108 protein-coding genes (2 of these 108 only partly in view) are annotated in these 113429 nt (G+C 71.7%); 36 read left to right on the top strand and 72 right to left on the bottom strand.

Annotated features, from left to right (window positions below):
- Together OVA28_RS05765 and OVA28_RS05760 are read right to left on the bottom strand one after the other, a co-directional pair.
- On the bottom strand, positions 1–2489 hold the 5' portion of the coding sequence (locus OVA28_RS05765) for an ATP-dependent DNA ligase (protein ID WP_442780766.1). 157 nt of this gene lie to the left of the window's left edge; only the first 2489 of its 2646 coding nucleotides appear in the window; the start codon lies at positions 2487–2489; its stop codon lies off the left edge, out of view.
- Positions 2486–3376 (bottom strand): SDR family oxidoreductase, encoded by an 891-nt coding sequence (locus OVA28_RS05760; RefSeq protein ID WP_268096127.1) that lies wholly within the window; start codon positions 3374–3376, stop codon positions 2486–2488. Before OVA28_RS05760 ends, OVA28_RS05765 begins: the two co-directional genes overlap by 4 nt.
- Before the next feature lie 90 nt (positions 3377–3466).
- On the opposite strand from OVA28_RS05760, the gene ku reads away from it, so the two are divergent.
- Positions 3467–4492, top strand: coding sequence for a non-homologous end joining protein Ku (gene ku / locus OVA28_RS05755; protein ID WP_268096126.1), 1026 nt, complete (start codon positions 3467–3469; stop codon positions 4490–4492).
- On the opposite strand, the gene OVA28_RS05750 is transcribed toward ku, so the two are convergent.
- Entirely contained in the window at positions 4489–4992 is a 504-nt protein-coding gene (locus tag OVA28_RS05750; protein ID WP_268096125.1) for a DUF6328 family protein, read from the bottom strand. The genes ku and OVA28_RS05750 overlap by 4 nt on opposite strands.
- Before the next feature lie 311 nt (positions 4993–5303).
- On the opposite strand from OVA28_RS05750, the gene OVA28_RS05745 reads away from it, so the two are divergent.
- Positions 5304–9257, top strand: a complete 3954-nt coding sequence (locus OVA28_RS05745; protein WP_268096124.1) for a glycoside hydrolase family 3 C-terminal domain-containing protein — start codon at positions 5304–5306, stop codon at positions 9255–9257.
- A 125-nt stretch (positions 9258–9382) separates the two neighbouring features.
- On the top strand, positions 9383–10024 hold the full coding sequence (locus tag OVA28_RS05740; protein ID WP_194659864.1) for an antibiotic biosynthesis monooxygenase: 642 nt from the start codon (positions 9383–9385) through the stop codon (positions 10022–10024).
- A gap of 10 nt (positions 10025–10034) precedes the next feature.
- Here the strand turns inward: OVA28_RS05740 and OVA28_RS05735 are convergent, their stop codons facing one another.
- From OVA28_RS05735 to uriH, 17 genes are all read right to left on the bottom strand, one after another.
- The gene (locus OVA28_RS05735) at positions 10035–10319 is read right to left on the bottom strand and encodes a hypothetical protein (protein ID WP_268096123.1); all 285 of its coding nucleotides are present in this window, start codon (positions 10317–10319) and stop codon (positions 10035–10037) included.
- Between the two features lie 83 nt (positions 10320–10402).
- The gene (locus tag OVA28_RS19200; RefSeq protein WP_442780765.1) at positions 10403–10531 is read right to left on the bottom strand and encodes a thiazolylpeptide-type bacteriocin; all 129 of its coding nucleotides are present in this window, start codon (positions 10529–10531) and stop codon (positions 10403–10405) included.
- Positions 10524–11765 carry a M20/M25/M40 family metallo-hydrolase gene (locus tag OVA28_RS05730; protein ID WP_268096122.1) on the bottom strand — a complete coding sequence of 414 codons (1242 nt, stop codon included), beginning with the start codon at positions 11763–11765 and terminating at the stop codon, positions 10524–10526. The genes OVA28_RS19200 and OVA28_RS05730 overlap by 8 nt, the downstream gene beginning before the upstream one ends.
- A complete protein-coding gene (locus tag OVA28_RS05725; RefSeq protein ID WP_268096121.1) occupies positions 11762–11941 on the bottom strand; it encodes a hypothetical protein in 180 nt (59 codons plus the stop codon). Before OVA28_RS05725 ends, OVA28_RS05730 begins: the two co-directional genes overlap by 4 nt.
- Positions 11934–13643, bottom strand: a complete 1710-nt coding sequence (locus OVA28_RS05720) for a lantibiotic dehydratase C-terminal domain-containing protein (RefSeq protein ID WP_268096120.1) — start codon at positions 13641–13643, stop codon at positions 11934–11936. The genes OVA28_RS05725 and OVA28_RS05720 overlap by 8 nt, the downstream gene beginning before the upstream one ends.
- Positions 13640–14878 (bottom strand): hypothetical protein, encoded by a 1239-nt coding sequence (locus OVA28_RS05715; protein ID WP_268096119.1) that lies wholly within the window; start codon positions 14876–14878, stop codon positions 13640–13642. The genes OVA28_RS05720 and OVA28_RS05715 overlap by 4 nt, the downstream gene beginning before the upstream one ends.
- Entirely contained in the window at positions 14875–16584 is a 1710-nt protein-coding gene (locus tag OVA28_RS05710; protein WP_268096118.1) for a YcaO-like family protein, read from the bottom strand. The genes OVA28_RS05715 and OVA28_RS05710 overlap by 4 nt, the downstream gene beginning before the upstream one ends.
- Positions 16581–18167 (bottom strand): hypothetical protein, encoded by a 1587-nt coding sequence (locus tag OVA28_RS05705; protein ID WP_268096117.1) that lies wholly within the window; start codon positions 18165–18167, stop codon positions 16581–16583. The genes OVA28_RS05710 and OVA28_RS05705 overlap by 4 nt, the downstream gene beginning before the upstream one ends.
- A gap of 4 nt (positions 18168–18171) precedes the next feature.
- On the bottom strand, positions 18172–19302 hold the full coding sequence (locus OVA28_RS05700; protein ID WP_268096116.1) for a lantibiotic dehydratase C-terminal domain-containing protein: 1131 nt from the start codon (positions 19300–19302) through the stop codon (positions 18172–18174).
- The gene (locus OVA28_RS05695; RefSeq protein WP_268096115.1) at positions 19299–21602 is read right to left on the bottom strand and encodes a lantibiotic dehydratase; all 2304 of its coding nucleotides are present in this window, start codon (positions 21600–21602) and stop codon (positions 19299–19301) included. The genes OVA28_RS05700 and OVA28_RS05695 overlap by 4 nt, the downstream gene beginning before the upstream one ends.
- A gap of 214 nt (positions 21603–21816) precedes the next feature.
- Positions 21817–22602, bottom strand: a complete 786-nt coding sequence (locus tag OVA28_RS05690) for an ABC transporter permease (protein WP_228504447.1) — start codon at positions 22600–22602, stop codon at positions 21817–21819.
- A gap of 50 nt (positions 22603–22652) precedes the next feature.
- Positions 22653–23558 (bottom strand): ABC transporter ATP-binding protein, encoded by a 906-nt coding sequence (locus tag OVA28_RS05685; RefSeq protein WP_194659853.1) that lies wholly within the window; start codon positions 23556–23558, stop codon positions 22653–22655.
- 83 nt (positions 23559–23641) lie between these two features.
- Positions 23642–23818, bottom strand: a complete 177-nt coding sequence (locus tag OVA28_RS19195) for a thiazolylpeptide-type bacteriocin (RefSeq protein ID WP_194659852.1) — start codon at positions 23816–23818, stop codon at positions 23642–23644.
- A gap of 171 nt (positions 23819–23989) precedes the next feature.
- Positions 23990–24925 carry a Ppx/GppA phosphatase family protein gene (locus tag OVA28_RS05680; protein WP_194659851.1) on the bottom strand — a complete coding sequence of 312 codons (936 nt, stop codon included), beginning with the start codon at positions 24923–24925 and terminating at the stop codon, positions 23990–23992.
- 62 nt (positions 24926–24987) lie between these two features.
- The gene (locus tag OVA28_RS05675; RefSeq protein WP_268096113.1) at positions 24988–25848 is read right to left on the bottom strand and encodes a ribokinase; all 861 of its coding nucleotides are present in this window, start codon (positions 25846–25848) and stop codon (positions 24988–24990) included.
- Positions 25845–27293 (bottom strand): uridine transporter UriT, encoded by a 1449-nt coding sequence (uriT, locus tag OVA28_RS05670; RefSeq protein ID WP_268096111.1) that lies wholly within the window; start codon positions 27291–27293, stop codon positions 25845–25847. Before uriT ends, OVA28_RS05675 begins: the two co-directional genes overlap by 4 nt.
- 6 nt (positions 27294–27299) lie before the next feature.
- Positions 27300–28289 (bottom strand): uridine-preferring nucleoside hydrolase UriH, encoded by a 990-nt coding sequence (uriH, locus tag OVA28_RS05665; protein WP_268098157.1) that lies wholly within the window; start codon positions 28287–28289, stop codon positions 27300–27302.
- Between the two features lie 314 nt (positions 28290–28603).
- Here uriH and OVA28_RS05660 point away from each other — a divergent pair, with 314 nt between their 5' ends.
- Positions 28604–29614: a LacI family DNA-binding transcriptional regulator gene (locus OVA28_RS05660; protein ID WP_268096110.1), complete on the top strand. Its 1011-nt coding sequence runs from the start codon at positions 28604–28606 to the stop codon at positions 29612–29614.
- A 301-nt stretch (positions 29615–29915) separates the two neighbouring features.
- Here OVA28_RS05660 and OVA28_RS05655 read toward each other — a convergent pair whose 3' ends face one another.
- The 8 genes from OVA28_RS05655 to OVA28_RS05620 all read right to left on the bottom strand — a co-directional run bounded on the left by OVA28_RS05655 (position 29916) and on the right by OVA28_RS05620 (position 36322).
- Entirely contained in the window at positions 29916–31601 is a 1686-nt protein-coding gene (locus tag OVA28_RS05655) for an MDR family MFS transporter (RefSeq protein ID WP_194659847.1), read from the bottom strand.
- Positions 31598–32242, bottom strand: coding sequence for a TetR/AcrR family transcriptional regulator (locus tag OVA28_RS05650; protein ID WP_194659846.1), 645 nt, complete (start codon positions 32240–32242; stop codon positions 31598–31600). Before OVA28_RS05650 ends, OVA28_RS05655 begins: the two co-directional genes overlap by 4 nt.
- Before the next feature lie 69 nt (positions 32243–32311).
- Complete coding sequence (locus OVA28_RS05645) at positions 32312–32794, bottom strand: GNAT family N-acetyltransferase (RefSeq protein WP_268096109.1); 483 nt, start codon at positions 32792–32794, stop codon at positions 32312–32314.
- A 72-nt stretch (positions 32795–32866) separates the two neighbouring features.
- A complete protein-coding gene (locus tag OVA28_RS05640) occupies positions 32867–33544 on the bottom strand; it encodes an HAD family hydrolase (protein ID WP_268096108.1) in 678 nt (225 codons plus the stop codon).
- A 110-nt stretch (positions 33545–33654) separates the two neighbouring features.
- Positions 33655–34227, bottom strand: coding sequence for a DUF3618 domain-containing protein (locus OVA28_RS05635; protein ID WP_194659844.1), 573 nt, complete (start codon positions 34225–34227; stop codon positions 33655–33657).
- Positions 34224–34667, bottom strand: a complete 444-nt coding sequence (locus tag OVA28_RS05630) for a phage holin family protein (protein ID WP_268096107.1) — start codon at positions 34665–34667, stop codon at positions 34224–34226. The genes OVA28_RS05635 and OVA28_RS05630 overlap by 4 nt, the downstream gene beginning before the upstream one ends.
- A complete protein-coding gene (locus tag OVA28_RS05625; RefSeq protein WP_268096106.1) occupies positions 34664–35587 on the bottom strand; it encodes a hypothetical protein in 924 nt (307 codons plus the stop codon). The genes OVA28_RS05630 and OVA28_RS05625 overlap by 4 nt, the downstream gene beginning before the upstream one ends.
- Positions 35588–35713: 126 nt before the next feature.
- Positions 35714–36322 carry a helix-turn-helix domain-containing protein gene (locus OVA28_RS05620; protein ID WP_268096104.1) on the bottom strand — a complete coding sequence of 203 codons (609 nt, stop codon included), beginning with the start codon at positions 36320–36322 and terminating at the stop codon, positions 35714–35716.
- A 66-nt stretch (positions 36323–36388) separates the two neighbouring features.
- Between OVA28_RS05620 and OVA28_RS05615 the strand changes: the two genes are divergently transcribed.
- Positions 36389–37363, top strand: a complete 975-nt coding sequence (locus OVA28_RS05615; RefSeq protein WP_268096103.1) for an NAD(P)/FAD-dependent oxidoreductase — start codon at positions 36389–36391, stop codon at positions 37361–37363.
- A gap of 5 nt (positions 37364–37368) precedes the next feature.
- On the opposite strand, the gene OVA28_RS05610 is transcribed toward OVA28_RS05615, so the two are convergent.
- From OVA28_RS05610 to OVA28_RS05595, 4 genes are all read right to left on the bottom strand, one after another.
- Entirely contained in the window at positions 37369–38046 is a 678-nt protein-coding gene (locus OVA28_RS05610) for a pentapeptide repeat-containing protein (RefSeq protein WP_268096102.1), read from the bottom strand.
- Between the two features lie 69 nt (positions 38047–38115).
- Positions 38116–39144, bottom strand: coding sequence for an NAD-dependent epimerase/dehydratase family protein (locus OVA28_RS05605; RefSeq protein WP_268096101.1), 1029 nt, complete (start codon positions 39142–39144; stop codon positions 38116–38118).
- Entirely contained in the window at positions 39141–40334 is a 1194-nt protein-coding gene (locus tag OVA28_RS05600) for a zinc-dependent alcohol dehydrogenase (RefSeq protein WP_268096100.1), read from the bottom strand. Before OVA28_RS05600 ends, OVA28_RS05605 begins: the two co-directional genes overlap by 4 nt.
- A 211-nt stretch (positions 40335–40545) precedes the next feature.
- Complete coding sequence (locus tag OVA28_RS05595; protein ID WP_268096099.1) at positions 40546–41460, bottom strand: aminoglycoside phosphotransferase family protein; 915 nt, start codon at positions 41458–41460, stop codon at positions 40546–40548.
- 45 nt (positions 41461–41505) lie between these two features.
- Here OVA28_RS05595 and OVA28_RS05590 point away from each other — a divergent pair, with 45 nt between their 5' ends.
- Complete coding sequence (locus tag OVA28_RS05590; RefSeq protein ID WP_268096098.1) at positions 41506–41871, top strand: nuclear transport factor 2 family protein; 366 nt, start codon at positions 41506–41508, stop codon at positions 41869–41871.
- 38 nt (positions 41872–41909) lie between these two features.
- Here the strand turns inward: OVA28_RS05590 and OVA28_RS05585 are convergent, their stop codons facing one another.
- The gene (locus tag OVA28_RS05585; protein WP_268096097.1) at positions 41910–42548 is read right to left on the bottom strand and encodes a DNA alkylation repair protein; all 639 of its coding nucleotides are present in this window, start codon (positions 42546–42548) and stop codon (positions 41910–41912) included.
- A 336-nt stretch (positions 42549–42884) separates the two neighbouring features.
- Complete coding sequence (locus tag OVA28_RS05575) at positions 42885–43562, bottom strand: NYN domain-containing protein (RefSeq protein ID WP_268096096.1); 678 nt, start codon at positions 43560–43562, stop codon at positions 42885–42887.
- Positions 43563–43761: 199 nt separating this feature from the next.
- Between OVA28_RS05575 and OVA28_RS05570 the strand changes: the two genes are divergently transcribed.
- The gene (locus tag OVA28_RS05570) at positions 43762–45663 is read left to right on the top strand and encodes a gamma-glutamyltransferase family protein (protein ID WP_442780764.1); all 1902 of its coding nucleotides are present in this window, start codon (positions 43762–43764) and stop codon (positions 45661–45663) included.
- 242 nt (positions 45664–45905) lie between these two features.
- Here the strand turns inward: OVA28_RS05570 and OVA28_RS05565 are convergent, their stop codons facing one another.
- Positions 45906–46643, bottom strand: a complete 738-nt coding sequence (locus tag OVA28_RS05565; RefSeq protein ID WP_268096094.1) for a M23 family metallopeptidase — start codon at positions 46641–46643, stop codon at positions 45906–45908.
- Between the two features lie 122 nt (positions 46644–46765).
- Here OVA28_RS05565 and OVA28_RS05560 point away from each other — a divergent pair, with 122 nt between their 5' ends.
- The 4 genes from OVA28_RS05560 to OVA28_RS05545 all read left to right on the top strand — a co-directional run bounded on the left by OVA28_RS05560 (position 46766) and on the right by OVA28_RS05545 (position 49738).
- Entirely contained in the window at positions 46766–47140 is a 375-nt protein-coding gene (locus OVA28_RS05560) for a hypothetical protein (RefSeq protein WP_268096093.1), read from the top strand.
- A gap of 224 nt (positions 47141–47364) precedes the next feature.
- Positions 47365–47805 carry an OsmC family peroxiredoxin gene (locus tag OVA28_RS05555; RefSeq protein WP_268096092.1) on the top strand — a complete coding sequence of 147 codons (441 nt, stop codon included), beginning with the start codon at positions 47365–47367 and terminating at the stop codon, positions 47803–47805.
- A gap of 93 nt (positions 47806–47898) precedes the next feature.
- Entirely contained in the window at positions 47899–48150 is a 252-nt protein-coding gene (locus OVA28_RS05550; protein WP_268096091.1) for a hypothetical protein, read from the top strand.
- Between the two features lie 70 nt (positions 48151–48220).
- Complete coding sequence (locus OVA28_RS05545) at positions 48221–49738, top strand: threonine/serine ThrE exporter family protein (protein WP_268096089.1); 1518 nt, start codon at positions 48221–48223, stop codon at positions 49736–49738.
- 50 nt (positions 49739–49788) lie between these two features.
- Here the strand turns inward: OVA28_RS05545 and OVA28_RS05540 are convergent, their stop codons facing one another.
- The gene (locus tag OVA28_RS05540; protein ID WP_071279063.1) at positions 49789–49983 is read right to left on the bottom strand and encodes a DUF2795 domain-containing protein; all 195 of its coding nucleotides are present in this window, start codon (positions 49981–49983) and stop codon (positions 49789–49791) included.
- A 106-nt stretch (positions 49984–50089) separates the two neighbouring features.
- The gene (locus tag OVA28_RS05535) at positions 50090–50767 is read right to left on the bottom strand and encodes a hypothetical protein (protein ID WP_194659827.1); all 678 of its coding nucleotides are present in this window, start codon (positions 50765–50767) and stop codon (positions 50090–50092) included.
- Between the two features lie 229 nt (positions 50768–50996).
- Between OVA28_RS05535 and OVA28_RS05530 the strand changes: the two genes are divergently transcribed.
- The 4 genes from OVA28_RS05530 (at position 50997) to OVA28_RS05515 (ending at position 55267) form a co-directional block, all read left to right on the top strand.
- Positions 50997–51320: a hypothetical protein gene (locus OVA28_RS05530; RefSeq protein WP_268096088.1), complete on the top strand. Its 324-nt coding sequence runs from the start codon at positions 50997–50999 to the stop codon at positions 51318–51320.
- Between the two features lie 63 nt (positions 51321–51383).
- Entirely contained in the window at positions 51384–52217 is an 834-nt protein-coding gene (locus OVA28_RS05525) for an ABC transporter ATP-binding protein (RefSeq protein ID WP_194659826.1), read from the top strand.
- Positions 52214–53188 carry an ABC transporter substrate-binding protein gene (locus tag OVA28_RS05520; RefSeq protein WP_268096087.1) on the top strand — a complete coding sequence of 325 codons (975 nt, stop codon included), beginning with the start codon at positions 52214–52216 and terminating at the stop codon, positions 53186–53188. Before OVA28_RS05525 ends, OVA28_RS05520 begins: the two co-directional genes overlap by 4 nt.
- A 3-nt stretch (positions 53189–53191) precedes the next feature.
- The gene (locus OVA28_RS05515; RefSeq protein ID WP_268096086.1) at positions 53192–55267 is read left to right on the top strand and encodes an iron ABC transporter permease; all 2076 of its coding nucleotides are present in this window, start codon (positions 53192–53194) and stop codon (positions 55265–55267) included.
- A gap of 180 nt (positions 55268–55447) precedes the next feature.
- Here the strand turns inward: OVA28_RS05515 and OVA28_RS05510 are convergent, their stop codons facing one another.
- Positions 55448–56359: an SDR family oxidoreductase gene (locus tag OVA28_RS05510; RefSeq protein WP_194659823.1), complete on the bottom strand. Its 912-nt coding sequence runs from the start codon at positions 56357–56359 to the stop codon at positions 55448–55450.
- Positions 56360–56450: 91 nt separating this feature from the next.
- The gene (locus OVA28_RS05505; RefSeq protein WP_268096085.1) at positions 56451–57329 is read right to left on the bottom strand and encodes a helix-turn-helix domain-containing protein; all 879 of its coding nucleotides are present in this window, start codon (positions 57327–57329) and stop codon (positions 56451–56453) included.
- 144 nt (positions 57330–57473) lie between these two features.
- Between OVA28_RS05505 and OVA28_RS05500 the strand changes: the two genes are divergently transcribed.
- Positions 57474–58214: an SDR family oxidoreductase gene (locus OVA28_RS05500; RefSeq protein ID WP_268096084.1), complete on the top strand. Its 741-nt coding sequence runs from the start codon at positions 57474–57476 to the stop codon at positions 58212–58214.
- A 35-nt stretch (positions 58215–58249) separates the two neighbouring features.
- Here OVA28_RS05500 and OVA28_RS05495 read toward each other — a convergent pair whose 3' ends face one another.
- The 4 genes from OVA28_RS05495 to OVA28_RS05480 all read right to left on the bottom strand — a co-directional run bounded on the left by OVA28_RS05495 (position 58250) and on the right by OVA28_RS05480 (position 62627).
- On the bottom strand, positions 58250–59200 hold the full coding sequence (locus OVA28_RS05495; protein ID WP_268096083.1) for a PfkB family carbohydrate kinase: 951 nt from the start codon (positions 59198–59200) through the stop codon (positions 58250–58252).
- Positions 59200–60693: a purine-cytosine permease family protein gene (locus OVA28_RS05490; RefSeq protein ID WP_268096081.1), complete on the bottom strand. Its 1494-nt coding sequence runs from the start codon at positions 60691–60693 to the stop codon at positions 59200–59202. The genes OVA28_RS05495 and OVA28_RS05490 overlap by 1 nt, the downstream gene beginning before the upstream one ends.
- A gap of 114 nt (positions 60694–60807) precedes the next feature.
- Complete coding sequence (locus OVA28_RS05485) at positions 60808–61803, bottom strand: ADP-ribosylglycohydrolase family protein (RefSeq protein WP_268096080.1); 996 nt, start codon at positions 61801–61803, stop codon at positions 60808–60810.
- Positions 61800–62627: a GntR family transcriptional regulator gene (locus OVA28_RS05480; RefSeq protein ID WP_268096078.1), complete on the bottom strand. Its 828-nt coding sequence runs from the start codon at positions 62625–62627 to the stop codon at positions 61800–61802. Before OVA28_RS05480 ends, OVA28_RS05485 begins: the two co-directional genes overlap by 4 nt.
- Before the next feature lie 168 nt (positions 62628–62795).
- On the opposite strand from OVA28_RS05480, the gene OVA28_RS05475 reads away from it, so the two are divergent.
- The gene (locus OVA28_RS05475) at positions 62796–63509 is read left to right on the top strand and encodes a hypothetical protein (RefSeq protein ID WP_268096077.1); all 714 of its coding nucleotides are present in this window, start codon (positions 62796–62798) and stop codon (positions 63507–63509) included.
- A gap of 24 nt (positions 63510–63533) precedes the next feature.
- On the opposite strand, the gene OVA28_RS05470 is transcribed toward OVA28_RS05475, so the two are convergent.
- The 4 genes from OVA28_RS05470 to OVA28_RS05455 form a co-directional block, all read right to left on the bottom strand.
- The gene (locus tag OVA28_RS05470) at positions 63534–64316 is read right to left on the bottom strand and encodes an endonuclease/exonuclease/phosphatase family protein (RefSeq protein ID WP_268096076.1); all 783 of its coding nucleotides are present in this window, start codon (positions 64314–64316) and stop codon (positions 63534–63536) included.
- A 16-nt stretch (positions 64317–64332) separates the two neighbouring features.
- Positions 64333–65823: an LCP family protein gene (locus OVA28_RS05465; RefSeq protein WP_268096075.1), complete on the bottom strand. Its 1491-nt coding sequence runs from the start codon at positions 65821–65823 to the stop codon at positions 64333–64335.
- Positions 65824–65904: 81 nt separating this feature from the next.
- Positions 65905–66555, bottom strand: a complete 651-nt coding sequence (locus OVA28_RS05460) for a GntR family transcriptional regulator (RefSeq protein WP_194659813.1) — start codon at positions 66553–66555, stop codon at positions 65905–65907.
- A gap of 12 nt (positions 66556–66567) precedes the next feature.
- Positions 66568–68715, bottom strand: coding sequence for an MMPL family transporter (locus tag OVA28_RS05455; protein ID WP_268096074.1), 2148 nt, complete (start codon positions 68713–68715; stop codon positions 66568–66570).
- 85 nt (positions 68716–68800) lie between these two features.
- On the opposite strand from OVA28_RS05455, the gene OVA28_RS05450 reads away from it, so the two are divergent.
- Positions 68801–69199: a MarR family winged helix-turn-helix transcriptional regulator gene (locus OVA28_RS05450; protein ID WP_268096072.1), complete on the top strand. Its 399-nt coding sequence runs from the start codon at positions 68801–68803 to the stop codon at positions 69197–69199.
- Positions 69200–69277: 78 nt separating this feature from the next.
- Complete coding sequence (locus OVA28_RS05445) at positions 69278–70327, top strand: LCP family protein (RefSeq protein ID WP_268096070.1); 1050 nt, start codon at positions 69278–69280, stop codon at positions 70325–70327.
- Between the two features lie 116 nt (positions 70328–70443).
- Here OVA28_RS05445 and OVA28_RS05440 read toward each other — a convergent pair whose 3' ends face one another.
- The 7 genes from OVA28_RS05440 to OVA28_RS05410 all read right to left on the bottom strand — a co-directional run bounded on the left by OVA28_RS05440 (position 70444) and on the right by OVA28_RS05410 (position 77593).
- The gene (locus OVA28_RS05440; RefSeq protein WP_268096069.1) at positions 70444–71136 is read right to left on the bottom strand and encodes a LysM peptidoglycan-binding domain-containing protein; all 693 of its coding nucleotides are present in this window, start codon (positions 71134–71136) and stop codon (positions 70444–70446) included.
- 367 nt (positions 71137–71503) lie between these two features.
- On the bottom strand, positions 71504–72655 hold the full coding sequence (gene rlmC / locus OVA28_RS05435) for a 23S rRNA (uracil(747)-C(5))-methyltransferase RlmC (RefSeq protein WP_268096068.1): 1152 nt from the start codon (positions 72653–72655) through the stop codon (positions 71504–71506).
- 34 nt (positions 72656–72689) lie between these two features.
- Positions 72690–73562 (bottom strand): SMP-30/gluconolactonase/LRE family protein, encoded by an 873-nt coding sequence (locus OVA28_RS05430; protein ID WP_268096067.1) that lies wholly within the window; start codon positions 73560–73562, stop codon positions 72690–72692.
- A 110-nt stretch (positions 73563–73672) separates the two neighbouring features.
- Positions 73673–74653, bottom strand: coding sequence for a glycosyltransferase (locus tag OVA28_RS05425; RefSeq protein WP_268096066.1), 981 nt, complete (start codon positions 74651–74653; stop codon positions 73673–73675).
- Positions 74654–74759: 106 nt separating this feature from the next.
- On the bottom strand, positions 74760–75581 hold the full coding sequence (locus tag OVA28_RS05420; RefSeq protein ID WP_194659805.1) for an aldo/keto reductase: 822 nt from the start codon (positions 75579–75581) through the stop codon (positions 74760–74762).
- Positions 75582–75602: 21 nt separating this feature from the next.
- Positions 75603–76721 (bottom strand): PQQ-dependent sugar dehydrogenase, encoded by a 1119-nt coding sequence (locus OVA28_RS05415; protein ID WP_268096064.1) that lies wholly within the window; start codon positions 76719–76721, stop codon positions 75603–75605.
- A 98-nt stretch (positions 76722–76819) separates the two neighbouring features.
- Positions 76820–77593 (bottom strand): SDR family oxidoreductase, encoded by a 774-nt coding sequence (locus tag OVA28_RS05410; protein WP_268096063.1) that lies wholly within the window; start codon positions 77591–77593, stop codon positions 76820–76822.
- A 58-nt stretch (positions 77594–77651) separates the two neighbouring features.
- Here OVA28_RS05410 and OVA28_RS05405 point away from each other — a divergent pair, with 58 nt between their 5' ends.
- The 7 genes from OVA28_RS05405 to mnhG all read left to right on the top strand — a co-directional run bounded on the left by OVA28_RS05405 (position 77652) and on the right by mnhG (position 84822).
- Positions 77652–78401 carry an SDR family NAD(P)-dependent oxidoreductase gene (locus OVA28_RS05405; protein WP_268096062.1) on the top strand — a complete coding sequence of 250 codons (750 nt, stop codon included), beginning with the start codon at positions 77652–77654 and terminating at the stop codon, positions 78399–78401.
- 129 nt (positions 78402–78530) lie between these two features.
- Positions 78531–81413 (top strand): Na+/H+ antiporter subunit A, encoded by a 2883-nt coding sequence (locus OVA28_RS05400; protein WP_268096061.1) that lies wholly within the window; start codon positions 78531–78533, stop codon positions 81411–81413.
- Positions 81410–81892 carry a Na(+)/H(+) antiporter subunit C gene (locus OVA28_RS05395; RefSeq protein WP_268096060.1) on the top strand — a complete coding sequence of 161 codons (483 nt, stop codon included), beginning with the start codon at positions 81410–81412 and terminating at the stop codon, positions 81890–81892. The genes OVA28_RS05400 and OVA28_RS05395 overlap by 4 nt, the downstream gene beginning before the upstream one ends.
- Positions 81889–83556, top strand: a complete 1668-nt coding sequence (locus OVA28_RS05390; RefSeq protein WP_194659799.1) for a Na+/H+ antiporter subunit D — start codon at positions 81889–81891, stop codon at positions 83554–83556. The genes OVA28_RS05395 and OVA28_RS05390 overlap by 4 nt, the downstream gene beginning before the upstream one ends.
- Positions 83553–84137, top strand: a complete 585-nt coding sequence (locus OVA28_RS05385) for a Na+/H+ antiporter subunit E (RefSeq protein WP_194659798.1) — start codon at positions 83553–83555, stop codon at positions 84135–84137. The genes OVA28_RS05390 and OVA28_RS05385 overlap by 4 nt, the downstream gene beginning before the upstream one ends.
- Entirely contained in the window at positions 84134–84469 is a 336-nt protein-coding gene (locus OVA28_RS05380; RefSeq protein ID WP_194659797.1) for a sodium:proton antiporter, read from the top strand. Before OVA28_RS05385 ends, OVA28_RS05380 begins: the two co-directional genes overlap by 4 nt.
- Positions 84466–84822 carry a monovalent cation/H(+) antiporter subunit G gene (gene mnhG, locus OVA28_RS05375; protein ID WP_268096059.1) on the top strand — a complete coding sequence of 119 codons (357 nt, stop codon included), beginning with the start codon at positions 84466–84468 and terminating at the stop codon, positions 84820–84822. The genes OVA28_RS05380 and mnhG overlap by 4 nt, the downstream gene beginning before the upstream one ends.
- 140 nt (positions 84823–84962) lie before the next feature.
- Here the strand turns inward: mnhG and OVA28_RS05370 are convergent, their stop codons facing one another.
- The 4 genes from OVA28_RS05370 to mgrA form a co-directional block, all read right to left on the bottom strand.
- The gene (locus OVA28_RS05370; RefSeq protein ID WP_268096058.1) at positions 84963–86177 is read right to left on the bottom strand and encodes an MFS transporter; all 1215 of its coding nucleotides are present in this window, start codon (positions 86175–86177) and stop codon (positions 84963–84965) included.
- A gap of 121 nt (positions 86178–86298) precedes the next feature.
- Positions 86299–87477: a Fic family protein gene (locus OVA28_RS05365; protein ID WP_268096057.1), complete on the bottom strand. Its 1179-nt coding sequence runs from the start codon at positions 87475–87477 to the stop codon at positions 86299–86301.
- Positions 87478–87590: 113 nt separating this feature from the next.
- Positions 87591–87770 carry a hypothetical protein gene (locus tag OVA28_RS05360; protein WP_442780821.1) on the bottom strand — a complete coding sequence of 60 codons (180 nt, stop codon included), beginning with the start codon at positions 87768–87770 and terminating at the stop codon, positions 87591–87593.
- Positions 87771–87969: 199 nt separating this feature from the next.
- Positions 87970–89013, bottom strand: a complete 1044-nt coding sequence (gene mgrA / locus OVA28_RS05355; protein ID WP_194659793.1) for an L-glyceraldehyde 3-phosphate reductase — start codon at positions 89011–89013, stop codon at positions 87970–87972.
- Positions 89014–89081: 68 nt separating this feature from the next.
- On the opposite strand from mgrA, the gene OVA28_RS05350 reads away from it, so the two are divergent.
- The 3 genes from OVA28_RS05350 to soxR all read left to right on the top strand — a co-directional run bounded on the left by OVA28_RS05350 (position 89082) and on the right by soxR (position 91241).
- The gene (locus tag OVA28_RS05350; protein ID WP_268096055.1) at positions 89082–89534 is read left to right on the top strand and encodes an iron chaperone; all 453 of its coding nucleotides are present in this window, start codon (positions 89082–89084) and stop codon (positions 89532–89534) included.
- 43 nt (positions 89535–89577) lie between these two features.
- Positions 89578–90624 (top strand): YdcF family protein, encoded by a 1047-nt coding sequence (locus OVA28_RS05345; RefSeq protein WP_268096054.1) that lies wholly within the window; start codon positions 89578–89580, stop codon positions 90622–90624.
- An 89-nt stretch (positions 90625–90713) separates the two neighbouring features.
- On the top strand, positions 90714–91241 hold the full coding sequence (gene soxR, locus OVA28_RS05340) for a redox-sensitive transcriptional activator SoxR (RefSeq protein WP_268096053.1): 528 nt from the start codon (positions 90714–90716) through the stop codon (positions 91239–91241).
- Here the strand turns inward: soxR and OVA28_RS05335 are convergent.
- Positions 91238–91696: a MarR family winged helix-turn-helix transcriptional regulator gene (locus tag OVA28_RS05335; RefSeq protein WP_268096052.1), complete on the bottom strand. Its 459-nt coding sequence runs from the start codon at positions 91694–91696 to the stop codon at positions 91238–91240. The genes soxR and OVA28_RS05335 overlap by 4 nt on opposite strands.
- A 68-nt stretch (positions 91697–91764) precedes the next feature.
- On the opposite strand from OVA28_RS05335, the gene OVA28_RS05330 reads away from it, so the two are divergent.
- The gene (locus OVA28_RS05330) at positions 91765–93009 is read left to right on the top strand and encodes a multidrug effflux MFS transporter (protein ID WP_194659790.1); all 1245 of its coding nucleotides are present in this window, start codon (positions 91765–91767) and stop codon (positions 93007–93009) included.
- A gap of 146 nt (positions 93010–93155) precedes the next feature.
- On the opposite strand, the gene OVA28_RS05325 is transcribed toward OVA28_RS05330, so the two are convergent.
- The gene (locus OVA28_RS05325; protein ID WP_268096051.1) at positions 93156–93872 is read right to left on the bottom strand and encodes a phosphatase PAP2 family protein; all 717 of its coding nucleotides are present in this window, start codon (positions 93870–93872) and stop codon (positions 93156–93158) included.
- Between the two features lie 110 nt (positions 93873–93982).
- On the opposite strand from OVA28_RS05325, the gene poxB reads away from it, so the two are divergent.
- A complete protein-coding gene (gene poxB / locus OVA28_RS05320) occupies positions 93983–95707 on the top strand; it encodes a ubiquinone-dependent pyruvate dehydrogenase (RefSeq protein WP_268096050.1) in 1725 nt (574 codons plus the stop codon).
- Positions 95708–95843: 136 nt separating this feature from the next.
- Here the strand turns inward: poxB and OVA28_RS05315 are convergent, their stop codons facing one another.
- Entirely contained in the window at positions 95844–96650 is an 807-nt protein-coding gene (locus OVA28_RS05315) for an SDR family NAD(P)-dependent oxidoreductase (RefSeq protein ID WP_194659787.1), read from the bottom strand.
- An 86-nt stretch (positions 96651–96736) separates the two neighbouring features.
- Between OVA28_RS05315 and OVA28_RS05310 the strand changes: the two genes are divergently transcribed.
- Entirely contained in the window at positions 96737–97591 is an 855-nt protein-coding gene (locus OVA28_RS05310) for a helix-turn-helix transcriptional regulator (RefSeq protein WP_268096049.1), read from the top strand.
- Positions 97592–97648: 57 nt separating this feature from the next.
- Here the strand turns inward: OVA28_RS05310 and OVA28_RS05305 are convergent, their stop codons facing one another.
- The 4 genes from OVA28_RS05305 to OVA28_RS05290 all read right to left on the bottom strand — a co-directional run bounded on the left by OVA28_RS05305 (position 97649) and on the right by OVA28_RS05290 (position 101320).
- Complete coding sequence (locus OVA28_RS05305; protein WP_268096048.1) at positions 97649–98536, bottom strand: SDR family oxidoreductase; 888 nt, start codon at positions 98534–98536, stop codon at positions 97649–97651.
- 186 nt (positions 98537–98722) lie between these two features.
- Positions 98723–99454 carry a S1 family peptidase gene (locus OVA28_RS05300; protein ID WP_268096047.1) on the bottom strand — a complete coding sequence of 244 codons (732 nt, stop codon included), beginning with the start codon at positions 99452–99454 and terminating at the stop codon, positions 98723–98725.
- Between the two features lie 121 nt (positions 99455–99575).
- Complete coding sequence (locus OVA28_RS05295) at positions 99576–100235, bottom strand: response regulator transcription factor (protein WP_268096046.1); 660 nt, start codon at positions 100233–100235, stop codon at positions 99576–99578.
- Positions 100232–101320: a sensor histidine kinase gene (locus OVA28_RS05290; protein ID WP_268096044.1), complete on the bottom strand. Its 1089-nt coding sequence runs from the start codon at positions 101318–101320 to the stop codon at positions 100232–100234. The genes OVA28_RS05295 and OVA28_RS05290 overlap by 4 nt, the downstream gene beginning before the upstream one ends.
- Positions 101321–101506: 186 nt before the next feature.
- Here OVA28_RS05290 and OVA28_RS05285 point away from each other — a divergent pair, with 186 nt between their 5' ends.
- The 3 genes from OVA28_RS05285 to OVA28_RS05275 are packed head-to-tail and all read left to right on the top strand — an operon-like array spanning position 101507 to position 103760.
- On the top strand, positions 101507–102313 hold the full coding sequence (locus tag OVA28_RS05285) for a COG4705 family protein (RefSeq protein WP_268096042.1): 807 nt from the start codon (positions 101507–101509) through the stop codon (positions 102311–102313).
- On the top strand, positions 102310–102993 hold the full coding sequence (locus OVA28_RS05280) for a DedA family protein (RefSeq protein WP_194659781.1): 684 nt from the start codon (positions 102310–102312) through the stop codon (positions 102991–102993). The genes OVA28_RS05285 and OVA28_RS05280 overlap by 4 nt, the downstream gene beginning before the upstream one ends.
- Positions 102990–103760 carry a COG4705 family protein gene (locus tag OVA28_RS05275; protein ID WP_268096041.1) on the top strand — a complete coding sequence of 257 codons (771 nt, stop codon included), beginning with the start codon at positions 102990–102992 and terminating at the stop codon, positions 103758–103760. The genes OVA28_RS05280 and OVA28_RS05275 overlap by 4 nt, the downstream gene beginning before the upstream one ends.
- Before the next feature lie 33 nt (positions 103761–103793).
- Here OVA28_RS05275 and OVA28_RS05270 read toward each other — a convergent pair whose 3' ends face one another.
- Both OVA28_RS05270 and pcp read right to left on the bottom strand, forming a co-directional pair.
- Positions 103794–105338 carry an AAA family ATPase gene (locus OVA28_RS05270; RefSeq protein WP_268096040.1) on the bottom strand — a complete coding sequence of 515 codons (1545 nt, stop codon included), beginning with the start codon at positions 105336–105338 and terminating at the stop codon, positions 103794–103796.
- A gap of 46 nt (positions 105339–105384) precedes the next feature.
- Complete coding sequence (gene pcp / locus OVA28_RS05265; protein ID WP_268096039.1) at positions 105385–106035, bottom strand: pyroglutamyl-peptidase I; 651 nt, start codon at positions 106033–106035, stop codon at positions 105385–105387.
- Between the two features lie 256 nt (positions 106036–106291).
- Between pcp and OVA28_RS05260 the strand changes: the two genes are divergently transcribed.
- On the top strand, positions 106292–107803 hold the full coding sequence (locus tag OVA28_RS05260) for a GAF domain-containing serine/threonine-protein kinase (protein ID WP_268096038.1): 1512 nt from the start codon (positions 106292–106294) through the stop codon (positions 107801–107803).
- 126 nt (positions 107804–107929) lie between these two features.
- Here OVA28_RS05260 and OVA28_RS05255 read toward each other — a convergent pair whose 3' ends face one another.
- From OVA28_RS05255 to OVA28_RS05235, 5 genes are all read right to left on the bottom strand, one after another.
- A complete protein-coding gene (locus OVA28_RS05255; protein ID WP_268096037.1) occupies positions 107930–108850 on the bottom strand; it encodes an ROK family protein in 921 nt (306 codons plus the stop codon).
- A complete protein-coding gene (locus OVA28_RS05250) occupies positions 108847–110550 on the bottom strand; it encodes a dipeptide ABC transporter ATP-binding protein (protein ID WP_268096036.1) in 1704 nt (567 codons plus the stop codon). The genes OVA28_RS05255 and OVA28_RS05250 overlap by 4 nt, the downstream gene beginning before the upstream one ends.
- Positions 110547–111440, bottom strand: a complete 894-nt coding sequence (locus OVA28_RS05245) for an ABC transporter permease (protein WP_268096034.1) — start codon at positions 111438–111440, stop codon at positions 110547–110549. Before OVA28_RS05245 ends, OVA28_RS05250 begins: the two co-directional genes overlap by 4 nt.
- Positions 111437–112396, bottom strand: coding sequence for an ABC transporter permease (locus OVA28_RS05240; RefSeq protein WP_268096033.1), 960 nt, complete (start codon positions 112394–112396; stop codon positions 111437–111439). The genes OVA28_RS05245 and OVA28_RS05240 overlap by 4 nt, the downstream gene beginning before the upstream one ends.
- A gap of 90 nt (positions 112397–112486) precedes the next feature.
- Positions 112487–113429, bottom strand: the 3' portion of a protein-coding gene (locus tag OVA28_RS05235) for a peptide ABC transporter substrate-binding protein (protein ID WP_268096032.1). Its footprint extends 854 nt past the window's final position; the window shows 943 of its 1797 coding nt (coding positions 855–1797); its start codon lies off the right edge, out of view; its stop codon occupies positions 112487–112489.

Below are 113429 nucleotides of genomic sequence, written 5' to 3'. Positions count from 1 at the left end.
TCGAGGAACGGTGAGTCCTGCCGTGCCAGGGGACCGAGCACGTCGGCGATCTCGTCGAGGTCCCGGTCGCGGAACCCGGTGCCCACCTTGCCGACGTAGCGCAGACCGTCGGGTCCGGGGATGCCGAGCAGCAGCGACCCGATGCCGCCCTCGCGCCGCCCGCTGCCGGGCTTCCACCCGGCCACGACGACCTCCTGCGTCGCGTGGTGCTTGAGCTTGAGCCACGCCTCGGACCGTCGTCCCTCCGCGTACCGCGAGGAGCGCTTCTTCGCGACGACGCCCTCGAGTCCACGTTCCGCCGAGTCCGCCAGGGCCCGCGCGAGGTCACCGTCGTGCGCCGGCGGCACCTCGATCGCACCGCCCGCGTCGATGACCGTCTCGAGGGCCTGCCGTCGGTGCTCGTACCCGAGACGGGTCAGCTCGTGCCCGTCGGCCTCGAGCACGTCGAACAGCAGGAACCGCACCGGCGTCTGCGCACGTGCCGCCGCCACCTCGCGCTTCTTCGTGAGCCCCATCCGGTTCTGCAGGAGCTGGAAGGACGGTCGGCCACGGTCGTCGAGCGCCACGACCTCCCCGTCGAAGACCCCGTCGACCCCGGCCCGCTCCCCGAGTTCCGCGAGCTCCGGGTACTGCGCCGTCAGGTCGTTGCCGTTCCGGCTGCGCAGCGAGACCACCCCGTCGCGGACCGTCGCGAGCGCCCGGACGCCGTCCCACTTCATCTCGAACGCCCAGTCCGCCGGGTCGAGCGTCGGCTCTCCCGTGGCGAGCGTCGCCTGCATGGTGCGACGTTCGACCGGGTCGGTGTCGGCCTCGGCCGCTCGGGCGATGCGCGGACCGCCCCCGTCGTGCGTCGTGCGGCCCCCGCCGGGCATCGTGCGTCCGCCGCCGGCTGCCGGACGGGAGGCTCGCCCCGCATCCTCCGATCGGGTGCCGTCCGCCCCGGGGTCGGGCTGGTCCTTCGTCCGGTGGATGAGCCAGTTCTTCTCGTCGCCCTCCCGGCCCTTCCCGCGCCCGCGGGTGTGCAGGAGCGCGAGCCGACGGTTCCCGTTCGTCCGGCCGTGCAGCGTCACGATGACCTCCTCGCCCTCGCGCCACTTCTCGAGGTCGTAGGTGCCGTCGTCCCAGAGGGTCACCGTGCCCCCGCCGTACTCGTCGTGCGGGATCGTGCCCTCGAAGGAGCCGTACTCGAGCGGGTGGTCCTCGGTCATCACCGCGAGGTGGTTCTTACCCGGGTCGGTCGGTTCCCCCTTCGGCAGCGCCCAGCTCACGAGCACGCCGTCGTGCTCCAGCCGGAAGTCGTAGTGGTCGCGGGTGGCGTGGTGCTCCTGGATGACGAAGGTCGGGGTGCCGTCCTTCCGGACCGTCGGCGCGTCCTGCGGGACCGGCTCCGGGGTCTTCGACGCGTCCCGCTTGGAACGGTAGGTCGTCAGGCGGTCGTTCGCCGCGCCTCCCGTCCGCGCTTCGCGTTCCGCGTCGTTGGCGGCCTGCGTGCGGTCGCTGTCCCAGTGGCCAGCGTCCGGTCGGCCGACCGAGAGGGCGCCGGCGGCGACCGGGTGGAGGAGGTCGCCGTGGTCCTGCAGGCGTTCGAGCACCTCGTCCAGCGTCAGCTGGGCGAGCCCCTTCTCGGTGAGCTCCTCCCAGGTGCGGGGCGCGGCGACGGTCGGACGCTCGCGTCCGCGCAGGGAGTACGGCGCGATCGTCGTCTTGTTGCCGTTGTTCTGCGACCAGTCGACGAAGACCTTGCCCCGCCGCTCCGCCCGGCTCATCGACGACAGCACCAGGTCGGGCAGGTCCTGCTCGAGGGCCCTGGCCAGCTCGTGGGCCACCTCGGACACCTGGTCCGTCGACGCGCGGCCGTCGAGGGCTGCGTAGAGGTGGATGCCCTTCGAGCCGGACGTCACCGGGTACGGGTCGAGGCCCATGCCGTGCAGGATCTCGCGTGCGGCCACGGCCACCTCGACGCACTCGGCGAGCCCGACGCCCTCGCCCGGGTCGAGGTCCAGCACCAGGCGGTCCGGGTCCTGCCTCCCGCCGCGTGGGCCGAACCGCCACTGCGGCACGTGGAGCTCGAGCGCGGCCTGCTGCGCCATCCACACCAGCGTCGGCAGGTCGTCGACGATCGGGTACTCGTTGTCGTGGTCGGAGTGCTCGATCGTGTGGTGCCGGACCCAGTCGGGCGCGGAGTCGGGCAGGTTCTTCTCGAAGAAGACCTTGCCGTCGACGCCGTTCGCCCAGCGCTTCCTGGTGACCGGCCGGTCCTTCACGTGCGGGATCATCCACGGCGCGACGTGCTCGTAGTACTCGACGACCCGGCCCTTCGTCGTGCCGGTCTCCGGGTAGAGCACCTTGTCGAGGTTCGTCAGCGCGAGCCGGCGGTCCCCGACCAGCACGGTGGTCTTCCGCGCTGCGGACCCCGTTCGCGCTGCGGACCCTGTCCGCGCGGCGGACCCCGTCCGCGCCTCGGGTCCCGTCCGCGCCTCGGGGCTCACAGGGCGACCCCGGTCGCTCCCGCCACCGTCAGCGTGGTGCCGGAGGTGTACGAGGACTCCGGTCCGGCGAGGTACACGTACGCGCTGCCGAGCTCGACGGGCTGCGCCGGACGGCGGAACGGGGTGTCCTGCCCGTACGCGGCGATCTCGTCACCCGGGTAGCTGATCGGCTGCAGCGGCGTCCACACGGGCCCCGGCACGACGGTGTTCGCGCGGATGCCCTTCGCCGCGAGCTGGCGGGCGAGGCCGTTCGTGTACGAGATGATCGCGGCCTTCGTCGCCGCGTAGTCGATCATCCGGTCCTGTGGCTGGTACGCGGACACCGAGCTCGTCGTGACGATCGCGCTGCCGGGGGCCATGTGCGGGACGGCCTCGCGCACCAGCCAGAACATCGCGTAGAGGTTGACCTTCATCGTGCGGTCGAAGTCCTCGGTCGACTGCTGGGTGACGTCCTCGTGCACCTGCTGGGTGCCGGCGACGAGCACGAGCGCGTCGAGCCCGCCGAGTTCGCTCACCGCCGTCCGGACGAGCTCCTGGCAGAAGGCCTCGTCGGTGAGGTCCCCCGGCAGCATCACCGCCCGGCGCCCGAGGTCACCGATCAGGTCGCGGACCTCGGTCAGGTCGTCGATCTCCTCGGGCAGGGCATTCAGCGCGACGTCGGCGCCCTCCTTCGCCATCGCGATCGCGGCGGCGCGGCCGATGCCCGAGTCGGCACCCGTCACGAGCACCCGGTACCCGCGCATCCGGCCCGTGCCGACGTAGCTCGTCTCGCCGTGGTCCGGCGGCGGGTCCATCTCGCTGGCACGGCCCGATCCCTGCTGCGTCTGCGCGGGGAACGGCGGGCGGGCGTACTGCGTGCGCGGGTCGTCCTTGTCCAGCTGGCTCATGGCCCCATCGTGCTCGGTGGTCGCTCGGTCCGTGCTCGGCTCGTGCCCTGCACCCGGACGTTCCCGGGCGCACACGGGCATCATGTGGTGATGAGGTCGATCTGGAAGGGTTCCATCGCGTTCGGGCTGGTGAACGTGCCGATCAAGGTCTACGCCGCCACCGAGACCCACGACGTCTCCATGCACCAGGTCCACGACGAGGACAAGGCCCGCATCCGGTACAAGCGGGTGTGCGAGCTCGGGCACGAGGTCGAGTACGCCGACATCGAGCGCGCCTACGACGACGGCGAGAAGACCGTCGTCCTGACCGCCGACGACTTCAAGAAGCTGCCCCAGGAGCAGTCGCACGAGATCGAGGTCCTCGAGTTCGTGCCCGTCGAGCAGGTCGACCCGATGATGTTCGAGAAGACCTACTACCTCGAACCCGACTCCCGCTCCCCGAAGGCCTACGTCCTGCTCCGCCGCACCCTCGAGGAGACCGACCGTCTCGCCGTCGTGCAGTTCACGCTCCGTCAGAAGACCCGGCTCGGCGTGCTCCGCGTGCACGACGACGTGCTGCTCCTGCAGGGGCTCCTGTGGGGCGACGAGGTCCGGTCCGCGGACTTCGCGGCACTCGACACCTCGGTGAAGGTGAGCGCGAACGAGCTGAAGATGTCGTCGTCCCTCGTCGAGAGCATGTCGACGGACTTCGACCCCGACCGCTACACCGACGAGTACCAGGCCGAGCTCCAGCAGCTCATCGACGCCAAGCTCGAGTCCGGCGACGACGTCGACACCGCCGCGACGTTCGGCGAGCAGGCTGCGTCCGACGACGACGAGGGTGGTGACGTCATCGACCTGATGGCTGCGCTGCGCGCGTCCGTGGACAAGAAGCGGACGGGAGGCTCGGGGTCGCGTCCGTCGAGCGGCTCGCGGTCGTCCGGGTCCGGCTCCGGCTCCGGCTCCGGCTCCGGCTCCGGCTCCGGTTCCGGTTCCGGTTCCGGGTCGAAGGCGTCCGGATCGGAGACGAAGAAGGCCCCCGCGAAGAAGCCGGCCGCGAAGAAGCCGGCGGCGAAGAAGGCACCAGCCGAGAAGGCCCCCGCCAAGAAGCCCGCGGCGAAGAAGCAGGCCAGCTAGCCGTCGTCGCGGCGCGTCCTGCGCAGCGACAGCGGCAGAGCCGTCCAGAGCAGCGCGGTCCCCACGAAGACGGCCGCGCCGCCGATCAGCCCGCCGGCATCGCCGACCACCACGTCGAACACGAACAGGACCGTCCCGGCGAACAGCAGGGCACTCGCGATCAGCGCCGTCAACAGGACGGCGTTCCCGACCCGGACCAGGTCGTGCTTCTGCCGCTGTCGGAAGACGAGCCGGTGCGTCGCGACGGCGGACAGCGCGACGACGGTGACCACGACCGCGAGCACGACGAGCACCAGGTAGACCGTCTCCTGCGCATCGGTCAGGGTCGAGAACCGCTGCTGGAACGGCAGCGTCAGCAGGAAGCCGGCCAGGATCTGCGTGCCGGTCTGCACGATCCGGAGTTCCTGCTGGATGTCGATCCAGTTGCGGTCCCACCGCTCCGTCGGGGTCTCGTGCCGCCCGCGCTCGGTGTCGGCGGACGCGTGGTTCGTCGTGTCCATGGGCTGAACCTCCAAGGCACCAGTGTCCTCCGCGACGGTGCGGGCGCGCGCCGCGGCCTCGCTGCCCAGTCCGACGACGGCCGGTTCATCCGGAGAGCGCATCCGGGTGGGGCTGCCCTGCGCGGTCCGGACACGGCGGCCCTGGAAGCAGGCCGATCGTCGACTTCGAGCCTTGACAGGCTCCGCGAATCCCGAATACGGTCCGGGATTGTTCCGTCAGAACCACGCCGAGACCGGTTCTGCCTCCTCGCCACAGGGACGTGGTGGGGGTGACGGTCGACGCGTACGACGTTGTCAGAGAGGACAACTCGATGCATGTGGAGAACAGGCGATCCCCGCGGATCGCCGTCAGGGCCGCACTCGCGGTCTGCGTCACGGGGGCGCTCGTCGTCACCGGGGCCGGGTTCGCGAACGCCGCGACCACCAACCCCAACCAGGGTCCACTCGAGAAGGCGAACGCCGCGCTGAGTCAGCGCGCCGCCAGCCAGGGGATGGTCCTGCTCGAGAACAACGACGACGCGCTGCCGATGGCGAAGGACGGCGCTGTCGCCGTCTACGGCGTCGGTGCCTACGCCACCGTGAAGGGCGGCACCGGTTCGGGCAACGTCAACAACCGCTACACGATCTCGGTCCGACAGGGGCTGCAGAACGCCGGGTACCAGATCACCACCGCCCCCGCCTACTCCGACGCCGTGAAGAACGCCTTCGACACCAAGTACGGCACCACCAACGCCGGCGGCTTCGGCCCCTCCATCGACTACTCCTCGGTGGAACAGCGGCTGACCCGGACGACCGTGCAGCCCACCGCACCGACCGACACCGCCGTCTACGTCGTCGCGCGGAACTCCGGCGAGGGCAGCGACCGCTCCCCCGGCGCCGGCGACTACCAGCTGACCGACACCGAGAAGGACGACCTGCAGATCATCGGGCAGACGTACCGGAAGGTCGTCGTCGTCCTCAACGTCGGCGGGATCGTCGACACGGCGTTCTTCGACGACATCAACAAGTCGGCCAACGACCCGGACGGCGGCAAGCCGCTCGACTCGATCCTGCTCATGAGCCAGGCGGGCCAGGAGTCCGGCACGGCGCTCACCCAGGTGCTCAACGGCACGGTCACGCCGTCCGGCAAGCTCACTGACACCTGGGCCTCGAAGTACTCGTACTACCCGGCAGCGGCGACCTTCGCGAACAACGACGGCAACAGCGCCGAGGAGCAGTACAGCGAGGGCATCTACGTCGGCTACCGCTGGTTCGACTCGATGTACCGCTCGCTCGACCCCGCGGACCCGGCGAGCGTCGTCGAGTACCCGTTCGGGTACGGGCTCTCGTACACGCAGTTCCAGGTGGAGCCGCTCGGCGTCACCGCGGACATGTCGACCGTCTCCGTCAAGGCCCGCGTCACGAACGTCGGGACCGAGGCCTCCGGCAAGGACGTCGTCCAGACCTACTTCTCCGCGCCGCAGACCGGTCTCGACAAGCCGTACCAGCAGCTCGCCGGCTCCGCGAAGACGGACAGCCTGGCCCCCGGAGCGTCGCAGACCGTGACGATCCGGTACACCACCACCGACATGGCGTCCTACGACGAGACGAAGGCCGCCAACACGATGGAGGCCGGTGACTACGTCATCCGCGTCGGTGACTCGTCGCGGAACACCAGCGTGGCCGCGAAGCTCCGGCTCGGCGCCACCACCACGACGGAACAGCTCGCCAACGAGCTCGACGACCAGCGACCGGCCACCGAGCGCACCAGCGACCCGGCGGACTTCTGGTCGTACCCGGAAGAGGCGCAGCAGCTCGCCGACGCCCCCGTCGTCCCGCTCGACACCACCGGCTTCACGGCTCCTGACCACGCCTCGGCGCTGGAGCAGGACGTGCCGGTCGCAGCCGACTCGCCCTACGCAGCGATCGACGGCGACACCATCGCCTCGGTGACCGCGTACGTGGACGCCGCGACCACCGACTGGGAGGGCACGGGCAAGCCCTACGCCCCGAAGACGGGTGAGACGACGGAGCCCGTGGCCGTCGTGCCGAACTCGACCCTGTTCGACGTGAAGACCGGCCGGATCACGATGCAGCAGTTCGTGGCGAGTCTCAGCGCCACCCAGCTCGCGAACATCGTCGAGGGCGCCAGCGCCGCCGGCACCACCGCGACCGCGATCGGCGCCGCCGGGTACACGACGGCGAAGTACGAGGACCGCGGACTGCCGGGCATGACGCTCGCCGACGGCCCAGCCGGTCTGCGCATCACGCAGAAGACGTCGACCACCCCGGCGACCTACCAGTTCGGCACCGCGTGGCCGATCGGCACCCTGCTCGCGCAGACCTGGGACCCGGACCTCGTGCAGGAGGTCGGTGTCGCCGTCGGTCAGGAGATGTCGGAGTACGGCGTCGCGCTCTGGCTCGCACCCGGCATGAACATCCACCGCGACCCGCTCAACGGGCGCAACTTCGAGTACTACTCCGAGGACCCGCTGCTCACCGGCCTGACCGCGGCGGCCATGACGAAGGGCGTGCAGAGCATCCCCGGCGCCGGCGTCACGATCAAGCACTTCTACGGCAACAACCAGGAGACCGCACGGACCACCTCGAACGACGTCATCAGCGAGCGGGCAAGCCGCGAGATCTACCTGCGCGGGTTCGAGATCGCCGTGAAGAGCGCCCAGCCGATGGCCGTGATGACCTCGTACAACAAGGTCAACGGCACGTACGCGTCGGGGAGCTACGACCTCAACACGGACGTCCTCCGCGGCGAGTGGGGCTTCGCCGGCACCGTGATGACCGACTGGGGCGCAGGACCGCGCACCGGGGCGACCGGCGTCATGTACGCGGGCAACGACCTCATCGAGCCCGGCGGCAACCCGAACGAGATCCTCAACGCCCTCAAGCAGGTCGCTCCCACCATCGACGTGTCCGGCCTGCCCGCGTACACGAGGACCGTCACCCCGACCCGGACGTCGACCGCCTGGCAGTTCGGCGGCCTGACGCCCGCCGCGACCGGCACCCAGTCGATCGCCACCACGGTGGACGCGACGACCGACCTGACGAAGACGCCCCTCTCCGGGACGACGACGCGTGACGCCATCAACAACGAGACGTACGCGGCCAACGCTCCGTACGCCTCCGTCCAGGCCGCCTACGCCGACGTCACCGGCCTGCTCGCCGGCACCACGCTGAGTGCCGCGCAGAAGGCCGGGATCTCCGTCACCGGAGTGCAGCACCAGGACCCGGCGGACAGCACCTCACCGGTCGTGGCGTACACGGTCACCGTCACCGGGAACTACCCGGCGACCGGCTACAACCTGCGCCTGGGCGACCTGCAGCGCAGCGCGAGCCGGATCCTCGCCACCGCGTCGCAGACCGCTGGCTTCCAGCAGCTCGCCGAGGCGAAGGGCGTCTCCGGGATCTCGGTGCAGCCCTACACCGCGCAGTTCTCCGACCTCGTCGACTACCAGTCGGTGACGAAGGGCGCGGTGCTCACCGAGCAGACCGGTGACGGACCGTCCGTCGCGGTCGGCGTCTCGCCGAAGCCGAACGCTGCGGGGTGGTCCGCCGCACCGGTGACGGTCCGCGTCACGTCCACGGACGACGACGCACGCCTGTACCTGTCGGTCGACCAGGGCGAACTGCTCCCGGCCTCCGACCCGGTGACGATCTCGGACGAGGGCGAACACCAGCTCCGCGCCCTGGCCGTCGGCACGGACGGATCGATCTCGAAGCTGCTCGAGACCACCGTCCGCATCGACCGCACCGCCCCGACCGTCACGGCGGGGACGGCGACGAAGGGCCAGCTGACCCTGACCGCCGAGGACGCGCTCTCCGGCGTCGCGACCATCCAGTACTCCCTGGACGGCACGACCTGGAAGACGTACTCCGGTCGGGTCACCGTGTCCGACACCCCGAAGGTCGTCCGCTTCCGGGCGACCGACGTGGCGGGCAACACGAGCGCCGCCGGCCAGGTCACGGTCACCGCGCCCGCCGCCAAGCCGGTCGTGACGAAGCAGCCCGTGACGAAGGTGTCGGTCAAGGCCGGCACGAAGGTCACGCTGTCCGCCGCGGCCTCCGGCAGCCCCACGCCGACGGTGCAGTGGCAGCGGAGCACGGACGGCGGTCGCTCCTGGGTGACCCAGGTCGGTGCGACGAAGGCGAGCTACACCTTCACCGCCACGACGGCGGTGAACGGCCGGCAGTACCGGGCCGTCTTCACCAACGACTCGGGTCGTGTCACCACCTCGGCGACGAAGGTGGCGGTCACGGCGACGAAGTGAGCGCCGACCGACACACGTCCGGATGACCTGCGGGGCACCGACCACCACCCGGTGGTCGGTGCCCCGCCCCGTGTCGGGGACGCCGCCGTCACGAGCGTGTAACACGGGTCCGCGACACTGGTGCCATGACTCCACAAGAGCCTGGGATGCTGCAGTCGTCACCCGAGACCGCCGGCCCACCTGTCACCGTGTCCATCACCCGCCTGGTCGAGCCGGAGCGCATCCCCGAGGTCACCCGCTGGGTGCAGTCCGGGGTGAACCTGGCGAACCGGTACCCGGGCTTCCTCGGGTCCGGGTGGGTCCGCTCACGGGCCCAGTCCCGCGAGTGGCACATGCTCTACCGCTTCGCCGACCACGACTCCCTGTCGACGTGGGAGAACTCCGACGACCGGCTGCGGTGGCTCGACCTGGGCCGCGATCTCGTGGTCGAGTCCCGCGTGGAGAAGCGCACCGGGATCGAGGGCTGGTTCGACGTCCCCGAGGACGCCCCGTCGTCGAGCGCTCCCCCGCGGTGGAAGCAGGCCGTGAGCATCTGGCTCGGGTTCTTCCCGGTCAACCTCGCGTTCACGATCGTCGTCGGACTGCTGGTGCCGTCGTTCGCCGGGCTCGCCGCGTTCCCCCGGGTGCTCATCACGACGGTCGTGCTCACGCCGATCATGACGTTCTGGGTGCTGCCGTTCGTGACGAAGCTCATCCGGCCGTGGCTGCTCGCGCCCCCGCGGTCGCATCGCGCCACGCGGACACCCTCACTCGACAGCCGGCCGTGACGCGGTCAGCTCACTCAGCCTGCCGCAACGCCCGCTCGATGCCGTCGAGGCGTCGTTCAATGCCCGCGAGCGTACTTGCCAGCTCTTGCTGCGTGGCCGCCGTGCGCTCGGCAACTGCCCAGTTGCCGTGTCCTCGATCAGCTCCCCACCGAAGTCGAGCCATCGAGTACACCACTCCGCAGATGATCGCCGTCACCGGCACCAGAACCCAGAGCATTCCAGTCCAATCCGTCATGATTTCTCCGTACTCCTCCATCGGTCGTTCCATGTCCACTTCCGCGCTGTCCGGTGACATCGATGCCACGACCCTGATTCGGCTTCCCTCTCGCTGGCTCCGACCGAGGCAGGGAGGGTGCGCTCCCCACCTCGCTTCTCAGCTCAGCCGCAGGAACCAGCTGAACAGCAGGAGCTGCTGCCGCTCGTCACGCCAGCCTTCGGCGCGGCGATGGTCTCGCGCACCGAAAAGATCTCGAGTTCGCCGAAGTCGGGGCCTGGCAGCTCAAGCACGGATCCGGACAGGGTCGTTCCCTTCGGTGGTTTCGACTGGCGAAGAGGGCGTTCGGGCCGGCTCGTCGGTCTGCGTCTCGCCGCGGATGGTCCGTGGAGAGTCCCATGCTGACAGCGCGATCAGCAGGTTCATCAGTCCGCTCTCGAGCGACAGGTCAGATGCCGAGAAGAGCGGAGAGTGGTTGGCGGGCACGCTGACCGGCGCCCGACCCGCCGCCAGCGCCGCTCGGTCCTCCGGCGGCATCCGGGAGCTTCCGGACACACCCCAGAACCAGTAGCAGAGCGGGGCTCCGAGCGCGTTCGCAAGCACCCCTACGTCGTCTGAGGTCCCCGACGGCCCCGGCATCAGGACGGCGCTGCGTCCGTGTTCGACGAAGGCGCGGTACAGCAGATCAGCGGCATCCGGGTCGTTGTTGGCCCCGTCGAAGGTCCGCGTTGCCGCCGTGGAGTACACGACACCTTCGACGACGACATCGTCGAGCAGGCGTCCGAGCGCCTGCCGAAGAGAGGTGAGAGACGGTTCGTCCGCCGCACGGAGGTCAACCGTCACCGTGGCACTGTTCGGGAGCGCGTTGTTCGCAGACCCGCCGAGCCGCGCCCGGGTCACCTGGCCGATCCGCGGATCAACGGCATGGACGAGTCGACTGAATGCGACAGTCAACGCGTGCCGCTCGCTACCGATGAGCCCCGGATGCCCTCCGGGAGCAGTCAGGTCGATGGACGCCGTCTCGTTCCACGATGTGATCGGACCGGGCCTGAACGCCACCACGTCGTGTGGAAGCGGCGACGAGTGCTGCGCCAGCAGCACCGCCGGCGTAGGAACGAGCTGGTCGATCCCGGCAGCCACCATGGCAGCCGCCCCGGTCCCCGTTTCCTCGGCCGGTTGGAAGATCGCGAGCACGGTACCCGTTCGCGGCGCCTCCCCTGCTTGCAGTGCGGCGAGAGCTCCGACGACCGCTGCCGAGTGCATGTCGTGCCCGCACAGGTGCTCGGCACCGTCGCTCGTCGCCAGCGCGTCGAGTTCCGCACGCAGGGCGACGACTGGCTTCCCGGTCCCGATACGGGCGACCACACCGTGGCCGCCGACCCCGGTCGTCACCATCGCTCCGATGTCGCGACAGAGATGAGCGACGACGGCGCTCGACACCACCTCGTTCCCTGCTGGTTCAGGCCACGCGTGCAGTCGGGCGAAGGCCTCGCGTGCGACGGCCAATCCGCGTGGGACGAGCTTCACGAGTAAGTCCAGGAGGTGAGCGCCCGGGGCCGCCCGAACAACCCGACCGCTGCTCCCCGCACGGCGCCGATGCCCGGGCACCCCAGGGTCATCCCGAGCGCCAGACTCGCCACGGCGAAGCCCGCCGACGCGATTTCGGTGCTCGCGCACCGCAGGTTCTTCTCGTCGTCATTCATGGGCGGCGTCCCCTCCGATCGCTGTGGTCTTCCTCGGCGCCCCGATCGGGATGATCGCGGCGGTGAACGATCCGACACCATCGAGGTGCAGGCACTCGTTCACGGCGTCGTCGTCGTACGCGGACAACGGCACGCTCGGCATGTCGAGCGCGGTGGACACCAGGATGAGGTTCTGGCTCATGTGTCCCGCTTCGAGCAGGGTCAGCCGCAGCGCCCGCTGCCCGTACTTCACACGCAGGTCGTCGAGCCTCGGCGCCAAGGCGACGATCACCGGGACGGTCTCGTGCTCGACCGCGAGCGGTGTACCTGCGATGTCGCTGAACGAGGGCGACCACCGCGCGAGTTCGTCGTCGGTGGGCACGTCCGTCCATCGTTCGAGAGCGTGTCGCGCGGCGTCGTACCGGTAACAGCCCGCCTCGACACCCTCGACGTCGCGGACGATCACGAACGCGTCGACGGCGTACGCCGCGCTCGGGCTCGGGTACGCCCGCCGTGCTGTCTGCGGTCGTACGGGCACCGCCGGTCCGGTCGGCACCTCGCCGATCGCGGATCGCAGGAGACCGCCGAGGACCGACGCCGCCAGCGTCGTGCCGTACGACCCGTAGGTGCTCCGTCTGCGCGTGAGGGCCGCCCCGAGCGTGGGGCCGCCCTGCGACTCCGGCAGCGGGGTGACCTGGTGTCGGCCGAGGTCCGGCGCGGTGTCGCGGACGTCGAAGCGTGGCATCTGGTCCGAGCCCATCCGTGCCCGGCGGTACCCGCTTGCTCGGAGGTAGTGCCTGTCGGGCGCGGCGGAGTCGTCGTTGAAGTACCGACGGTCAACCGGTCCCCGCCACTGCGATGCAGTGAGCCATGCGGCGACGCGTTCATCGGAGACGGGTACCCCGAGTCGGTTGCAGAACATGTGGACCTGGCTCCAGAGCACGCCGGCCACGCTGTTCTCCAGTTCGTCGCCACGAGCACGAAGCGCCTCCAGGTCGGTGACGAGGCTGGAGAAGAGCTGGAACAGGGACGCTCTCCAGGTGTCGGACCCGTCTCCGGCCGATCGGATGACGGCGTCCTTCCGCTGCAGCCACCGATCCGGATCGACCTCGAAGGTCGCCTCGGCTGCGCGCCGGGCTTCGGGGCCGCTGGTCTGCTGTTCCCCCACGAATTCCCACGAACCGAAGTACCGGTGCGCTGAGCGGGCACCGCCATGACCGTCCAGCCCGAGCGCATGCATCGCGAGCGTCATCGTGTCACTCGCGATCAGTCGCAGCTCGGGGCTGCGCGGGCGGGCACCGAGCAGCGCTCCCGCGATCTGGCTCGCCTGCGTGAACGCTCGCTCCGACGACGCCATCGCCGCCGCCCCGCCGTACCGCGCGAGTTCGGCTTCGTAGGGCACGTCGATCACGATCTGGCCGTGCTCCTGCCACCCGACCGGCGAGGTGCTCGTGAACTCGGTACTGAAAGAGGCTTCGTCGAGGTGCAGCTCAGCGGGCGGCAGGGCGGCGCGCATGCCGCAAACCCATTCTGCGTGGGCGGCCGCCCCGACCCCGCGCATCCTGACACGCAGGTGGGGTCCTCCCCACCAGTACCGGACGAAGTGCCAGTCCGTGGGCGCGATTCCGCGAACCGACGGGACGACGGTGTCGGCGATGAACTCCGACAGGGTCGCCGTCGAGTTGTGCAGGTAGATGTGCGCAGTGCGCCACGCCGTGTTCACAGCCTGATCCCTCTCGTCGACCACGGAACGTCCTGGGCCTCGATCGGCATTGTCCGGAGCCACAACTGGTACCCGATCACCGCGTTCGGATCGGCGTCGAGTGCATCCGCCCACTCGACCTCGTCGTGGTTCCGGGCCGGACGCGATGCGATGCCGATCCCCGCTGCCGCCAGACACCCCCACTGCGCGATCCACCCCAGCAGAAACGGGACGACACGGTGCGTCTCCGAGCCGTGCAGCCCCGCGAGGAGCCGCGGTTCGACCACGAATGTGATCCCGCGGGACGACGTCATGCGGGGACGACTGCGAAGGGTGCGTCCGCTGTCCGAGGCCCCCAGGTCGACGACCCGCACGGTGTCGAGGCACCCGGGTTCGGCGCCGTGGGCCAGGAGTCGGATCCCACCGTCCGGTACGTGCTCGCCCACGAGCTCGAGTCCGGCCTGCAGCGCTCGGTGCACCGCCTCGGCCTGCTCGTCCGTGACGGGACCGCTGGTGACGAGGTTCTCACTCGATCGGCCGCTCGACCGCCGGTCAAGCCACGTTCGCAAGTCGCTCGCCGAGCCCGCCGCCGCCGTGTCGACACACTTGTCGAGCAACGGGTCCGACGGTCCCTCGGGGAGGAAACGGAGTCGGAACGAAGCGTGCGCGTCGCTGCCGGCGCAGCGTTGAAGCGCAGTGGTGATGCCAGCGCGGCGCGCGCAGAGAGCGACCGTCGCTGCGAGGTGCCCCGACTCGAGGTCGGCGAGGGTCGTCCGGAGCCCTCCGTACGGGGTGGGGTAGCGAGCCGGGTACACGTCGAACCCGAGGTGCGCCGACACCCACGGACACCCGGGCGGCGACGGCTGACCGGCGCCGAGCGGACCGAACCGGACCTGACGGGCGCCGATGGGGCCCTCCACCTCGAGGACCGCGTCCGCGGCGAAGATCCCTCGCGGCGCGGGGTAGGCGCGGTGGGCGACGTACCGGTCATCCGGCGCGACGCGCCGGGTCCTGTGCGCCTCCCAGACGGTCGCCAGGACGGATGTCCGCCAGTCGGCACCGGGCTCGTGCGACGACTCGGTACTGCGCTGGAGCCATTGCACCGCACCCGCGAGCGTTTCGTCGAATCCGTCCTCGGCCAACAGGCCGGCGACGTGTCGATCGGTCTCGAAGAGCGTCCGCACCGTCCCCACGTCGCGACCAGGCCCCGCGTCCCAGAGCGCCTGGCCGGCGCTCTCCCATGCCAGCCGGTTCACGGGAACGGGTGAGGGGGCGGAGTTTCCCCCCAGGTTCCTGCCGGGACCGCTCCGTGGATGACGGACGCTGCTCGCGCCAGCCGAGGCACGTTGTCGACACGACGGTTCAGGTGCCCGAAGGTCATGGGCATGGTCCCTGGAGCCATCACCTTCACGGTGAACACTCCCATGTCTCGGAGGTGCGGGGCGCTCTGGTCGACCGCGAGGACTGTCACGCCGACGCAGGCTGCCACGTCGACGTGGTGCCGCAACTCGGCAACGACGTCCTCAGGAGCGGGCCGCCCCCGCGCGAGGAACTCGTCGAGTGACACCCGACCACACGGATCATCGAGGAAGCCCCAAAGTCCGCGTGCCTCCGAGAGCCCGTGCATGCCGGTGTGGTCCTCGAGAACGTGCACGAGCTCGTGGTCGTGGAGCATCGGTCGGTAGTGGTCCACACGGACGGACTCGCGCATCGTGACCCACTTCGGGTACATGAGCGCGTTCGTCACGCACTCCTCGATCGCCGCAGCTATCGCTCGGTTGCCCGACGGATGCGCTCCCGCAGCCAGCGAGAACGCCGGAGCACACCCGGAGCGGACGAGCTCGTCCGGTGCCGTGACGATGGCGATCGCCACCGGGATCCCGAGGTCGCTCGTCGCGTCGAGGACCCGGAGCCGAAGCCCGTCGCGTGCGAGGCGGAGCAGGGTGTCCGCGAACGCGGACTCCTCGCTGATGTCGATCTCCCGGAGACGCAAGCGCCCGTACCAGGTCAGGAGGAAGGCGTCGCGTTCCACGATCTCGAAATACCCGTGCAGGGCTGCTTCCTCGACCGAACCACCGACGGCACAGCCGTTCGACGATTCGTACAGCAGCGCATCGGCCCCAGCGTTCTCGTGCCAGTAGACGAGCTGCGCCGGCACGAGGACCGGTCGGTCGTACGAAAGCCACCAGCCCTCGACCCAGTCCATCTCCTCGGTCGGGTCGAACCGCCGGAACGGGGAGTCCGCCCGCTCGTACGTCTCCGGCGTGTGCTCCGCCAGCGACCGTGGGTCCAGAGCCCGGTCCCCGAGCGATTCCCAGGAGGCCCGCACGGTTCGAGCAGACGGCTGTCGATGCCCGCCGAGCACTCGCTCCACGCCCTCGAGCAACGCGGGCACCTCGCTCTCTGCGAAGCTGCTGGCCCGCCCGTAGCCGCCCTCGCGGTGGGCGGACCCGGGTGCGATGGCCTCTGCGGTCACGAGCGGGAACGGCGATTCCTCGTCTCGGTACACGTGCGCGATCGGCCCGAACCGCCAGTCGACGAGTTCGTCTCGCAGGTGCTGTCCGTCCAGCGCCCGCGTCCGGACGCTTCCGGCGAGGGGCGGCTGCGGCGAACGGAGGTCCCACCGCGACGGTGCCGATGCTCGAATGAGGGGCGCGCACCGCGAGCACGCGCTGTGCGGCGTGATCTTGTGCAACGACGACGAGCCGTTCGACGTGTCGAGGACCATGACGTGGCCGGACGGCAACGGCAGGCGAGCCAGACGAGCAGTCAGCTGCTCGAGCAGTCCCGCGGACCGCGCCCCGGATGTCGGCACGGCCTGCGGACGCACGTCGAGCGCCCAGCATTCGGCGCATTCGCCGCACCCTGCCTCGTCCGGTGCGGGGTCCGGGCCGATGATCAGCAGGTCAGCGAACCGTCGGACGGGTTTGCCGACGGGCTCGGCCACCGCTACGCCGCTCACGAGACAGCCTCCGCCGTCACGGCCAGCGCGCCAAGCTCGTCCCAGCCGCCGGCGTGCAGACGCGAGAACCGCACAGCGCCCTCGAGCCCGGGCCACCTGAGCAACTCGCGGTTGCCCGACCAGAGGGCACCGATCGGCGACGTCCGCGCGGTGTCACCGCACTGCGCCCGCCCGACGGCTCGGAGCAGCGCCCCTTCGGCGGCACGCTCCTCGCGTAGTCCGTACGCGACGCCCCGAGCACCGTCGCCGAGGTCCGCGACCACGCGAACGATCCCCGACCACCTTCCGGCGAGCCAGGTCGACTCGACCGAAACTTCGCGGCCGAGGATCAAGACCGCCGCCGATGCGAGCCAGCGGGCGGTGCTCGTGATCACGGCGCCACGGGACGTCGTGTCGATGCCCCGCTGGGCATCCGAGTCCGCTTCGAGCAGTGCGACGAGAGCCGTCGCAGCAGCGTCGGTCGTCGTCGGCCCGACACCAAGGTGGCCGAGCGGATCACTCGGCAGCGTACGGGAACGCCACGCGCTCCCGAGCTCCTCGGCGACGGCGTCGAGCCGCGCCTCCGCAGTCGACGTACCGATGCCGATCACTCTTGCGTCCCCGGAGACGGCGAGACCCACGGGCTGTTGCGGCAGCTCGGCCGGAACGGCACCGGAGACGACGCCGAACACCGGGTCCCACAACGCTTCCATGGACGCCAGCGTGTCGGGCACGGACGTACCCGTTCCGGAAGCGACGTCGAGGTCGGCGACACGGAGCGCCTCGGGTTCCACACGGTCGGCGAACGCGGTGAACGGCCGAGCTTCGGCAATGAGCTCTGCCGTCGAGGTGACGTACGTGTTCCCCGTCGAAGCGCCAGACGTGGTGTCCATGGCCCGCAGCGCGGCGAGTGCTGCCTGACCGGCGACCAACGCCGCCCAGTTCGGACCGATCGAGGACGGCGCCTCAGCCGCCCAGCGTTGGAAGTCAGCTCCTGCGGTGTCGTCGACGAGCCCGTCGATCGGTCCGACGGCACAGTATCCTGCGCGTGCGCCGATCAGGACGAGCGTGCGCCGGCCATGATCGTCCGCCCCGCGGATCACGACCGGGAGACGCCCGAGTCGGTCGTCGGTGCCCTCGAACTCGACGCCCGCGAAGCCGCAGAGCGCGAGCTGCGCGGCGAGCGCGTTCGCGAGGTCGTCCGTCGCGCCGGTGATCGTGAGTGACGTCGACGCGGCCCGGCGTGCGGCGGCCAACGGTGCGTGTGAGACGCGTTGGAAGAAGTCGATCGCCGGGTGCGCCGCAGCGGCGTCGTCCTCGGCCTCGTGCCGCACCAGGAGCCCGTGGTGCTCGAGCTCGTTCATCAGCGAACGCATCGTCGACCGCGCACTGGAGGGGAGCGTCGCCACGAAGTCAGCGGGAGCGACACCGCGCCGCAGGTGTGGTTCGACGGCATGCCACAGCGTCACACCGTGCAGGCCGTTGATGACCACCGCCGATCCGCCGGCGCTGATCGCCACGCCGCGCCCCTCCATGTCACGGCTCGACACCGTGGCACGGAGCCGAACACTGGTCGTGGCCACCGATCCGAGTTGCCCGTCCATGTCGTCAGCCCTTCCACGGCAACGTCGGCGCCGCATCCGCCAGGCGTTCTTGCCTGTCGATGGCCCGATCGATCGTTCCCTGCCACGTCTCACCGACCACGATCTGCGCCGCCTCCGTCAGGTAGAAGGCGAGCGTGTACCGCTGCGCCGGCGTCACGCCCATGAGCGGCAAGAGGTCGAAGAAGCAGTTGATCAGGTAGCGGTACGCGGCGAAGTCCGTGCCGTTGCCGAGCTTCGTGAAGTCGAGTCGTCGGAACTGCTCGTGGAAGTCGCTGTAGGTGCGCTCGTCCGAACCGGACCAGCGGCGCCCTGTGTCGTCGTCAATCGACACTGCGCGGTCGTGCCGTTCCGGCAGCGGGTACGGGAGGACCTGCTCGCGGGCGGCCAGTCGATGCGCTTCCTCGCTCGCGGCTGCTTGCCACTCCGCCCAGAACGCGCTGTCCCCGCCGGTCGGTGACACGCCGCTGTAGACCTCCTGCAGGCGTCGCACGAGGTCCTCCTGCTGTCGCTGGAACGACGCGCGCAAGACCGACTCAGCACGGCCGGACGGGTCCGACCAGTGAAGCTGCTCCTTCCAGTGCGACAGGAAGGCCTGGTACCCGGAGACGAGACCCCACTTCGGGTACGACGTCGCGAGGATGCACATCGACGTGTAGACCGAGTCAGCGTTCTGTTCGGCGGGCCGCTTCGTCATGTGCACGAAGCGCGGGTCGCGCATCGCACGCGCCAGGACCCTCCCCTTCGCCTCGAACAACGCTTCGTCACGGATGAAGGTGTCGAGCCGCCGGTCCACGACTTCGACGTGGTTGTCCGGTCGGAGCGGCGCATGCGGCCCCGGAACAAGCTCGAGGCGTCCGAGGTCCCGGGAGCGTTCGACGTATGCCGCCTCATCGAAGTCCACGCTGGACGGCGTCTCGGCCAACCACGCCGACACGTGCGCGACCAAGCGGGCCCGCGCTTCGTCCACCGCTGACTGGCCGCCGCTGATGTTGACGAGGATGTGCGGACCGAAGAGCCAGTGCACCTGCAACCAGACCTCGACGTCGCGGAGCTGCGGCAGGAAGGCGAGGATCCCATCGCTGATCAATTGTGAGGGTTCGGCACGGTGGTCGACCCGGATGGTGGTGGTCGTCATGGTCGGTCCCCGGTGATCGTGGCTTCGAAGAAGGTCTCAGATGCGGCAGTGCCCACTGTCGGCTCGGGGAGGAGTTCCTCCGCCATCACCATCGGCCCGAGGTCCCCCAGGCGGCGGCGGATCGTCGAAGTGTGGAGCCTGCTGAGGAAGTCGTGGTGCTGCGGCTTGGGGCTCATGACTCGCTCCATCGGTGTGGCGTATCCGCCACGCAGGGCACGGAAGAACACCTGTGACGGCATCTGCGCAGCTCGCCGGTCGGTGTCGAGACGTCGGAAGTGCTGCGCGGATGACTCGTCAACTCGCTTGAGCAGCGTCCTCGGTTCGATTGCCCACCGGCGACGGAACAGGACCAAGCCCTCGTGCACGATCCGAGGAGCTCGAGCGGCCGGTCCGCGGCGGTGCAGGTCCATGCTGACGTCCCCGAACCCGTAGAAGGGCGCCTCGGCGAGCATCGCGAGCAGCATCTCGGTCGCCGGAAGCGCGTGCGGCACCAGGAACCCGGTGTAGACCATCTCGACCGCGCGGCCCGTAGCCCGTTCGACGACCGCGAGGCCCGTGGGTCCGTGCACGATGGCGAGGTCTTCGATCCGTCGGGTGTCGGTGCCGTGGGGGACGTCGTCGTCGAGGACGAGTTCGGCCTCCGTGAGCAACGGTGAGAGGTTGGCGTTGAACCCGAGGGTGGGGCGCAGCTGCAAGCTGAGCGCTCCGCCGGTCTGGGAGCGGAGGTGACTCCGGAGCGCCTCCGTGTGCTCGGGGTCGAGCTGGCGCAGGTACCGGCTGAAGTACCGCAGTCGTCCGCCATAGAGGTGGTTGACGACGAAGCGGTTCCCGGCGACCTGCCCGAACACGGCCACGGTGCGGCGTCGGGCGATCTCGGCGTCCGGGAGGGTGCTCGTCAACGCGTCGAGGACCGCCTGATCGACGGAGACCTCTACCGCATCGACTCGCGACAGCTCGTTCAGGTGCCGAGCTGCCATCGCTCTCGCGTTGAGCAGCCCAAGGACAGCTGTCGAGGGCGCGCCGTCGGTGTCACCAGCCAGGAGCTGTTGCGCGAGCGGGAACGCGCCGGCGGTCTTCGCGGCGAAGCGCCTGATGTCGGTGCAGACGCCGCCCTCGCCGTACTCGGCTACGAACGTGGCCTCGAGCGCCGTCGACAACAGGCGCTGATCGTCGAGTGCGGTGAGCAACGGTGAGAGGCCGCGGATGGGATCGCGCCATCCGTCCGGGGACGGGACGGACGCGGAAGTCGTGACGTAAGAGTCCTCGACGATCGGCGCCGTGACAGCGGCGCCGACCGCGGTGGACCAGGCGCGTTCCAGGATCTCGAGGCGCGCTGTTCGTTCCGCACCCCCGAGCTTGCCGAACCCCATGGTCAGCTGGTGCGTCAACCGCAGGGCAGCCACTAGGTCCTGCGCGCCGACGCCTGGCCATGCGCGAAGCGCATCGAGCAAGGAGCCCTCGAAGTCCGGGTCCTGTTCCGAGACCGGATCGACAGGGTAGAGGAGCCCTCTGGAGGCGAGCTGCGCGAGGCCTGCGTGCACGGTCTCGAAGTGATGCGGGGCATCACTGCTGGTCCGCGCAGCGAGGTCACGCAGGGACCCCGGCGGGGTCGCCAGGAGCACAGCGACGGTCGACCGCCAGGCCTCCGGCACGGGCCACGAGACGTCGACCTCCCGGAACGCGTCGAGGCGAGCACCCGGAGCAAGTGCGACCCAGCTGCGACGGCGAAACGTCAAGGTGCCACCCTCCAGTTCCGCACCGGGGGGTGTGGTCCAGACGACGTGATCGATGTTGACCGGGTCGGATGTCGCTCTCCGTACCGCGTGCCGTGTGAGCAGTCGCTTCACCGCCACGGCACTCCGGATTCCATGGTCGTCGTCGGAGGGCAGGTCTCCGAGCACACGGACGTCGACCGCTGTGTAGCGCGAGAAGGGACTCACGCGCAGCGTCGATCGTGAGAAGTACTGCACCAATGCCGGTTCGGACTTGCGCCCCCGCTTGTCCGGGCTGCCCCCACGAGCGCTGCCACGCAGGGCGTGTAGGAGCACGGTGCTGGTCATCGCAACGCTCTGCTGGACGCGCTCGTCCTGGGCCCAGGCCGAGAGAACCGCGCGTTCGGACGCCAGGTCGCGCTCCTCGAGCTCGTCGACGGCGCCCCCCGCCTCTGCCATGCGCTGCGTGTTCCGCGACCACGCGGACGTCAGCGGAGCCGCGTCGAACAGCTCCGGCCCCATCGGCGGGATCGTCGTCGCAGCATTGTGGACCGCACGCTTCGCCGCGAGTGCCTGCCGTCGACTCACCCCGTCCAGCAGCGGGATGAGTCGGTTCGAGTTCGCGGATCGTCGCTTCGCGCAGTGCCTCGCGCTGAGCGGATCGTTCGTGGATCTCAGCCAGACGACGGTCGAGTTCCACGCCCCCCTCGTGCCGGAGCACTCGGTACCGGTAGGTGTTCTCGCGCACCATCCATCGCGGTGTGAGATCGACCCGCACCGCCTGTCTCCCTGTGAACATGGCTTACTCGGCTGACTTCCTGCGAGTGAAGCCCCGAGGCTCGCGCTCGGATGCCCACCGGAAAAAAGCCCCGGACAGGACGATCCCGATGACGGCCCAGCCGAGCAGGATCAGCACTTGTCGACCGTCCCAGACGAACGCGCCCTCCGAGAAGACCGCAGCGAAGAGCTGGAAGAGCGGTGCGCCGGGGAGGTAGGGGACGATGGCGTCGACGAAGGCACCGAGCGGCACCGTGATGAACGCGCCCGACAGGAACGCGAGCGGGAAGAAGATCCCGTTGACGATCGGGACTGCCGCGTCGGCGTTCGGCGGGAGCAGCGAGAGCGCCACACCGATGGGCGACAGGGCGATGAAGCCGAGCACTGCCGTCACGAGGAGCGGCACGACGCGGTCGGGGTCCATAGTGACTCGAAGACCGAGGAACCCGATTGCGGAGACCACCGCGAGCACGATGACCAGGGTGACGAAGATGTTCACGAGGAACGCACCCATGACGACCCACGGCGGTACCGGTGTCGTCCGGAACCGACGGAACAGTCCGTGTTCGCGGCGGATCGCCAAGCCGATCGCGACGTTCGCGAAGGTCACCGACATCGACGCGAACGTGAGCACGCCCGCGTAACTGAGATCGGCCTGTCGGATCTCCGCACCGTTCACGGAACGGATGCTGTCCGCAGCGCTCAGGAATGCGACTCCGAACACGACGTAGAACATGACGGGCATGAGCACGATGAACGCGAGAGAAATGACCGACATCCAGAAGTCGACGAATTCTGATCGTGTGTGCAAGAGGAAACTCTTGGCAAAGTCGTGTCGCCGTCCAGCGGTTGATGCGATCGTCACGCGGAGACCTCCGGTTCACCGACGAGCTTGACGTACGCATCGTCGAGGGTGGGTGCGGCGATGGTCAGCTCACCGAGGTTGTGTCCCGTCGAGGCCTCCCACGATCGCAGCTGTTCGAGGAGTTCGCTGTGGGACGGAGTGGAGTACCGGAGACGCTTGCCGACTCGGACGGCTCCGGCTGGGAGCAGCTCGCGTTCGCCTGCGGGGAGATCGAACTCGACCCGTCCAGGAGCGGCTGACCGCTTCACGATGTCCCGTGGGCTGCCGCTCGCGGCGAAGCGGCCGTCACGGAGGATGTGGACGGCGTCGGCCAGCTGCTGGACCTCGTCGAGGTCGTGGGACGTGAGCACCACGGTCACCCCGGCCCGGTTCGCGTCGGCAACGAGCTCGCGGATCGAGTGTCGTGAGATCGGGTCGAGGCCGGTCGACGGTTCGTCGAGGAACAGGATCCGCGGGCGACCGACGAACGCCAACGCAAGGTCGAGACGACGACGCATCCCGCCAGACAGAGACCGGACCGGCTTCCGCGCAAACTCATCGAGGCCGAACCGGCTCACTGATTCTGCGAGCGGCACGGGGTCCGAGTAGTAGCTGGCCTGCCGGAGGAGCAGGTCGCGCGGCGTCAGCGCGGGCTCGAGGAGCGTCTGCTGCATGACGACGCCGATGACCGTCCTGAGCCGTCGGAAGTCCACGACGTGTCCGGGGTCGTACCCGAAGACTGACAGCGATCCGGAGTCGCGCCCCCGGTGCCCTTCGAGGATCTCGACAAGCGTGGTCTTGCCTGCGCCGTTCGGTCCGAGGAAAGCGGCGACGCTGCCGTCTTCCACGACGACGTCGAGTGCCCTGAGCACCTCGACCCCACGGTAGCTCTTGGTCAGCCCATCGGCTGTGATGGCGGCCATTGATCGGTCCCGTCTGGTTGCTGGATCGTCGGTGATCTGATCGATGCGGGGCCGTCACGTAGATGACAGCCCCGCATGCCGGATCAGCCGCAGGACCCCGATGAGCAGCACGAGCTGCTCCCACAGCAGGATGTCGACGTGCAGCTACTGCTCCCACTCGTCGCCCCGGTCTCGGGTACGGCGACCGCTTCGCGGACGGACAAGACCTCAAGACCGCTGAAGTCGAGATCCGGCAGTTCGATGATTGACGTTTGCGTCATGATGATTTCCCTCAGCCACGGAACAGGTCAGTCCAGTTCTTGACCGTAAACATATTACCGTTCGTACTTCACGTCAACCGGAGCCGAGGCGCCAGCGAATTGCGTCAGCCCCTCGTCAGGACGAGGCGACTCCGGAGCGGTGAAAGCGTCCGGGTACGATGCCGAGCCGCGTCAGACCAACACCGACAGCTGGTCGAGCCGCTCGAGGATGACGCCCTCGCGGAGCGCCCACGGGCAGATCTCCAGCGCGGGCAGGTCGAAGATGTCCAGGCACGCCTCGGCGACGAGCGCTCCCGGCACGACCTGGTGTGCACGGCTCGCCGAGACCCCGGGCAGCGCCGCGAGCTCGGTGACGGACATCTGCAGCAGCGACGGCAGCGTCGCCCGCAGGACGTCGCCGTCCAGCGAGCGTGCGACGAGCGGCCCGGCGGCCGACGGCGCCGCCCCGCAGATGCGGGCGATCGAGCGGAACGTCTTGGAGGTCGCCACGGCCCGGTCCGGTACCCCCGATCGGAGGAGTTTGCCGGCGTCCCGGGCGATCTCGACGCGGATGTCGTGCCGGAGGCGGCGGACGTCGTCCTCGGTCGGCGTCCCGTCGGCGAAGAACGACCGCGCCAGCCGCGCGGCGCCGATCGGCATCGACCACGCGACGTCCGGCGCCTCGTCCGCCCCGCCGGCGATCTCGAGCGACCCACCGCCGATGTCGAACACGGCCAGCCGTCCGGCGGACCAGCCGAACCAGCGCCGCACGGCCAGGAACGTCAGCCGGGCCTCGTCCGACCCGGAGAGCACGGCGAGCTCGACCCCGGTCCGGTCCTGCACGTGCGCCAGGACCGCCTCGGAGTTCACCGCGTCACGCACGGCCGAGGTGGCGAACCCGAGCATGTCCTCGCAGCCGCGGTCCTCCGCGACCCGGACCGACTCCGCGACGAACCCGGTGAGGGCGTCGATGCCGGCCTGCGTCACCGCGCCCCGCTCGTCGAGGTGCTCGGCGAGTCGGAGCGCCTGCTTGAAGGAGGACGCCGGCAGCGGCGCGGCGCCGCCGTGGGCGTCGACCACCAGCAGGTGACCGGTGTTGGACCCGATGTCGAGGACTCCCACGCGCATGCCGCAACGCTAGCGGCCGCAGCGAGGTCGCTGAGACCGCCGGGACCTCCTGGAGGCTCGTCCTACGCCCGCAGGAACGCCTCGAGCTGCGTCGTGGTCGGGTAGGACGCCTGTGCCCCCGCCCCGGTCGCAGCGTAGGCCCCGACACCGGCGGCGAACCGTGCGGCCTCGAGGAGCGTGTCACCTGCAGCGAGTCGGAGCGCCACGGCCCCCATGAACGCGTCACCGCACCCCGTGGTGTCGACAGCCTCGACGGGCACCGCGGGGACCTCGACGGGCGCGGCGTCGCCGTCGTGGACGACCGAGCCGTCGCCACCGCGGGTCACGATCGACCGGGCGACGCCGTGGTCACCGAGTGCGGCGGCCTCGTGCTCGTTGACGAGGAGCACGTCGGTCAGGTCGAGCAGCTCGCGCGGGACGTCGCCGAACGGGGACAGGTTCGTCAGGACCGTGACGCCGGCCTCGTGTGCGGCGCGGGCGGCGGCGAGCACCACGTCGATCGACACCTCGAGGCACAGGCCGAGGACGGCGGCGTCGCGGAAGGCCTCGGCGGGCAGGTCGTCCGGCGTCAGGGTGGCGTTCGCGCCGCCGGAGATCACGATGGTGTTCTCGCCGTGGGCGTCGACGGTGATGACGGCGGTGCCGGTCGCCGTCCCCTGCCGGACGGCGACGTGCGTCGTGTCCGCACCGGCGGCCGCGACGGAGTCGCGGAGCAGCGCACCGTTCCCGTCGTCGCCGACCGCACCGATCATGCGCACCGTGCCCCCGAGCCTCCCGGCGGCGACGGCTTGGTTGGCGGACTTGCCCCCCGGCAGGATCGCGAGGTCGGATCCGTGCAGGGTCTCACCGGGCTTCGGGAAGCGGTCCGTCCGCACGACCAGGTCCGCGTTCAACGACCCGACGATCACGATGGTCTCGGTCATCGGACGCTCTCCTTCTGCTGGACGATGGCGGGGGTCTCGGCATCCTCCGGTCGGGGGATGAGGAACGAGATCGCCAGGGCGGCGGTCGTGATGACGGCTCCGAGCAGCATCCCACCGGAGTAGCCGGCCGTGCCCGAGGACCCGCCGACCCCGAGCGCGATCTGCAGCGCCGGCAGCACGGCGAAGCTGACGCCCGCACCGAGGTTGAACGCGCCGGCGTTCAGACCAGGCAGGAACCCGGGGTTCGACTCCGGGGAGAGCACGATGCCCAGGCCGTTCAGGATGATGTTGGCGATGCCGGCGTACGTGATGCCGATGAGCACGGTGGTGGCGATGAGGACCGGCAGCGAGTGCACGCCGACGAGGGCCATCAGGACGGTGGCGACGATGCTGCCGACGAGCCCCACCCGCAGCACCGCGCGGTAGCCGAGCGTCGGGGCGAGCCGACCCGCGAACGGTCCGACGATCCAGCCGACCAACGCGTACGGCGTGAGGAACACCAGGGAGGCGAGGTCGGCCTCCATCCCGAAGCCGGCGTCGCCGTTCTGGGCGAGCGACGTGACCAGACCGTTCACGACCGCGAAGACACCGGTCATCGTGAGGAACGTCGTGGCGAGGAGCGCCCACGTGCCCCGGCGCTTGAGGAACCGCGTCTCGACGAGGGGCTCGCGGACGCGGGACTCGACCGCCCAGAACACGGCGAAGGCCGCGAGGGCGACGACGATCCCGCCGACCACGAGCACCGGGTTCGCGGCGCCGAGCTTGCCGGCCTCGTTGAACGCCGTCAGCAGTGCACCCACCGAGATGACGAGCGGGACGACGCCGACCCAGTCCATCCGGGTGCCCGCGGACGGGCGCGACTCGACACCCCAGACGGTGACGAGCGTCAGGGCGACGACCGTGACGACCGCGATCACCCAGAAGATGCCCCGGAAGCCGAAGTTCGTCGCGATCCAGCCGCCGGCCAGGGCGTCGATCCCGGCGATGCCGCCGTTCACCGCGGTGAGCAGGCCGAGGGCGGCGCCGTAGCGCTTCGGGTCGGTGATCTCGTTGCGCAGGACGAGCAGGCAGATCGGCACGACCGGGCCCGTGACGCCCTGGATGATGCGGCCGGCGAAGAGCATCGGCACGTTCACCGCGAGGGCCGCGACCACGCTGCCGACGAGCATCACCGCGAGCATGCCGACGAGCACGCGCTTCCGGCCGACGATGTCCGACAGGCGGGGCAGGAACAGGGAGAACAGCGCGGCGAGCGTGAAGTACAGGGTCTGCGAGAGCCCGATCGTCGCGTCGTCCGTCTTGAGCTCGCGAGCCATCGTGACCAGCGCGGGGCTGAGCATGCTGGCGTTGAGCTGGAATGCGATGCAGGCGGCGAGGAGTGCCGCGGTCAGCGCGCCGATGGACTTCTTCGACGTGTTCGACTTCGTCGTCGAGGGGGTGCTCATGGTGGGTCAGATCTCCGTGGTCGTGATGGTGGGTCGGGTCGTGCTCGGCTGCGTGGTCAGGCCGGCCTCGACGGCGTCGGCGGCGGCGCGGGGCGTCCAGCCGGTGTCGGGCGTCTCGCCGATGCGCTCGAGGGCGTCCACGACGAGGTCCCAGAACCGGCCGTGGTCGAGCTCGAGCGCGGCGCTCGTGCGGCAGTCCTCCGGCGCGGGCGCGCGGAAGTCGGCGACGGTCATGCCGAGGGTCAGCGTGCCCTGGGTCTCGATGCGGATCGGGACCTTCACCGCGCGGACGATCGTCGGGTCGATCACGTACGCGACGGCGCAGGGGTCGTGGACGGGCGGGGCGTCGAAGCCCTGCGCGTCGCGGTAGGTCTGGCCGAAGAAGTCGAGGAGCTCCCCGACGAAGGCGGCGGGGCCGGTGCCGACGGCGGCGATCCGCGCGGCGACCTCGGGGGTGGCGAGGGCCTGGTGCGTCAGGTCGAGCCCGACCATGACGACGTCCCAGCCGGCGTCGAAGACGATCGACGCGGCCTCGGGGTCGATGACGATGTTGAACTCGGCGACCGGGCTCCAGTTGCCCACGTGCACGCCGCCGCCCATCAGGACGACCCGCTTCACGCGGTCGACGATGCGGGGCTCCTTGCGTGCCGCGAGCGCGATGTTCGTCAGGCCGCCGGTCGGCACGAGGGTCACGGTGCCGGGCTCGTGCGCCATCACGGTGTCGATGATCAGGTCCACCGCGTGCCGGTCGTCGAGCTCGAACGACGGCTCGGGCAGGACCGGTCCGTCGAGGCCGCTCTCGCCGTGGATCGCCGGGGCGACCTCGATCGGGCGGAGGATCGGACGCGCGGCACCCGCGGCGAACGGCACGCCGGTGATCCCCGCGATGCGGGCCACGGCCAGGGCGTTCCGCGTCACCTTCGGCAGCGTCTGGTTGCCGACGACGGTGGTGACGGCGAGGAGCTCGATGTCGGGGTTGCCGTGGGCGAGCAGCATCGCGACGGCGTCGTCGTGACCGGGGTCGCAGTCGAGGATGATCTTCTCGGGCTGGCGGGGGGCGTCGGTCACGGTGGTGCTCCACTTCGTCGGGGATACGGGCGTTCGGCCCGGGTGCGGTCCGGGCGGGCCCGAGTGCGGTCCGGGCGAGGGCCCGGGTGCGGTCCGGGCGAGGGCCCGGTTGTTGGTCAGGGCCTGACGCGCCATGCACGCCGCGTCAAGCGCTTGACATCACACAGCATCAAGCGCTTGACGTCAAGTCGAGCGGTGTCCCGGCACCCGAGTGCAGTGCCCCGCTCGGTAGCATCGACGCCGTGCCCCCGTCCCCGCGAAGTCGCTCCGCCGTGTCCGGACGCGTGACCGCGGCGATGGTCGCAGAACGAGCCGGGACGAGCATCGCGACGGTCTCCCTCGTGGTGAACGGCAAGGACCGCGGCCGTGTCTCCGTGCCGATTGCGACCCGGGTCCGCGATGCCGTCGACGAGCTCGGGTACGTCGTCGACCACGCCGCCAGCTCCCTCGCGCGGGGCAGCGGCGACCTCGTGGTCCTCATCGCGCCCGACCTGTCGAACCCGTTCTTCGCCGAGGTCATCCGCGGCGTCCGGGACACCGTCGGTGACCGGTTCCAGCTCGTGCTGTCGGTCACCGAGCGCGGCGAACAGCCCGTCGACGCGGACGTCCGCCGGTTCGAACGACTCCGACCCGCGGGGATCCTGGTGGACGCACCGGCCGCCGGCGAGTCGATGTCCGCCGGCGTCCCCGTGGTGCTGCTCGACGCTCCGGGAGGCCCCGGCGCCGTCAACTACGACCTGTCCTCCGGCGTCGATGCCCTCGTCGCGCACCTCGCCGCCGCCGGACACCATCGTGTCGGGTACCTCGACGGGACCTCGCGCGCGACGACCTTCGCCGTGCGCCGATCCCTGTTCGACGAGGCCTGCGCGGCGGCGGGCATCACCGTGTCGTCCGTCGTGGCCCAGGCCGACCTGACGATCGACGCCGCCGCGACCGCCGCGGGTGCAGTCGTCGACACCTGGCTCGCCGAGGGCGTCACGGCCGTCGTCGGTGCGGCCGACACCCTGGCGTACGGGGTGCTCCGGGTGGCCGCCGAGCGGGGCGTCGCCGTGCCGGGGACCCTGGCGGTCGCCGGGTTCGACGACCTGCCGTCGTCGTCCGTCACCGCACCGGCCCTGACGAGCGTCGCACTCCCGGGCGCCGAACTCGGTCGGGCAGCGGCGCTCCGGCTCCTCGCGATGCTCGACGGGACCGAGGCGCCCGACCCCGCCCTCCCCACGCGGCTGGTCCCCCGCGCGAGCACCGGCGCCTGACGGCCCCGCGCCTGCGTTCCCCGTGCGGCGCGGTTCCGGGCGACAACATCGCTGTCGTACGACATCGACGATGTCGCGCACCCGCAGAGTCAGGCCACGCCCCGACGTCGTACGACAACATCGCTGTCGTACGACGTCGACACTGTCGTTCCGAGTCGGGCGGATGGGAGCGCGGGGAGCGGGGAGGCACGGGCGGTGGGGAGCGGGGAGGCACGGGCGCTGGAGCGCGCGCCCGCACCGACGACGGACGGGAGGCCCGGTGCCAGCTGGCACCGGGCCTCCCGTCCGAGCGTGCTCGCGACTACTCGTCGCGCCGCGACTCCGCGGCCTCGGCGGGCGCAGCGCCAACGCCCGCGCCAGCACGGCGGGACCGCTCGAGCTCGTCGGCCTCGGTCCCGCCGACGGCCTCGCCGCGGGCGACCATGCCGGCCACGTCCGCCAGCTGCATCTGCGGGATGAACAGCGCGAGCACGAACGCCACGGCGATGAACGGCAGCAGGTACCAGAACACCGGCGACAGGGAGTCGGCGTACGCGTTGACGATGCCGTCCTGCACGGCCTGGGGCAGCTTCGCGAGCTGCGTCGGGTCGATGCTCGCGCTGGCGGAGGCCGCCTGCGACGCACTGCCACCGGCGCCACGGAAGACGTCGGTCAGCGAGTCGGTCAGGCGCGAGGTGAAGAGCGCGCCGAACACGGCCACGCCGAGGGAGGCCCCGACCTCGCGGAAGTAGTTGTTCGTCGAGGTGGCGGTGCCGACCTGCTCCGGCGGGACGGCGTTCTGCGCCACGAGGACCACGACCTGCATGATGAGGCCGAGCCCGGCGCCGAACACGAACAGGTACACGCAGATCAGCCAGATCGGGGTGCTCGCGGCGAGGGTCGTCATGCCGAGCATCGCGATGCCGACGACGATCGTGCCGATGACCGGGAACGCGCGGTACCGCCCGGTCTTGGTGATGAGCGTGCCGGACACGATGGACGTGCCGATCAGCCCGACCATCATCGGCAGCATCAGCAGACCGGAGACGGCGGCCGAGGTGCCGGACGCCATCTGCAGGAAGGTCGGGACGAAGCCGATCGCGGCGAACATGCCGAGGCCGAGCACGAAGCCGATCGCCGTCGCGGTGACGAAGGTGCGGTTGCGGAAGAACGAGAGCGGGATGATCGGGTCCTGCGCCCGCGACTCGACGTACACGAAGAGCGCTGCGGCGACGAGGAAACCAGCGCCCCAGGCCCAGGTCTCCGGCGCATCCCAGCCGTGCTGGCGGTTGCCGCCGAACTCGGTGAAGAAGACCAGGCAGGCCGTGGTGGCCGAGAGCAGCGCGACCCCGAGGACGTCGATCCGCTTCGTGGCCTTCTTGCTCGGCAGCGTCAGGGCGAACCACGCGACGGCGAACGCCGCGATGCCGACCGGGATGTTGATCCAGAACGCCCAGTGCCAGGTCATGTGGTCGACGAAGAACCCGCCGAGCAGCGGACCGCCGACGGCCGACAGCCCGAAGATCGCGCCGAGCGGGCCGAGGTACTTGCCGCGCTGCGAGGCGGGGACGATGTCCGCGATGATCGCCTGCGACAGGATCATCAGACCGCCACCGCCGAGGCCCTGCAGTGCGCGGAACACCACGAACTGCCAGAAGTCGGTCGACATCGCGCACCCGAGGGACGCCAGCGTGAACAGCGCGATCGCCACGAGGAACAGGTTGCGCCGGCCGATGAGGTCACCGAACTTGCCGTAGATCGGCATCACGATGGTCGAGGCGAGCAGGTACCCGGTCGTGATCCAGGCCTGGTGCGCCACCCCACCGAGGTCGCCCACGATCGTCGGCATCGCGGTGGACACGATGGTCTGGTCGAGGCTCGAGAGCAGCATGCCCGCGATGAGCGCGGAGAAGATGATCCAGATGCGCCGCTGCGTCAGCAGGAGTGGCCCGTCGCCGCCCCCGGTGCCGGGACGGGTGCGCTTCGTGCGCGAGGCGGTGGTGCTCATGGGGTGTTCTCCTGGTCGACGGACGCGGACACGGTCGGTCCGGTGGTGATGGCCGCTCGCATGAGGCGGAGGTTGGTGGTGAGCAGCGCGTCGAAGGTCGGCCCGGTGGCCTCGTCGAAGTCGTCGTCGAAGTAGTGCTCGGCGGTCACGCGGAGCAGCCCTGCCGCTGCCTCGGTGACGAGCCGGGCGCGGGGGTCGTCCGACACGGTCCAGCCGAAGCGCTCCCGCACGGCGGCGGTCACCTTCGCGAGCTGGACGTCCGTGGCCGACAGGAACCGTGCGACCAGGGCCGGCTCGCGGTCGAAGACCTTGCGCACCAGGACCTCGTCGGCGCGGTTCAGCCCGACGATCCGCAGCTGCTCGATCGCCAGCGCGACGATCGAGGCGAGCGGGTCGAGCGAGACCGGCACGAGCTGGCCCGCGGCGTAGGCCGTCAGCGTCTCCACGTCGGCGTTCAGCTCGATGCCGAGGACGACGTCCTCCTTCGACGCGAAGTGGTTGAAGAACGTCCGGCGGGAGACCCCGACGGACTCGCACAGCTGCTCGATCGTGAACCCCGTGAGTCCGTGCTCGACGGTCGCACGACGGGCTTCGGCGACCATGCGTCGACGAAGCACCCGGGTGCGCTCAGCGGTGTTCACCGCACAAGAATTGCACTCCGCACGCCAGAGTGCAATTCACGCCCGGCAACGTCCCAGGGAACCGAAGCCCTAGAGCGCCTTGTCGAAGCAGAACGACCACGGCATCGTCGCGAGGTACGGCTCGTAGACGGGGATCGCGCGCCACCCGGTCTTCTCGTACAGCGCCACGGCGTCGGGCTGCCGGTCGCCGGTCTGCAGGATCAACCGCTCGGCCCCCTGCTCGCGGCCGATCTGCTCGCACTCGTCGAGCAGCTTCGTCGCCGCACCCTTGCCACGCGCCGACGACAGCACGATGAGGCGCTTCAGTTCGACCTCGTCACGCAGTCGACGGATCGCGATGTGCCCGACGGCCTCACCGGACTCGTCGACGGCGAGCACCGAGCTGATCACCGACGACGGGTCCACCGACAGGGCACGGTCACGCTCGGCCGTGACGGCGGGGTCCTCGTCCGCGTTCGCCGAGCCGTACCGCTCGTGCATCTCCTCGTCCATGCGGGCACGGAGGACGACGGCGCGGGGGTCGTCCCAGAGGACGCGTTCGATCGTGATCACGATCGACCATCCTTCCACGCGGGTACGACACCGAGCGACGCCGGTCGACACCAAGGAACGACGCCACCCGACTCAGCGGCCGAGTGTGCCGATCGGCCCGTCCTCGAGGTCGGCGAGCACCGCGGCCGCGTCGTCGTACACGGCGGCGGCCCCGGCGTTCCGCAGTTCGTCGCCCCCGACGCCACCCGTCATCACCGCGATGCAGGACACCCCCACCTTCGCCGAGGTCTCGACGTCCCACATCGCGTCGCCGATCATGATCGCGTTCGACGGGTCGACGCCGGCACGGTCGAGGGCGACCTGCACGATGTCCGGCGCGGGCTTGGCCTCCTCGACGTCCTCGCCGCTCGTCACGACGCTGATCCACTGCTCGGCGTCGAGCAGTTCGCGCAGCCGGACGAGTTCGTTCTCCGGGGCGCTCGTCGCGAGCACGATCGCGTGTCCGCGGGCCGCGACGGCCTCGAGGAGCTCGCGTGCACCCGGCAGCAGGCGCAGGCGCGGCATGTGCTCGGCGAAGTAGGCGGCCTGGTACTGCTTGGCGGTGTCGCGGTCCTCGTCCGACATGTCCGGCACGAGCTCCTCGAGCAGGCGCGAGGCGTCCATCCCGATCAGCCGGTGGATCCGCCAGGCGTCGACCGACTGCCCGGTCGCCCGGAAGGCACGCCACCACGCGTCCACGTGGGCGTAGTTGGAGTCGACGAGGGTGCCGTCGATGTCGAACAGGACTGCGGTCGAGGGAGCGTCGGTCATCCGTCCAGCGAACTCCCGAGAGCATCACCGCCGACCCAGCGAGCGGGACGACCGACGGGAGGCACGGTGCCAGCTGGCACCGTGCCTCCCGTCCGTCGTGTGGCTGGGTCTCAGGCCCCGCGCACGTCCTGTGCGGACGACTGCGCGTTGTCCTTGACGTCGGACGCGGCGCCCTGCGCCTCGTCCTTCACCGTCTGGGCTGCGTCCTGCGCGGTGCCCTTCAGGTCCTGCGCATGCTCCTTGGCGGAGTCGCCGAGCTGCGAGCCGACGTCCTTCGCCGTCTCCTTGACCTGGTCGACGAGGGGCGCTGCGCGGTCCTTGAGCTCACCGGCCAGCTCCTCCTCCTTCGACGAGGTCGGGATGAGCGAGGACGCGAGCCACCCGGCACCGAAGGCGATGAGCCCCACGGCGAGCGGGTTGCCCTTGGCCTTCTCGACACCGCGCTGGGCGGCGTCCTTGGCCTGGTCGGTCGCACCGGAGGCGGAGCCCGAGGCGCTGGAGCGAGCCGAGTCGGCTGCGCCCATGACGGAGTCGCGGACGCCCTGGAAGCGGCTCTTGACCTTCTCGGTCTGACGGTGTGCGATCGATGACGGGCTCACCTTGTCGGCGAGGGCGTCCACGTCGGACCCGAGGGTCCCCCGTGTCTGCTCGATCTCTGCGCGGATCTCGTCTGGCGTGCTCATGCGTTCCTCCCGGAGTTGGGCTTCAGTGCGTCGGGGATCTCCTTGGCCGTCTCCACGGTCTGGGGAGCGCCCTTGATCTGCTTCATCTGCTTGCGTCCCTGCAGCGCGAGGATGCCGGCGACGATCGCGTAGACGACCGCGATCACGACTGCCGACCACGCGTTGCCGATGAGGTAGCCGAGACCCCACCAGGCGGCGATCGACAGGAACAACAGGGCGAACAGTGCGGTCAGGCCGGCTCCGCCGAACATGCCGGCGCCCTTTCCCGCCTTCTTCGCGGACTCGGTGAGCTCGGCCTTCGCCAGCGCCACCTCCTGCCGGAACAGGCTGGAGATGTCGCGCGAGACGTCGGTGAGGAGTTCACCGAGCGGAGTGGTCGCGGCGCGTTCCTCGGGGGTCGGTTCGCCGATCCCGGGGGCACCGGGGGCGGAATGGCTCATACGCCGGTCCCCGTCCCGGTGGTGCCGGTGGTGCCGGTGGTGCCGGGCGTGTGGGTCGTGCCGGTGCCCGTGGCGTCGGCTTCCTTCTCGTGCTTGACCTCGGTGGTGATCGCCTTGGTCAGACGGCCCGCGAGGATGCCCGCGCCGGCGGCCATGGCGATGAACGCACCGGGACGCTTGGCGGCGAAGGACTTGACCTCGTCGAGGAGGGAGCCCGGGTCGCGGTTCTCGAGGAACCCGGCAGCCGAGGACGCGCGGCCCGACAGGTCGCGGACGACGCGCGAGGCGACACCCTGCTCCTCGTCGTTGTCCGCCATGCGGCCGAGCTGCTCGCCGAGGCTCTTCAGCCCGCTGGCGGCACGCTGCTGCTGCTCGCCGGCCTGCTGCTTGAGGTTCTCGGACGCCTGCCCGTAGAGCTGCTTGGCGTGGTCGGTCGCCTCGGAGGCGACGTTGGCGGCCTGCTCCTTGGCGGTGCCGGCGACGTTCGCGGCCTTCTCCTTGGCGTCACCAGCGACGTCCTGTGCTGCACCCTTGGCCGCGTCGGCCTTGGCCTTGGCGTCAGAGCCGGAGCCGCCGGAGGACGAGCCACCGGAGGAGGGGCCGCCGGAGATGCCGGCGGTGCTGCCCGAGTCGGGCAGGAGGTCGTGGTCCGCGATCGAGCCGGTCGCCGAGCCGGGGGCACCGGCACCGCTGAGGCCGGCGGCCGACGGGGTCGCAGGGAGCTGCTCGCTCGCGGGGACCGCCGAGGAGGTCGAGTCGTCGCCGAGGCCGAGGAGGTCGGCATCGCGCCCGTCCTCGAGCGGGGTGGTGTCCGCCCAGGCGGGCACGGTCACACCGGGGTGGATCTCGTGCCCGTCGGCAGCAGCCGTGCGGTCGTGGATCGGGGTCCCGGAGTCGTTCCCGGGTGGGTTCGTGGTCATGATGAGCCTTCCGGTCGTCCGCCGCGGGCACTGCACCAGCGGCGTGCGTCACAAGGTGGTCGCCGCGTGCTGCTCACGGTCACAGGAAGGTCTCGGAACCGCGTCCAGCGGATGAGCCGGGCGTGCTCAGGACGCCGGACGGGACCGCACGTGGGCCCGTTCGCCCTGCGGTCCGTACAGGCAGAGCACCTCGGTCACCTCGTCCGTCACGTTGCCGATCCAGTGCGGCGTGTGGGTGTCGAACTCGGCGACCTCGCCGGGTCCGAGGTCGAGGTCGTGCTCGCCGAGCAGCAGCCGCAGACGCCCGGACAGGACGTAGAGCCACTCGTAGCCCTCGTGTGTCCTGAGCGAGGGCTCCCCGCCGGGCGAGTTCGGCGGGAACAGCTGCTTGAACGAGCGGACGCCGCCGGTCCGTCGGGTGAGCGGCACCACCACCCGGTCGCCGTGCCGCTCGGGCTTCAGGTGCACCCGCGGGTCCCCGGTCCGCGGCGCCCCCACGAGGTCGTCGAGCGGCACCTGGTACGCCTGCGCGAGCGGCAGCAGGAGCTCCAGCGTCGGCTTCCGCTGCCCGGACTCGAGCCGTGAGAGCGTGCTCACCGAGATGCCCGTCCGCTCCGCGAGCTCCGCCAACGTCACGTCCTGTCGCTGCCGGAGCGTGCGCAGGCGCGGGCCGACCCCGTCGACCACCTGTGCCGTCGTCCGCGATGCCTGCCGAGCCTCCTGGTCGTGTCCCATGACCCCATGTTGCCAGAGCAGCAACGAGGCTTGCCAGTCGTGCGACCAACGTCGCACCATGTGCGCATGTCCAACACCCACGACGTCATCGTCATCGGCGGCGGAGCCGCCGGCCTCGCCGCAGCACTCATCCTGGGCCGGTCGCGCCGGTCCGTCCTGGTCGTCGACGCCGGCGAACCCCGCAACGCCCGTGCCGAGGGCGTGCACAACTACCTCGGGCAGGAGGGCACCTCGCCCACCGACCTGCTCCGCACCGGCCGCGAGGAGGTCGCCCGGTACGGCGTCACCGTCATGGCCGGGAGGCTCGTGGCCGCGACCGCCGGCCCTGTGACGGACGGCGACCCGGTCGGCTTCACCGTCACCCTCGACTCCGGCGAACAGGCGTCTGCCCGACGCATGGTCGTCGCCTCCGGCGCCGTGGACGTCCTGCCGGACGTGCCCGGCCTCGCGGAGCAGTGGGGCCGCGGGGTGGTGCACTGCCCCTTCTGCCACGGGTGGGAGATCCGCGACCGGCGGATCGGCGTCCTGGTCGGGACCCCGTTCGGCGCGCACCACGCGCTGATGTTCCGCGCGCTGAGCGACGACGTGACCGCGTTCGTCGTCGATCCCGCGTTCGCCGACGACACCGCCCGAGCCGGTTTCGCAGCCCGAGGGATCAGGATCGTGGACGCCCGTGTGACCCGGGTCCTCACGTCCGACGGTCGTCTGTCGGGCGCCGAGCTCGACGACGGCTCCGTGGTGGAGCTCGATGCCCTGGCGACGGCGAGCACGGCCGAGGCCCGGGTCGAGGGGCTCGAGGGCCTCGGGCTCGTCGCGGTCGACCAGTTCATGGGTGACCACCGCATCGCCAGCGCCGTTCCGGTCGGACCGACGGGGGCGACCGACGTCCCCGGGGTGTGGGCCGCCGGCAACGTGGCGTCGCCGATGGTCACCGTCATCGCGTCCGCCGCTGCCGGGACGATGGCGGGTGCCGCCGTGCACGGGGACCTCGTGCAGGCGGACCTGGCGGCGGCGCTGGCGTCGGTCGACACCGCGCGGTGAACAGCTCAGGCCACGCGGTAGCCCGCCTGCGCGGCCAGCAGCGGCGCCAGCGTGTACAGCTGGTCCGCCCCGATCGTCGCACCGCGGAAGCCCTCGAGCCGCTCGACCCGGTCGAGGTCGGCGCCACGCAGGTCCACGTGCTCGATGCGGGTGTTCGACCCCTCGGCGGCGCGGATCCTGGTGCCCTCGAAGGACACGCGCAGCAGTCGGGCGTCGGCGATGTCGAGCTCGTCGATGACGCAGTCACGGAACACCACGTCGGTCACCGTGGCTCCGCGGAGGTTCACGAACCCGAGCTTCATGCCGACGAACTCGACGCCGTTCAGCCCCGAGTCGTAGAGCTCGGCGGAGCCGATCCGGCCGCCGGCGATGCGGACCTCCCTCCACGAGCTGCTCGATGCCCGGAGCACCGGGGTGTCGACGGTCTCGAGCATGCTGTCGTGCACCCGCAGCCCGCGCAGGTCGGCGTCGTCGGCTCGCAGGACGCCGATGACGCACTCCTCGATCTCCAGGTCGGGCAGCCGTTCGCCGGCCAGGTCGAGCGACGCGATCCGACGCCCGTCGATGCGGTCGCCGGTGAGCACGTCGCCCGGTCCTGCGACCCAGTCGGTGAGGTCGGACGGGACGGTCAGCGTGATGCGCGGGGCGTCGGTGCCGGAGGACTTCGCGGAGGATCGGGCCATGTGACCAGTCTGCCGGTCGCCGCCGACGATGCCCGCGGCCGCAGGCGCTGATCCTCGGCCGCCACGGCGCTACCCGCTGAGGGGCGCCGATCCCGGGACGTTCGTCTCGGTCGCGAACCCGGCCACCAGGTCACGGAGCGCGTCCGTGGCGGTGTGGCGGGCCTCCCACCCGAGTTCCGTGCGCGCACGCTCGGTCGACATGACCGGCACCGACGCGGCGATGTCGATCCACCCGGCATCCGTCGGCTGGAGCCGCAGGCGCCAGGTCAAGGTGACGATGCCGCGGAGCAGGCCGAGCGGGATGCGGACGGCACCGCGCATCCGCAGGACCCGCGCGATGCGGGGCGGCGTGAGCACCGGCTCGGCGGCGATGTTGAACGCACCGCCCGCTCGACGGTCGATCGTGCGCCAGTAGGCGTCGGCGACGTCGTCCGCGTGCACGGCCTGGAACACGAACGGGTACGGCAGGGGCAGCACGGCCCACTGGATCCACCGGACGGCCCGCATCGGGACCAGGTGGCCGAGGAACAGGCCGCGGATCTCGGCGGCGGCCGCCCGCTGGAAGATCAGTCCGGGGCGCAGCCGGGTGAGGACCACCTCGGGGTGCGCGAGGGCGAAGGCGTCCATCGCCCGCTCGTTCTCCGCCTTGTGGATGGCGTACGTGGCGGTGGGGATGCCGTCGGTCGGGAAGGTCTCGTCGACGCGGTGGCGCTTGCCCTCGACGTCGACACCGCGGTACGCACCGACCGAGGACGCCACGACGACCTGCGGCACCTCGGCGCGGACGACGGCCTCGAGCACGTTCGCCGTGCCCACGACGTTCGTCCGGTGCTGCGCGGGGATGTCGTGCGTGGGCTGCACCGCCCACGCCAGGTTGACGACGGCGTCAGCGCCCCGGAACACGGCGACCAGCTGGTCGACCGCGTCCGGGGCCCCGACGTCCACGGCGTGCCAGACGGCGTCGCCGTACGGTGCGGTGTGCACGTCGGGCAGGCGTCGGGCGACCCCGACGACCTGGACGTCCGACTCCGCCGACAGGCGACGGAGCACGGCTGTCCCGACGTTGCCCGTCGCACCGACGACGACGACGCGGGTCACGCCGCGGCCATGGCGGGGTCGAGGACGACCTTCACGCAGTTGTCCTGCTTCTTCTGGAAGACCTCGTACATGTGCGGGGCGTCCTCGAGCGACACGCGGTGCGACGTCAGGTCGAGCGTGCCGAGCGGGTCCGACGGGTCGGAGACGAGCGGCATGATGTCGTCGATCCAGCGCTTCACGTTGCACTGGCCCTCGCGGATGGTGATCTGCTTGTCGAACAGCGTCATCATCGGCATCGGGTCCGCCATGCCGCCGTAGACGCCGCTCAGCGAGACGGTGCCGCCGCGGCGGACCAGGTCGATCGCGGTGTGCACGGCGTCGAGCCGGTCGACACCGGCGGTCTCGATGGCCTTCTGCGCGAGCTTGTCGGGCAGCAGGCCGGCGGCGCGCTGGGCGAACCCGGCGACGGGGTTGCCGTGCGCCTCCATGCCGACGCTGTCGACGACGGCGTCGGGGCCGCGGCCGTCGGTCAGGTCGACGAGCTCGGAGACCAGGTCCTTCGACATGTCGAAGGTCTCGATGCCGTACTTCGCCGCGAGGTCACGACGGACCTGCTCCGGCTCGACGGCGAGCACGCGGTAGCCGAGGTGCTTGCCGATGCGGGCGGCGAACTGCCCGACCGGGCCGAGGCCGAGCACCGCGAGCGTGCCGCCCTCGGGCACGTCGGCGTACTGCACGGCCTGCCAGGCAGTCGGCAGGATGTCGCTCATGAAGAGCCAGCGGTCGTCGGGGGTGCCGTCGTCCGGGATCACGATGGGGCCGTAGTCGGCGTGCGGCACGCGGAGGTACTCGGCCTGGCCACCGGGGACCTGGCCGTACATCTTCGTGTAGCCGAACAGGGCCGCGCCGCTGCCGTACTCCGTGACCTGGGTGGTCTCGCACTGGGACTGCAGTCCGCGCTGGCACATGTAGCAGTGCCCGCAGGAGATGTTGAAGGGGACGACGACGCGGTCGCCGACCTTGAGGTTCGTGACGGCGGAGCCGACCTCCTCGACGATGCCCATCGGCTCGTGGCCCAGGACGTCGCCCTTGTCGATGTACGGGCCGAGCACGCGGTACAGGTGCAGGTCGGAGCCGCAGATCGCCGTGGAGGTGATCCGCACGATCGCGTCGGTCGGCTCCTGGATGGTCGGGTCGGGAACGGTCTCGACGGACACCTTCTCGGTGCCCTGCCAGGTCAGTGCGCGCATGAGCGCTCCTCTCGTCGCGGGGGTCGAGCCGAGTGGGAGGCACGGCTGACGTCCCCCTCCTGGGTACGCGCCCGTCCCGTGGTGCCCTCCCAGCCCCGTTCCGGACTGCCGGCTCGCGGGCGGCGCCGCCACCCCTCCCTCGCAGGCTCGGTCGGCGCGGCCCGCGTACCGCTGGCGCATCACTGCTGTGCGGGCCGCGCCAGTCCGGGAGTCAGACGACCGGGTCGGCGAGCGTGGCGGCCAGCACCGCCTGCCACGTCGCGGTGTCCCCCGGGCCGGCGCTGCCGGCCAGCATGACCAGTGCCTTCCAGAGCGACCACCCGCGGCCGCGCGCCCACGTGTCGGTGTCGAGTCGGACGGCGTCGCGGAACACCCGGCGGCCCGTGTGGTCGAGGAACGTCCAGGCGAGCACCAGGTCGCAGGCGGGGTCACCGACGCCGCACGTGCCGAAGTCGATGAGTGCGGACAGCCGGCCGCCGCCGTCGACCAGCAGGTTCGTCGCCGCGACGTCGCCGTGGAACCAGACGCCGGGTCCCTGCCAGGTCGAGGCGCACGCCGCTTCCCAGACCTGGCGGCACGCCCGCTGGTCGACCGCGTCGCCGAGGGCCGTGAGGGCGCGCTCGACCTCGTCCGCGTACACGGACGGGTGCGCTCCACGGTCGAAGGAGTGCGGACCCGGCGCCGGACCGTCTCCGGGCGGCACCGCGCGGAGCTGTCGGAGCGCCTGCCCGACGTCCGCCGCGAGCGCGGACCGGTCGACGTCCACCTGCGCGGCGACGGTCCCCGCGAGCCACCGCCGGACGGACCACGGGAACGGGTAGCCGCCGCCAGGACCACCGACCGCGACCGGTTCGGGCACCGCGACGTCGAGCAGCGGCGCGAGGTACGGCAGCACCCGCTGCTCCTTCTCCACCGCCGGCACGTACGCGGCGGCGCTCGGCAGGCGGACGCTCAGCTCGTCGCCGAGCCGGTACGTGCGGTTGTCCCAGCCCTGCACGTCGACCTCGTGGACGGGCAGACCCGACCAGGCGGGGAACTGCTCCGCGACGAGGCGCTCGACGAGGGCGGCGTCGATCGTCGGTCGGTCTGGCACGTCGGGCACGTCGGGCACGTCGGTGTGCTGCATGCCCTCATCCTCCTCGTGGACACCGCCTGCGCCTAGGCTCCGAGCATGTCGACCACCGCTGAGCTCCTCACCGCGAACCTGCACGACGTCTTCGGCAACCGGGACGTCGCTGCCCGCCGGGCCGCCATCGAGCGCACCTACGCGCCCGACGTCGCCTTCATCGACCCCGAGGGGTCCGTCACGGGGTGGGACGCCCTCGAGGCCAAGGCCGCCGGGCTCCTCGACCCGACGCCCGGCGCGTTCCAGTTCGCGGAGGAGGGACGCCGCTACGTCTCGGCCACGCACGGTGCGCTGTCGTGGGGGTTCGGTCCCGTCGGCGACCCGGTGGCGCGCGGCGTCGACGTGATCGAGGTCCGTGACGGCCGCATCGTGACGCTGACGACGATCCTCGCCGAGGGCCAGTCCTCGTAGGTCGGGGAGCACCCCGCCCGGCGGTCCGACTCGACGGCTCAGCTCGCGCGGCCCTCGCGCAGCCGGTCGCGGGTGGGCGGCGGCAGGTGCTCGGTCGCCGTCTCCAGGGCGCCCCGGGTCAGGGAACGTCCCTGCTGCTCGAGGAACGCCACGAGCGCCGGCTCTGACGCGCGCTTCCCCACTTCGCGGAGCACCCAGCCGAGGGCGCTCTGCACGGTCTCGCCACGTTCCCGGACGACCCGTCCCGCGATCGCGAGCGGCACCTCGGCGTCGCCCTGCTTGACGAACGCCAGGGTCGCCACGACCGCGATCCGCCGGACCCAGGCAACGTCGGACTTCACGAGCGCGAACAGCGGCCCGGTCGACCCGCCGACCAACGGCGCGCCCACGAGCTCCTCGGCGGCGATGTCGACCAGGTCCGCGCGGTCGAGCCGTTCCGCCCGCGCCGCCGCCAGGTACTCGTCCGTCAGCTCCGGGTCCGGCCGCACCCGCATCGCCTGCACGAGCAGCACGACCGCGAGCAGCCGCCCGCCCGGGTCCTCGCTCCAGAGCAGCGCCGAGCGTTCGCCCTCGTCGAGGTCGGAGAACCGCCGGGCGACGCGTCGGGCTGCGGCGACGTCCCCCTCGGTCCGCGCGAAGGCGACCAGGACGTCCTCGGCAGTGGCACGGGAGGTCATCGCGTCGAGCTTACGGTCGTCGCCGGTGCGCCGGCTTCACCTCAGGCGACGTAGCGGGCGACCGCGCCGCGGACCGCCTCCGCGTGCTCGTCGATGCCGTCCAGTGACTCGATCGCGTGCTTGGTCTCGACCTTGTCGTCGTCGAACAGCCCGAGGTACTTCTGCTTCTTGCCGTTGAACCACAGGCGCGCGGTGGTGATCGGACCCCTTCTTCGCGAAGAAGGGGTCCTGTACGTCTAACGGGGCCCATAAGGCCTTGATCGGCAACTGACATGTCAGTTGACCGGTCCCGCTCGATGCGCTACCGTCGAACCACCCCCCGGGGTGCCCTGGTGGCTAACCGGCGCGAAGCCCCTCTCCTCGGAGAGGGGCTTCTGTACGTCTCCACTTCGCCGGACATGAGAACCCGCCGGCGCCGTCAGCCAGACGCCGCGGGAACTGGCTGGCGACGACCACACCAGGTCGGATGTGACGGACGTGCTCCGGTCGGAGGTCGAGCAGGCTCCGAGCCGCCGGAGCGCTCGTCGGGACGATGAGCCCGATCTCCGCACCAGCCCGCTCCCGGACGAGCCGCAGCGCGTCCACGAAGTCCGAGTCGTTCGACAGCAGGAAGTACACGTCGGCGATGCCGTCCATCGCATCGCAGACCATGTGCGCCGCCAGGCTCACGTCCGTCCCCTTCTCCTCGATCTTGCGCACGCGGACACGTCGAGGCTCGCCCGCCTCGTCGAACTCGAGCGGCGACACGGCCATCCAGCGCTTGTCCGCGCGGAACGTGCCGAAGTGCAACGACACCGTCTGGAGGGTGCCGAGTGCCCGGAGGTAGGCCTCCTGGTTCTGCGGGGCTCGCGGGTCCTTCCCCTCGACGTGGCGCACCCGCGCCGTGAAGTACCGGATCTGCCGCACGTCGAACGTCGGGAGCAGTCGTCGGCAGAGCTGTTCGAGGTCGAGCCACTTGCGGTCGTCATGGCCCTGCAACGCCCGACGGAACAGGTTGAACCCGTCGACGTACACGACCGCGTTCGGACGCGGCCGTGATGGCGGGAGGCAGGGCATCCCGCCATGCTCGGACCCCGACTGACCCGCGAGCCGCTCGACCGGCAAGCTGTGGAGAGCGCCGACCGTCCACAGTGCGATGCCGTGCACGCGGGTGCGACGACCGGCCGTGGTTGTATGCAAGGAGCCCCGCTCCCGAGCACCGGAAAGCAGCGTCATGAGCCACAACCCCGCGTTCGTCGCACCGAGCGCCGACACGACCCGGCCGGACCTGCTGGGCACGTTCGGCATGGCCGCCTCGACGCACTGGATCGCGACCGCCACCGCGCAGTCCGTCCTCGAACGCGGCGGCAACGCCTTCGACGCCGCCGTCGCCGGCGCGTTCGTCCTGCACGTCGTGGAACCGCACCTGAACGGACCAGGGGGCGACATGACGGCGGTCTTCGCGACCGCGGACGACCCGACACCGACCGTCCTGTCCGGTCAGGGTCCGGCACCCGCCGGCGCGACCCCGGAGCACTTCCGCGCCGAGGGCCTCGACCTGGTCCCCGGCGCCGGGGCACTCGCCGCGGCCGTCCCGGGCGCCGTCGACGCCTGGCTCCTGCTGCTCCGTGACCACGGCACGTGGGAACTCGCCGATGTCCTCGCGCCGGCCGCTGGCTATGCCCGCGACGGCCACCCGATCGCGCCGCGCGTGGCCGCGACGATCGCGACGGTGCAGAGCCTGTTCCGCGACCACTGGCCGTCCTCCGCCGACCGGTGGATGCCGGGAGGCTCGTTGCCGGTCGCCGGGGACGTCGTCCGGAACGAGACGTGGGCGAGCGTCCTCGACCGCCTCGTCGACGCCGGCACCGGTCATGACGACGCCGCTCACGACGACGGCCGCGTCCGCCGCATCGACCCCGCCCGGGCCGCGTGGTCGACCGGGTTCGTGGCCGAGGCGATCGACCGCTTCGTGCGGACCCCACACCGTCACGCCTCGGGCACCGACCACGCCGGCGTCATCCGGGCCGACGACCTCGCCGCGTTCCGGGCCTCGTACGAACCGGCGACGACGGCCGAGTTCCGCGGCTGCACGATCGCGAAGACCGGACCGTGGGGACAGGGGCCGGCGCTGCTCCAGACGCTGCGGCTGCTCGACCCGCTCGACGACGCCCTGCTCGACCCGTCCACCGTCGCCGGTGCGCACACGATCGTCGAGGCGCAGAAGCTCGCCATCGCCGACCGCGAGGCGTACTACGGCGACGGCGACGTCCCGATGGCCGAGCTGCTCTCCGACACGTACTCGGACGAGCGCCGTGCCCTCATCGGCGAGCGCGCCTCGCACGAGCTCCGTCCGGGGTCGGTGTCCGTCGCCGCCGGGGCGCTCCCGCCGGTCCGCGAGACGTACACACCGAGGGGCGAACCCGTCGCCGGTGTCGGTGAGCCGACCGTGCCCGGCGCACGTGGGACCGCGGTCGCGGCACCCGCGGAGGACGACCCCCTGACCGAGGACCGCGGCGAGCCGACCGTGATGGAGACGGGCGAGACGCGCGGCGACACGGTCCACATCGACGTCGTCGACCGCTGGGGCAACATCGTCAGTGCCACCCCGTCCGGCGGCTGGCTGCAGTCCTCGCCGACGGTCCCGGAGCTCGGCTTCTGCCTCGGCACCCGCCTGCAGATGGTCTGGCTCGAGGAGGGCACCGCGTCGACGCTGCGCCCCGGCCAGCGTCCGCGGACGACCCTCACGCCGACCCTGGTGCTCCGCGACGGCGCACCCGTCATGGCGCTCGGCTCCCCGGGTGGCGACCAGCAGGACCAGTGGCAGCTGCTGTTCCTGCTCCGCACGATCGTCGGCGGGTACAGCCCGCAGCAGGCCATCGACGCCCCCGCGCTGCACACGACGTCGTTCCCGGGCTCGTTCTGGCCGCGCACGTGGACGCCCGGCGGGCTGGTGGTCGAGGACCGCCTCGGCGACGAGGTGATCGCCGGCCTCGAGGCACTCGGTCACGTCGTCACCCGCGCCGGTGACTGGTCGCTCGGCCGCCTGTCCTGCGTGACGCGGGACCCCGCCACCGGCGTCCTCGGCGCCGCCGCCAACCCGAGAGGAGCCCAGGGACATGCCACGGGACGCTGACGCACCGATGACCGACCGGACGACGACCGACGGACGCGGGCCGGGCCTCCCGGCCGCCCCCGGTGACCCCCTGCTCGCCGTGCGTGACCTGCGGGGCACCCGGCTCTGACCCGAGCACCGACGGATGCTGTCCGCGATCGACGCCGGGGACGTGGACGCCGCAGCGGCCACGATGGCGTCGCAGGTCCGGCAGAGCCGCGTCGGCTACGCGGCCAGGTCGTCGGACCGGGCCAGCGCGGTCGTCACCGGAAGTGCAGGATCCCCAGCGGGTCCTTGAGCGTGCCGTTCACACGGGTCTCGACGTGCACGTGCGGGCCCGTCGACTGCCCGGTGTTGCCGGACTTGCCGATCTCCTTGCCGACGGACACGACCTGCCCCTTCGTCACCTCGATCTCGCTGAGGTGCGCCGTGAGGACGGTGGTCAGCCCGTAGGTGACGATGATGTAGTTGCCGTAGCTCGCGTTCCCACGGACGACGGTCGTCACGGTGCCCTTGCCGGAGGAGTACACCGGGGTGCCCACCTTCACGGGCGCGTCGGTCCCCTGGTGGTAGCGCGGGGTGTGGCCGGCGCCGCGGTCGTCGCCGTACTTGCCGCTGATCGCCGTGCCGTTGACCGGCCAGAGCAGGCCGGTGACCGCTCGCGTCGACCAGGTGCGGGTGTCGGACCCGCCGTAGAGCACCACGTTCGAGTCCACCTGGACCATGAGCTGGCCGGCACCCTTGCCGGACGTGCGTGACGACCAGAGCGCCGAGCGACCGTCGGCCGCGTAGACCACGAGGTTGCCGTCGGGCTGCAGCGCCGCGTACGCACCCGGCCGACCGAAGGTCTGCGAGGACCAGACGGCCGCACCGTTGACGTACTGCACCAGGTTGCCGTCGGCCTGCATCGTCAGCGTCTGCTGGCGACCGGCTCCGGCACGGAGGACGGTTCCGGGCGCGATGACCGTGCCCGGCAGGATGCGGTCCCTGGTACGTCGCAATCCGCCAGATCATCCCCATCGAGGTGTTCCGCATCCGGAGCTCGCCGTCGGGGCGGACGCCGAAGTCCTTCGTGACCCCGCTGCCGGACCCCCACTGCGCGATCAGGCGTCCACTGCGCACGATGGAGAGCAGGCCGTCCTTCTGCACGACCGCGACCGCGCCGGGCTGGTTCGCCGTGTTCGACGCCCACAGCACGCGGTTCCCGATGCCGTACTCGACCAGGTTGCCGTCGCCCTGCATCACCAGGCGGAACTGCCCGTTGCGCGAGGTGATGCTGTCGTTGACCTGCAGCGTGCTGCCGGCCTTGATGGTGTCCTTGTACGTCGTGGCGCTGGCCGGAGCCGCGAGTCCGACGATGCCCGCCATCACGACGGCCGTGGCCACGGTGATCGCCGCGAGCCTGGTCCGGATGGTGGTCCTGGTCGTGGTGGTGCTGCTGCGCATGTGTCCCCTGTCGACGACCCGCCGAGTGCGAGCCGAACGCGACCCACCCTGAGAGCCGCCGAACGATGGTCGCAAGCTCGACGCCCGAGGTACAGCCCCCAGGGCGGGGGCTGTCCCTCGTGGGCGACACGTGCTGTCGAGCACGCCACACCGACGGCGCGCACCACGAACGGAGTCTGCGTCTTCACCGAGAGCGGGTTGCGAGAACGTGCGTTCTCCGATTGACTCGGCTCTGGCGGGTCCGTTCGGTCCCTCCCCCACGACGAAAGGACTGGCATGCCCACGCGCACCGCTCGCACCGCCTGGAACGGCGGACTGAACGACGGCTCCGGCCAGGTCGAACTCTCCAGCTCCAAGGTCGGCACCTACGACGTCTCCTTCCCGAAGCGCGCCGCCGAGGACGCCGACGGCACCACCAGCCCCGAGGAGCTCATCGCCGCAGCGCACTCCGCCTGCTTCGCGATGCAGTTCTCGGCCGTCCTCGGCGAGGTCGGCGGCACCGTCGAGGCCCTCGACGTCAAGGCCGACGTCTCGCTCGGCCCGGACAGCGCCGGCGGGTTCAAGCTCACCGGGATCGTCCTGACGGTCAACGGCGAGATCTCCGGGGTCGACGAGGCCACCTTCCAGAAGGCAGCGCAGGACGCCAAGGCGACCTGCCCCGTCAGCAAGGCCCTCACCGGCGTCGAGATCACGCTGAACGCGACGCTCGAGCAGTAGTCGTCACCACCCCTGCAGACGGGAGGCTCGGTGCCAGCCGGCACCGGGCCTCCCGTCCGTCACGGGCCGGTCCCGGCGGCTACGCTCCTGTCCGTGAGCGGACCGCGGCAGACCTGGACACTCGTCGTACTGTGGCTCGGCCTGGTGACCGCGGTCGTCGGGACCGTCGTGGCCGTCACCGGCCGCCGGCCGCAGACCGGGTGGTTCGCCTACGCACCCCTGGCCCACGCCGCGATCCTCCCGCCGACCAACTGGCAGGTCGTGATCGGGGTGGCCATCGCCGTCCTCGGCGCGGTCGTCGCCGCCTTCGCGGCCGGCCGACTCAGCGTCCGCCGGCGACGCTGACGCGACCGGACACCGCTGCGCGTCCAGCGGACGTGCGGACTCGCGTCCGTCGGCCAGGCACAATGGCGTGATGCCCGACCCGCTCCACCCTGCTCCCCGGACGGGCCGCCCTCCGCGTCCTCCGCACCGCCCCCGTGCCAGGAGCGTCGCGCAGCACGACCTCCGCGACATCCGTGCCCGGCTCCGTGGCTCGATCTACGAGCACGTCGAACCGGACCGCCAGGCCGCAGCGCAGTACACGGCCGTGCAGATCGTCGACTTCTGCCTCGACGTCGCCGAGGTGATGCTGGCGTCCGGCGCCGACACCAGGAGCGTCGAGATCGCGCTGGTCGCCGTCGCGACGAAGTGGAACCTCGCGCCGCTGGAGCTCGACTTCACCGGCAGCTCCGTGACGATCCAGTACGCACCGTCCGACGGCCCGGTGCTCGTCAAGATGCGCACCGTGCGCTCCGACGGCTCCGACCTGAACCGGCTGGCGTGGGCGAACCAGATCGTGGACGACGTCATCCACGACGAGCGCGACATGACCTCGGCCGTGAGCGCGCTCGTCGCCGTGCTGCGGATGCCCTCCCGGTGGCCCACGTGGATCGCGGACGTGGGGCTGTCGATCCTCGGGACCTCGATCGCGATGCAGGCCGGTGGTGGCTGGCGCGCCGGCGTGGGGGCGTTCGTCCTGATGCTCGGCATCATCGTCTCCGGGCGGTGGCTGACAGGCCGGGGCTACCCGCAGTTCTTCGTGTCCGGGGCGCAGGGCGCGGTCGCGTCGGTGATCGGCACGCTCGCGATCGGCGCCGGGGTCCTGCAGCCGACGGGTGCCGCCACGATGGTCGCGGCGCTCGTGGTGCTCCTGCTGCCGCACGTGTCGCTCGTGACCTGGGCGCAGGACGCGATCTCCGGCTTCCGGGCGATGGCCGTCGCCCGCGCGTTCTACATCGGGCTGGTCATCGCCGCGATCGTCGTGGGGGTGCCTGCGGGGATCGCGATGACGAAGTGGCTGCAACTCGAGGTGGATCCGTCGGGCATCGTCACGCAGACCCTGCCGCTGTGGGCGTCACTGTCGCTGACCGTCGTGTCGGCCGCGGCGAACTGCTTCGTGCAGCAGGCGAGCGCGCGGGTGATCCCGGTCGCCGTGGTCTTCTCGGTGGCGGCGGCCGCCGCGCTGTGGGGGCTCCGCCAGCTCGGGCTGCCGCTGCTCGGAGCGACCTTCGTGGCCGCGGTCCTGCTCGGCGTGCTGTCGACGTACGCCGCGGTCCGGATGCGGACGGCCGTCTCCGCGATCTCCGTGCCGGCGTTCTGCGGGGCACTGCTGCCTGGTGTCGCCGTGTCCAACGCCCTGCTGAACTTCATGTCCGGCACGTCGAGCGCCGCGCTCGACTTCGTCGCGGCGGTGTCCGTCGCGCTCGGCATCGGCGCCGGCCTCGTGCTCGGGTCGCTCTTCGCCACGCCGGGCGCACGGCGGGCACTGCGGCGGTCGCGGCGGGTGCACGTGCAGTCGGTGCACAGCGACACCACGGCGATCCGGGTGCTCCGGGACACGGGCTACGACCCCGGGAACGGGACGGTCCCCCGGGGGTCCCGGACGCCCTGACAGCGGACGACGGGACCGGCGGAGGACCGGCCGTGGGGTGACGCTCGGCGTCAGTCCGTCTCGGACACGGCCTTCGACACCGCCGTCGGGCCGTCGTACTCCTGGTCCGGGATCTGCTTGAGGGCGTCGAGGACGTTGTCGTCCGCGCCCTCCTTCTCGGCCGTCGTGACGATGTCGTCCTTCGACGCCGGGTAGTCGATACCGCTCAGGAACTTCTGGACCTGGATCGGGTTCGGTGCTGCCATGACGGCTCCTTCCGTTGGAGGTCCCGTCGTACCCGGCGCACCCTCGTCACGCTGCCAGCAGCGCGTCCTCCGGCCAGTGACACGTGCCGCGGCCAGTGGCCTCGGGTCAGATGTCCCAGCCGTCGTCGGCCCAGGTCGACAGGCGGCGGGCGGCCTGGGGCTCGTACCGCTCCATCCACCCGCGCTCGAGCCGTGCCACCGAGCGATCGAACGCCGGCACCAGGTCGAGGTCGGCGCGCAGCAGGGCCTGCAGCTGCAGCCCCTCGTACAGCGCGATGAGCTGTTCCGCCCCGCGGCGCGGGTCCATCGTGTGCGGTGCACGCCCGACGGCGATGTCGTGCTCCAGCCCGCGCTTGATCTGCAGGAAGAAGAGCTGGTAGCGGGAGCGGAGGTACGTCGACATCGGGTGCGCGGGGTTGCCGGCGACCGAGAGCAGCGCCACGAGCAGGCGCATGAGTGCCGGGTCCTCGGCGTTCGAGGCGACGATGGCGCGGAGGAGCTCGACGGTCGTGCCGTTCCGTCCGACGTCCTGGGTGACGTCGTCCATCCGCGTGCCGTTCCAGCGGTCGAGCGCGGCGAGGACCAGGCCGTCCCACGACGGGAAGTGCTGGTGCAGCTCGTACACGCTGATCGCGAGCCGGTCGGCCACGTCCTCGGGACGGGCCTCGTGGAAGGGCACGTCCCGGAGCAGGTCGACGGTGGCACCCACGATCGTGATCCGCAGGTGCAGGGTCGCGGCCGCGGCGGCTGCTGCCGCGGTGTCCGCGCTGGTGTCTTCGAGCATCGTGCCCTCCGTCGATCCGGGACGCCGAGCCGACGTCGTCGTGGCGCGTGTCCGATCCGCGGACGTCCTGTCCGCATGGCCGTCCCAGGACGGGCGGCTCGGCAAGTCAACCGCGTTCCGGCGCCGAGCAGCATCCCCGGTCCGGGGGGCGTGCGGAAGGGGGACAGTGCCGTACACGCCCCCGTCGCGGTCCTGGCGGGTCCCCGGCCGGTTGTGTGACCATGCCGCCATGACCCCGAACGACCCCATCGCCCAGGGACTGGCCACCATGGCGTCCGCCGGCTTCGAGTTCGGCGGCGACACCCACCAGGTCGCGCACGACGTCCGCACCATGTGGGAGCAGCTCGGCCGGCCGCACGGCGCGTTCGACGCCGCCGCACACGCGATCGCCGTGCTGCCACAGCGGCCCGAGGTGCCCGTCGCCGACCAGGCACGCCGCCGGGAACTCGAGCGGGCGTTCGGGATCAACCCCGTCGAGATCGAGCTGGCCGCCGCGATGTCGGCCCGCGAACTGCTCGAGGCCATGGCGAGGAGCTGCGGCGTCTCGGGCTGAGCCGGTCACGCACCGTCGGACCCCGCTTGCGGGACGGCAGGAAGGTTAGGCTACCCTTACTGCGTGGTCGATCTCCGAGCTGATGCCGTCACCGTGGCCTACCAGGGTGACCCGGTCGTGCACGGGGCGTCGCTGGAGCTCGTCGCCGGCCGCGTGACGGCCCTCGTCGGACCGAACGGTTCGGGGAAGTCCACGCTGCTGCGGACGATCGCACGCCTGCAGGCAGCACGGAGCGGCTCGGTGGCCCTGCACGACGGGACGACCGAGGCGCCCGTCGACGGCCTCGCGCTCTCGCCGAAGGCCTTCGCCCAGCGCGTCGCACTCCTCACCCAGGGCCGACCGACCCCCGGGGGCCTCCGCATCCGCGACGTGGTCGCGTTCGGCCGCCACCCGTACCGCTCACGCTTCGGCGGGTCCGACCCTGACGGCGCGGCGGTCGTCGAGCACGCCCTCGACGTCACCGGCCTGCGCGACCTCGCCGACCGGCACGTCGACCAGCTCTCCGGTGGGCAGCTGCAGCGTGTCTGGCTGGCGAGCTGCCTGGCGCAGGAGACCGGCGTGCTGCTGCTCGACGAGCCGACCACCTACCTCGACCTCCGCTACCAGGTGGAGCTCCTCGACCTGGTCCGCGACCTGGCCGACGAACGGCACATCGCCGTCGGCGTGGTCCTGCACGACCTCGACCAGGCCGCAGCCGTCGCCGACCGCGTCGTCCTGCTCGAGGCCGGGGTCGTCGTCGCGGACGGCACCCCCACCGAGGTCTTCACCTCCGACGGGCTCTCGGCCGTGTACGGCATCCGGATCGACGTCGACCACGACCCCTCCACCGGACGCCTGCGCACCCGCGCCGTCGGCCGACACCACACCCGCACCGAAAGGCTCCACAGCAGCTCATGAAGCGCCTCCTCACCGCCACCGCCGTCGCCGTCACCCTCGCGGTCGGCCTGACCGCCTGCGGCACGACCCAGTCGGCGACCGACACCACCTCCTCGGCGTCGAGGATCACCGTCACCGACGCCACGGGCACGAAGGTGACGCTCGACGGCCCCGCGGAGAAGGTCGTGGGGACCGAGTGGAACGTGGTCGAGGACCTCGAGACCCTCGGTGTCGCACCGGCCGGTGTGGCCGACGTCAAGGGCTACTCGGCGTGGGACTCCGCCGTGCCGCTCACGGGCGACCCGAAGGACATCGGCACGCGCGGTGAGCCGAGCACGGACACCATCGCCTCGATCGCACCCGACCTCATCGTGGCGACGACCTCGCTCAAGTCCTCGGTCATCACGCAGCTGCGGAAGATCGCGCCGACCCTCGTGGTGGAGTCCGCCGAGGGCACCGACCAGCTCGCGAACATGCGGAAGACGCTCGACCTCATCGCGACGGCGACCGGCACCACCGCGAAGGCGACGACGGTGTGGAAGGGCTTCGAGTCGAAGCTCGCGGACGCGAAGCAGGAGCTCGACGACGCGGGCAAGGCCGGGACGAAGGTGGCCTTCGCCGACGCGTACGTGCTCTCGAACCAGGTGACGATCCGCCCGTACACGAAGACCTCGGCGATCGGCGCCGTGAACACCGCCCTCGGCCTCGAGAACGCGTGGACGATCACCGGCGACCCGGCGTACGGCCTCGGCTCGACCGACGTCGAGGGCCTCACCGCACTGCCCGACGACACCACGTTCCTGTACATCGGCAACGACGTGGACGGCGACGACGTCTTCGCGGAGACCCTGGCGTCGAACGACGTGTGGAAGTCGCTGCCGTTCGTCGAGCGAGGCGCCGTCCACCGTCTGGACGACGGCATCTGGATGTTCGGCGGCCCCGGTTCGATGGAGGCGTACGTCGACGCCGCCGTCGCCGCGATCACGAAGTAGCGGGTGGTCGACACCGCGGCGCCGGTCCGCGCCGGTCGTCCGGCACGTGCTCGGACGCGACGCGTCTCCCTCGGCGTCGCGCTCCTGCTCGGTGGACTCGTCGTGGTCGCGCTCCTCGCCGCGATCGACGTCACGCAGGGCACGGCGGACGTCGGGGCCGGTGCGCTGTGGAAGGCCGTCACGGGCAACGCCGACCGCGCGGACGCCTCGGTGGTCGTCGCCTCACGCCTGCCGCGGATGGTCGCCGGGCTCCTGGTCGGGGTGGCCCTCGGCGTCGCCGGCGCCGCGATGCAGGCCGTCACCCGGAACGTGCTCGCGTCGCCGGACACGCTGGCCGTCAACGCCGGTGCCTACCTCGCGCTCGGGCTGGGGTCCGTCTCCGGCATCGGGTTCGGGGTCCTGGCGCAGTCGGGCCTCGCGTTCCTCGGCGGTCTCGGTGCCGCGGCGGTCGTGCTCGCGCTCTCGGGCCTCGGCAGCGGGACCGTCCGGCTGGTGCTCGCCGGGTCGGCCCTCGCCCTCGGCCTCGGTGCGGTGACCAACGCCCTGGTCCTGCTGTTCCCCCAGGAGACGCAGGGGATGTACGCGTGGAGCCAGGGCGGCATCGCGCAGAACGGCTTCGGCGGCCTCGTGCCGATGCTGCCGTTCCTGGCGGTCGGCGTCGCCGGGTTCGTCGTCGTGTCTCGCCGGGTCGACGCCCTGGCGCTCGGCGACGACACCGCCCGTGGCCTCGGCGTCCCCGTGCACGGCACCCGGGTCGTCGCGATCGTGCTCGCCGTGGTGCTGTCCGCGGCGGCCGTCACCATCGCCGGCCCGATCGGCTTCGTCGGCCTCTCCGCCCCCGCGCTCGTCCGGCCCCTCGCCCGACGCTTCCCGACCCTGCACCGGTCGTGGGCGGCGTTCCCGGTCGCCGGGCTCGTCGGCGCCGGCATCGTGCTCGCGTCCGACGTCCTGCTCCGGGCGGTGGTGCACGGCGACGCGGCGACCGCGGTGCCGACCGGTGTCGTGACGAGCGTCGTCGGCGCGGTGTTCCTGGTCGTGATGGCCCTCCGCACGCGCGACGCCGGCCAGTCCGGGCAGCTCGAGGGTGCCCGCACGCCGGGTCGCTGGACCGTGCCCGTGGTGATCGGCTCGCTCGTCGTGGTCCTGGTCGGGGTGGTCGTGGCGTCGGTGCTGCTCGGCGACGCGAAGCTGCTCCTCGGCGACGTGACGAACTGGCTCACCGGCCGGGCGAACCAGGCCATCGCGTTCATCCTCGACACCCGGGTCCCACGGGTGCTGGCCGCACTGCTCGCCGGAGCGGCCCTCGCGCTGGCCGGCACGGTCGTGCAGGCCGTCACGCGGAACCCGTTGGCCGACCCCGGCGTCCTCGGGGTCTCGAGCGGCGCGGGCCTCGGCGCCGTCGTCGTCGTGACCGCGGTGCCCGTCGTCGGGACCTGGACCACGGCGGGCGGGGCGTTCCTCGGCGCAGCCGTCGCCGCCGCGATCGTGTTCGGTCTCGCTGCCCGCGGTGGCTTCCGCCAGGACCGCCTCGTGCTCGTCGGCATCGGCGTCTCGTCCGGGCTCACCGCGATGATCAGCCTGGTGATCGTCCTGACCGACCCGTTCAACGCCACGAAGGCGTTGACGTGGCTCTCCGGCTCGACCTACGGGCGCACGTGGACGGACTGTCTGCCGGTCGCCGTCGTCCTGGTGGTGTCGCTCGCGGTCGTCGTCGCCCGACGCCGCGAACTCGACCTCGTCTCCCTCGACGAGGACACCCCGCGCCTGCTCGGCGTCCGGCTCTCGCGCACCCGGGCCGGCTTCCTCGCGGTGTCGGTGCTGCTCACCGCGACGGCGATCGCCGCGGTCGGGACGATCGGCTTCGTGGGACTCGTCGCACCGCACGCCGCCCGGGTCCTCGTCGGTCGGAAGCACGCCGCGGTGGTGCCGGTGGCCGTGCTGCTCGGGGCGGTGCTCGTCTGCGTCGGCGACGTCGTCGGGCGGACCGTCATCGCACCGGCGCAGCTCGGCGCGGGGATCCTCACCGCCGTCATCGGCACGCCGTACTTCATCTGGCTGCTGGTCCGCACGCCCCGCTGAGCGCCGCGGCACGAGCGCGCCGCGCCGGCGCGCGCGCCCGCGCCGCGCCCGCTGGCCCGGAACGCGGATGGTGCGAGGTTCCCCTCACCGTGCGGGCACCTGACCCAGCACGGCGAGCGGAACCCCGCACCATCCGACGACAGCCGCTGCGGCAGGCCTCAGGCCGCCGGAGCGCAGCCGCTACGGCGTCGGCATGCCGCCGTCGACGTGGAGCGTCTCCCCGACGACGTACGACGACTCGCCGCTCGCCAGGAACACGTAGGCCGGCGCGAGCTCGGCGGGCTGACCCCAACGGCCGAGGTAGGTCTGCTCACCCGCGGACGGCAGCGCCTCCGGCGGCTGCCCACCGGCCGGCTGCAGCGGCGTCCAGATCGGGCCCGGTGCGACGGCGTTCACGCGGATGCCCTTCGGCGCGAGCTGCGCGGCGAGGCCCTTCGCGAGGTTGTTCACGGTGGCCTTCGTGGCCGCGTAGTGCACCAGGTGCGGCGACGGCGCGTAGGCCTGGATCGAGGTCGTGTTGATGATTGTCGAGCCCGGTTTGAGGTGCGGGACGGCGGCCTTCGTGATGCGGAAGGTGCCGTAGACGTTCGTCTTGAAGGTCTCGTCGAACTCGTCGTCCGAGATCTTCGTGATGTCGTCGACGTTCTGCTGCTTGCCGGCGTTGTTCACCAGGATGTCGAGCCCACCGAGCTCCTGCACGGCGGTCGCGACGAGCTGCTCGCAGAACTCGAGCGACGTGATGTCACCCGGGATCGCGACGGCCTTGCGGCCGGCTGCCTCGATGAGCGAGACGATGCGGTCGGCGTCCTCCTGCTCCTCGGGCAGGTAGCCGATGGCCACGTCGGCACCCTCGCGGGCGTAGGCGATCGCGACGGCGGCGCCGATGCCGGAGTCACCGCCGGTGATGAGCGCCTTGCGGCCCTCGAGTCGGCCCGAGCCGCGGTAGGTGTCCTCGCCGTGGTCGGCCGGGACGTTCTGCGCCATCTCCGCGTCCGTGCCGGCACCCTTGAGGTACTGCTCGTCGGGCGTCTTGTCGGCGTAGAGCTTCGTCGGGTCCTGCATCGTGTACTGGTCGATCTGCTGGTCCGTCATGTCCCTCACGGTACGCAGCGGGGTCGCCGCACCGCCCAGGAGGCTGTCCCCCGGTTGCGCACACCGGCCACGGTCCGTCAGGCGCGCGCCGTCACGACCGGTCGCCGAGCACCGCGCGTCCTCCGGCGGACCCGTCGGTGACGTCCCCGGCGCCGCCGTGGCCCGACGCCATCGCCGCCAGGAGGCGGACCTTGTCGGCGCTCTCGCCGTCCGCGTCCGGGTGGTAGAGGACGAACAGCAGCCCGTCCACCGGGAACTTCTCGCGGTGCATCCGCATGGTCCCGAGCGACGGGTGGTGGACGACGGTCGAGTTCCCGGCGAGACGGCGGACGTCCTGCCGGGCCCAGAGTGCCCGGAACCGCGCACTGGCCATCGACAGCTCCCCGACGACCTCGACCGCCCGGGTGTCGGTGACGTCGTCGCCGACCGTGTGCCGGAAGGACGCGACCGCATCGGCCGTCGCGGTCTCCCAGTCGTCGTGGAACTCGCGTTCTTCAGCGTCGAGGAGCAGCGACCGCAACCGGTTCTCCCCCGGGGTCAGCCGCGGCGAGAACGCCGTGGCGATCGCGTTGGCGGCCAGGACGTCGAAGTGGCGTCCCTCGACGAACGCGGGCAGCTCGAGCGTGTCGAGCAGCTGGTGCAGCCGTGCCGGCACGCGTTCGGCCGGGCGGCGACGCCGTGGCGACGGGCGGCTCGCTCCGAGACCGAGGAGGAACTCGGTCTCCACGTCGTCGAGCTGCAGCACCCGTGCCAGGGACTCGAGCACCTGCGCCGACGGGTTGCTGTCCCGCCCGCGTTCGAGTCGCAGGTAGTAGTCGAGGCTGATCCCGGCGAGCAGTGCCACCTCCTCGCGCCGGAGTCCCGTGACCCGCCGGTTCCCACCGGGGGCGAGTCCGACCTGCTCCGGCGTGACGAGACCGCGCCGTGCGAGCAGGTACTCGCCGAGCCGGTTCGCCGTGGGTCCGTCCATGCCGCTCACGCTACCGAGCGGCCCGGGTCGGCGGGGTGCCCTGTCACTCCCCTGGACCACGGGGGACCTCCCGCGGTCGGGGCGACGCGTGCAGCATCGTCTCGTCCCCACCACCCACTCCACGAACCAGGGAAGAGCACCACCATGGACATCCACGACCGCACCGTCCTCGTCGTCGGCGGCACGTCCGGCATCGGCCGCGGACTCGCCCGCCGGTTCGCCGACGCCGGCTCCACCGTCGTCGTCGGCGGGCGCGACACCGGCCGGGTCGACGACCTCGAGACCGTCTCCGTCGACGTCACCGACCCGGAGTCGGTCCTCCGCGCCCGCGACACCGTGCTGGCGGCGCACCCCGACCTCGACCTCGTCGTGACGATGTCCGGCGTGATGCTGCTCGAGGACCTCCGCGACCCGGCGCACTTCGCGTCCTCGGCGACCACGATCGACGTCAACCTGCTCGGCACGATCCGCGTGCTCGACGCGTTCACGCCGCACCTCGTCGCGCAGGGCCACGGGGACTTCATGACCGTGACCTCCGGCATCGCGTTCATGCCGTTCCCGCTGATGGCGTCCTACGGTGCCTCGAAGGCCGCGGTCCACGCCTACAGCGAGGCGCTCCGCGCACAGCTCGCCGGCACGGGCGTCGGCGTCACCGAGCTCGTCCCGCCCGCGGTCGCCACCGCGGGGCAGGAGCAGGTGAACCCGAACGCGCTGCCGCTCGATGCCTACCTCGACGAGGTCGTCGGGCTGCTCACGCAGACACCGACCCCGGACGAGGTCGTCGTCGAGCGCGCGCAGGCGCTGCGGTGGGCCGAGCGCGACGGCACCTACGCCGCGCTGCTCGAGCAGCGGTCGCAGTCGCTCGCCACCCTGCCGGGGCGCTGACCGGCCGAGCAGCGGTCACGCACGGGAGGCCGTGGTCACCCCCGGCGTTCGGCGGCTGTCCGGTGCGGGGCCAGGAACGCGTCCGTCTCGGCCCGGGTGGGCGCCGTCGCCGGCCCCGGCCGGGTGACCGCGATCGCCGCGGCCGCGTTCGCGCGCCGGACCGCGCCGAGGATCCCCTCACCACGGGAGAGCGCCGCGACGAGCACGCCACCGTGCGCGTCCCCGGCGCCGTTCGTGTCGACGGCCGTCACGGGGAAGCCCGGCATCAGGACGGGTCCGTCGGGCAGCGACGGATCGGCCACCCAGCACCCGGCCCCGCCGTCGCGCACCAGCACCGTGCCGGGCGCTCCGGCGGCGATGGCAGTGACCGCCTGTCGGAGGTCGGCCGACCCCGGGGACAGGAGCCGAGCCTCCCGGGCGTTCGTGGACAGCACGTCCGCACGCGCCATGACGGGGCCGAGCACCGCCGGGTCGAGCGTGTCGACGAGCGGCGACGGGTCGAACACGACCCGCACACCGGCAGGGACGGACCCGAGCCAGTCCGCGATCGCGCGGCCGTTCACGGGGTGCGCCAGGCCGTAGCCGGAGACGAACAGCGTGTCGTCGTCGTGCAGCGTGACGCGGGCGAGCTCCTCGGCACCGAGCCGGCCCTCGGCGCCGACGCTCGTGACGAAGGTGCGCTCGGTCGAGGCATCCACGAGCGCGACGCAGTAGCCGCTGTCGACGTCGTCGAGGCCGGGCTGCAGGACCTCGACGTCAGCGTCGACGAGGGCTCGGCGGACGACGTCGCCGAACGGGCCGGTGCCGTACTGGCCGGCGAAGACGACCTCCATGCCGTCGCGGCGCGCGGCGACCATCGTGTTGAGCCCGCCGCCGGCCGTGATCTCCGACGACGACGCGATGACGTCACCGCCGGGCTCGGGCATGGTGCCGATCCGCATCACGATGTCGACGACCACGTTGCCGACCGAGACCAGCCGAGGCATCAGGCGCGCTCGCGGACCGGCATCGGGGCGGACTCGTCCGCGGGTTCGTGCAGGACGCCCCTCGGGCCACCGCTGAGCGCGTAGATCGCGGCGGCGACGATGAACGTGACGATCCAGCCGAGGCCGTTCGCACCGATCCACGTCGAGGAGAACGCCCCGACGAAGACCGGGTCCGCGTCGCCGACCTGCACGTTCGTGAACAGGAACCCGACGACGATCGCCACGGCCCAGGCGATGACGGCGCGCCAGGCGATGCCGCCGGAGTACCAGTAGCGGCCGCCCGCACGGAGGTCGAGCAGGGCCTCGGGGTCGTACCAGGTGCGTCGGACGATGTCGGCGATGAAGACGCCGAGCCAGGCGGTGATCGGGACGGCCAGCACCGAGATGAACGTGATGAACGGCGCGTAGAACCCGTCGGCCACGAGCATGAAGTACATCGCGCCGAGCGTCGTCACGACGACGTCGACGGCCACCGCCCACACCCGGGGCACCTTGATGCCGAGGGTCAGCGTGGTGAGGCTCGCCGAGTAGACGGACAGGTGGTTCGAGAGCAGCAGCCCTCCGAACGCGGCGATCAGGTACGGCACGGCCATCCAGCCGGGCAGCAGGTCGCGGATCGCGGCGACGGGGTCACCGGCCTGGGCGAGCGTCGGGTCACCGGCGGACACGAGCGCGCCGAGCCCCACGAGCAGCACGAGCGGGATGCCGGCACCGGCGGCGCTCGCGGCGACGAGCTTGGACGCGCGGACGCTGCGCCTGGAGTACCGGGCGATGTCCGCGCCGGCGGTGGCCCAGCCGATGCCGGTGCCGGCGGCGATCGTGCCGATGCCGATCGCCATCGCGGCGAACGGCCCGGCGGGGGCGCTGCCGACGACGTGCCAGTCGACGCGGAGCACCAGGAACACGGCGACGAACACGTTCAGCGCACCGAACACCCACGTCGCCCACTTCTGCACGGCGACGATGAACGCGTGGCCGAGGCCGGAGATGAGCACGGTCGCGGCGACGAACACCAGGATCGCGACGATCGTCAGCAGCGGGGCGTGCTTGGCGTCGCCGTCCGTACCGAACAGGATCGTGAAGAGCGACAGCAGCACGAACGCGGCCGTCGTCGTGTTCACCGTCTCCCAGCCCAGCCGGGAGAGCAACGACACGAACGTCGGGCCGATGTTGCCGCGCACGCCGAACACCGCGCGGCTCAGGGTCAGACCGGGTGCACCGCCCCGACGACCCGCGACCGAGATCACGCCGACGACGGCGAACGACCCGGCGGCGCCGATCACGGCGACGAGCAGCGCCTGCCAGATGTTCAGGTGCTGGAAGGCCACCAGGGTCGCCCCGAGCGGCAGCCCGAGGATCGAGATGTTCGCGGCGAACCAGACCCAGAACAGCGCGCCGGCGTTCCCGGTGCGCTCGGCGGCGGGGACGGGCTCGATCCCGCGCTGTTCGATGCTGGTGAGCGTGCCGCTGGAGTGGGGAGCGGTGTCGGACATCATTCCTCTTACGTCGTCGGAAGGGCTTCGTGGGTGGGGGGCGGGTGGGTTGGGGTGCGGGGAAGGGCCCAGTCGATGGCGCTGGGGGACGCCACCGACCGGGGGCTCGGGGGGCTACGCGGTGGGGCGCAGCGCGAGGAGCGGCGTCACGACGTCGGCGAACCGCAAGTCGTTGACGCGCTCGACCTGCTCGGCGGCGCCGTCCGGCCACGCCGACGGTCCGTGCACGGCGCCGAGCACGGCGCCGGCCATCGCCGCGATCGTGTCGGTGTCGCCACCGAGGCTCGCGGCGGCGCAGAGCGTCTCCCACGGTTCGAGGTCGAGGGACACGAGAGCGAGTGCCGCCACGACGGACTCCTGGCTCGCGACGCTGGTGCCGATCACGCCGTCGACGGTGGCGATGCGCTCGTCGGCCGGGATCGTCGGCAGGAACCCGCGCGCCCAGCTCGTCTTCGCCGCGATCGAGGCACCGGCGACCCAGTGGCCGCGGCGCTCCCCGATCCGCGCCGCGGCGACCGCGACGTCGAGGGCCTCGGCCCGGGAGGCCCCGTCGATCCCGGCGCTCACCGCGGCGGCGACCGCGGCGGCACCGGCGATGCCGAGCCCGGTGTCGTGGGTGACCCGGCAGGCGTCCTGCACCGCGTCGACCAGCGCTTCGAGGTCGTCGGCCCGCGTGGTGATCCCGACCGGGGTGATCCGCATCGCCGCGCCGTTCGTGGTCCCGGTGGAGCCGGCCTCGGACACGGGGACACCGTCGAGGATGCGCTGCACGGCGGTCTTCGTGCTGGGGCCGAGCAGGTCGAGCGACCCCTTCGCCGCCATCGCCCGCTCCCAGGCGATCAGGGCCTCGGCGAACCGGGTCGGGTCGAGCCGCCCGTCGCCCTCGACGAGCAGCCGGGCGACGAGGACGGCCTGCTCGGTGTCGTCGGTGACGCTCGCGGCGGGCATGCCGTGCGCGATCCGCTGCCGGGGGCCGGCGTCGACGAAGCCCGTGATGCGCCCGTGGTCGGCGCGGATCTCGGCGAGGGACATCGACTGCGTGGGCATGCCGAGCGCGTCGCCGATCGCGAGGCCCTGGAGGGCGGCGAGCGCGTGGTCGTGGGGGGTCATCGGGCGGTGTCCTGTCGTGTGGAGCGGTCGTGGGTCCGGTTCGGGGTCGTCGACGCCGGCGTCGTCCGCGCCGGGGTCGTCAGCGCCGGGGTCGTCAGCGCCGGGGTCGTCAGCTCTGCGGACGGCTGACCGAACCGCATGTGGATCCGGAACCGGTCGGGGTCGAGCAGGCTGTCGACTGCCTCGACGAACGCTCCCCCCGCGGACCGGGAGACCCGTCGGCTGTGCAGGAAGGGCGTACCCGCGGGACGACCCAGCACGAGTGCCTCGGACTCGTCGAGCGGGCGGACGTCGATCCACTGCTCGGCCCGGGCGGGGACCAGGCCGGCCGCCGCGATGGTGGCGCTGAGGGACCCGTCGACCAGGCCGTCCTCGACGGATCGGTCCAGTCGGCCGACGCGGGGGACGAGGCTCCGCTCGTAGGAGACCGCCGGTCCGTCGACGACCGAGCGCACGCGGTCGACCGCGACCAGCTCGGGATCGGCCCCGACGACGCTGGCGAGCTCGGGGTCCACGACCCGCTCGATCCGGAGCGTGACCGCCCGGACCTCGGCGCCGCTGCCGGCGATCGACCGCGCCCAGCCGGCCCGCGGGTCGAGGGCGGCGCCGTCGAAGGTCACGACGGACCCGATGCCGCCGTGGGTCGCGATGTACTCGTCGTCGGCCAGGTCGGCGAGCGCCGCGCGGACGGTGCCGCGGCTGACCGAGAACCGCTCCGCCAGCTCGTGCTCGCCCGGCAGTCGCTCACCGTGGCCGTAGCGGCCGGTCCCGATGGCGTCGCGCAGGGCGTCGGCGACGAGGCGCCGCTTCGATGAGACGGGCATGGCAGGAACGGTACATGTACAAGACCTGTCCAGTCCAGGAACAGCCGGTTCACGACGGGCCGGGAGGCTCGCCCCGCCTCCGTCACGAACATCACGGTCCGGTGACGGCCCGGCTCCGATTCGGTAACACCCGTCGCACATCCGGGGTCGTGGTCGTACCGTCGACGAGTGACTCCCCGGACCCTGCTCGTGCTCGGCACCGCCGCGCTCGCCGTCCTGGCGGGCGTGACGTCGGCCGACCTCGCGCGTGGGTCCCTGCCCGACGACCGTGCCGTCGCCGCCGAGCTCACCCCGTCGCCGAGCGCCACGTGGGTGCCGACCGGCAAGCTCAAGCGGGTGGACACCATCGAGCTCGACGCCGAGGCCATCACGCTCCGCGACGGCCGTCGGACCGTGTCCGTCGCCTCCATGCGGGACGCCGGCACCACCGTCCGACTGCTCACACGGCTCCTCGGGTCACCGTCCCGGTCGCAGACCCCCGAGGGCTCCGGTGGTCGTTGCTACCCCGCCACCACGACCTCCACGTGGGGCGGCGCCGTCCGTGTCGCCGCGCTGGCCACGCCGTCGGCGCTCGGCAACTCGGTGGAGGTCCGGGTCCTCCGCGACGAGGTCCGCACCCGTGCCGGTGACCTCGTCGAGCTGCAGGGCCCGCACGGCGTCCAGGTCGGCGACGACGTCGAGGACCGCATCCGTCACGCCGATGCCGACGACCGCGAGTCACTCGGATCCGAGGACGCCGAGGCCTGGCAGGTCCTGCTCGAGGACGGCTGGTCCTCCGACCATCGCGGTGCCGGCAGGAACGGCGTCTCCGCGCTCACCGACGGCACCACGGTCACGGTGATCGGGTCGCCGATGCCCGTGCACGCGACGCGGGGCTGCTGAGCCCTCCGCCCTGCGACCCGAGGGTCACATGCGCAGGGTCGCGATGACCGGGAAGTGGTCGCTCGCGAACCAGGTCTCCGGCCCGTCGTGGTCGATGCGCACGCGGTCGACGCCGGCGACGTCCTTCGTGAGGACCCAGTCGATGCGCTCCCCGGAGTCGACCGGCGGCTCCCAGTCGTTGTACGTCGCCGTCCGGTCGTCGGGGTCACCGGCCACCGTCCAGGCGTCCGTGTACCCGGCCTCCGCGAAGACGCGGGACGCGCTCCCCGTCCCGGCCGGCTCGTTGCAGTCGCCCGCGACGACGACGGGCCCGCCGGTGCCGGCCAGACGCTCGACGATGAGGGCGGCGCTGCGTCCGCGGACCTCGTCGCCGTGCGCGTTCGGCTCGTGGTCGAGGTGCGTCGTCAGGAGCGTGAACGTCGGCCCCTCGACGTCGAGGAAGCGCACGTGGTTGGCGATGCGCGGGTAGACGCTGCCCCAGGTGTTCGACGCGGGCTCGTCCGGGGTGTCGGAGAGCCAGAAGGAGCCGTCCTCGTCCGGGCGGAACCGGCTCGTGCGGAAGAAGACGGCCGCGTGTTCGCCCGCCGTGCCGCCCTCACGGCCCTGGCCGATCGCGGTGTACCCGGGCAGTCCCTGCCGCAGGTCGTCCATCTGGTGGTCGAAGGCCTCCTGCACGCAGAGGAGGTCGGGGTCGTTGCGACGGACGATGTCCAGCAGGACGGGGACCCGGGCCGGCCAGTTGTGCGCCGGGTCGGGGTTCTTCACGTTGTAGGTCATCAGGGTGATCGGACGGGCTGCGTTGTCCACCCGTCGACCGTACCCGTCAGTTGATGCAGACGCCGTCCTTGCCGTAGCTCTTGACGTCCGTCGACGACGGCGCGGGCTCGGAGGACTCCGACTCGGTCGGCGCCGGTTCCGCGGCCGGGGCCGAGCTCTCCGCGGGTGCGGGTGCCGCCGCGACCGGCTGGGCCGTCTTGCCGTCCGTGCCGAGGACGAGCTGCACGCCGGTGACCGTCGTGGACCGCACGGCGACCGCCCCGGGCACGACCGCGGCGACGGCCTTCGCCTGTGCCTCCATGCCCGACGGGTACCGCACCAGGGTCGTCTTCGTGGTGTCCGACGAACCCGGTGCCCCCACCTGGAAGCCGCGAGCACTCAGCATGCCCCCGGCGTTCGTCGCCGCGCCCGTGATCCCGCTGCCGTTCAGCACGGTGACCGTCGTGGCGGCGGGCTGTGCGGCGGTCGCCTTCGTGTAGGCCTCCGGCTCACCGATGAGGCCCTGCACGAAGGCGGGGAGCCCGACGGTGTCGACCTCGACGATGGAGACCGCGTAGCCGTTCGGGTAGATGGTCGGGGTGCCGAGCGTCGGGATCGTGGCGGACTGGATGGCCGCCGGCCGCAGGTTCCGCAGCTTCGACGCGAGCGAGATGAGGTCGGTGTCGGTCTGGATGGACCCGCCGACGGCGCCGAGGATGTTCCCCATCTTCACCGGGTTGAGCAGCGTGCCGGCGGAGAGGACCTTGCGGGCCTCCTGGGACAGGAAGTACTGCTGGCGCACGCTCCGGTCGAGGTCGCCGTTCGGCAGGCCCTTGCGCTGCCGGACGAACGACAGCGCCTGCTTGGCGTCGAGCGTCGACACCCCCTGGGGCAGGTCGACGCCGGAGTCCTTGTCCTTCGCCGCCTGGTTGAGGCAGACCTGGACGGGGCCGAGCTCCTTGACCACCTGGTAGAAGCCGAGCAGCGAGACCCGCACGTAGTGGTCGATCGTCAGGCCGCTGAGGTCCTGGATCGTCTGGATGAGCAGCTTCGCCCCGCCGGTGTCGCCGCCGCCGTTCAGCGTGCCGTAGTGGAAGGCACTGTTGAGCTTGCCCTTGCCGACGCCCGGGATGTCGACCCACGAGTCACGCGGGAACGACATCATCGTCGCCTGCGTGCCGTCGGCGTTGAGGTGCAGGACGATCATCGTGTCGGTGTTGGTCGCGCCACCGTCCGACTCCGTGCTGAGCTCCGCCATCTGCTCCGGCGTCGCGTTGTCGGGCCGGTGGTCGTCACCGACGAGCAGGATGTTCTGCGCGGTGCCGTCCACGTCGTCCTTGGCGGGCGTGTTCCCGGCGATCGCGTCGATGCGGGTCACGCCGCCCGACAGCCGACTGTAGGCGTACGCCGCGTAGCCGCCGCTGAGCAGCAACGCCATGGTCAGCACGCCCGCGACGGCGGGGAAGACCACACCGACGCCACGCTTCTGGCGGCCATGGCGGGGCGGCACGGCGCCACCACGGCGGCGCAGGCTCGTCTCTCGGGGTTCGCTGCTCACTGCAGCACGATAACCGGTGACCGTGTGGCGAGTGTGGGATCCGCCTGCGAAGCGCTCCTCTGGCCGGCCCTGCCCGGGGGCTCAGTCGCGCGTCGGGAGCAGGTGCACGGCCTCCATGGCGAGCTCCGCCGCGATCGGGTCCTTCGCGCGCACCGCGGCTGTGAGCTTCGCCAGCTCGGGCAGGATGACCGCTGCCGGCACGAGTTCGGCGAGCTCGGGCACGCGGAGCTTGAACGCGAGCCCGTCCGTGGTGGAGCGGCAGAGCTGCGCGAGCGACGGGTTGCCGCAGGCGTCGGCCCACATCGCGTAGATGTCCGTGCCGTTCTGGGCGACCGCACCGATCTCGTCCCGGCCGATCCGCGCCGTGGCGTCGTCGAGCACCTTGACGATCTTCTTCCGCTCGGCGTCGGTGAACCGCGGGACCGCCAGGCGGACCACGCCGCCGTAGATCACGCCGAGCGTGCGGTAGGCGTCGAGCAGTTCCGCCGACGTGGGCGCGGCCACCCGCGTGTAGCGGTTCGGTGCCATCTCGATCAGACCGGCGCGCGCCAGCTCGGCGAGCGCTTCGCGGATCGGGGTGCGGGAGACGCCGAGCCAGGCGATCAGGTCGTCGTCGTTCAGCCGCTCCCCCGGCTCGAGCGTGCCGTCCATGATCGCGTCCCGGATCTTGTCCTGCACGGTGTCTCGGAGGAGCTTGCGCTCGGCTGCTGGCTGCGTCGAGGGAACTGGCATGGTCTCAGCGTGTCACATGTCACCCGGTCGGCGCGAGAGGCGCGATGGCCACCAGGCGTGCCGACCGAGGTCGTGCACGATCGCCGGCACGAGCAGCGAGCGGACCACGACCGTGTCGAGCAGCACACCGAACGCGACCACGAACGCGATCTGCACGAGGAACAGGATCGGGATCACCCCGAGGGCGGCGAACGTGGCGGCGAGCACCACCCCGGCCGAGGTGATCACCCCACCGGTGACGCCGAGCCCGCGCAGGACGCCCTCGCGCGGGCCGGAGCGCAGGGACTCCTCGCGGACCCGGGTCATGAGGAAGATGTTGTAGTCCACCCCGAGCGCCACCAGGAACACGAACGAGAACAGCGGCACCGCGGGGTCGGCCCCCGGGAAGTGGAAGACGTGGTCGAACACGAGCGCCCCGACCCCGAGTGCGGCGGCGAAGGACACGATCACGCTGCCGATGAGCACGAGCGGAGCCACCACGCTCCGGAGCAGCAGCATCAGGATGAGCAGGATCACGACCAGGACGACGGGGATGATCAGCGTGCGGTCACGGATGCCGGTGTCGTTCGTGTCGATCGCCGTCGCCGTCACGCCCCCGACGAGCGCTCCCGGGTCCGCCCGCTCGACGGCGGTGCGGAGGTCCCGGACGGTCCGCTCGGCGGCCGGGGAGTCCGCAGCGTCCGTCAGCGTCGCCTGCAGGAGCACCTGCCCGTCGGACACGGTCGGCCGGGCATCGGCACCCGATGCCGCGCCGCCCTGGGTCGCGTCACGCTGGGCCTCGGCACCCACCGGCACCGTGCCCGTCGGCGAGTCCTTCGCGACCGCGACCACGTCGTCGACACCGCGCACGCCGGTGACGGCCGCGGCGAGCTCGTCGAGCCGGTCCGCGTCGCCCAGGACCTGCGCCGGGCTGCCGGACCCGGCGGGGAAGTGGTCCGCGAGCACGGCCTGACCGTCACGGGCCTGGGACTGCCCGATCACCAGGTCGCTCTGCGGGACCCCGTCGGCCCGGAGCCCGAACAGCCCGGCACCCATGGCCAGCAACCCGACGGTGCAGACGATCCAGACGACCCGCGACCGCCGTGCGACGAGGCGGGCGACCCGCGCCCAGAGCCCGCGGGCGTCCGGCCCGGTGACGACGGGGTGGTCGCTGCCGTACGCCGGTCGCAGCGGCCAGAACGCGGCCCTGCGGAACGCGAGCAGCAGTGCCGGCAGCAGCGTCAGCGCGGCGAGCACGCTGAACGCGACGCCGATCGCGGCGACCGGCCCGAGCGCCTTGTTCGAGTTGAGGTCGGAGAGCAGCAGGCAGAGCACACCGACGATCACGGTGCCTCCCGACGCCAGGATCGGCTCGAGGCTGCCGCGGAGTGCGGCCCGCGTCGCGTCCCACCCGGTGCGGTGGTCACGGAGCGCCTCCCGGTACCTGGACGTGTAGAGGAGCGCGTAGTCGGTCGCCGCACCGATGACGAGGATCGACAGGATGCCCTGCACCTGCCCGTTGACCGTGACGACGCCGGCCTTCGCGAGCGCCCACACGACGAGGATCGAGGCGGTCAGGGCGAACGTCGCCGTCCCGAGCACCAGGAAGGGTAGGAGCGGCGAGCGGTAGACGACGACCAGGATGACGAACACCGCGGCCAGGGCGACCCCGAGCAGGATGCCGTCGATGCCGGCGAAGGCCTCGGTGAGGTCGGCGGTGAACCCGGCCGGCCCGGTGACGTACCCGTGCACGTCGTCGGGCAGCGCGTCGTCCACGTCCGTCCGGATCGCCGCGACCGCGGTCCCGGTGTCGGCGGCGCTCGTCAGCGTGGCGACGATCTCGACGGCGTCCCCGTCCGCGCTCGGGATCGGCGGGCTGACCGCGTCGACGTCGGAGCGGTCGGCGAGCCGGTCCACCAGGGTCGCCGCGGCGGCGGAGTCGGCGTCCCGCAGGCCGCCGTCGCGCTCGAGCACGATGACCGCGGGGGCACCGGTCTCGTCGCGGAAGGCCGCGGCGCGGTCCTGCACCGTCGTCGCGTCGGCCGACGCCGGCAGGAACGAGGTCTGGTCGTTCGTGGAGACCTCGGAGACGCGGCCGAAGAAGGGGCCGCCGATCGCGGCGACGACGAGCCAGACGACGATGACGACGGCGGGGACCACGATGCGCAGGAAGCGGGACACGTCGGCGAGCGTACACCGATCGTCAGCATGCTGACTACTTTGCGGCCCACGGAGGACGCCGGTGACCCGACCGTAGACTTGCTCCATGGACGACGCCCCCGCCGAGTGGCCCCTCGGGCGACTCCTCGCCGCGGCGGCCCGGGCCGTGGAACGGGACTGGGACGAACGACTCCGCGCGATCGGCCTGCAGCACGCGGCGCTCATCGCGATCGACATCCTGATCAGGACCGGCCCCACCGGCGCGGACACCCTCGCCCGCGCGGCGCGGGTCCAGCCCCAGACGATGTCGCGCACCCTCGAGCGACTCGAGCGCGACGGGATGGTCGAACGCACCGAGCACCCGGACGACCGGCGCCGGCGGGTCGTCACCGTCACGGACCACGGCCGGGCGATGTGGGACACCGCCAGGCACATCGAGCGCGAGGTCCTGCCCGACGACCCGCAGCTCCGCGCAGCCCTGGGTCGGATCCTCCACAGGCCCTGACCACATCACCGTTGAAATACCACATGCGATAGACTGGACTGAGTCGGCGCCTCCGTCGGCCTGATCCCAGGAGCCCGCATGTCCGGCCGCCGTTCCGCACGACCCCGCCGCTCTGCACGACCGCGTCGCTCTGCACGACCCCGCCGTCGCCGCCCGTTCCTCGTCGCGCTCGTCGCCACGGTGGGGTCCCTCGTCGGGATCGCTGGCGTCATCGCCGTCATCGCGAGCATCTTCATCGGCGGCCTCGCCCGGAGCTACGACCGCGAGACCGAGACCATCGCGGACGCGTTCCCCGGCGGCGCTCGTCCGGTCGCCACCGCCGGCGCGGAGAACATCCTGCTGATCGGGTCCGACTCCCGCGCCGGCTCCGACGTCGACGACGGCTTCCGCGGGGAACGTGCCGACACGCTGATTCTCGCCCACGTGCCGGCGGACCGGAAGGCCGTGTACCTGATGTCGATCATGCGCGACTCGTGGGTCGACGTCCCCGGTCACGGGACCGCGAAGATCAACGCCGCCTCCGCCTGGGGCGGCGTCCCGCTCACGGTGCAGACCGTCGAGCAGCTCCTCGACATCCGGGTCGACCACGTCGCCGAGATCGACTTCGCCGGGTTCACCGGCATGACCGACGCACTCGGGGGCGTCACCGTCGACTCCCCGCAGGCCTTCACGACCAGCGGCATCGAGAAGCACCGGATCGTCGCCGGCCCGAACCACCTCGACGGCGAGGAAGCTCTGGCGTTCGTCCGGACGCGGTACGCCTTCGCCGACGCCGACCACACCCGCGTGCGCAACCAGCAGGCGTTCATGCGCGGGATCGTCGACGGGCTCCTGTCGAAGGACACCGCGACGGACCCGGGCCGGATCCAGGACTTCGTCAGTGCGACGAGCAAGTACCTCGCCGTCGACCCCGGCCTGACGTTCCGCACCCTGGTCGATCTCGGCTGGTCACTGCGGGACGTCCGCGCGGACGACCTGCACACGTTCACGATGCCGACCGCTGGCGGCGGGACCTCGCCCGACGGCCAGTCCTACGTCGCGGTCAACGCCGGCGCCGTACAGACACTGAGCGCATCCCTGCGGTCCGACGACCTCGGGCGCTGGCTCGCGCAGAACCCGCACGACTGACCCGGCGCACGGACGACGCAAGACACCGGTGTCCGTGCGTCCTGCCGCGACTCTGCGCGGCGTGGAGCACGAACACCGGTGTCTCGCAGCCACTGCGGGCTGCCGATGGACCTGGATCAGGCCGGGAGCTGCAGCGTCTGCCCCGCGTAGATCAGGTTCGCGTCGTCGATCGTCGTCGTGTTGGCGGCCCAGAGCTGCATCCAGCCACCGTCGACACCGAGCTTCGTCGCGATGGTGTCGAGCGTGTCGCCGGACACCACCGTGTAGGTCGTGCCGCTGGTCTTCACCGCGGCGGGCTTCGACGGGCCTGCCGGAGCAGCCGCCGGTGCCGGGGCGGTCGCCCTCGGGGCGACCTGCTTCGCCGGTGCCGGAGCAGGGGCTGCCGGAGCGGCCGGTGCGGCAGCAGCCGGTGCGGGCGCCGGCGCGGGTGCGGCCTGCTGCGGGATCGCCGCCGGGGCAGCACCGGTGGTGCCGCTCAGCCCGAGCTTCGCGGAGCAGGCGGGCCATGCGCCCCAGCCCTGCGACGCGAGGACGTGCTCGGCGACGGCGATCTGGGTCTCGCGGCTGGCGTTCGCCGGGCTGCCGACGCCGCCGTTCGCGGCCCAGGTGCCCTGCGTGAACTGCAGGCCGCCGGAGTAGCCGTTGCCGGTGTTGATGGCCCAGTTGCCACCGGACTCGCACTGGGCGAGGGCGTCCCACGTGGAACCGGCGGCGGCGTTCGCGGGGGCCGAGAGCCCGACGCCCGCCGCAGCGATCCCAGCGAAGGCGAGTCCACCGAGGACGGCACGGGTACGGGTTTGCTTCTTCATCTGTTGCTCCACCGGGGCCGCTCGTCGGATCACGACGCCCACTGCCCACCCCGACCGATCGCGGTCTGTTGAGGTGTCACCGGGGGCAGTGGTACGCGCCGGTGTCACGGTCGGCAACCATAGGAAGATCCCGGCCGTTATCAAACTGAGACCAAGCGTTCCACCCCAGGATGATGCGTACCCCGCCGATTTCCGGTAAGCGCTGATCCCCATGGGCGCGCCGATCGCGTGTACCCGGGTACGCGATCATGCGAATTGGCTGGCAATGCGACCCGGTGGCCCTCAGGCGCACTGGAGGCGCGGGACGGCGCCGGAACGAGCCTCCAGGCCGTACCGGGGTCGCGACCAGGGCGCGGTCAGCGAGCGGTCAGACGCGCGTCAGGAGGGTCACGGCTTCGAGGTGGCCCGTCTGCGGGAACATGTCGAGGACGCGCGCGCGGCGCAGCCGCAGCGACGGCATCCGCGCCAGGTCCTTCGCGAGCGTCACCGGGTTGCAACTGGAGTAGACGACGTGCTGGACGTCGGAGGCCTCGAGCCAGTCGGCCAGGGCCGGCCCGATGCCCCGTCGCGGTGGGTTGACGACCACGAGCTCCGGGGTCTGCTCGGGACGGGACCGCAGGGCGTGCTCGGTCGCGTCGTCGGCCGCGAACCGCAGGTCGACGAGGCCGGCCTCGCGCGCGGACTGCTTGGCGGAGCGGATGGCCTCGGCGCTCGTCTCGATCCCCGTGACCGCGCGACCGGGACGGGCGGCGTGCAGGGCGAACCCGCCGACACCGCAGTAGAGGTCCCACATCGACGTGGGGTCCACCTCGTCGATCCACGCCGACGCCTGGGCGTAGAGGGCAGCGGCGACGGTGGTGTTCGTCTGGAAGAAGCTCTGCGGACGGAGGTGCATCGTCACGGAGCCGAGGCGCATCGGCAGGGTCTCCTGCTCGGTGAGGACGACCTCGCGCTCGCCCTCGGTGACGGCCTTGTGCTCGGGCAGCAGGTTCGCGGTCACGACGACGGCGGTCGGCAGCGCCAGGAGCAGGTCCCCGAGCCGGGAGCGCAGGCGGGCGAGCTGCCCCTCGGAGCGGAGCACGAAGCGCACCATGAGCTCGCCGTCGGGCGACTCCGTCACGAGCACGTACTTCAGCTCGCCGCGGCGGGCCACGACGTCGTACGGGATGAGCCCGGCAGAGGTGACGAAGTCGGCGAGGACGGGGAGCGCCCGCTGGATCCCGGGCGTGCAGATGCCGCAGTGCCGGATGTCGACCCCGCGCTGCCGGTGGTCGAGGATGCCGATCGTGGGGTGCTCGGCCGATCCGCCCACGACCATCTTCGCGCGGTTGCGGTAGGCGGACTCGGGGCTGGTGATCGCCGGCGACCAGGTGACGGAGCCCGGGCCGCCCGCTGCCTCGACGGCGTCGTGCAGGAGCTCGCGGGTACGGAGTTCCTTGTCGAGGACCTGGTCGGCGTACGGCTGCCCCATGAGCGTGCACGAGTGGCACACCCCGCGGTCGAAGTAGTCGCACTGCATGGCCGAGTCAGGATACGGCAGCGGGGGCCCGTCGTCAGCGGGCGGCGGTGTCCCGGGTGGTCGTGGCGACGCGGTACACCGAGGTCGTCGCGGTCAGGAAGAGCGTCGTGCCGTCGTCGCCGCCGAAGCAGAGGTTCGAGACCGTCTCCGGCACCGGGACCTTCCCGAGGCGGGAACCGTCCGGCGCGAACACGACGACGCCCCGGCCGGAGGAGGACCAGACGTTGCCGTCGACGTCCACGCGGATGCCGTCGGGCACGCCCTCGCCGGGCTCCAGGGTGGCGAACACCCGGCCGTTCTTCACCCGGGCGCCGTCGACGTCGTAGACCCGGATGACCGGGCGCTCCCCGTCCGAGCTCGCCAGGTACAGCACCCGCTCGGACGGGTCGAACGCCAGGCCGTTCGGCTCGTCGGCGTCGAGCACCACGGGGCGCAGGTCCGATCCGTCAGGCGCGCAGCGGAACACCCAGTGGTCGCCGTACTCGCGCTCCCCGAGGTGGCCCTCCCGCGGCTGCGTGATGCCGTAGGCGGGGTCGGTGAACCAGATCGCGCCGTCGGTGGTGACGACGACGTCGTTCGGCGAGTTCAGCCGGACGCCGTTCCACCCGTCGACGACCGTCGTCACGACGCCGTCCCGGTCGCGCTCGACCCGGCGGTTGCCGTGGGAGCACTGCACGACGCTGCCGTCGAGGTCGAGCGTGCGGCCGTTCGTGAACTCGACGCCCTCGGCGTACGCGTCGACCTCGCCCGTGTCGGCGTGCCACTGCAGGATGCGGTCGCCCGGGATGTCGGACCAGCGGAGCGTCCGCGACGTCGGGATCCAGCACGGCCCCTCGGCCCAGGTGCTGCCGGTCGCGATGCGCTCGAGCGCGGCGGGGTCGGGGACGAGGTCGGTGATCGACGCCATGGGTTCTCCTTCGAACACCACGAGCGTAGACGCCGGTCCGCTCTGGGCACGGTCAGGCGGCGCTGCGGCTCCGGGGCACGGTCAGGCGGCGCTGCGACTCCGGGGCACGGTCAGGCCGCGCTGCGGCTCCGGTCGTGCCGGATGGCCGTGAGCGGCGCCGGGGCAGCGGACCGCTCGGGGCTGCGGCGGACGGCAGCCCCGGCGAGCGCACCGCGGAGCAGGGCGGCGACCGTGGCGGCACGCCCGTGCACCGGGACGTGGTCGTGGGCGTGGGTGCGCGCGGGGGCGTGGGTGCGCGCGGGGGCGTGGGTGCGCGCGCGCGCGTTGTCGTGGCTTCCGAGGGCGGCCCGGACGACCTGTACCGCGATCGCCGCGGCGGTCCCCGGGCGGCTCCGGCCGGCGACCCGGACGGACAGCGGCACGCCCCGGTGCTTGCGGGCGAACCACACCGAGTCGTGCGCCCGGTCAGCGAGGGCGACGAGGTCGTGGATCGGTGCCGATGCCGCTGCCCCTCGCGCCGGACGGCCGACGACGACGCCCGGGTCCTGCAGGACGACGTACCCGGACTGGCGGACGCGGAGGCAGAGGTCGAACTCGAGGTGGTCGGTCGCGAGCTCCTCGTCCCACCCGCCGATCTCCCGCCAGACGTCCGTGCGGAGCGCCGATCCGGAGGTCGCACAGGCGTCGACACCGCGCGGTCCACCGTGACGGCCGGCCGTGACGGGACCGACCGCGCCGACCGGCCCGAGGACACCGGCGGCGACGGCGACGCGGGGGTCCTCGAACCGGCGGACGAGCTCCGCCACCATGTCGGCGGGTGCGACGTGGTCGGGGTCGAGGCGGACCACGACCTCGGCACCGTGCTCGACGAGCAGACGCACGCCGTGGTTCGCCGCCGCGCCCGCCCCCGTCCCGCGCGGGACGGCCACCACCAGGGCGATGCCACGGAGGGCCCGCGCTGCCGCCAGCATGTCCGAGCCGGCGTCGACCACCACGACGACCGTGTCGACCTGGGGTGCGATGGACCGGACGGTCTCGAGGAGCCGTTCCGGGTCGGGGCGGCGGACGATGATGCAGGCGGCGGTGTTCACGGCGCTCCTCGGGTCAGGAAGTATGTGGAATACATACTGTCCGGCAACGGCCGTCAGTGCAATGACATCTGAAATGTCATGCGGTTCCCCGCAACGCTGACGCAGGTCAGTCGGTCGTGTCCTGCAGGGCGTCGAGCGCTGCGACGTCCTCGGACGCCAGCACGAAGTCGACGTCGGCGTTCTCGGCGATGCGCGACGGAGTGGTCGACTTCGGCAGCGGGAGCACGTCCTTCTCGAGCAGGTACCGGATCGCGACCTGGGCGACGGTCTTGTCGTACTTGGCGGCGATGTCCGCGATGGCCGTGTTCGACAGCAAGCCGCCGGTCGCGAGCGGCGAGTAGCCCTCGACGAGGATGTCCTGCTCCGCGCAGAACGCCGTGGTCTCGTCCTGGGTGTTGCCGATGAACCAGCGGATCTGGTTGGCGTGCGGCACGACGTCCGTCTGTCCGAGCAGGTGCTCGAGGTCCGGGACGGCGAAGTTGGAGACACCGATGGACTTGGTCTTGCCGGCGTCGTAGAGCTCCTCGAAGACCTTCCACACCTCGACGTTGCCCTCGCGGTGGTCGCTGCCCATGTCGCTCCAGGGCCACGGCGCGTGGATCAGGTACAGGTCGACGACGCCGAGGTCGAGGTTGCCCGCCGACTCCGCGAAGGCCTCACGCGCGCCGGACGCGGTCTTGATCTCCGCCGGCAGCTTCGTGGTGATGAAGACCTCGTCACGCGGGACGCCGCTGTCGCGGACGGCCTCGCCGACGCTGGCCTCGTTGCCGTAGGCGAGCGCGGTGTCGATGTGACGGTACCCGGCGTCGAGTGCGACTCGGGTGGCGTCGTAGGCCTCAGACCCCGAGGGGATCTGCCAGGTGCCGAAGCCGATCTGGGGGATGTGGAGTCCGTTGGACAGGGCGAAGGTGTCGGTGAGAGCGGGCATGCCCCGGACAGTACGCCCGGGTCAGTCGGACAGGCCCACGGAGAGCACCCGGTCGTCGCCGTCGCCCGGGGACCCGCGGCCGTCGGTGTTGTTCGTGACGAACCAGAGCGTGTCGTCGGGACCCTCGAGCACGGTGCGGATGCGGCCGTAGTCGTCGGCGAACCACTCGCGCGAGGTGGACGGGTCGGACACGGGCACCGAGCGGAGCACCCGGCCCTGCAGGTTGGCGATGAAGACGGAGTCGTCGACGACGGCGAGGCCGCTCGGGCTGGCCTCGTCCGTCGACCACTGCTGCACCGGGTCGACGAACCCCTGGTCGGTGCCGCCCGTGCCCTCGACCTCGGGCCAGCCGTAGTCGCTGCCGGGCTCGATGACGTTGAGCTCGTCGAAGGCGTTCTCCCCGAACTCCGACGCGAACATCGTGCCGTCGTCCGCCCACCCGAGCCCCTGCACGTTGCGGTGCCCGGTGGACCACACCGGGGAGCCGTCGAACGGGTTGTCGGACGGCACGTCGCCGGTCGGGGTCACGCGCAGGATCTTGCCGGCGAGCGAGTCGCGGTCCTGGGCCTCGGACCGGTCGCCGGCGTCGCCGACGGTCACGTAGAGCATGTCGTCCGGGCCGAAGGCGATCCGGCCGCCGTTGTGGAAGCTGTTCGCGGGCAGGTCATCGACGACCGTCGTCGGGTCGCCGAGCCCGTAGGACCCGGCGTCGCCGGTCAGCGGGTAGCGCTCGACCCGGTTGCCGTCCTCGCCGGTCGAGTAGACGTAGAGCTCGTCGTCGTGCACCGCGAGGCCGAGCAGTCCGCCCTCACCGCCGTGCCGGATGCCCTCGATCGTGCCCACGGTGCGCGGGGTGCCGTCCTCGGCGAGCTCGAGCACGTCACCGGAGTCGCGGAGGCTCACGAGCGGGGTGTCGTCGACGAGCACGACGGACCACGGTGCCTCGAGGTCGGTCGCGACGTCCGTCACGGCTCCCGTGGGGACGACCTCGCCGCTCGCCAGGTCGCTGGGCGCCGGCGGAGCGGTCGCACTGCCCCGCGAGGAGCGGTCGTCCTCCGCGTCGGGCCCGGCGGAACAGCCGCCGAGCGTCAGGACGAGCAGGGCGAGCGATGCGAGGGGTGCTGCTGTCCGGGTGCGCATGTCGCGGACGGTACGCGGGCGGTCAGGGGACGGACGGGAGGCTCGGCACCTGTCCGGCAGACACCCGGCCGGCCGTCAGGTGGCCGGGTCCCCGACGGTCACCGCTGGGCGACGGGGCTGATCACGAGCTCGTCCACGCGCACGTGCGCGGGGGCATCGAGCACGAAGCCGATGGTGCGGCCGATGTCCTCGGGCGTGAGCATCACGGCGCGGGCGGCGGCGTCCGGGACCTGCGGGCGCTGGTCGAGGAAGTCCGTGGCGACGTCGCCCGGGCAGAGGTGCGTGGCGCGGACGCCGTGCGGTGCCTCCTGCTGGTTCAGACCACGGACGACGGAGCCGAGCGCGGTCTTCGACGCCGAGTAGGCGACACCCGCCCCGGGCTGGAACGACCACCCGGCGTACGAGGACACGACGACCACGACGCCGCCCGCCGCGCTCGTGCGGAGGGCCGGCAGTGCGGCGTCGACCACCGAGAGCACCGCGGTGAGGTTCGTGTCGAGGACCGCGCGGACGTCGGCCATCGACTGGTCGTCCCAGCGTCGGGCCGGGGTGTTCAGGCCCGCGGCGAGGACGAGCCCGTCGAGGCGGCCGTGCCGCTCGGCGATCGCGGCGGCGGCAGCCGTGACGGCGTCCGGGTCGCCGGCGTCGAGCGGCAGGACGTCGGCCGCACCGCCCGCTGCCCGGACCTCGGCGGCGACCTGCTCCAGACGGTCAGCGCGGCGCCCGCTGAGCACGACCGTCCAGCCGGTCGCCGCCGCGGCGCGGGCAGCCGCCGCCCCCATGCCGCTGCCGCCGCCGGTGACCCAGAGGACGCGTCCGGTGGTCGTGCTCGTCGTCCCGGTGTCCGTGCTCGCCGCGCCCGCGCTCGTCATCCTGCAATGGTATGGCTGGTGGTGTCGACGACGACCGTCGGCTGAGAAGGAGCACCCCATGCACCTCGACCTCCGCGACCGCGTGGTCGTCATCACCGGGGCGGCGCGCGGCATCGGCCGGACGCTCGCCGACCGCTTCGTCGCCGAGGACGCCCGCGTCGTCGCGCTCGACCTGGCGTTCGACCCGGACTTCCCGCTCGAGCACGTGGTCTGCAACGTCGCCGACCCCGCGTCCGTCGAGCAGGCGATCGCGTCCGTCGTCGAGACCCACGGGACGATCGACGTGCTCGTGAACAACGCCGGCGTGAACGTCGACGGACTCGTGGCCGACCTGCGGTGGGACGCCTGGCAGCGGTGCATGGACGTCAACCTCGGCGGCACGTTCCTGATGAGCCAGGCGGTCGCGCCGGTGATGCAGGCGGCGGGACGCGGGCGGATCATCAACGCGGCGTCGTTCGCGGCCATCGTGCCGAGCGTCGGGAGCGCCGCCTACGCCGCGTCGAAGTCGGCCGTCGTGGCGTTCACCCGGGTGCTCGCGTCGGAGCTCGGGCCGTGGGGGATCACCGTGAACGCGTACGCGCCGGGCATGGTGCCGACGGCGATGAACGGCTTCGCGACGATGCCCGCCGAGGCGCAGGACCGGCTCCTCGACACGCTGTCGCTGCGGCGGTGGGAGACGGCCGACGACGTGGCCGACCTGCTCGTGTTCCTGGCGAGCGACGCGTCGTCGTACATCACGGGGACGCTGCTCGACGTGTCGGGCGGCAAGCTCGCGACGCAGATCCCGGCGCGGGCGTACGGGCGGTAGCCAGCACTCGCAGCCCGGCGCACGGCCTGTGCTTCCTGTCCGGCCGCACAGGTTCTGCTCACCCGGCTCTCGGTAGCCTGTGAGCCACCCAGAGCCGGACTGTCACGCCCGACCCCGAGGAGGCGCCCCATGGTCACCGTCCTCGTCGCGTTCGCCGTCGTCGCCCTGCTGGTGCCGGCCCTCACGCCGCTCCTCGGCCGCCGCGTCTTCTACCTCGCGGCCCTGCCACCCGCCGCCGCCGCCGTGCTCACCGTCACGCAGACGGACCGGGCCCTGCACGGCGGAGTCACCGAGCGCGCCACCTGGGTACCGGAGCTCGACCTCGCCCTCGCCCTGCGTGTCGACGCCCTGTCCTGGGTGCTCGCACTGGTCGTCTCGGTCGTCGGAGCCCTCGTGCTCGTCTACTGCGCGTCGTACTTCGGGCCGAAGGAGCCCGGGCTCGGACGGTTCGCGGGCGTCCTGACGGCGTTCGCCGGGTCGATGTACGGCCTGGTGATCGCCGACGACGTCATCGTGCTGTTCATCCTGTGGGAAGCCACCACCGTCTTCTCGTACCTGCTCATCGGCCACGACTCGGTCAAGCGGGCGAGCCGGGCGGCCGCGATGCAGGCCCTCGTCGTCACCACGGCCGGCGGCCTGGCGATGCTCGCGGGGCTGGTCATGCTGTCGGTGCGCACCGGCACCACGCAGCTCTCCGCGATCGTCGAGCAGGCCCCGTCGGGCACCCTCGTCACGGTCGCCGTGGTGCTGGTCCTCCTCGGGGCACTGACCAAGTCCGCGATCGTCCCGTTCCACTTCTGGCTGCCCGCCGCGATGGCCGCGCCGACCCCGGTCAGCGCCTACCTGCACGCCGCCGCGATGGTGAAGGCCGGGATCTACCTCGTCGCGCGCCTCGCCCCGGCGTTCGCGATGCTCGGGGGCTGGCGGGAGACCATCACGGTGCTCGGCGTGCTCGGGATGCTGGTCGGCGGGTACCGGGCGCTCCGCCAGACCGACCTCAAGCTGCTGCTCGCCTACGGCACCGTCGCGCAGCTCGGGTTCCTCGTGCTCGCCGCCGGCTGGGGCACCCCCGCGATCGCCCTCGGCGGGGTGGCGCTGCTCGTCGCGCACGCCACGTTCAAGTCCACGCTGTTCCTGGTCGTCGGCACCGTCGACCACGTCACGGGCACCCGCGAGCTCAACCGGCTGAGCGGGCTCGGCCGGCGGATGCCGTGGCTCGCGACGGTCGCGGTGCTCGCCCTCGTGTCCATGGCCGGCATCCCCCCGACGATCGGGTTCGTCGCGAAGGAGGCGGTGCTCACGGGCGTCGTCGAGGCCCTGCACGGTCCCGGTGCCGCCTGGGCGTGGGTGGCGCTCGTCGGCGTCACGATCGGCTCGGTCCTGACCGTCGCGTACTCGCTCCGCTTCCTCTGGGGCACCTTCGGCCGCAAGCCCGGGGTCGAGCAGACGGAGCCGCACGCACTGCACGGACTCGGTGTCGTGCCGTCGGTGCTCGGTCTCGCCGGGCTCGCGCTCGGGCTGCTCACGCCGGTCGTCGCCCACGGGCTCGAACCGGCAGCGGAGGCCGCGTCGCACTCCGGCGAACCCGTGCCGCACCTGGCGCTGTGGCACGGTCTCGAGCCCGCGCTCGGCATCTCCGCCCTGACGCTCCTCGGCGGCGTCGCGCTCTTCCTCGCCCGCACGCGCGTCGAGGCCCTGCAGCACCGGCTGGCCGGGTCCCCGAGCGCCGCGGGCACGTACCGACGGGTCATGCGCGGGCTCGACCATGGCGCAACGGGCCTGACCGCGTTCCTGCAGCGCGGTTCGCTCCCCTACTACCTGACGGTCATCCTCTCCGTCTTCGTCGCCGGCGCCCTCGCCAACCTGGTGCTCGGCGGTCCGTGGGAGTTCCACGTCCGGTTCGCCGACTCGTGGGGCCAGGTGCCGGTCATGATCGTGATGTCGATCGCCGCGATCTCGGTGCTGACGGCGAAGACCCGGTTCGCCGCGGCGGTCCTGGTCGGGGTGACCGGGTACGGCATGTCCGTGCTCTTCGTCCTGCACGGCGCCGTGGACCTCGCGCTGACCCAGCTCGTCGTCGAGACGGTGACGCTCATCGCCTTCGTGCTCGTCCTCCGCCGGCTCCCCCCGCGCATCGCGACCGCGAACCCCTCGCGCTTCCGGGTGCTGCGCGCCCTGTTCGCCGGACTGGCCGGGCTGACCCTGGCGATCGTCGTCGTCGTCGCGGCCTCGGCCCGCACCGCGCCGCCGATCTGGCCGGACCTGCCCGCGCTGACGAGCTCGTTCGGCCACGGCCTGAACGTCGTGAACGTCGCCCTCGTCGACCTGCGCGGCTGGGACACCCTCGGCGAGCTGACGGTCGTCGTCGCAGCGGCCACCGGTGTCGCGAGCCTGATCTTCGTCAACTCGCGCGAGGACACCCTGCCCCGTCTGCGCGACCGGCCCGAGTCCGCCGACGAGCGTCGCGACGGGGAGCCGCGCGCCTGGCTGCCGACGAGCGCCGCGCTGCCGACCGGGCGGAGCGCGCTGCTCGACGTCGTCGTCCGCCTGCTGTTCCACGGCCTGGTCGTGCTGTCCGTGTACCTGCTGTTCGCCGGACACAACGCCGCGGGCGGTGGCTTCGCGGGCGGACTCGTCGCGGGCATCGCGCTCGCGGCCCGGTACCTCGCCGGGGGCCCCGCCGAACTCGGTGCCGCCGCGCCCGTCCGGGCCGGCCGACTCCTGGGGCTCGGGGTGGCGACGGCCGCGATCACGGCGATCGTCCCGATGTTCTTCGGCAAGGAAGCCCTGTACTCGGAGTTCTTCGAGGCCACGGTCCCCGTCCTCGGGCACGTCGAGTTCGTCACGGCGACGTTCTTCGACATCGGTGTCTACCTGGTGGTCGTCGGCCTGGTGCTCGACGTGCTGCGCAGCCTCGGCGCCGAGGTCGACCGGCAGCGCCTCGAGGACTCGCGCACCTCCACCCGCGACACCATCGAAGTGGACCGCGACCCCGAGGAGGTCTCCGCATGACCGTCACACTCGTCCTCGTCATCGCGATGGCCGTGCTCTTCGCCTGCGGCGTGTACCTGCTGCTCGAACGCTCGCTCACGCGGATGCTGCTCGGGTTCCTGCTCCTCGGGAACGCGCTCAACCTGCTGCTGCTCGTGATGTCCGGCGCCGCCGGTGACCCGCCGATCGGGAAGTCCTCCGAGGGCATCACCGACCCGCTCCCCCAGGCCTTCGCCCTCACCGCGATCGTGATCACCTTCGCCGTCAGCGCCTTCCTGCTCGCCCTGATCCACCGCTCGTGGACGCTGTCCCGTGCGGACGAGGTCGAGGTCGACGAAGCCGACGTCGCCATCCGGAGCGCTCGCGGCGAGTCGACGGACGAGGACGACACCGAGGTCGACACCGAGGTCGACACCGACACGGACACCGGTGGGACACCCGACGACGGCCACGAGCGCCACCACGAAGCACCGACCGACGAGCGTGAGGGATCCCGATGACCTTCCTCGTCCCGCTCCTCGTCCTCGTCCCGCTGCTCGGCGCGGCGGTGGCCCTCGGACTCCTCCGGCACCAGCGCATCCAGCGCGCGATCACGGTCGCCGTGCTCGTCGTCGCCCTGGCCGTGGCCGCCACGCTCATGGTGCTCGTCGACCAGCACGGCACGATCGTGGTGCAGGTCGGCGGATGGGACGCCCCGTACGGCATCTCGCTCGTCGTGGACCGCCTGAGCGCCCTGCTGCTGACCGTGTCCGCGAGCGTGCTGCTCGTCGTCCTGCTGTTCTCCATCGGGCAGGGCCTGGCCGCGGACGACAGCGAGGCCCCGGTCACGATCTTCTACCCGACGTACCTCGTGCTCGCCGCCGGCGTGCTCGACTCCTTCATCGCCGGCGACCTCTTCAACCTCTACGTCGCGTTCGAGATGCTCCTGGTGGCCAGCTACGTGCTGATCACCCTCGGCGGCAGCGAGCAGCGCGTCCGGGCCGGCACGACGTACATCGTGACGAGCCTCATCGCCTCGGCGATCTTCCTCTCCGCCATCGGACTGGTCTACGGCGCCACCGGCACGGTCAACATCGCCCAGATCAGCGAGCGCGTCGCGGGGCTGCCCGACCACGTGCAGCTGCTCCTGCACACGATGCTGCTCATCGGCTTCGGCATCAAGGCCGCCGTGTTCCCGCTGGCGTTCTGGCTGCCCGACTCGTACCCGACCGCCCCGGCCCCGGTCACCGCGGTCTTCGCCGGTCTGCTGACGAAGGTCGGCATCTACGCGATCATCCGGCTCGAGACGGTCATCTTCCCGCGGCCACAACTCAACGAGGTGCTGCTCGTCGTCGCCGCCCTGACGATGGTGGTCGGCGTGCTCGGCGCGGTGTCGCAGACGGACGTCAAACGTCTGCTGTCCTTCACGCTCATCAGCCACATCGGGTTCATGGTGATGGGCGTCGGCCTGGGATCCGTCGCGGGCACGGCCGCCGCGGTGTTCTACACGGTGCACCACATCGTCGTGCAGACCACCCTGTTCCTGGTCTCGGGCCTGATGGAGCGCATCGGCGGCACGACGTCCACGCGGTCGCTGGGCGGCCTGCTCAAGGCCGCTCCCCTGCTGGCGGCGCTCTACCTCATCCCGGCGTTCAACCTCGGGGGCATCCCCCCGTTCTCCGGCTTCATCGGCAAGCTCGGCCTGTTCCGCGCCGCGGCCATCGACGGCAGCCCCCTGGCGTACGTGACGATCGGCGCCGGCGTCGTCACCTCGCTCCTGACGCTCTACGCGCTGATGCGCGTCTGGGACGCCGCCTTCTGGCGGCCGAAGCCCGCCGCCGAGCCCGCGGCCCCGCACGCGGCCGTCGCGGAGCCGCACGAGACGCTCCGTGCGCCGGAACCCGCGCCGGTCACGATCTCGGAGACCGACGGCTCAGTGCTGACGGGAGGCTCGGTGACCGTCACTGACGCTGCCAGCGCTGGGCGGGCCTCCCGTCCGTCGCCCGGAACCGGCGAGAAGGCGCGCCTGCCCCGCATGATGGTCGGCGTGACCACCGTCGCGGTGCTCGGCTCCGTGGCGCTGACCGTCGTCGCCGGCCCCCTCTACGGCTACGCGACCCGCGCTGCCCAGTCGCTCGAGTCCCCGGTGCAGTACGTGCAGGCCGTCCTCGGGGAGCGCCCATGAGGGACGACACCCGCCGCATCGCGAACGCCCGACGCATCGTCGTCGCGTGGCGCTACGACGTGCCGCTCGCCGCCGGGCTGACCGTCCTGTGGGCGCTGCTCTGGGGGTCGTGGAGCCCGCTGACGCTGCTCTGCGGCATCGTGGTGGCGCTGCTCGTGACGCAGCTGCTGCCCCTGCCGCCGGTGCCGCTGTCCACGCGGTTCTCGCCGCTGCGGTTCCTGTGGTTCCTCGTCGTCTGGTCCGGGCTGGTGTTCCGTGCGTCGTTCCGCGTCGCCTGGGTGGCCGTCCGACCGCGGGGCGTCCGCCGCAGCTCGATCGTGCTCGTGCAGCTGCACACGACGTCGGAGATGACCTTCACGCTGGCGACCCTCGCCGTGTCGCTCGTGCCCGGGTCGTACGTCGCCGACGTCGACCTGAAGCGCCGTCGGCTGCTGCTGCACGTGCTCGACACCGAACGCGTCGAGCAGGTCGAGGCCGCCAGGCGCGAGGCCCTCGGGATCGACGCCCTCGTGATCCGGGCGGTCGGCTCGAAGCAGGACGTGTCCGAACTGTCCGACCCGCCGCCGGAGGTGACCCGATGAGCGCAGCAGTCGTCGTCATGGGGATCGGCATCGCACTGGTCCTCGCCCTGCTCGGGGCGACGCTCGCGATGGCGGTCTTCCGGATCGTCCGCGGTCCGACGATCCTCGACCGGATGATCGGCTCCGACATGGTGCTCACCACCGTGCTCGTCGTGATCGCCGCGGCGATGGTGGTCCGGCAGGACCTCGCCGGCATCCCGGTGCTCGTGGTCATCGCGGCGACGAGCGTCTTCGCCACGATCGCCGTCGCCCGCGCCGTGACCCCGTCCTCCGACCCGTCCGACGAGGGCACCGACGCCACCACCCCCGAACGACGAGCGGAGGGATCGTGATCGAGGTCATCGAGTCCTTCGTCGACGGTGCCGGCGTCCGCGCGTGGATCGCCCTCGGGCTGCTGATCGTCGGGTCGCTGCTGTCGCTCGGCGCGGGCGTGGGGATCGTCCGCTTCCCCGACCCGCTCGTCCGCCTGCACGCCATGTCCAAGCCGCAGGTGCTCGGGCTGGCCTTCGCCCTCGCCGCGATCGTGGTGGCGGTGTGGACGTGGACGGCGTTCTTCGTGGTGCTGCCGATCATGGTGTTCCAGCTGTTCCTGGTGCCGGTGTCGACGCACATGATCGCCCGCGCGGGGCTGCGCTCGAACGACTACCGCCACGAGGACCTGCTGGTCGACGACACGGAGTCGTGACGCGGAGCTCTTTCGCGCCGCGGGCGTTCCGCGCGTGGTGGGTCGTTCCGCGCGTCGGGGGTCGAATCGCGCGTCGGAGGTCGTTCCTTCCGATCACCCACGCGCGTTCCCGCTTCCCATCGCGGGCGTCAGGGGAACGTTCAGCCGCGGCGGGACAGCACGAGGTTGACCACCGCGGCGAGCACGACGATCCCGGCCGAGATCGCGGGGAACAGCATCGCCGTCTGCGTGCCCGAGGACTCGGCCACCTCACCCACCACGGCCGAGGTGAGCGACTGCCCGACGATGACCGCGGACCCGAGGATCGTCATCGTCGTCGCGGACCGGCCGACCGGGGAGCGGTCCGAGCCGAGGCTGTACTGCGCGACGAGGGTCGGGCCGATGCCGATGCCCATGACCGCCAGGACGATCCCGACCATGAGGACCGAGTCCGCCGACGCGAAGGCGATCGCCCCGCCGAGCAGCACGACGGCGAAGACCAGCCAGCGCCAGCCGATGCCGAACGCCCGCGGGAACGCCGCAGACCCGAGCGCGAGGCCCGCCGAGCCGATGCCCATCAGGCCGTAGAGCAGTCCCGCCTGCGAGGACTCGCCGTGGGTCTCCATGAACGCCGTCAGGGACGTGAGCGTCGAGCCGAAGAAGAACCCGATCCCGAGTATGCCGACGACGACCACGACCAGGCGTGGTCGGAGCAGCTGCCGAGCGGGTGCCTGCGCGACCTCCGCCTGCTGACCCACGGCCAGACGGCCCGTCGGGTGCAGGGCGAAGGCCGTGACGAAGACGAACGTCAGCGCCGACGCGCCGGCCACGGCGACCCACGGCGCGATGGCGCTCGCCAGCAGCCCGACCAGGAACGGCCCGATGATGAACACCGTCTCGTCGGCCGCGGACTCGTACGCCATCGTCCCGCTGAGGACCTTCTCCTGCCGGACCGGCGCCATGCGCTGCCGGATGATGGCGACCAGCCGGGTACGGGACATCGGGGCGACCTGCGGCGCACTGGCTCCGACGAAGAACGACAGCGCCAGGACGGCGAGGTCCGGGGCGGTGCTCTGCACGACGAGCACGAAGACCCCGAGCAGCGCGGCGTTCGCCAGGCCGACGGGGACCAGGACCGTCCGCTGCCCGAACCGGTCTGCTGCTGCGCCGACCATCGGGCCGACGATCGCCGAGCCGATGCCGACGAACGCGGAGTTGATGCCCCCGAGCGCGACCGAGTCACGGGAGGCGACGACGAGCGTCAGGACGCCGACCACCATCATCGCGAAGGGCAGCCTGGCGATGAACGCGATCGGGAAGTAGGAGCGCCCGGCGTGGGCGATCAGGGAAGCGTCTGCGGAGCGCGCCTGGAGCATGTCGTGGTGTGCCTTCTCGGCCCGCCGTGGAGCTGCGGACCCATCGGGTGCCGCCGCTGTCCGCCGAGGTGCGGCGACCGGTAGATACACACTTGCGGTCCCGAGGGTACCAGCGGGGTCGTCAGCCCCGACGTCCGGCCCGGCGCGCGAAGGCGTCGAGCGCCTGCAGGACGTCATCGCTCCGCCAGACCTTGGCACGGAGCTTGTGCTCCGACTTCCCCACGAGCACCCCGGCCGCCGCGAGCGCGTCGAGTGCACGGTAGACGTTGACCGACGGCCCGAGCTGCGCCGAGAGCGACGCCCCGGTGAGGACGGGCTGACGAGCAACCACCTCGAGGACGCGCCACACCGCCGAGTCCGCACGCGCCTTGACGGTCGCACGCCACGCGGCCTGGACCGCGTGGATGTCGTCCACCAACTCGTGGGCGTTGTTCACCGCGCGGAAGGCCGCTTCGGCCGTGGCGACCACGATCGGTTCGACCTCGCCCGTGCGGTACTCGTCGAGTGCTGCGTGGTACCCGGCGGTGTCCGTGAGCAGGCCGGCAGACACCGGGATGGTGACGTTCCTGGTCAGCCCGGTCCCCCGGAACATCGCCTGCATCAGCGCGCGGCCCGTGCGACCGTTGCCGTCCGTGAACGGGTGGATCGTCTCGAACTGTGCGTGGGCAACGGCGATCTGCACGAGCCGCGGCAGGTCAGTCCGCCGCGAGAACACCATGACGTCGTCGACCAGGGCCGGGACGCGCTCGGACGCGGGCGCGACGAAGTCGGCTCCGGCTGGACTGTCAGCGCTCCGACCGATCCAGACGGGTTCGGTCCGCCAGACACCGGCGTCGTGATGGGTGTCGCCGTCGAGCAGCGCCGCGTGCATCGCGAGGACGGAGGCGGGGGTGAGGTCGTCAGCGAGCTCGAGCGCGCTCTGCATCGCCCGGGTGTTCGCGACGATCTGCGCGGCGTTCTGCCGTGAGTCGTCACCGAGTTCTGCTGTGTAGATCGCCCGTGCGCTGGCGGTGAGGTTCTCGATCTGCGAGGACGCTGCTGCCTCGGAGCGGAGCAGGAGCGCTGCGAACGGTGCGATCTCACCGCCGAGCTGCGCGTCGAATCGGACCAGCGCCTCGACCGCATCGTCCACGAGCGCCGCGACCGACGAACTCACACGAGGGTCGAGATCCGCGATGAGCGGTGGCACGGCCGCACGGTACGGATGCCCGAGGGCAGTGCGGCGGCTCGCCGCGACACCGAACCCCGCGTACTTCGACTCGAACCAGAGCTCTTCGGACGAGATCGCGGGCCAGTCCACGGTGCTCCGATCTGTCGCTGCGGCGGGAGGTTCTCGACACTTACTGCGCTAAGTGTAGCTGGGGCGGTGATCGTGTGACAGATCGCCTCCGTGGTGCGCAGGGTTCTGGGGTGTCACCGGGTCTCGCCCGTGGCCCAGAAGTACGTCAGGGGAGCGCCGTTCACCAGGTGGTCGCCGACGACCCGCTGCTGGAACACGACCGGGTTGTGCGACGACAGGGTCCTGGCGTTCCGCCAGTGCCGGTCGAGGGCGCGGTCCCGGTCCGTCGCGCTGGCTCCACCGACCTCGAACAGGGTCGTGTGGCGCGGAGGGCGACCTCGACCACAGTCGACTGCAGCGCGATGGTCCGGAGCTCCGCGGCGTCGATCTTCTCGTCGGCGTCACGCGCGGAACGACGTGCGATCGCGGACGCGATGGGCCAGAACGTGCGCCGGGACGGACTGGAGGCCCGGTACCAGCTGGCACCGGGCCTCCAGTCCGTCAGGCGGTGCGTCAGGAGACGGCGCCGGAGCGCGCACCCGCCCACAGGTCGACGTCGGTGATGCCCACGGAGTGCTCGTCGATGGTGCGGAGCTCCTCGTCGGTGAAGGACAGGTTCGACAGGGCGGCGACGTTGTCCTCGAGCTGGGAGACCCGCGACGCCCCGATGACGAGCGAGGTGACGCGCTCGTCGCGGAGCGCCCAGGCGAGGGCGAGCTGCGCCAGGGACTGGCCGCGCGCCTCGGCGACGGCGTTGAGCGCGTTGAGGTGCTGGACGACCTCGGGCGTGATCGACGACGGGTCGAGCGTCTTGCCGGCGGCCGCACGGGAGTCCGCGGGCACGCCGTCGAGGTAGCGTCCGGTCAGCAGGCCCTGGGCCAGCGCGGTGAAGCCGATGACACCGAAGCCGAGCTCGCTGGCAGCGTCGAGGAGCCCCTCGGTCTCGATCCAGCGGTTCAGCATCGAGTACGAGGGCTGGTGGATCAGGAGCGGGGTGCCGAGGTCACGGAGGATCTCGACGGCCTCGCGGCTGCGGGCCGCGTCGTAGGAGGAGATGCCGACGTACAGCGCCTTGCCCTGCTGCACGGCGGTGTGCAGCGCGCCCATGGTCTCCTCGAGCGGCGTCGACGAGTCGAGGCGGTGGGAGTAGAAGACGTCGACGTAGTCGAGTCCCATCCGGGTCAGGGACTGGTCGAGCGAGGCGAGGACGTACTTGCGCGACCCGCCGCCCTGGCCGTACGGGCCGGGCCACATGTCCCAGCCGGCCTTCGTCGAGACGACCATCTCGTCCCGGTACGGGCGGAAGTCCTCGCGCATGAGCCGGCCGAAGTTGACCTCCGCGGCGCCGTAGGGCGGCCCGTAGTTGTTCGCGAGGTCGTGGTGCGTGATGCCGAGGTCGAACGCGCGACGGCTGATCGCCCGCTGGTCCTCGAAGGGCATGTCGTCCCCGAAGTTGTGCCAGTAGCCCAGGGAGAGCAGCGGCAGGTCGAGGCCGGAGTGGCCTGTCCGGCGGTACGTCATCGAGTCGTAGCGGTCGTCGCTGGCGATGTAGGTCATGCTCCGAGCCTGGCACGTGGCACCCGGGCGGTCTCAGGAGGACACTGGGCGCAACCGAGAGGAACGCCATGGCACGGACGACGGATGAGGCCCCGTTCACCGACGAGGAACGCGCGGCGATGCAGGAGCGCGCGGCCGAGGTGAAGGCCTCCAGGAGACGCGGCGGGTCCAAGGCCGAGAAGGCTGCAGCGGACCTCGAGGCCCTCCTGGCGAAGATCGCCGAGATGCCCGAGCCCGACCGGGGGCTGGCCGAACGCATCCACCGCATCGCGCTCGAGGTCGCACCCGACCTCCTGCCGAAGCTCTGGTACGGCATGCCCGCCTACACGAAGGACGGCACGGTGGTGTTCTTCTTCCAGGACGCCGCCAAGTTCAAGGCCCGCTACTCGACGCTCGGGTTCCAGGACCCTGCGCGGCTCGACGACGGCACCTTCTGGCCGACGTCGTGGGCAGTCACCCCGGAGTTCTCGACCGACGACGAGGCAACGGTGGCCGAGCTCATCCGTCGGGCGGTCGGGTGAGCCGGTAGCGTGCTGGGATGACCGCGCTCCGAACGGCCACCCCGTGATCGCTGCTGCCGCGGGACTCGTCCCCGCGCTGGTCTTCCTGCTGCTCTACGTCCTGTGCCGTCGCCATGACCGGCGGATGCTGCGGAACGGGGTGTTCCTCACCGCCGCGGTCCTGTTCGGTGCGGCTGCGGTCGTGTCGATCCTGACCGCCGTCGTCCCGGGGTTCGGGATCGTCGTCGGGCTGGTGGTGCTGCTCGTCCCGCTCGCCGTCGTCGCCCTCGGTGTCGCCCTGATCGTGAACGGCGTGCAGATGCTCCGGCGCGAGGGCCGCAGTCTCGGCAACCTGCTCTCGCTCGTCGCCGGCGTGCTCGTGTTCGTGCTGCCGACCGTCGCCGTCGTGGTGTTCGCGATCGCGACCGACGGCGAGCAGGACGTGCCCGACACCCTGGCCGTGTCGGCCGTCGTGCTGCTCGTGTTCCTCTGCGTGTACGTGGCACTCGCCTTCGTCGCGTTCGCGGTGTACTCGGTCGTGTACGGGCGGATGCGGTTCCGCGAGGCGCCGGACGCGATCGTGGTGCTCGGCTCCGGGCTCGTCCGCGGCGAGGTCCCGCCCCTGCTCCGGAGCCGACTCGACCGGGCACTCGCGCTGTACCGCAGCGAGGTCGCAGCGGGACGGCGTCCGGTGCTGGTCCCGTCCGGCGGCCAGGGCGCCGACGAACCGCGGGCCGAGGGCACCGCGATGGCCGAGTACCTGCTCGCGAACGGCGCCGAGGCCGCGGACGTCCTGCCCGAGACGGCGTCGCGGTCCACGCGTGAGAACCTCCGCTTCTCGCGAGCGGTGCAGACCGAGGCGGGGCGGGACGGCCACGTCGTCGTCGTGACGAACAACTACCACGTGCTCCGGGCCGCGGTGCTGGCGCGCCAGCTCGACCTGCCGGCCCAGGTGATCGGGTCGCCGACGGCTCCGTACTACGTGCCGAGCGCGTTCCTGCGGGAGTTCATCGCCGTCATCGTCGAGCACCGGTGGTTGAACCTGGTGGCGTTCCTGCCGTTCGTGGCCTTCACGGGGTTCCTGCTCTGGGAGTCGTTCCAGCAGCGGTGACGCCGGTGGCGGCCGCGGTCGCCGGTGGCGGCCGCGGTCGCCGGTCGCGGCCGCTGCCGCCGCTGCCGCCGCTCGCTAGGATCTCCACCATGGTCGAGAACTCCGGGCCGCGTCCGACCGACCTGCTGACGATCGGCGAGGTCGTCGCGCGGACGGGCGTGGCTGCGTCGGCGCTGCACTTCTACGAGCGCAAGGGCCTGATCCGCCCCGAACGGACCGACGGTGGCACGCGGCTGTACCCGCGGCACATGGAGCGGCGGATCGCCATCATCCAGGTCGCCAAGCGGCTCGGCATCCCCCTGAGCGAGGTCGCCGACCAGTTCGCGGCCCTGCCCCAGGACCGGATGCCGTCGCTGCGGGACTGGAACCGACTGAACGAGCGATGGCGGGCGCGACTCCGTGCCCGCCAGCTCGAGCTCGCCCGGTTGCAGGAGGAGATGACGAGGTGCATCGGGTGCGGGTGCGTCTCGCTCAACGCCTGCCTGGTCGTCAACCCCGGGGACGCGCTCAGCTCCGAGGGGCACGGTGCTCGCCGGCTGCTGCCGATCGAGGACGACGAGGGCGCAGCGGGGGCGGCGGGCGCAGCAGGCGCAGCGGGCGCAGCAGGGGCAGCCTAGGAGCCGGCCGGTCGGAGCCCGTCGTCGAACCGCGTCAGCAGGGCGACGGCGTCCGTCACGCGGTCGAGGTCGTCATCCGCGATGTCACCCAGCGCCGCCCGGAGCTTCCCTGCCCAATGCGCGCGGAGTACGCGGATGTTCGCCGCCGCCTGCTCGGTGGCGAACAGCTGCACGAGCCGGGCATCGCGGGGGTCGACACGTCGGTCGACCATGCCCTTCGCGACGAGCGACCGGAGTGCGGCGCTGAGGTTGCTCCGCTGCAGTGCCGTCGCCTCGGCCGTGGCGCTCGGTGACGTCCCCGGGTGCATGTCCACCCATCGCAGGACGAGGACCTCGGTGCCGGTCAGCGGGACGACGTCGAGGGCCGAGCTGCCGTTCGGGTCGATCTCGCGCGAGACCCGGAGCACGAGGTCCGCGAGGTCGGCGAGCGCCTCGTCGGTCACCGTTGCGTCCATCCCTGCACTGTAGCGCCGATCGCAAGCGGTTATGCATTCATAACTCTATGCGTTATGGTTTCATCATCATGACGACGGACACCGGCACCATCCGCGCGGACATCGCGACGCCCACGACCCGGCAACAGGGCATCACCACCGCCCTGCTGCTCGTGCTCGGCCTGCTCAGCGCCGTGGCACCCTTCGCCACCGACCTGTACCTGCCGGCCTTCCCCGAGATGACGACCGAGCTGCAGACCTCGGCGACCACCGTGCAGCTCACCCTGACCGCGTTCCTGGTCGGCGTCACCGTCGGACAGCTCGTCTTCGGGCCGCTGTCGGACCGGTTCGGCCGAGTTCCCCCGCTCGTCGCCGGGGCGGCGCTGTGCGTGCTCGCGAGCGCGGCAGCGGTGCTCGCGCCGACCGTCGGTGTGCTCGTGGCGGCTCGGCTGCTGCAGGGACTGGGCGGTGCGGCCGGCATGGTCATCAGCCGCGCGGTCATCTCCGACCTGGCCACCGGCAAGCCCGCCGCCCGGGCCTTCTCGCTCATGATGATCGTCGGTGGCGTCGCCCCGGTCGTCGCACCGCTGCTCGGCGGGCTGCTGACCGGCCCGATCGGCTGGCGCGGGCTGCTCACGATCGTCCTCGGGCTGTCGGTCGTCATGCTCGTCGCGGTGCTGGCCGTGATCCGCGAGACCCACCTGCGCTCCCGCCGTGACGAGCTCCGCGCCGAACGCCAGGCAACGGGGTCCCCGTTGCGGGCCCTGCGCTCGCGCACGTTCCTCGGCTACACCGCGGTGTTCGGCTTCGCGTTCGCGGTGATGATGGCGTACATCTCGGCGTCGCCGTTCCTGTACCAGGAGATGATCGGCTTCGGCACCGTCGAGTACGGGATCGCGTTCGGCATCAACGCCCTGGCGCTGATGGGCGTCAGCATCCTGTCCGCCAAGCTCACGGAACGCCACTCCGTGCGGGGCGTGCTGTCGCTCGGCATCGTGCTCGTGCTCGCGTCGACGGTGGCCTTCGCCGTGCTCGTCGCCACCAGTGCCCCGGTCATCGCCCTGGCCGTGCCGCTGTTCACCGCGGTCGGCAGCCTCGGCCTGGTGCTCGGCAACGCGACGGCACTGGCACTGGGAGCCGTGCCGTCCGCCGCCGGCAGCGCGTCGGCGGTGCTCGGCGCGCTGCAGTTCGGCCTCGCCGCGCTGGTGTCCCCGCTGGTGAGCATCGGCGGGTCCACGACGGCCGCTCCCCTGGCGATCGTGATGCTCGCCGCGGCGGTCGTCGCGGTGATCGCGCTGCTGGCTGCACGTGGCAGGACCGTCCGCGCGGCCTGAGCTCCCGCGAGACACCGGTGTTCGTCAGTCGCGCCGCGGACATCCGCGGCGTGGACGAGGAACGCCGGTGTCTTGCCGCCTCGCCCGCGTCAGCCGTCAGCACCTCCGTCGGCGCCGCCGTCAGCGTGCGACGGGCAGCGCCTCCGTCAGCGTGCGACGGGCCGCGCCGGACGCAGCACCGGCAGCCGCGGCATCAGCCAGTCGACCCAGACCAGCCGGGCGGCAGGGGCCACCGCGAGCGCCCACGCCACCGAGGCCAGTGCGTCGGTCGGGTAGTGCACGGCGTCGATCGTCACCGAGAACCACACGACGACGACGGCCACGGTCCCCACGACGACTGCGACTCCGTGCCACCGGGTGTCGCGCAACACCCAGCAGAGCGCGATGGTGAACGCCACCATGAAGACCGTGTGCCCGCTCGGGTAGCCCGGGTCCGGCTGCACGGGGAACGGGTGCGGCAGCACACTGACGTCGGGCCGGGCGCGGTGCACGAGCTCCTTGACGATCGCCGACGGCACCCACGTGATCGCGACCACCCCGGCGAAGGCCGCCGCCGGCCGGATGTTCCGCTGCACCGCCCAGATCACGCCGGTGACGACGACGGTGACGATGATCGCCGGCACGGGGCTGATCGCGTGGTAGACGCCGTCGGTGAAGCCCCGGAGCGCGCCGGTGTGCAGCTCGTTGAGGGCCTTCGCGAGACCGATGTCCACCGTGCCCAGGAAGAACCCGACGACGGTCAGGACGAGCACCGCCGCGATGCCGATCACGAGCGTCGACAGCGGGTACGCGGACCGGACGAGGATGCCGTTCGCGTCGGGCTCTCGTCGGCGGGGGCGGAGCGGCGGCGCGTCGTCGATCATCCGCCCATCGTCCCAGTCCGACGGGCGAAGTCACGGCTCGGTCCCATCAGAGAACACACAGGACGACGGCACCGACTAGACCGGGAGACGTCCACCACGAGAGGAACCGCATGCCGACCGTCGCCGAGACCATCGTCGCCACACTCCGCGAGAACGACGTCCACCGCGTCTACGGCCTGCCCGGGGACTCGCTCAACGGCTTCACCGACGCCATCCGGAAGGACGGCACGATCAGCTGGGAGCACGTCCGCCACGAGGAGGCGGCCGCGTTCGCCGCCGCGGCCGAAGCCGACCTGACCGGGGACCTGGCCGTCTGCGCGGGCAGCTGCGGACCGGGCAACCTGCACCTGATCAACGGCCTGTACGACGCAAACCGCTCCCGCGTGCCCGTCCTCGCGATCGCCGCGCACATCCCGACGGCGGAGATCGGCACCGGGTACTTCCAGGAGACCCACCCGCAGGAACTCTTCCGCGAGTGCTCCGTCTACGTCGAGTACGTCGCCGACCCGGTCCAGATGCCGCGCCTGCTCGAGATCGCGATCCGCGAAGCCGTCGAGAAGCGCGGCGTCGCCGTGCTCGTCATCCCCGGCGACGTCCTGCTCGCCGAGGCGAAGGACGACCGTGCGGTCCGCATCGGCCGGGCAGAACCGCGCATCATCCCCTCCGACGCCGAGCTCCAGCGCACGGCCGACCTGCTGAACGGCGCCGACAAGGTGACGATCCTGGCCGGTGCCGGGGTCGCGGGTGCCCACGACGAGGTCGTCGCCCTCGCGGAACGCCTGCAGGCCCCGATCGTGCACGCCCTGCGCGGCAAGGAGCACATCGAGTGGGACAACCCCTACGACGTGGGGATGACCGGCCTGCTCGGGTTCGCGTCGGGCTACCGCGCGATGGAGGACGCCGACGTCGTCCTCATGCTCGGCACGGACTTCCCCTACCCCCAGTTCTTCCCCGCGAAGGCGAAGCACGTGCAGGTCGACATCCGGGGCGAACAGCTCGGCAAGCGGCACCCGGTCGACATCGGCCTGGTCGGCACCGTCAAGGACACCGCCCGCGGACTCCTGCCCCTGCTGACCGCCTCGAAGCCGGCACACCACCTGCAGGACGCCCGCAAGCACTACCGGAAGACGCGGGAGAAGCTCGACGACCTGGCCGTGCCCGCCGGCAAGCACAAGCCCCTGCACCCGCAGTACGTCGCCAGGGTCCTCGACCAGCTCGCCGACGACGACGCCGTGTTCATCCCGGACGTCGGCTCCCCCGTCGTGTGGGCGTCCCGCTACCTGACGATGAACGGCAAGCGGCGGCTGATCGGGTCGTTCTGGCACGGCTCGATGGCGAACGCCATGCCGCAGGCGATCGGCGCGCAGACCGCGTTCCCCGATCGGCAGGTGATCGCGATGGCCGGGGACGGCGGTCTGACGATGCTCCTCGGAGAGCTCGTGACCATCGTGCAGAACAAGCTGCCGGTGAAGATCGTCGTGTTCGACAACTCGTCACTGAACTTCGTCGAGCTCGAGATGAAGGCCGCCGGCTTCGTGAACTTCGGTACCGAGTTGACGAACCCCGACTTCGCCGCCGTGGCCGAGGCGATCGGGCTGAAGGGCTTCCGGGTCGACGAATCCGACCAGTTGGAGGATGCGCTCGCCGCCGCCCTCGCCCATGACGGGCCGGCCCTGGTCTCCGTCAAGGCGAACCGGCAGGAGCTGTCGATGCCGCCGGCGGTCACCCTGGAGCAGGCGAAGGGCTTCACGCTCTACGCCATCCGCACCGTCCTCAGCGGACGCGGCGACGAGCTGCTCGACCTGGCGTCGACCAACTTCCGGCAGTTCATCTGACGCGGGCCTGGGGCTGGCGACCCAGCCCCAGGCGGACGGGAGGCTCGGTGCAGGCTGGCACCGAGCCTCCCGTCAGTGGTCGGACCGCAGCCGGTCCGTCAGCCGCAGCGACGCCGGTCGACGGACGTCCCACGCGTCAGGCGCCGGCACCGCCGTCGACGGGGATCATCGCGCCGGTCACCATCGCGGCACGGTCGCTCAGGAGCCACGCGGCGACCTCGGCGACCTCCTCGGGCTCCGCCATCCGTCCGAGCGGGATCGAGGCGTTGACCTGCTCGACGATGCCCGGGGTCGCCGCCTCCCAGGCGTCGATCATCTCCGTGGCGGTGCCGCCCGGGGTGATCCCGTTCACCCGGATGCGGTCGGACGCCCAGGTCACGGCCGCGGTCTCGGTGATGCTGTTGAGCGCCCGCTTCATCGCGCCGTACGCGGGGAGTGCCGGGTTCGCGCGTCGGCTGCCGATGCTCGAGGTGTTCACGATGGCCCCGGCACCCGTCCGGCGCATCAGGGCGGCCTCCGCGGTCATCGCGACCCAGTGCCCGCGGAAGTTCACGGCGAACTGCGCATCGATGTCCTCGTCGCTCGTGGTGTCGAGCGGCCCGGGGTGCTGGATCGTCGCACCGTTGTTGAACGCCCCGTCGAGCCGTCCGTGCAGCTCGTCGACGCGCGCGACGGCAGCGCGGATGCTCGCCGGGTCGGCGAGGTCGAGCGGGACGGCGTCAGCGACCCCGCCGGCCGCGCGGACCTGGTCCACGACGGTCTCGAGCGCGGCGGTGCTCCGGGCGGCGAGCACGACGGCCGCGCCCTCCCGGGCGAAGAGCCGTGCTGCTGCGGCTCCGATGCCGCGGCTGGCGCCGGTGATGAAGACGACCTTCCCGGTGAGCAGGCCGGTGGGAGCGGTGGTGGACGTGTCGGAGGTGGACTGGATGCTGTTCTCGGTCATGGCGTCAGCGTCACCGCTGCGCACCGGCGCAGCCAGGTACGACCGGTACCACGACACCAGCGGCGCACGGGGCGCAGACTCCTGGCATGGACGAGCAGGAGTTGGCGGCGTTCCTCCGTTCGCGGCGGGAGCGGTTGCAGCCCTCGGACGTCGGCCTGGTGACGGGCTCGCGACGGAGGACGCCCGGACTGCGGCGTGAAGAGGTGGCCGTCCTGGCCCACATCTCGACCGAGTACTACGTGCGGCTCGAACAGGGCCGCGCGCCACGGCCGTCCGCCGAGGTGCTCGCCGGCATCGCCGAGTCGCTCCGCCTCTCCGCCGTCGAGTCCGCGCACCTGCACACCCTGGCGGGCACGGCGCCGCTCCACCACGGACGGGTGCGCCGCGACGTCCGACCGAGCATCGTCGCCCTCGTCGAGCGCCTGCCGCAGACGGCGGCGATCGTGCTCTCCGCCACGTTCGAGGTCCTCGCGTGGAACCCGCTCGCGGCCGCGCTCATGGAGGACTTCGGCGAGCGGCTCCCGGCCGAGCGGAACCTCGCCCGACAGGCGTTCCCGCCCGGGGCACACCCCGCCGACACGGTGCCGCCCTACGGCATCTCCGACGGTGCCGAGTTCCGCCAGCACGTCGTCCGGCAGCTCCGCGCCGTCCGCGCGCAGTACCCGGAGGACCCGTCCGTGGTCGGGCTCGTCGAGGAGCTCCGGGCGGACAACGCGGAGTTCGCGCGGCTCTGGGACCGTCACGACGTTCCGACGACGACCGTGCTGTCCAAGACGTTCGACCACCCCGTGGTCGGCCCGGTCACGGTCGACTGCGACAGCCTCGCCCTGGTCGACCGCGGCCAGTGGCTCGTGCTCTACACGGCACCGGCCGGATCACCGGATGCCGACGCCCTCGCACTCCTCGGCGTGCTGGGAGTGGAGGGCGTCCGGACCGGGTGACCGGTCGTCATCCCTGCGACGCGGGGCCGTCGTCGGCCCCGCGTCGCAGGTGGTCGATCAGAAGGCGGGCGTGCCGCCGGCGATCGTGATGGTCGAGCCCGACTGGTAGCTCGACTCCGGGCTGACCAGGTGCACGTACGCGGCGCCGAGCTCTGCGGGCTGGCCGGGGCGACCGAACGGCGAGTCGCCACCGAACTGCGACACCTTCTCGGCGTCGTCCGAACCCGGCTGCAGCGGCGTCCACACGGGGCCGGGCGCGATCGAGTTCACGCGGATGCCCTTCGGCGCGAGCTGCTGGGCGACGGCCTCGGTGAAGAGCTTGATCGCACCCTTCGACACGGCGTAGTCGATCTTGTCCGGCGTCGGCGACGATGCCTGGATCGATCCGGTCGTGACGATCGTCGAACCGGGCTCGAGGTGCGGCACGGCGGCCTTCGTCAGCCAGAACAGGGAGTAGATGTTCGTCTTGAACGTCGAGTCGAACATCTCGGTGTCGAGCGTGAGGATGTCCTCGTTGCTCTCCATGCGACCGGCGACCATGACGAGGGTGTCGAGGCCACCGAGCTCGTCGACGGCCTTCTGGACGAGGTCCTTGCAGTACTGCTCGTCGGAGATGTCTCCGGGCACGAGCACCGCACGACGGCCTTCGCCCTCGAGCAGGTCGCGGACCTGTTCGGCGTCCTCCTGCTCGTCGGGGAGGTAGGACAGCACCAGGTCGGCACCCTCACGCGACATCGCGATCGCGGCGGCGCGGCCGATTCCTGAGTCGGCGCCGGTGACGATGCCGCGGAAGCCGGTCAGCCGCTCGCGGCCGACGTAGCTCTCCTCGCCGTGGTCCGGCTTCGGGTCCATCTTCCAGGCAGCACCCGGGAGCGACTGCTCCTGCTTCGGGAACGGCGGGGCGGGGTAGAGGCTGTTCGGGTCACGCATGTCGTACTGGCTCATGGATCCAGCTTCCTCAGCGCGCCGGGGCGCCCGTTCAGCCAGGCGGTCGCGACCTGGACGCGACCAGACGACGGACTGGAGGCTCGGTGCCAGCTGGCACCTGGGCCCACGCCGGCCGGTTCCGGACCGACGCGCCAGCGGCGGGACGGCCGTGACCGGTGGGGAGCCTCCAGTCCGTCAGGTGGTTCAGATGCCGGCCGTGGACCGGATCCAGGAGGCGGACTGCGAGAGCAGCGCGTAGTTGGAGCCGGCCGACGTGTTCGCGCCGGGGTCGGCGCTGTCGCCGGTCGAGCAGACCGCGACGACCTTGCCGCCGACCAGCAGCGGCCCGCCGGAGTCCCCGTGGTTCGAGGCACCGGTCACGCCCGAGACGTGCTGCGCGCGACCGCCGAAGGCGTCGGTGCTGGCACCGGTGAGGGCGACGCTCGCCTGGTACAGGCCGTCGGACTGGACCGCGTTCGCGCGCAGGCCGTAGCCCTGGATCGTGCCCGTGCCGGTCGACTTCGCCGTCGCTGCCAGGTCGAGCGGCGCGTACGAGGACAGGGCGTAGGCGCTCCGCAGGTGCACCAGGGCGATGTCGCCGGTCGGGGCCGCGCTGACCCGGTCGACCGCGACGGGCGTCCCCCGGTTGACCGTGGAGTTGGAGTGGTAGACGTTCATCGCGCCGATGCCGTCGATGCAGTGGCGGGCGGTGAGCACCCAGGAACCGGAGACCTGTTCGCCGGTGCAGGTGCTGACGTAGCCGGAGGGGATGGAGCCCCCGGAGGCCTGGAGCTGGACGGCCCAGGCGGTGGAGGGGGCCTTCTCCCCGCCGACGACCTGGGGGCTGGCGGTCAGGGCCGAGGCGGGGGCGGCGGCGAACACGCCACCGGCGACGACGACGACCGCGGCGAACGCGGCTGCGATGGACTTCTTCATGACGACTCCTCTGTCGGACGAAGCAGGGTCGTTGCAGTGTGCAACTGGTTGCATCCTGACCCTGGACGACGGAGGGCACCAGTCCGCACTTCGACGGACGGGAGGTGTCAGCGGGTCGTGTTCAGGCCGGGGTGCCGAGTCGGTAGCCGACGCCGCGGATGGTGGTGATCAGGTCGCGGTCGGTCTTGCGCCGGATGTAGTGCACGTAGGTGTCGACGGTGCCGACCTGCTCGCCGCGCTCGAAGACCGCGGAGAGCAGGTGCTGGCGAGTGAAGGCGCGCGCTGGTTCACTCGCGAGCAGGCGGAGCATCGCGGTCTCCTTCTCCGTCAGCATCACCCTGCCTGAGTACGGGGACGTGATGCTCTGGTCGTCGGGGTGGAAGGCCCATCCGCCGATCTCGATCGTGGCCCCCGTGCCGGAGTAGTCACGGGTCAGCGCTCGGAGTCGTGCGGTGAGCTCGTCGAAGTCGAACGGCTTCACCAGGTAGTCGTTCGCGCCGGCGTCGAGGCCCGACACGCGGTCCCTGACCGCCCCGAGCGCCGTCAGCATGAGCACCGGCGTGCTGATGCGGCGCTCCCGCAGGGTGGCGATCACCTCGGTGCCGTCGATGCCGGGCAGCCGTCGGTCGACGACCATCACGTCGAAGTACTGCTGGGCGGCGGCCTCCAGCGCGCTCTCCCCGTCGGCACGGAGTGTCACGTCCCACTCGTCACCGAGGACCTCGGCGACCAGGGGGCCGAGTCGCGGGTCGTCCTCGACGAGCAGCAGTCGGAGGGTCACGAGCGGTCCCCCTGGTCGTCGGCGGGTCCGCCGGGTCGCACGGGCAACCGGAGCGCGAACACGGTGCCGTCCGTGCCGGTGCGTTCCACGGTGACGTCGCCGCCGGCACGGACGGCGACCTCGCGCACCAGCGCGAGCCCGATGCCGTACCCCGTGCGCGGACCAGCAGCACCCGCCGGCCCGGTTGGCGTGCCGTGGGCGAACCGGTCGAAGACGCGGGCGGGAGGGATCCCGGTGATGCCGGGTCCGTCGTCCGTGACACGGATCACGGCGGAGGCACCGCCCGCGCTCGTCGAGACCCGGACGTGGCCACCGGCGCGCGTGTGACCGATCGCGTTGTCCGTCAGGGCGACCAGGCACCGGTGCAGCTGCGTCGCCGACACCGCCAGGGTGGCCTCCGCGAGTGCCGCGTCGACCGGCCTGACGTCGAGGTGCACCTCCCGCTCCACCGCGAGGACGGTCATGTCCCGCCGCAGGGTCGCCAGGGCATCGGCGAGGTCGGCCGTCCCGCTCGCTCCGCTGTTCCCCGCAGCAGCGTCCAGGAGGTCGTTGACGATGTCGATCAGGACACGGGTGTCGCCTCGGAGCTCGTCCACGACGGCGTGCCGCGGGTCGTCCGCCGGCGTCATCATGTGCAGCCGTTGTACACGGGCATGGAGCACCGCCAGCGGCGTCCGGAGCTCGTGGCTGGCGTCGGCGACGAACGTGCGCTGGACACGGGCGGCGTCGGCGATGGGACGCACCGCACGGCGTGCGATCCTCCACGCGGCGAGGCCGGCGAGGACGATCGAGAACCCGCCGACCCCGACCACCGCGATGCTCAGGTCGACGGTGTCGAGGGAGATGCGGACGTCGCTCGCCCCCGGAGCCTCGTGCAGTTGTCCCGGGGTGAGCTGCCAGAGGACGTACCCGACCACCAGGGCGATGATCGCGGCGACCAGCGCCGCAGACACGACGGCGACCTGGAACGCGATGCCGACCACGGACCGGCGGTACGCCAACCGGTCCGGGTCACGCTCCTGTCCGGAACGGAACGACCACGTGACCGCCGCGTCAGCGATCGATGACCACCACGGTGACCTCACCTGTGCTCCCTCCACGGCACCGGCACCGGGACACGGAGGTGTTCCGACGTCGGTGCATCGGCACCGATCCTGCCGCACGCCGAGACCGATCTCGTTTCTTGGTGAAGTCTTGGCCCCGCGTTCCTAGCGTCGATGCATCGCCGCTCCCGCATCTGCGGTCCGGTCCGTCCCGACGAGGAGAACGTCATGTCCCACGCGCCAGCAGCCCGGCTGCGGACCCGCGTCCGCTCGAACAAGGTGCCGGACCCGACCGTGTCGTTCTGGGTCATCAAGATCCTCGCCACAACCGTCGGTGAGACCGCAGCGGACCTCCTCAGCGACACGGTCGGGCTCGGCCTGCCGCTGACGACCCTGGTCATGGCCGTCACGCTCGTCGTGTTCCTGGTCCTGCAGTTCCGGACCCGCTCCTACCGGCCGTCGCTGTACTGGGTCACCGTGGTCCTGATCAGCATCGTCGGCACGTGCATCACGGACAACCTGACGGACGGGCTCGGCGTCCCGCTGGCCCTCAGCACGACCGTCTTCGCCGTGGCGCTGGCAGCCGTCTTCGTCATCTGGTACCGATCCGAGGGGACCATCTCGATCCACAGCATCGACGCGGTCCGCCGGGAAGCGTTCTACTGGCTGGCGATCCTCTTCACGTTCGCCCTCGGCACCGCCGCCGGTGACCTGATCGCGGAGCAGACCGGACTCGGGTACTTCCCGTCGCTGCTGTTGTTCGCCGGGGCGATCGCCCTGACCGCGGCCGTCTGGTTCATCGGGCACCGCGGCCCGGTCGTGTGCTTCTGGATCGCGTACATCCTCACCCGACCGCTCGGTGCCTCCACCGGCGACCTGCTCTCGTCGCCGGTCGAGGACGGCGGCCTCGGCATCGGCACCATCACCACCAGCGTCGTGTTCCTGGTCCTCATCGCCGCGGTCATCAGCTGGCTCTCGATCCGTCTCCGTCGCGATGCCACCGCTCCGCAGGCGCAGCTGGGTGTCTCCTCGTGACCGCCACCGTCCCCCTCGCCGTGCACCTCCTCGACGCAGCATCCGTGCTGCACGCCTTCGGTCCGTACGTCCTCGTGGGCATCGCCGTGCTCATCTTCATCGAGTCCGGGGTGCTGTTCCCGTTCCTGCCCGGTGACTCCCTGCTCGTCACCGCCGCGATCATCAGCAGCGCCCTGGGCGTCACGCCGTGGCAGGTCGCGCTCGTCGCGTCCCTCGCGGCGATCGCCGGTGACCAGGTCGGGTACTGGCTCGGCAAGCGCTTCGGGCGTCGCTGGTTCCGGGACGACGCGCGTCTGCTCACCACCGCTCGACTCAACGAGGCAGAGGCGTTCTTCACCCGGTGGGGCGGGCTCTCACTCGTCCTCGGCCGGTTCGTCCCCGTCGTCCGGACGTACGTCCCCCTCGCGGCCGGCACCGCCGGGATGCACTACCGCCGGTTCCTGCTGTTCAACCTCATCGGGGCGATCGCATGGGCTGCAGGCCTGACCGCTGTCGGGGTGCTGCTCGGCGGGATCCCGTTCGTGGCACACAACATCGACGTCCTCATGATCGTGATCGTCCTGGTCTCGGTGCTCCCGATCGTGATCGGGGCGCTCCGCCGTCGGGCCGGCCGCCGGTCAGGAACGCACGGCGATCCGTCCGACCAGCCAGCCGCGGCCGGTCGGGACCGACGAGGATGACCGCGACGACGCCCAACGCACCGAACCGTGTGCCCGACCCGACGACGTCGTTCTGGGTCATCAAGGTGGTCACCACGGCGATGGGCGAGGCACTCTCCGACTTCCTCGTCACACGGTTCGATCCCGTCCCGACGGTCCTGGTCACGGCCGTGCTCTTCGCGGTCGTCCTCGTCGTGCAGCTCGCCGCGACCCGGTACGCGCCCTGGAGGTACTGGGCGGCCGTGTCGATGGTCGGGGTGTTCGGCACGATGATCGCCGACGTCACCCACGTCGCTCTCGGCGTCCCCTACCTGGTCTCCGCACCGGTGTTCCTGGTCGGCCTCGTGGCCGTGTTCGTGGTGTGGCGCCGCACCGAGGGAAGCCTCGACGTGCACACCATCACCAGCCTGCGCCGACAGTGCTTCTACTGGGCCGCAGTCATCGCCACGTTCGCGATGGGCACCGCTGCCGGCGACCTGCTCGCCAGCACCTTCCACCTCGGGTACTTCGCCGGTGGGATGGTCTTCGTCGCCGCCATGGCCGTCGTCGTCCTCGGTCGCTTGGGCGGCGTCCTCGGCCCGGTCCTGTCGTTCTGGACGGCGTACGTGCTCACCCGGCCGGTGGGGGCGTCCTTCGCGGACTGGGTCGCGGTCCCGCACGCGCGGGGCGGTCTCGCCGTCGGCACGGGGCTGGTCAGTGCCGTCCTGCTGATCGTGATCGCCGTGGCGGTGGCCTGGTCCGCGCAGTTCCGACGAACAGCGCAGTCGTCGACCGCCGTCGTGCGCTGAGGTACCACGGCGCTGGCGGCGGGCGATCGCTGCTCACTGGTCGGAAGGAGGCCGATCGTCCGCAGTCGTCCCGAGTCCCAGGTCATCGGCGCGCCCGTGCTCGTCCGCGACCGACGGCACGATGACCGGGAAGCCGGGCTCGCCCTGGCCGGCGACGAACGCGAAGTCCACCACGTCCTCGGGTTCGATGCCGTCGGCGTCCGTGTCCTCGTCGCCACGGGTGCCGAGCAGCTTGCGGGTCAGCGCCGAGCGCGCCGTGAGCAGGGACTCGAGCGCGTCGAGCAGGTCGGCGTCCGAAGGCTCGCCGCCGCGCATCGCCGCACCGAGGACGCTCCGCCGCATGAGCTCCTTCGCGAAGGAGCCCGTCGTGCCGTCGGCGCGCTCGGCCGCCTGCGCGAGGACCTCGTCGGAGAACGGCAGCGCGCCCGCGTAGCGACGGAACAGCCGCGTCCGCTCGGGCAGGCCGGGCAGCGGGACCTCGACGGCGAGGTCGACCCGCCCGGGCCGGTCGGCGAGCGCCCGTTCGAGCACCGACACCCGGTTCGTCGTCATGACGAAGGCCACGTCGGCGTCCCCGTCCAGGCCGTCGAGCGCGTCGAGCACCTCGAACAGCAGGGGCTGAGGCGTCATGTCGCGCTCCATGGCGACGAGGTCGATGTCCTCGAGCACGACGATGGACGGCTGGAAGGTGCGGGCGACCTCGGCCGCGGCACCGATCGCGGCGATGCTCGACCCGGTCAGCAGCACCGCGGTGACGCCCTCGGTCCGGTGCAGCAGGTGCCGGATCGTCAGGGTCTTGCCGGTGCCGGGCGGGCCGTAGAGCAGGACCCCGCGCTTCAGGTGCTGCCCGGCGGCCAGGAGCGCCTGGCGCTGCTCGCCGATCCCGACGACATGCGCGACGACCTCGTCGAGCACCCCGTCGGCCAGGACGACGTCGTCCGCGGTCGTCTCCGGCCGCCGGAGGAACGTCGCGCCGGCGTCGGCGCCGTACTGCGACTGGACGAACGAGAGCACCTGGCCGCGCAGCACGCTCCGCTCGATCATCAGCGCGCGGACCCGGGTGAGGAAGGTCGTCGCGAGGTCCTGGTCGACGGCGAGCACCTCGAGCGTGGCGCTCGACCGGCCGTACTCGGGCTTTGCGCTGCGTTGCAGGACGACGAGGGGCGCGCCCTCGAAGGTGATGAGGCGCAGCCCGAAGGACACCACCCGTCGGGTCGTGTCCGGGCCGGTGGCACGGGTGGCGTAGCTCACGGGGCCGAGCGACCACCGCGTGTGGGCGTGCGCGACGAACTCGCTGATCGAGCTGTGGAAGCGGCCGTCGTCCCCGGCGATGCCGACGAGCGCGTCCGGGTCGGGGCCCGTGAGTTCGTCGAGCGCGATGTCGGCGTCGACGAGCCGGTGGTCGGCGAACTCCTCGGTCACCACGGGGATGGTCTGCGGGTCCGCGCCGAGGTGGTCGCGGAGCCGCTCGCCGATCGGGGTCAGCGTGGCACGCTGCTCCGTCGCCGCGAGGTCGTTCGCGTGGTCGAGGAAGCGTGCGAAGGCACGCATGAGGTCCCGGTCTGCATCGTCGAGCACGAGTGCATCCTGGCAGGGCTCGCGGCGACTGACCAGGGCGGGACGACTAGTGCTCGGCGCCGCCGACCAGCACCGCGTCGGCCGCGGGGTCGAGGCTCTCGCGGACGGCGACCTCGAGCGCGGTGACGATGTCGGCCAGCGGCAGCGTCGGGACGTCCCCGGTCGCCGACTCCGGCGTGGCGGGGACGTGCACGAAGCCAGCGCGGAAGGTCTCGTTCGCCGCGATCGACATCAGCTCGTAGAAGGCGTGGTTGCAGGTGAAGGTGCCCGCCGTGTTCGACACGGATGCGGCGACCCCGGCCTCGGTCGCCGCTCGGACGATGCGCTTGATCGGCAGGGTCGTCAGGAAGCCGTCCGGCCCGCGCTGGTCGATCGGTTCGTCGATCGGCTGCGCACCGGAGTTGTCCGGGATGCGGGCGTCGTCGACGTTGACCGCGACGCGCTCGGGGGTGACGGCGTCGCGTCCCTCGGCGACACCGGTGGCGATGACCAGGTCGGGGCGGTGCTCGGTGATCGCGGCGACGAGGGCCGCGCGGACCTCGGCGAAGACGACGGGCAGCTGCGCCACGACGACGGTGCCGGGGCCGTCCCACGACTCGGCGACGGCCTGGACGGCGTCCCACGAGGGGTTCCGCTCGGCACCCCCGAACGGCTCGAACGCGGTCAGGAGGACGACAGGTGCTGCATTGGTGGCCACGTCCTCGATGCTACGGCTGTCCGGGCGCGGGACACCGGTGTTCACGGGTCGCGCCGCGGATGATCGCGGCGCGACGACTGAACGCCGGTGTCCAGCGGCGCAGCGTGAGCGGAGCGGCGCGACCGGAGCAGCGCGACCGGAGCAGCGCGACCGGAGCAGCGCGACCGGAGCAGCGCGACCGGAGCAGCGCGACCGGAGCAGCGCGTGCTCGGGATCAACGCGCGCCCGGACCGCAGCCGGATGGGATGATGCACGCATGATGACGGAAGGTCAGGAGGCGCCACACGCGCTCCTCGGCGGGCGCTACCGGCTCCGGACGGTCATCGGCCGCGGTGGGATGTCGGTCGTGTACGACGCCCTCGACGAGAGCCTCGACCGGCCCGTCGCCGTGAAGGTCTTCCACCCGGGCCTGGTCGACATCGCGCGACAGGAGGCCGAGCAGGGCGTCCTGGCGTCGCTCGACCACCACAACCTGGTCAGCCTGCTCGACGCCGGCGTCGTCGAGGACGAGCACGGGACGCCGCAGCGGTTCATCGTGATGGCGCTCGTGCACGGGCAGGACCTCGAGGAGCGCCTGGGGCTCGGGCCGCTGGCCTCGCGGCACATCGCCGAGGTCGGCTACGACATGGCCGAGGCGCTCCACTACATCCACGACCGCGGCGTCGTGCACCGCGACATCAAGCCGTCGAACATCCTGCTCGTCGACTACGGCAACCGGGCCGACCGTGCCCGGGCTCGGCTGACGGACTTCGGCATCGCGCTGGCCGACGGCGTCGAACGACTGACCGCCGACGGCGTGACGACGGGGACGGCCGCCTACCTCAGCCCGGAGCAGGCCCGCGGCGGTGACGTCGGCCCGGCGAGCGACGTCTACTCGCTCGGACTGGTGCTGCTGCAGTGCTTCACCCGCCGGCGGGAGTTCCCCGGGTCGCTCGTCGAGTCCGCGGTCGCTCGGCTGTCGCGCGACCCCGTCGTGCCGGACCCGCTGCCGACGCACTGGCAGCGCGCCCTGACCGCGATGACGGCCAGGGACCCGGCACAGCGGCCGACCGGGGAGGCCCTGGTCGGCCTGCTCCGCGACGTCGTCATCGCGGACACCACGGCCGAGGACCGTGTGGTCGACACGGACGCGCCCGGCACCGCGACCCGCGCGACGGAGACGGACACGACGCGCAGCGCCGGACCGAGCACCGGCACCGGCACCGGCACGCGCAGCGCCGGACCGAGCACCGGCACCGGCACCCGCACCGCCACCGGCCAACGCCCCGCCACGGGGTCGCACCCGGCGACGCTCGACCTGCTGCCCGAAGAGGCCCTGCAGCGGACCACGGCCATGGCCGCACGTCTGTTCGACGCCCCGATCGCCCTGGTCGAGGTGCTCGACGAGGACCGCGAGTGGTCGCAGTCGTACCTGGCCGAGGGCATCGACGAGTCCGCACGGCACATCAGCTTCCGGAACGGCTTCGCCCCGGTCCCGGTCCCCGTGGTGATCCCCGACGGCTCGGCGCACCCGGAGATGCGGAACAGCCCGCTCGTCACCGGTCCCCTCGGCATCCGGTTCTACGTCAGCGTGCCGCTCGTCCGCCACGACGGCACCGCGATCGGCACCCTGGCCGTGCTCGACACCCGTCCGCGCACGGCGACCGAGGCCGACCTGGCGAACCTCCGCGACCTGGCGGCGCTGGCGGTCTCGCAGCTCGAACTGCGCCAGGAGTCGCTCCGCTCGACGAGCGACGCGATCCCCCTGGCACCCCCGACGGCCGGCTGACCGCCGGCAGGGCCCGCCGAGTCTCGTCTCGGCGGACACAACTCGCGACGCCGGCCGCGCGTTGTGTCCGGGACGCCGAGACTCGGCTCAGCGTGATCGCCAACGGACGCACCAGCGCCCGCCTGCCTACGCGACGGCCGCCAGCACCCGCGCCCGCACCTGCGCCGCCGCCCCGAGGGCGACCGCGTCGGAGCCGAGCGTCGACGGCTCGACCCGGATCGACGCCCCGCTGACGGGTGGCTCGGCAGCGATGGCCGCCTCGATCGCCGGGGACAGCAGGTCCCAGGCCCGGGCGACCCCGCCCCCGATGACGACCGTCGTCACGTCGAGGATCCCCGCCGTGAGCAGGATGCCCCGGGCGATCCCCCACCCGGCGGTCCGGAAGACGTCGAGTGCGTCCGGGTCCTCGGCCCGCGCGGCGTCGGCGATCGTGTGCACCGGCAGGCGTCGTCCGGTCGCGGCCTCGTAGCGGGCGGCCATGCCCCGCGCCGCCGCGATCGTCTCGAGGTGCCCGTGCTGCCCGCAGGTGCAGAGCCCGTCGCCGAAGCCCGGCACGTGGCCGATCTCCCCGGCGGCACCGCGCGGCCCGGCGAACAGCGAGCCCCCGAGCACGAGGGCCCCGCCGACCCCGGTGCCGAGGGTCATCCCGAGCACGTCGCGCTCCCCCACGACGGCGCCGGCGGCGACCTCGCCGAGCAGGAACGCGTTGACGTCGTTGTCGAGCGTCGCGGGGACACCGAGCCGCTCGGACACGTGCGCGGTCACGCCGTGCCCGGCCCACCCGGTGAACGAGTTGCCGGTGACGAGCACGGTCCCGGTGGTCGCGTCGACCACGCCGGCCGCGCCCACCCCGACACCCGCCAAGGAGGCCCGGTGCGTCTCGAGCAGGTCCGTCACCACCCCGAGCGCCGCGTCCACGATCGCCGCGCCGCCCGCGTGCGCGGGCGTGGGCAGGTCGCGTCGGTCGATCACCTCGAGCTCGGTGGTCGCCAGGACCACCTTGGTGTTCGTCCCGCCGACGTCGATGCCGGCGAGCACCGGGGTCACGAGGTCACCGCCGCGAGGGTGGCGAGCCGCTCGGCCCGACGCTGCCGTTGCAGCACGGGGTCCGGCACGGGGACGGCCGCCAACAACCGCCTGGTGTAGTCGGTCGTCGGGTGCAGCAGCGTCGTGCCGGTGGTGCCCTGCTCCTCGACGACACCGCGGCGCATCACGACGACCCGCTCGGCGAAGTGCTGCACGACGGCGAGGTCGTGCGAGACGAACAGGCACGCGAACCCGAACTCGGCCTGCAGCTCGGTGAGGACGTCGAGCACGGCTTCCTGCACGCTGACGTCGAGCGCCGAGGTGGGTTCGTCGGCGACGAGCAGCCGCGGCTCGAGCACCAGGGCCCGCGCCAGGCTGACGCGCTGCCGCTGCCCACCGGAGAGCTCGCGCGGCGCACGGGACGCCAGCGCCCGGGGCAGCCGCACGGCGTCCAGGGCCTCGTCCACACGCTTCCGTCGGTCCGCGGAGGAGGTCCCCCGGCGGTGCACGGCGAGCGGTTCGGCGATGCACTCGGCCACGGACATCCGGGCGTCGAGCGAGGCCACGGGGTCCTGCAGCACGACGCCGATGCCCGACCGCAGCGAGCGTCGGTCGCGCCGAGGGATCCGGCGGAGGTCCTGCCCGAACAGGCGGACCTCCCCGCCGCTCGGCTTGACGAGCCCGAGGGCGACGCGCGCCGCCGTGGACTTGCCGGAGCCGGACTCGCCGACCAGGCCGACGGTCTCACCGGCGTGCACGGCGATGTCGATCCCGCTCAGGGCGTGGACCGCCCGCGCCCCGCGCCCGAACGTCACCGAGACGTCCCGCAGGTCGACCACCGGGGCGGTGTCGGGCCTCCCGTCCGGGTCGGACGCGACCACGGGTGCGACGGGAGCCGCCGCACGGTCGCGGCCGGTCACGGACTCGACGGTGTCCAGCCGGGGCACCGCGGCGAGCAGGCGCTTCGTGTACTCGTGCTGCGGGCGGAGCAGGACGTCCTCGACGCTGCCGGTCTCGACGATCTCGCCCTGGAGCATCACGGCGACCCGGTCGGCGAAGTCCGCGACGACGCCCATGTTGTGGGTGACGAGCAGCACGCCGGTGCCGCTGTCCACGGCGAGCGCGCGGAGCAGCTCGAGGATCTCGGCCTGCACCGTGACGTCGAGTGCGGTCGTGGGCTCGTCGGCGATGAGCAGCGCGGGGCTGTTCGCGATGGCCATGGCGATGACGACGCGCTGGCGCTGGCCGCCGGAGAGCTGGAACGGGAACGCCTTCGCGCGCTCGGCCGGGTCGGGGATGCCGACGCGGTCCAGCAGGTCGACGGCTGCGGCCGCTGCCTCGGACGCGGAGACCGAGCGGTGGTTCCGGACGACCTCGGCGATCTGCGCGCCGACCCGGGTGAGGGGGTCGAGCGCGGTGGCGGGCTCCTGGAAGACCATCGAGACGGTCTGTCCGCGCAGCCCGCGCAGGGCGGGTTCGGCGGCACCGACGACCTCGTGCCCGGCGACGACGGCGCTGCCGTGGGCCGTGGCGTTGCCGGAGAGCAGCCCCATCGCGGCGAGCGCCACGGTGGACTTGCCCGATCCCGACTCGCCGACGAGCGCGAGCGTCTCGCCGGGGGCGACGGTCAGCGAGACACCGCGGACGGCGTCGACCGTGCCGGACTCGGTGCTGAAGGAGACCCCGAGGTCGGTCATCCGGAGGATCTGGTCGGCGGTCATCCGCGGCCCCTCACGTCGAAGGCGTCCCGCAGTCCGTCGCCCACGGCGTTGAACGCGCAGACGACGAGGATCACGGCGAGACCCGGTGGCACGATCAGCCACCAGCGTCCCGAGTAGGCGGCTGTGAGGCCCGCCGAGAGCATGCCGCCCCAGTCCGTCGCCGGCGGCTGGACGCCCAGGCCGAGGTACGAGACGTAGGCGACGAGGAGGATCGCGTCGGCGACCTGGAACGTGGCGGCGACCACGATCGTGGAGACCGAGTTCGGCAGCAGGTGCTTGCCGATGGCGCGGGCGTGGGAGCCGCCGATCGCGCGCAGGGTGAGGACGTAGTCGCGGTTCTTCAGCGTCAGGGTCTCGGCGCGGATCAGTCGGGACGGCACCAGCCACGACACCAGGCCGAGGACGAGGATGAGCCCGGCGACCCCCGGCGTCGTGATCGCGGAGATGACGAGCAGGATGAACAGCGCGGGGATCGCGATGCCGGCGTCCACCACGCGCATCATCACGGCGTCGACCCAGCCGCCGACGTACCCGGCGATCGAGCCCCACAGCGTGCCGACGACGGTCGCCAGGACCCCGGCGGCGATGCCGACCAGGAGCGAGACCTTGCCGCCGTACATCAGTCGGCCGAGGACGTCGTGCCCGACGGCGTCGGTGCCGAGCCAGTGCGAGCCGCTCGGGCGCTGGTTGGCCTGCTCGAGGAGCGTGTGCGTCTGGTCGGTCGGGGAGAGGAAGGGACCGACGAAGCAGAACAGCACGATCACGACGATCACGACGAGGCCGATGACCGCGAGGGTGTTGTGCGAGAACCGGCGGGCGGCCAGGCGGAACCCGGTCGCGGCGACCGTGACGGGGGCGCCCGGGGCTTCAGGGGCCAGTTGGACGGTCATGCGCGGTCCGCCTTCACACGAGGATCGATGAGCGACTGCGCGACGTCGGCCACCAGGGTGCCGACGACGGTCGCGATCGAGATGACGAGGACGCAGCCGAGCAGCGTCGGGTAGTCCGAGGACTGCGCCGCGTTCCAGAACAGCAGGCCCATGCCGGGGTAGTTGAACAGCTGCTCGGTGACGAGCGCGCCGCCGAACAGGACGGGCAGGTAGTAGCCGAGCATCGCGACGACGGGCGTCAGCGAGTTCCGGAACACGTGCCGCCGGAGGATCGTGGCGGTGGAGGCCCCGCCGGCACGGGCGGTGCGGACGTAGTCCTCCTGCAGGTTCTCCAGCGTCGAGGCCCGCATGTACCGGCTGAACACGGCGATCATCGCGAGCGCACCGGTCAGCACGGGGAGCACGAGACCGGCCGGGTCCTGGAAGACCTCGGCGAGGGTGGTGCCGCTCGGTGCCTGCGACGGCAGCCACGGCAGCTGCTGGCTGAACACGACGATGAGCACCAGGCCGAGGAAGAACGCCGGCGTCGAGTAGAAGACGAACGCCAGCGCCGTGACCGTGTAGTCCACCGCACCGTTGCGGCGGGCCGCCTGCCACATCCCGATCGGGATCGCGACGACGAGCCCGAGGACCGCGGACAGGCCGGTCAGCACGAGGGTCTTCGGGAGCCGTTCCTGGATGAGCTGCGAGACCGGCTCGTTGAGCGTGTACGACGTGCCGAGGTCGCCGGTCAGCAGGCGCCCGAGGAACCAGACGTACTGCACGGGCAACGGCTGGTCGAGGCCCTGCGCTTGGTTGAACGCCGCGATCTGCACCGGCGTCGCGGAGACGCCGAGGACGCCGCGGGCGGGACCGCCCGGCAGGGCGTGCAGCAGGCAGAACACGACGATCGTGACGATGAGGATCACCACGAGCGCTTGGAGCACCCGCCGGGTGAGGTAGAGGACTGTGGTCATGCGGCTTCCGTTGGTGGATGGCGTTCGCGAGCCGGGACGGAGGCGCGGTGCGGGTCGGACCCGCACCGCGCCTCCCGATCGGTCAGGTGGCTACTTGCTCCACTTCCACTGGGACGGGTGGAAGTTGGCCAGCGAGTCCTGCTCGAACCCGGTCAGACCCTTCTTGACGACCGAGATCTGGTAGTCCGGGCTCGGCAGCCAGATCACGGGCAGGTCCTTGGCGACCGCTTCGCTGTAGTCCTGCACCGCGGCCGAGTCGGTCGAGGTCGTGGTCGCGCTGACCAGGTCGTCGACGGACGTGTTGGAGTAGCTGCCGAAGTTGGCCGAGCCGCCGGTGGAGAACAGCGCCTCACCGGTCGGGTACGCCGGGAAGTACCAGCTGCCGGCGATGCCGAAGAAGGACAGGTCCCACTTGCAGCTGTCCTCGTCGCTGGTGCACGTCGGGGTCTGCGAGAGGACGCTCGACACCGGCGCGGTCTTGATGGTGAAGCCGATGCCGGTCTTGGCGAGCGAGGACTGGATCGCGCTCATCATGTTGTCGGTCACGGACGAGCCGGACTGCGACAGCACCTGCATGGTGAACTTCGTGCCCTTCGCGACACCCTCGCCGCACTGGCTGTCGCCGCTGCCCGGGTCGGTGCAGACCATCGTGCCGCCCTGCTTCGTCCAGCCGTGGCTCGTGAGCAGTGCCGCGGCCTTCTTCGTGCTGAACGGGTACGGGTTGTCCTTCTGCGCCTCGGAGACGTAGTCGGATGCCTGCGCCTGCGGGACGGGACCGTACGTCGGGGTCGCGGTGCCGTTGAAGACGACCTTCGACAGGCTGGCCTGGTCGACCGACATCTGCACGGCCTGGCGGGCGTAGAGCTGCTTGAAGACGGCACCCATGGTCGGGTTGTTGAAGTTGTACGGCATGTACGTGATCGCCCAGCCGGTCCACGGCTTGACGTCGTAGCCCTTGCCCGTGAACGAGTCCTTCTGGTCCATGTCCGTGGCCTGGATGTAGCCGTAGTCGACCTCGCCGGAGCGGACCGCG

This window comes from Curtobacterium sp. SL109, assembly GCF_026672405.1.
Classification (GTDB): domain Bacteria; phylum Actinomycetota; class Actinomycetes; order Actinomycetales; family Microbacteriaceae; genus Curtobacterium.
Note: the sequence above shows the minus strand (reverse complement) of the source record. Positions and strands in the feature narration are given on the sequence as shown.

Bases quoted from the DNA above. Each gene is read 5' to 3' on its own strand.
- OVA28_RS05420 (WP_194659805.1), bottom strand. From the start codon at position 75,581: ATGCCCGCTCTCACCGACACCTTCGCCCTGTCCAACGGACTCCACATC.
- mgrA (WP_194659793.1), bottom strand. From the start codon at position 89,013: ATGACCTACATCGCCAGCGACGACCGCTACGACTCGATGACGTACCGC.
- OVA28_RS05330 (WP_194659790.1), top strand. From the start codon at position 91,765: ATGACGACGGACACCGGCACCATCCGCGCGGACATCGCGACGCCCACG.
- OVA28_RS05745 (WP_268096124.1), top strand. From the start codon at position 5,304: ATGCATGTGGAGAACAGGCGATCCCCGCGGATCGCCGTCAGGGCCGCA.
- OVA28_RS05555 (WP_268096092.1), top strand. From the start codon at position 47,365: ATGCCCACGCGCACCGCTCGCACCGCCTGGAACGGCGGACTGAACGAC.
- OVA28_RS05410 (WP_268096063.1), bottom strand. From the start codon at position 77,593: ATGACGAGCGCGGGCGCGGCGAGCACGGACACCGGGACGACGAGCACG.
- OVA28_RS05310 (WP_268096049.1), top strand. From the start codon at position 96,737: ATGGACGAGCAGGAGTTGGCGGCGTTCCTCCGTTCGCGGCGGGAGCGG.
- OVA28_RS05260 (WP_268096038.1), top strand. From the start codon at position 106,292: ATGATGACGGAAGGTCAGGAGGCGCCACACGCGCTCCTCGGCGGGCGC.
- OVA28_RS05390 (WP_194659799.1), top strand. From the start codon at position 81,889: ATGACCTTCCTCGTCCCGCTCCTCGTCCTCGTCCCGCTGCTCGGCGCG.
- OVA28_RS05300 (WP_268096047.1), bottom strand. From the start codon at position 99,454: ATGAAGAAGTCCATCGCAGCCGCGTTCGCCGCGGTCGTCGTCGTCGCC.
- uriH (WP_268098157.1), bottom strand. From the start codon at position 28,289: ATGCTGCTCGCCCACGGCAACCCCGACATCGAGCTCCTCGCCGTCACC.
- soxR (WP_268096053.1), top strand. From the start codon at position 90,714: ATGGTCGAGAACTCCGGGCCGCGTCCGACCGACCTGCTGACGATCGGC.
- OVA28_RS05395 (WP_268096060.1), top strand. From the start codon at position 81,410: ATGACCGTCACACTCGTCCTCGTCATCGCGATGGCCGTGCTCTTCGCC.
- OVA28_RS05440 (WP_268096069.1), bottom strand. From the start codon at position 71,136: ATGAAGAAGCAAACCCGTACCCGTGCCGTCCTCGGTGGACTCGCCTTC.
- OVA28_RS05595 (WP_268096099.1), bottom strand. From the start codon at position 41,460: ATGCAGCACACCGACGTGCCCGACGTGCCCGACGTGCCAGACCGACCG.
- OVA28_RS05675 (WP_268096113.1), bottom strand. From the start codon at position 25,848: ATGACCGAGACCATCGTGATCGTCGGGTCGTTGAACGCGGACCTGGTC.
- OVA28_RS05625 (WP_268096106.1), bottom strand. From the start codon at position 35,587: ATGACCACGAACCCACCCGGGAACGACTCCGGGACCCCGATCCACGAC.
- OVA28_RS05250 (WP_268096036.1), bottom strand. From the start codon at position 110,550: ATGACCGCCGACCAGATCCTCCGGATGACCGACCTCGGGGTCTCCTTC.
- OVA28_RS05400 (WP_268096061.1), top strand. From the start codon at position 78,531: ATGGTCACCGTCCTCGTCGCGTTCGCCGTCGTCGCCCTGCTGGTGCCG.
- OVA28_RS05380 (WP_194659797.1), top strand. From the start codon at position 84,134: ATGAGCGCAGCAGTCGTCGTCATGGGGATCGGCATCGCACTGGTCCTC.
- OVA28_RS05500 (WP_268096084.1), top strand. From the start codon at position 57,474: ATGGACATCCACGACCGCACCGTCCTCGTCGTCGGCGGCACGTCCGGC.
- OVA28_RS05240 (WP_268096033.1), bottom strand. From the start codon at position 112,396: ATGACCACAGTCCTCTACCTCACCCGGCGGGTGCTCCAAGCGCTCGTG.
- OVA28_RS05370 (WP_268096058.1), bottom strand. From the start codon at position 86,177: ATGCTCCAGGCGCGCTCCGCAGACGCTTCCCTGATCGCCCACGCCGGG.
- OVA28_RS05610 (WP_268096102.1), bottom strand. From the start codon at position 38,046: ATGGCCCGATCCTCCGCGAAGTCCTCCGGCACCGACGCCCCGCGCATC.
- OVA28_RS05600 (WP_268096100.1), bottom strand. From the start codon at position 40,334: ATGCGCGCACTGACCTGGCAGGGCACCGAGAAGGTGTCCGTCGAGACC.
- OVA28_RS05700 (WP_268096116.1), bottom strand. From the start codon at position 19,302: ATGACGACCACCACCATCCGGGTCGACCACCGTGCCGAACCCTCACAA.
- OVA28_RS05480 (WP_268096078.1), bottom strand. From the start codon at position 62,627: ATGCCCGTCTCATCGAAGCGGCGCCTCGTCGCCGACGCCCTGCGCGAC.
- OVA28_RS05305 (WP_268096048.1), bottom strand. From the start codon at position 98,536: ATGAGCCAGTACGACATGCGTGACCCGAACAGCCTCTACCCCGCCCCG.
- OVA28_RS05445 (WP_268096070.1), top strand. From the start codon at position 69,278: ATGTCCGGCCGCCGTTCCGCACGACCCCGCCGCTCTGCACGACCGCGT.
- OVA28_RS05635 (WP_194659844.1), bottom strand. From the start codon at position 34,227: ATGAGCACGCCAGACGAGATCCGCGCAGAGATCGAGCAGACACGGGGG.
- OVA28_RS19195 (WP_194659852.1), bottom strand. From the start codon at position 23,818: ATGACGCAAACGTCAATCATCGAACTGCCGGATCTCGACTTCAGCGGT.
- OVA28_RS05510 (WP_194659823.1), bottom strand. From the start codon at position 56,359: ATGACGGACCAGCAGATCGACCAGTACACGATGCAGGACCCGACGAAG.
- OVA28_RS05655 (WP_194659847.1), bottom strand. From the start codon at position 31,601: ATGAGCACCACCGCCTCGCGCACGAAGCGCACCCGTCCCGGCACCGGG.
- OVA28_RS05490 (WP_268096081.1), bottom strand. From the start codon at position 60,693: ATGTCCGACACCGCTCCCCACTCCAGCGGCACGCTCACCAGCATCGAA.
- uriT (WP_268096111.1), bottom strand. From the start codon at position 27,293: ATGAGCACCCCCTCGACGACGAAGTCGAACACGTCGAAGAAGTCCATC.
- OVA28_RS05630 (WP_268096107.1), bottom strand. From the start codon at position 34,667: ATGAGCCATTCCGCCCCCGGTGCCCCCGGGATCGGCGAACCGACCCCC.
- OVA28_RS05495 (WP_268096083.1), bottom strand. From the start codon at position 59,200: ATGCCTCGGCTGGTCTCGGTCGGCAACGTGGTCGTCGACATCGTGATG.
- OVA28_RS05760 (WP_268096127.1), bottom strand. From the start codon at position 3,376: ATGAGCCAGCTGGACAAGGACGACCCGCGCACGCAGTACGCCCGCCCG.
- OVA28_RS05505 (WP_268096085.1), bottom strand. From the start codon at position 57,329: ATGGACGGACCCACGGCGAACCGGCTCGGCGAGTACCTGCTCGCACGG.
- OVA28_RS05680 (WP_194659851.1), bottom strand. From the start codon at position 24,925: ATGCGCGTGGGAGTCCTCGACATCGGGTCCAACACCGGTCACCTGCTG.
- ku (WP_268096126.1), top strand. From the start codon at position 3,467: ATGAGGTCGATCTGGAAGGGTTCCATCGCGTTCGGGCTGGTGAACGTG.
- poxB (WP_268096050.1), top strand. From the start codon at position 93,983: ATGCCGACCGTCGCCGAGACCATCGTCGCCACACTCCGCGAGAACGAC.
- OVA28_RS05750 (WP_268096125.1), bottom strand. From the start codon at position 4,992: ATGGACACGACGAACCACGCGTCCGCCGACACCGAGCGCGGGCGGCAC.
- OVA28_RS05615 (WP_268096103.1), top strand. From the start codon at position 36,389: ATGTCCAACACCCACGACGTCATCGTCATCGGCGGCGGAGCCGCCGGC.
- OVA28_RS05460 (WP_194659813.1), bottom strand. From the start codon at position 66,555: ATGCCAGTTCCCTCGACGCAGCCAGCAGCCGAGCGCAAGCTCCTCCGA.
- OVA28_RS05585 (WP_268096097.1), bottom strand. From the start codon at position 42,548: ATGACCTCCCGTGCCACTGCCGAGGACGTCCTGGTCGCCTTCGCGCGG.
- OVA28_RS05535 (WP_194659827.1), bottom strand. From the start codon at position 50,767: ATGCTCGAAGACACCAGCGCGGACACCGCGGCAGCAGCCGCCGCGGCC.
- OVA28_RS05335 (WP_268096052.1), bottom strand. From the start codon at position 91,696: ATGGACGCAACGGTGACCGACGAGGCGCTCGCCGACCTCGCGGACCTC.
- OVA28_RS05285 (WP_268096042.1), top strand. From the start codon at position 101,507: ATGTCCCACGCGCCAGCAGCCCGGCTGCGGACCCGCGTCCGCTCGAAC.
- OVA28_RS05570 (WP_442780764.1), top strand. From the start codon at position 43,762: ATGAGCCACAACCCCGCGTTCGTCGCACCGAGCGCCGACACGACCCGG.
- OVA28_RS05725 (WP_268096121.1), bottom strand. From the start codon at position 11,941: ATGAATGACGACGAGAAGAACCTGCGGTGCGCGAGCACCGAAATCGCG.
- OVA28_RS05740 (WP_194659864.1), top strand. From the start codon at position 9,383: ATGACTCCACAAGAGCCTGGGATGCTGCAGTCGTCACCCGAGACCGCC.
- OVA28_RS05350 (WP_268096055.1), top strand. From the start codon at position 89,082: ATGGCACGGACGACGGATGAGGCCCCGTTCACCGACGAGGAACGCGCG.
- OVA28_RS05530 (WP_268096088.1), top strand. From the start codon at position 50,997: ATGACCCCGAACGACCCCATCGCCCAGGGACTGGCCACCATGGCGTCC.
- rlmC (WP_268096068.1), bottom strand. From the start codon at position 72,655: ATGCAGTGCGACTACTTCGACCGCGGGGTGTGCCACTCGTGCACGCTC.
- OVA28_RS05405 (WP_268096062.1), top strand. From the start codon at position 77,652: ATGCACCTCGACCTCCGCGACCGCGTGGTCGTCATCACCGGGGCGGCG.
- OVA28_RS05735 (WP_268096123.1), bottom strand. From the start codon at position 10,319: ATGTCACCGGACAGCGCGGAAGTGGACATGGAACGACCGATGGAGGAG.
- OVA28_RS05450 (WP_268096072.1), top strand. From the start codon at position 68,801: ATGGACGACGCCCCCGCCGAGTGGCCCCTCGGGCGACTCCTCGCCGCG.
- OVA28_RS05430 (WP_268096067.1), bottom strand. From the start codon at position 73,562: ATGGCGTCGATCACCGACCTCGTCCCCGACCCCGCCGCGCTCGAGCGC.
- OVA28_RS05640 (WP_268096108.1), bottom strand. From the start codon at position 33,544: ATGACCGACGCTCCCTCGACCGCAGTCCTGTTCGACATCGACGGCACC.
- OVA28_RS05385 (WP_194659798.1), top strand. From the start codon at position 83,553: ATGAGGGACGACACCCGCCGCATCGCGAACGCCCGACGCATCGTCGTC.
- OVA28_RS05315 (WP_194659787.1), bottom strand. From the start codon at position 96,650: ATGACCGAGAACAGCATCCAGTCCACCTCCGACACGTCCACCACCGCT.
- OVA28_RS05705 (WP_268096117.1), bottom strand. From the start codon at position 18,167: ATGGACGGGCAACTCGGATCGGTGGCCACGACCAGTGTTCGGCTCCGT.
- OVA28_RS05485 (WP_268096080.1), bottom strand. From the start codon at position 61,803: ATGACCCCCCACGACCACGCGCTCGCCGCCCTCCAGGGCCTCGCGATC.
- OVA28_RS05590 (WP_268096098.1), top strand. From the start codon at position 41,506: ATGTCGACCACCGCTGAGCTCCTCACCGCGAACCTGCACGACGTCTTC.
- OVA28_RS05545 (WP_268096089.1), top strand. From the start codon at position 48,221: ATGCCCGACCCGCTCCACCCTGCTCCCCGGACGGGCCGCCCTCCGCGT.
- OVA28_RS05540 (WP_071279063.1), bottom strand. From the start codon at position 49,983: ATGGCAGCACCGAACCCGATCCAGGTCCAGAAGTTCCTGAGCGGTATC.
- OVA28_RS05685 (WP_194659853.1), bottom strand. From the start codon at position 23,558: ATGGCCGCCATCACAGCCGATGGGCTGACCAAGAGCTACCGTGGGGTC.
- OVA28_RS05520 (WP_268096087.1), top strand. From the start codon at position 52,214: ATGAAGCGCCTCCTCACCGCCACCGCCGTCGCCGTCACCCTCGCGGTC.
- OVA28_RS05620 (WP_268096104.1), bottom strand. From the start codon at position 36,322: ATGGGACACGACCAGGAGGCTCGGCAGGCATCGCGGACGACGGCACAG.
- OVA28_RS05245 (WP_268096034.1), bottom strand. From the start codon at position 111,440: ATGACCGTCCAACTGGCCCCTGAAGCCCCGGGCGCCCCCGTCACGGTC.
- OVA28_RS05415 (WP_268096064.1), bottom strand. From the start codon at position 76,721: ATGCGCACCCGGACAGCAGCACCCCTCGCATCGCTCGCCCTGCTCGTC.
- OVA28_RS05560 (WP_268096093.1), top strand. From the start codon at position 46,766: ATGGAGAGCAGGCCGTCCTTCTGCACGACCGCGACCGCGCCGGGCTGG.
- OVA28_RS05275 (WP_268096041.1), top strand. From the start codon at position 102,990: ATGACCGCGACGACGCCCAACGCACCGAACCGTGTGCCCGACCCGACG.
- OVA28_RS05325 (WP_268096051.1), bottom strand. From the start codon at position 93,872: ATGATCGACGACGCGCCGCCGCTCCGCCCCCGCCGACGAGAGCCCGAC.